This is a genomic window from Acetobacter persici (assembly GCF_018256955.1).
GTDB classification, from domain to species: Bacteria; Pseudomonadota; Alphaproteobacteria; order Acetobacterales; family Acetobacteraceae; genus Acetobacter; species Acetobacter persici.
Map to the genome: position 1 here is coordinate 228526 of NZ_JAERKU010000002.1, position 115343 is coordinate 343868.

Genomic DNA, 115343 nt, shown 5'->3' on the forward strand with positions numbered 1-115343 from the left:
GGATGCCGGGCAGACGTCTTTGGGCGATGGCAGCCGCGTCTCCAAGGACAGTGCGCGGATTGAAGCCATGGGGTGTCTGGATGAACTGAACGCCGTGGTGGGGCTGTTACGCAGCCAGACGGCGGCGGAGAGTGCCGCGGCTGCACAGCTGGAGCAGCTCCAGAACTGGCTTTTTGATATGGGGGCTGATCTGTGCCAGCCCGAAGGACCGAAAACACGCCCGGCCAGCCGGATGAACGGAGATTTTCTGGCCTGTCTGGAAAACTGGGTTGAGCAGTGGCGGCAGGCACAGGCTCCCCTGACCAGCTTTGTGCTGCCCGGCGGTACCCCTGCGGCGGCATGGGCGCATCTGGCGCGCACGCACGCCCGCACAACAGAGCGGCGCGTGGTGGCGCTGGCGCAGCTTGAGGCGGTCAACCCGGAACTGCTGAAACTGCTCAACCGGTTGTCTGACTATTTCTTTGTGCTGGCGCGGCATTTTAATCAGGATGGCGCAACAGACCTTGTCTGGACTCCGGCCGCGCAGCGGAAAGGCGTGTAAGAGCGGAATGGTGTTCAGCCTTTTTTAACGTGGCGGGGCAAAAAAGGCCGGGCGGACCGGAAATACCCTGTGATTGAAAACAGGATTGCAGAACTATTTGCAGAACAGACGCTGGAAATATTTTGAAAGGAGAGGTCAAGTGACAAAAAAACTTTGCGTGTTCTTGCTGTCTGCCTCTTCTGAAAATCACGCGGCACAGTCCGCTGCACACTCTGTTGAAGATGTGGGAAGGCAAAAAAAGACGCCGCACCCCCGGAAACCCTTTGAAAACCGGGAAATGCGTGGTAAGCAGGGCCCGCAAACCTGCCTGAGGGCTTTTAAAAGTTAAGGCAGGTCTTTACCAACAAATATCAGGAATCTGTTGGGTTATGACCCACCTTGCCGCAGGTGAGGGAAACATTTTTCGGAGTGTTCTGGCGGGCTCCGGTGCAGAAGCCGGCACCCGCTGCGTGTGACAGATCCGGTTTTTCATGTTTGACAGCGTCAGGAAAGTATAAAGAAGCGTGACTTCCGAATTTATGAAGACACCATCATTTTTATCCACCCCCATGGGTGACGAAAAACGGGACGAGGCGTTTGAAGAAGCCTCCCTGCGCAACGCTCTTGAGCGGCTTGGCGCACCCTCCCGCGCCCGTGCGGGAACACCCCGCCCGGCTGCTGATCCTGCGCAGGGCAAACGCCGCCGTTTTGTAAAAGATGGTGATGTACCAGTAGAAAAACATTCTCTGGCCCGTACAACACCGCGCACGCTGGCCATGCCCCGCACGGCCTCCACATCCCGCGCTGTGCATTTTTCTGAAGAAGATACGACGGAAGTTTCCAGACTGCGCCGTCAGCTTGCGGATGAAAAACTGCGGTTTGAAGATGCGGAACGTCAGGTTGAATCCTTGCAGACTGCCCAGCGCGGGCTTGAGACCCGTCAGGCCCATGCGGATATCATGGTGCGTGAGCTGAAGGCCAAACTGGCCGAGCGTGAGGAAGAACTGACGGAAGCCGGACGTGCCCTGCGCAGCGCCCAGCGCACGGTGGAAACGCTGGAAGAGGAAATGCAGGCTCTGCGAAAAAAGCTTGAAGCCCGCCCGCGTGGTCGCCCGCGTCTGAAACCGCTGGATGATGAGGATGAAGACGAAGTTCTGGTCTCCGCCGAGAGTGACGAACCGCAGCCTGTCAAATGGTGGAAAGACTGAAATCCTGACACATTTTGCAGTAAAGTGCAGGCATGAAGAATAATTCTGTCACGCCAGCGCTTGTCGTTCTTGTGGTTGATGTCGCGCTTGGGGTTGCTTTTGTCCTGCTGCCCCCGGTGGTGATGGGCTTCCTCATGCTGCTGAAAGATGTGTTTGGCGTGCTGATCCTGCCTTTCAGCTTTCTGTTCGGGCTGGCGGGATGGTCATCGGACATGTCTTCTCTGGATAGCGTGATGGGCGGGCTGACCCCCAGCATGTTGCGGCATCCCTTCCGGGCCATAACCGCCGCCGCGTTTATTGCGGTGGGTGGCCTGTGCTCTGTTCTGGCATGCAGCAGCCCGCGCGCCGCGCATGCGGAACGGATTGTCGCCCCCGTTCTGACACTGGCCGCAATCGGGCTTATGGGTCTGGAGGTTGGGGTGGTCCTGCTGCCTGCGCTGCTGCTCCAGCTTTCCGCATTGCGCTACCCGGAAATGGATTTCTTTTCACGCAGGAAATAAATGTGATTTTCCCTATTCTGCGCGTCTTAAAACTGATTTTCTGAAATGACTGTCTGGCTGAAAAAAGCTGCGTCCCTCCTGAAAATACAAGAGAGGCGCGGCTTTAGTTTTCTGGTGCCCGGTGTCTGGTCTTGGTGTTTCCAGTTTTCGGCTTTTAGCCCTCAGGGAAAATCTTGCCTGGATTCATCAGGTTTTTCGGGTCCAATGCCGCTTTGATTTTACGCATGGCATCCAGTTCCGCGCCGCCACGCCATGAGGGCATCATGTAGGTTTTAAGCTGCCCGACCCCATGTTCGGCAGAAAAAGACCCATCCAGCGTGCGGACAATTCCGGCAACCGTATCCATCATCGCATGGTCCTGCGCCAGAAAGGCTTTGGGGTCCATGCCTTCGGGCTGCACCAGATTGAAGTGGATGTTGCCATCCCCGATATGCCCGAACGGGGCGACGCGGATCCCGGGGATCAGCGCCTCACAGGCAGCGGTGGCTTTGGTAATAAATTCAGGAATAGCGGAGAGCGGAACAGAGACATCGTTCTTGACGGACGCTCCGGCGCGCTTCTGGGCTTCCGCATGTTCCTCACGGATCATCCACAACGCCTGACGCTGGCCTTCACTTTCCGCCAGAACGGCGTCCGTCACCAGACCGTCTTCCAGAGCCTGCCCCAGAACCTCTTCCATCAGGGTGCGCAGGCTGTCATCCGCGCGGGGGCTGCCTAGTTCAACCAGAGCATAGGCTGGCGCAGGGGTTTCCAGGGGGAGGGACGCCCCTTCAATCAGGTTGTTGACCAGCGCCATGCTTGTGCCGGACATATATTCAAAGGCCTGAATGGCCGCCGGGTCCTGCTTACGGAAGGCGGCAAACAGGTTCAGCACGGCCTGCGGGTCAGCCAGCGCGCACAGAGCGGTCTCGCGTGAGCGCGGGGCAGGCTGAAGCTGAATGATGGCGGTGGTGATCAGCCCCAGCGTCCCTTCTGATCCGATCAGCAACTGCCGCAGCGCGTAGCCCGTATTGTCTTTGCGCAGGCGGCGCATCAGGTTCAGCACCTGTCCGTCGGGCAGAACGGCTTCCAGCCCCAGAGCCAGTTCCCGCGCGTTGCCATACCGCACGGTGTTGTTGCCCCCTGCGTTGGTGGCCAGAATGCCGCCAATTTCTGCCGAACCTTCGGAGGAGATGGAAAGCGGGAGCATCAGCCCTTCCGCCGCTGCGGCGTCCTGCGCGGCTTTCAGGGTGACACCTGCTTCCACCGTCATGGTCAGGTCGGCATGGTCAATGGTGTGAACGCGCGTCATGCGATTGGTGGAAATGACAACCGTCTTGCCGCTGTTATCCGGGGTGGCCCCGCCGACCATGCTGGTATTGCCGCCCTGCGGCACCATCGGCACGCCATGCTCCGCACACAGGGCCACAGCTTTTGCGCAGTCTTCCGTGCTGGCCGGGCGTAACACCGCCGCACACCGGCCATGATACAGCATCCGCCAGTCTGTGCAGAACGCTTCCGTATCCCCGGCATCGGTCAGCAGGCCGGAGGGGCCGAGCAGATCAGACAGGGCAGTCAGAAGGGCTGGGGGCAGAGACGTGTCGGACATGGTGAAAACCTTGGTCAGGGTCAGGATCTTACAAAACGGGGCGGGGCAGGTTGCGTGTGTCCTGCCCTTAATACAGATAGCGGGCGTTGTCTGTTACAGGGTGAAACGCAGCATAGAACAAATGGAAAAGCTGTGTACCGGCAATACCTGCCAGCAACCCGGCCATAACGGCCACAAAAATAATCATCAGCCGGGGGTAGTTGCTGTCCATCATTTTCATGCCGAGCCTGTGAGTGGCTTCCGCATGGGCATTCTGAAGAACATGAAGCTGAGATTTCAGGTTTTCATTATTGTTCCGCACAATGCGCAGATTATGTTCCATCCGGTTCAGAATTTCTCCCCGGTCATGCAACTGGATGCGCAGGGTGTGGATGGTGTTTTCCAGCGTGCGGAGTTCCGCCCCTTCCGTCGCTTTGCGGGCGGCGGTCAGGCGGTCAATGTCCGGGGCCAGAGTCTGAAACAGGTTTTTGAGCGCGCCACCCGTCATGCCGTCCCGGCGGGCGCGGGCCTTGATGGCCTCAAGCGCCGTTATGGACTGCCCCTGCTGCTCTTCCAGCACCAGTGCCAGAATATCAGAAAGAATTTTGATTTCTTTGGGGTCAATCTGGCTCATGACAGGTCCGGCTCTGCGGGCCGGGGGGCGGCTGCCCGGTTCAGGCGATCCTGAATGGCGAGGCCCAGCCCCTGCGGCGGGATGGGCTGCACGGCAACGCCGGTCAGATCAAATGTGGGCTGCTGACTGTCCAGAAAGCGCAGGCCGGAAAACAGGCGGGCAGCGGCTTCTTCCAGATTACCCGTGGGGCTGAGGTTCCATGTGACGGCGGCGCCCGGCAGCGGCACCGGCCCAAATGCCAGCAGTCCTTCCCGCGGGCCAACGCTGGTGGCGTTCAGGCGCACCGGCAGGCTGGGAGCGTAGTGGGAGAGCATCCGGCCCGGAGAAAGCGGCGCGGTATCGGCTTCCGTTTCCGGGCGGGCAATCGGGCCGCACAGGGCTTCCAGTGCTTCCACCGGAACACCGCCGGGGCGCAGCAGGCAAGGGCGGTCCGGGTCTGTCAGGTCCAGCACGGTGCTTTCCAGCCCCACGGCGCAGGGGCCGGTATCCAGCACGGCATCAATCCGGCCTGCCAGTTCTTCCAGAACGTGGCTGGCGTCTGAGGGGCTGATGCGGCCGGAGCGATTGGCGGAAGGGGCTGCAACGGGCCGCCCGACGGCGCGCAGCAAAGCCAGCACAGCCTCCCCGCGTGGCACGCGCACAGCAAGGGAGGACAGGCCATCGGCGGCCAGATCGCTCACCGTGCTGCCGGGGGCGCGGGGCAGAACAAGTGTGAGCGGGCCGGGCCAGAAGGCTGCTGCCAGTTTCTGCGCAAGCGGGCAGGCCTGCACCTGCGTAAAAGCGGCGTCCGCACTGGCAAAATGGCTAATGAGCGGGTTGAAGCGCGGGCGGTTCTTGGCTTCAAAAATACGCGCAACGGCGGCGGGCTGTGTGGCATCGCCCCCCAGCCCGTAAACAGTCTCCGTGCCAAACGCCACCAGCCCGCCCTCCCGCAGGATGCGGGCGGCGGTGGTTATTCCGGCTGGCGTGGCGGCAAGGCGTTCCGTCATGGAAATCAGAGCGTCCCGGTGCAGACAAACGGCGGGTTTTTCCAGTCCGGTTTGCCGTATAGCAGCGGGGTGCCGTCCAGAAGTGTGACGTGCCCGCCAGCGGCTTCCACAATAGCTTGCGGGGCGGCTGTGTCCCACTCCATGGTCGGGCCAAGGCGAGGGTAGAAATCCACAGCGCCTTCCGCCACGCGGGCAAATTTTACGGCCGACCCGATATTGCCCACGGAGGCAATGCGGCGTTCCCCCAGATAGGCGGTCAGACGCGGGTCATCCGCATAATGGCGGGAGGCCAGAACGCTCAGCCCTTCGGCAGGTGGCGTGCGGGTATGGATAACGGTGGTGCCGTTTTGATCACGGCGTTCGGCAGGCAGGCCAATACCGCCGGTATAAAGCTGATAATAGGCAGGGAGCGCCATAGCGCCCAGAACGGCGCGGCCGTCCCGCACAAGGCCGATATTCACCGTAAAATCATCCCGACCGGCCGCAAATTCCCGTGTGCCGTCCAGCGGGTCCACCAGCCAGTAGGTGTCTGACACAGCGCTGCGCAGGCCTGCCGCCATTTCCTCTTCAGCAATCACCGGGATTTCCGGCACGGCGGCGCGCAGGCCTTTCAGGATATGCGCTTCTGCCGCGTGGTCCGCTTCCGTCACCGGCGAGGAGTCGGTTTTGGTCAGTGTTTCAAAACCCCGCGCGCGGATGGTGCGGATAATTTCGGCGGCTTCTTCCGCCAGTCTGGCGGCAAGGGCCAGCAGGTCAGCGTCTGTATGGGTGCTCATGCTGCCACCATACGCCAGGAACGGCGGCGCGTCATGCCCTGCCTGTTTTTTTAAGGCGGCCCCGGCTGTGCTCTTGCCAAGGGGCGAGGCGGGACGTACCCAAGTCAGGCAAAAAGCTTAAGACGTTTATGGAGGCCAGTCATTATGCTTCAGATTTCCTTTTCCCCCGAAACCCTGCCCGATGGCGGGGCACTGGCTCTTCTGCTGGCCGAAGGGCAGGACCGTCCGGCCATTTTTGCCGAGGCCGACAAAGCGACCAACGGTGCGCTGAGCCGTGCGGCTGATGCCGATGACTTTACCGGCAAAGATGGCTCAACCTGCGTTGTGCTGGCCCCCGGTGCTGGTTTTTCCCGCATTGTGCTGATCGGCGTTGGCAAGCTGGACGCTTTTGGCGCGAAAGAAGCTGAAGCCGCTGGTGGCGTTGCGGCCTCCGCTTTTGGTGCGCAGGAAAAAGCGACTGTTGCACTGGGCAATGTGCCGCAGGGCTTTGCTGCCTCTGTCGCGCAGGGTGCTGTGCTGGGGGCGTATCACTTCTCCCTGTATCACAGCGCCCCGACGGTTGAGAAAAAGCATCGTCTGGCCGCCGTGACTGTTCTGACGGCTGACCCAGCCGAGGCCGAGGCCGCGTTTGCGCCGCTCTCCGCTGTGGCGCGCGGTGTGATCCTGACCCGCGATCTGGTGACAGAGCCAGCCAACGTCTTGAACCCCGAAGAATTTACCGCGCGTGTGACCACGCTGCGCAGCCTTAGGCTTGAAGTCGAGGTGCTCGAGCAGGCCGAGATGGAAAAGCTTGGCTTTGGCGCGCTGCTGGGTGTGGCGCAGGGCAGTGCAAACGCCCCGCGCACCGTTATCATGCGCTGGAATGGCGGCGCGAAGGATGACGCCCCGCTGGCCTTTATTGGCAAAGGCGTGACATTTGATTCCGGCGGTATTTCCATCAAGCCCGCGGCAGGCATGGAAGAAATGAAAGAAGACATGGCTGGTGCCGCAACCGTGACCGGCCTCATGACAGCGCTTGCGGGCCGCAAGGCGAAAGTGAACGCTGTTGGCGTGATCGGGCTGGTGGAAAACATGGTGTCCGGCACGGCCCAGCGCCCCGGGGACGTCGTGCGCAGCGCTTCCGGCCAGACCATTGAAGTACTGAACACGGATGCGGAAGGGCGTCTGGTTCTGGCCGATATCCTCTGGTATGCGCGTGAGCGTTTTGCCCCGAAACTCATGGTGGACCTCGCCACGCTGACGGGGGCGATCATCATCAGCCTTGGGCATGAATATGCAGGCCTGTTCTCTAACAATGACGATCTCTCTGCCAATCTGACGGCAGCGGGCGCGGCAACGGGTGACAAGCTGTGGCGTCTGCCGATGGGCGCTGAGTATGACGCCATGCTGAAATCCGACATTGCGGACATGAAGAACATTGGTGGCCGTCCGGGTGGTTCCATTACCGCCGCCCAGTTCCTGAAACGCTTTGTGGGGGAAACTCCGTGGGCGCATCTGGATATTGCCGGAACAGCATGGAGCAAAACCCCGCGCAACGGTCAGCCCAAAGGCGCTACCGGCTTTGGCGTGCGTCTGCTGAATGAGTTTGTGCAGAAGAATTACGAAAACGCCTGACATTTTCGGGGTTTTATGTGACGAGAAAAAGGGCCTCTTTTGAGGCCCTTTTTTTGTGTGGATGGCCGCTGTCGCCTTATGTCAGACGTTCAGGACGTTTCATCGCTTCTCACATAACAGACATGAGAATCACGATCTCTCATAAGAGAGTTTGGACCAATAGCCGAGTTTCGAGTTCGTATGGGTAAAGATAAAATAGCTACCGTTTGCCGAAGCGATTTCCGCCTGCATGGCTGAAGCGCCGAGCCGCACGAAGCCGGGGAGATCTGAAAAATCTCCCAAAATGGATGAGCCCGTCTGATCGGGGATAGATGCCTCAGCTTCATGTTCAACCGATTGCGCCCAGATAGATTGTGATACGCGCAAGTGACAGGATGGTTGATACGAGAATGCCGCTCGACGTTATGTTTGCTTCGCGACGGTAGAACTTTGTCACCATAAACGGTCTGTTTCGTCTCCTTCCTCCATCTCTAAAAATAGGAAGAACTTTAAGTGCTAACGGGCCTTAGTCATATCTGAGGCATTTTAGTAAAAATTCTGGGTGCTGGGCGCGTGCTCCACCTTGACTATGCCTGCTCTGTTATCAGGGGCTACTACATCGAAATAATGAATAAAAATTAATTTATTCAATCTACCAACTGCAGCGCGTAACTGGTATTTCGCCGCAAATGATAATTATTCGCACTAATCATTCCTAGTAGGATATTGATGTGACACTCCACCATGTAACCCATCTTCGAGTAGCAGCCCTGCTGGCCTCAACGTTCCTTTCTCTAGGTGGAATATCTTCAGTGCAGGCAGAAGATGTCGTAAAAAAGAAAACAAATACGGGCGAAGTTATTGAGAAAAAATCCGTAGATAATAAACAATCATCTTCAAAAAAGACTACAAAACAGAAAAATATAGCCACTGTTTCGCCCAAAACTAATGAAAGCATTCTTGTGCGAGGCAGACGGTGGGATCAGGGAAGTTATACAGCACCACAAACAAGTGCTTCCACGGGGTTGCCATTAAGCTTACGGGAAACACCGCAGACAGTCACGGTTATGACGCGGCAGGTCATGGATGATCAGCAGATCAATACCCTGGATGACGTTCTGAATACCACGCCTGGCGTTACATCCTACGCAAACGATAACGCTGGGAGAACAACATATCGCGCTCGTGGCTTCGACATTACCAACTATAAGATTGATGGCATGCAGATTGATGCCTCAACAAGCTTTGGTGGTGTTGGCTCATCCATGAATATGGATCTGTATGATAATGTGCAGATCGTCCGTGGGGCCAACGGTCTTCTGGGCGGGACGGGAGACCCATCCGCAACAATCTACTTACAACGCAAAGCTCCCCAGAGAGAATTTTCCGCGAATGGTCTTTTAAGACTAGGAAATTGGAACGAGCACCGCGTCATGGCGGACCTTAATGCTCCTCTAAATCATTCGGGAACTATTCGCAGCAGATATGTGTTTTCGTGGGATGACACCGATACCTTCAGGATAAGAGAACACGTCAACCGTATTGGGGCTCTTGCTAATTTCACGGCAGATATCTCTTCGCGCGATACGCTCAATTTCGGCTTTCAATATGAAAGAACCCGTAATGATGGTGCGTCCTGGGGGACCAATGTTCCTATCTGGTATGCAGATGGAACAAAAACTAATTTGCCTCGTAGCACCAACCCTGCTGCGGACTGGAGCCAGGCTACGCGTGACCAGTATACGGCGTTTATCAATTACGATCATGATTTCTCAGCAGGCTGGCATCTGAAAGCCGGCTATATGCGTACTCAGGGGAGTTCCTATAATAACCTTGGTGTCGCAAAAATTAATAATGCATCACGGGGAACTTATGGGGGGTTTTGGAATCAGGATGGGACTGGGGCGTACCTGAACGCTCTTCATGCTGAGTATGAAGATGCGCGGGATAATGCCGACGTCCATATCTCTGGGCCTATTCATGTTTTCGGCCGCGAACATAAACTGGTCTTTGGGTTCAACGGATATAATGATGAACTGACACAGTATTCATTCAGTAAGGCTTTAGGAAATTGCTCGATTGCAGGTGTCAATCCCTATTCAGGGTGTCAGTATCGGGCAACCGGTCTTCCTATTGATAACTGGCAGACATGGGACGGATCTTACCCTAACTTTGCCACGCATCGCACACGCGCGCGTGAGGTTGATGTCACTCGAAATTACGGTGCGTATGCTTCTGGTAGGTTTGTCCTGGCCAAAGGGCTTTCCCTTATTCTGGGTGGGCGCATGAGCAGTTATCAAGCTTATACCGGCACGTATAATACAGCTAACAAATACTCAGGGTCCACCAGTACCGGTCAGCAAAATGCTGTCCTGACCCCTTATGCTGGTATGGTCTATGACTTTACAAAGACCATGTCTATTTATGGAAGCTATACAAACGTATACACACCTCAGTCGAACCTGCGGGATGCCAGCAACAAACCCCTCGATCCGGTCATGGGAAAAAGTTATGAAACGGGCTTGAAAGGTGCGTTCTTCAAGCAACGCCTTAATACGTCACTCGCATTTTATCTCAACCGTCAAAACAATGTTGCCCAGGCAACTGGTTCAACAAATTCAACCACCGGGGAAGCGATTTACGAATCTGTCAATGGTGTTAAGACAGAAGGTATTGATTTTGATACCTCGGGTGAGCTTCTACCCGGTTGGAACGTATTCTTTGGTTACAGTTATCTCTACGAAAAAGGTTTGAGCTATCGTCAGGATCCCCATCATCTTGTGCGTCTTACAACAAGTTATACTTTCCCTGGAAAACTCCATCACCTGACTATTGGTGGTGGTATCTCCAGCCAGTCCAGCACAGAATGGTCCACCAATCCCGGTCGCCCTCTTGGAAATGGTAAGTATGATTCTTCCAACCTTCGTGTCAAAGGCTACACGCTTATCAATATTATGGCTCGGTATCGCGTTGCTAACTGGCTTGATATTGCTGGGAACATTACCAATCTCACAGACCGGACTTACGTGCGTCAGGAAGGGTTTTACGACGGCATGATCTATGGCGAGCCACGTACTTTTAGCTTTACCTTACGTGGTCATTATTGAACATTCAGAGACTATTCCGCCCTTTACGTATGAACTGGAAACTCTAAATGTCTGATCATAGACATTTAGAGACCCATAGAAGACATGACGCTTTCTCCCCAAAGCTACTTGTCTGCTAGACACTCTTGAGTTGGTAGACTGTATTCGCCTTAGTCTCACGTATACCTAAAATAAGGAAGCGCTCTTAACAATAATTCTTCAAATTGATCAATATTGAAAGCATTGTTAGAAGGAAATTGCTTTTATCTCATCCATATTTTTTACCATTTAGCGATTTGCCTTTTCTGTTTCGGCTTTTAATTTTTTTTGGGCGGCATCCCTTGTGAATAGCTCAGAATTATAGAAAGCCCATCCATTGTTGCCAAAAATATTAACTTCAATATAGGAAATATTTTCTATTTTTGCTCTGCATAGTTCAAAAATTTTTGTTTTTATTTCATCTCCAAATTTTCTATTTACGTTTTTGACATAAAAATGAATTTTAGAATATTCAGATAACCATCCCGAGTCTTTAAATTGTTCTGCTGCAGATTTCCATGTGTTATCGGATAATTCAGGTAATTCATTAAGCATTGAGTATCTCTTTCTGAAATGAGAATAATTAATCATGGTTTTGTATGTGAGATAAATTCCATATAGAAAACGATTGCACTCTTGTTTAAGAGAGCGTCTGGTTTCTCAAATATACTGTTCAGTAAACGGCCTGTTGCTACCTCTCCATATCAGCTCAATTTGAAAAGCAATCTTCTTACTCATGATTGATATATAGAGCCGCGGTTGCAGACAGAATTCTGCAACCGCAATCGAACTGGTTTGGAAAGCTTAAGGTTTTTTCTTAGAAGCCGCCGGCGCTTTTTGCGCCGTCCCCGGCTCCTGCGCAAAAATCCGCCCGGCTTTGATTGCAGCGCAGAAAGTTTTCCAGTCAGCTTTGGTCTGGTCAGCGTAGGCGGTGGAGAAGCTGGCGATGGCATCGGCAAAGGCGCGGCCTGCGCCGAGATAGCCGGAAAGGGTGGCAACGTCACCAGAGCGGGCATGGGCGCGGGCCAGTGTGCGGCCACACAGGAGTGCGTAGTCCGGCAGGCCAATCTGGGCAAATTCCGCGCCAATGGCGGCAAGCCGCTGGTCTTTCAGGCGGCGGACGTAAAACTGCCGCTGGCCGGTAGGCTGGGTGCCGGTCTCACCGTCCACTTCATCCGTGCCGCCGCTATGCGTCCAGCCCAGAAACGCATCGGACGCAGTCTGCATAATGCGCTGGCCGGTTACCACCCGCTCGCCCTGATTATGGAACGGGGAGGGGGCCAGATGCGGCGCAAGGACGGAGGTCTGTGCTTCCTTGATCTGGAGCAGCAGTACCTCATTATCCGGTGTGGCAAACAGGCCGATTGCGCAGAACGTGCCTACGCTACCCACCCCCACAACCTTGAAAATCACATCCTGCAATGTGTAGCGTGAGAGCAGAATGGCGCGTTCCGGCGGCTGGGTGGCGAGGTAACGGGCAAAAGCGGCGCGGATGGTGTCATCCTGTTCCGGCAAGCGCATGACGAGCGGCGGCTTTTCCGTCAGGCGCGGGGCACCGCCATTGTCTGCCACAAGCCCAAAATGGCTGCGCGCACTTTCCAGCCGGGCATCCAGCAGGCTCTGCACTTTTTTGCGGGCCTGCTTGTCCTGAAAACTGGCGATGGCGGCGGCAAGGTCAATGCGTTCCGCCCAGATGGCCAGCGGGTTCAGCGGTGCCAGATAGGCCATTTCCTGCGCGTAAGCCTGCGCCATGCTGCGGGCCAGAGCGCTGGCGGCTCCGTCGGACAGGCCACCTTCCCGCCCGGCCAGCACAAGGGACGTGCCCAGACGCTTTACATCCCATTCAAACGGGGCGGACAGTGTTTCATCAAAATCATTGATATCAAAAACCGGCACCCCTTCCGGCGAGGCATAGCTGCCGAAGTTGGCCAGATGGCAGTCACCACAGCTTTGCACTGTGGGGCCTGCGGCGGGTGTTCCGGCCAGATCCGCCGCCATGACAGCCGCCGCCCCACGCAGGAATGCAAAGGGTGAGGCCGCCATGCGGGCATAGCGCACAGGCAGCAGCGCGCTGATGCGGTGCATGCCTTGCTCTACCAGAATGGAGACCGGGTCCTGCCTGTTTTTGGGGGCCTGCCACTCCGCCTGCTGTGTGCGGGGCGTGCGTTTGCGCAGCTTGACGCCCTCGGCATGGCGGAGGGCGCGGGGGCGGAGGCTGGCAGTCGGGGCCGGAGGGGCTGAGGTCATACGATATTTTTAGGCACAGCCCGGAGGCCGTGCCAACAGACTAATCTTAACGCTGGTCAGCCATGCGCCTTGATCATCTCTGGCTCCGGCGTTTTTCTGAAAGTTTTATAGGGGGTTATCCGGAGATTTTCAGATTAACGTAAAAATTCCGCCCTTGCTCCGGGTAGCCGCCCACCATCTGATAATTCTGGTCCAGCAGGTTGGAGGCATTTGCGCCAATCTGCACATTGGGGGTGATCTGGTAATCCACACGGGCGGAAATGTTCACGTTATGCCCGGTGCGGAAATAGGTTGTGCCAATGGAGTTCATGGTCCAGCGGTTGGAGGAAATAGCGACGTTCGGCACAAAACGCAGTTTTTTAATGGGTGACCATTCCACATAGGCAAACGCCTTATGCGTGGGCACATCCGTAGGCCGGTAGCGCGGGGAGGAGCCGGGGGCGCTCACATCCTGATGCGTATAGGTATAATTCCCGCCCAGCAGAAGGTTTTTACGCACAGGAATAGCCAGAGAAATTTCCGCCCCGGCATAGTTCCCGCTATTGATGTTCCGGCTCTGGGAGACGGTTGTGCCGTTATACTGCACAGGGAAAGAGGCAATCAGGTCTGTCAGGTGAGAATAGAAAAGGGCTCCGGCCACTTCAATCTTTCCAAAAGTGTGAGAACCGCCCAGCTCATAGTTCTGGGCGCGTTCCGGGCGCAGGCCGGGGTTGGAAACCGCGCCGCCAAACCGGGTGCTGAAACGCTCAAACAATGTCGGGAAACGGACGCGGTCTGACACGCTGATATGCAGTTCAGACACGGTGTCCGGCCGCCAGCTCAGGCGCGCCTGCCCGTTGGGTGCGCCCCGGTTGCGGGTTGGGTAATGGATAATGCCGCCGGAATACCCCTGCGCGCGGTCCAGCACGCGCCAGTCATAACTCACGCCGGTGGTCAGATCCAGATTAGGCAGGAACCGAAACACGTTTTCACCCGCAATGCTGTAGCTTTCCTCAACTGAGGTTGTGGTGGGCTGATAGGCTCCGCTGGGAAAAACCTGCTCGTGCTCGGCATGTTCATCACGTCGGCCATAGAATGCAATGCCCAGCGTATCCCGGCGGGAAATTTCCGCATCCAGACGCACATTTCCGCCCCACGCGGTATCATTATAATAGCTGTTAAACGCTTTGGGTTTTGTCTGCGTGTTCAGGCTGGCGTTATCAAAACTTCTCAGAAGATTATAGAAGGTATTACGATACAGGCGGGACCGCAGGGTGAGCCTGTCGCTCAGTCTGGTGCGGGAGGTGAGGGAGAGGCTGTCCAGATCCCACGCGGGCCATGTCCAGTCCTTTTGCGCGCTGAGGGAATCTGTCACGCTGAACGGCGCGCGTTTTTCACCGCTCTGGCGGGTGTAGTTAATGGTGTATTCATCCGTGGCGTTGGGTGTGTAGCCAACTTTAAAATTGACGCGCCAGTCCTGAGAATCTGTCAGCAGCCGTTTGCCTTTGCCCTGTGTGGGGGTGGGGTCATAATTGGAGGACAGATCGGTATGGTCCACGTTATTGATGGCAAAGTTGGCTTGTGCGTACCATTTTTCATGTTTGGTGCCGATCAGCCCGAACACATTATAACCGGAATACCCGCCATCATGCCCCAGCATGGTGCCCCCGCGCAGTTCGCCTTCGAGTTCCTTGTGCGGTTTTCGGGTGACAAGATTGACCATTCCGCCCATGGCGTCCGGGCCATCGAGAACGGAGGCATAGCCTTTGGCAACCTGAATTTCCGCGATGTCGGGTGTTAAAAAGCGCCCGTAATCCAGCCGGTTATCCGCAGGCAGATAAATGCGGATACCATCCACCATGAGCGGCACCTGAAAACGGTTGAACCCGCGCACCAGAATAGTGCGCTCGTTGCGCGTACCGCCGGTATTGGCGGAGTTGACACCGGGGATCAGGTTCGCGGCTTCATCCAGTGTGTTTTTGTTCAGAGTATAAATAGCATTAGCGGAAACGGTTGAATTCCCGACCAGCGCATTGCGGTGCGGGGTGCCGAAGACTGTAATTTCACCGGGGCCGAAAATGTCGGACGCGCTACGTTCCGCCACCAGGCTGTTATAAGGGAGGCTGCCTGTGGTCAGCGCATCATAGGTGCTGTCCGGGCGGGTCTGTGGGGCCGCAGCGGGGGGTGCGGAGATTGGTCTGGAAGCCTTCTTTTTAACCTGACGCAGGTCCGGCGTGGTGGTCAGCGGGGCAGGTGCTGCAAGGGCCGCCCCTGCGCTGGTGGAGAGCAGGCTGGCCAGTGTCACGGCGGAAAGGGTGCGCGTGGTCACCGGGAGGAAGGCTTTCATTTAGAGGGAAGGTCCTTTATCAATATATCAATGTATACAATATTCATCGGTATATAGATGGAGCGTGAGGCTTATGGCAATCAGGAAACAAATTGCGTTAAAATCTGTGGCAGTTTTATCACTTGGTCTGACAATGGCCGTGGGAACATCTGCCGGTCGGGCTGCTGCTGCGCAGGCAGGAGAGGCCGGGCAGATGCAGGCAGATGTGCCGCATCATGCAGGCCACGGAATGCAAAACTGCCCTAAAGAGGCAGCCCCTTTGCCAGAGGCGCTGAAAGGCTGGGCGCAGCCTGCTCCCATTGTGGCAGCTGCCACATCGCAGGATCTGGAAAGTGTCAGGCTGACCGCAGGCAAGGCCGTGGCCGCACACCTCCGTTCCACGGCAGACATGCAGTATGTGGTGCGGCCCGAGCAGCCGGGCGGAAAGGTGAGTTCCGGCGGCATGTTTGCGTTTGATGTGCCTGCGGCCGGGACATATCGCGTGATGCTCGGCAACCGGGCCTGGCTGGATGTGGTGCAGGGCAGCAAAGCCATCCTCTCTTCTGGCCATAATCACGGCCCAGCCTGTAGTGGTATTGGCAAGATGGTCGATTTTCCGCTGGAAGCCGGTCGTGCGGTGGTTGAAGTAAGCGGCAGCGGTAAGCCCGACATGACGCTGATGGTGATCAGGACCCCATGAGGCCAGCCACCTCTGTGCTGCGTTTTCTGGCGGGGGTGTGTCTGTTCTCCGCCGCGTGGGGGCTGTCTTGCACGGCCGCACCGGCGCAAACGCCTTCTGTCATAGGGGGAGACGCCCGTGCTTCGGCTGCGTCTGGCCCCGTTGCGCTTTCAGAACAGGAGGCGCGCATCCAGCTTGGGCGGCGGCTGTTTTATGATGCAGATTTGTCGGGTGATGGCAGTATGGCCTGCGCCTCCTGCCATGAGCAGCGCCATGCGTTTGCAGATGGTATGGCAACCCATGCCGGTATTACGGATGAGGCGGGGGTGCGCAACGTCCCGTCGCTTGGGAATGTTGGCGCTTTCAAAACCCTGACATGGCTGGACCAGCACATCACCACACTGGAACAGCAGGTAGCGACGCCAGTTTTCGGGCACGGGCCGGTGGAAATGGGGATGCCCGGCTGGGCAACGCTCCTGCATCGGGTCTCCGGGGAGGCCTGTTATCAGAAACTCTTTGCTGCGGCCTTCAAAAAGAATAACGGACGGATTGACGCCCGCACCGTGCCGCAGGCGCTCGCCGCGTTTGAGCGCACCCTGATCTCCCGGAACAGCCTGTGGGATCAGGCGCAAAAGAAACAGGCGGTTCTGCCCGCACCAGCGCGGCGCGGGGCCATTCTATTTTTCGGCCCGGCGCAGTGTGCGGCGTGCCATAGCGGCTTTTTGCTGAGTGATCAGTCCTTCCATAAGATCAACACAGACCATCCGGCGCGGATCAGAACGCCCTCCTTGCGCAATGTGGGCGTGACCGCGCCGTATCTCCATGATGGCTCAGCCCCCACGCTGCGCGCCGCACTCCAGGCCCATAGCCACAGCCCCGCGTTATCCGCGCAGGACGAACAGGCGCTGGAAGCGTTCCTCCAGACACTGACGGACCCGGATTTTCTGCATAACCCGGCTTTTGCCCTGCCGCCGGAAACCTGCCCGATATAGAGCATCTGGCTTTTTTACTGAGCCTGTCTGCTCAACCCGCTGTTGCCGGATGGTCACAGTCTGCGCGCTTTCCGGGCGTTGTGCCGGAGAGCGTGCGCAACCTTCCCCTTTGTGCTGCGTCCAACATAACGCCTGCTTATGATGTCATGATGACAAACGCTTTGTCGTCCGCACGGCTCTGGTGCAACACCCGGACACCATGCGGCGACATTTCAGGCACTGAGACCGGGAATGTTTCGCACTGAAACCACGTTCGTGTCGTCGAAGACCAGTTCCTGAAGGCGCGTACGTTCTGAATATGGAGTACGAGCCTCGTGGGCGCACTGGACCCCTTATTTCTGGCACGACTGCAATTTGCGTTTACTGTCGGATTTCACATTGTTTTTCCCGCCTTTTCCATCGGGCTGGCCGCGTTTCTGGCGGTGCTGGAAGGGCTCTGGCTTAAAACCGGGCGGCAGGTCTATCTGGATCTGTTCCGTTACTGGCTGCGGGCTTTTTCCATTGTCTTTGGCATGGGCGTGGTCTCCGGGCTGGTCATGTCTTATGAATTCGGGACCAACTGGGCGCAGTTTTCACAAAAAGCAGGTCCAATTTTAGGGCCGTTGCTGGGTTATGAGGTCATGACGGCCTTCTTTCTGGAGGCGGGCTTCCTCGGCATCATGCTGTTCGGCATGAACAAGGTTGGACGGAAACTGCATTTTTTCGCCACCTGCGTCGTGTCCCTCGGCACGCTGATTTCCATGAGCTGGATCCTCTCTTCCAACTCATGGATGCAGACGCCGCAGGGCTATGCGATTGAACCCGGAACCGGCCGCTTTATCCCGGCGGACTGGTGGGCCATTGTTTTCAATCCGTCCTTCCCGTTCCGGCTTGTGCATATGGCGCTGGCAGCGTTTTTGTGCGTGGCCTTTGCGGTTGGCGGGGTCGGGGCCTGGCATCTGCTGCGTGCCAGACGCGCAGGGCGCGCGCCGACCGAGGCCGTGAAAATCATGTTCTCAATGGCCATGTGGATGGCGGCTATTGTCGCTCCATTGCAAATTCTGGCGGGGGATACGCAGGGGCTGAACACGCTGAAATATCAGCCTGCCAAAATCGCTGCGATTGAGGGGGACTGGGAGAGCCAGAGCCGCGCACCGGAACTGCTGTTTGGTATTCCGGACATGGAGCATGAAACGACACGTTACAAGGTAGAAGTGCCGCTGCTCGGTTCGCTTATCCTGACCCACAGCCTTGAGGGAAAGGTACCAGGCCTGAAGGATTACCCGAAGGACCAGCGCGCCCCGTCTCCTGTTGTGTTCTTCAGTTTCCGCATCATGGTGGCGCTGGGGATGCTTATGGCAGTGCTGGGGGTGTATTCGCTCTGGCTGCGCTGGCGTGGCCGGTTGTGTTCGGATGTGCTGTTGCAGCGTTTTGCGCTGCTCATGGCCCCGGCAGGCTTTATCGCCATGCTGTGTGGCTGGGTGACAACGGAGGTCGGGCGGCAACCTTACACCGTTTATGGCCTGCTGCGCACGGCGGAGAGCGCCTCACCCGTGGCGGCTGGGAGCATCGCCTCGACACTGGTTGTGTTTGTTATCGTCTATTTCATTGTTTTTGCCTCGGGCATCAGCATCCTTCTGCGCGGTTTTGCGCAGGAACCCCATGCGGGTGAAGCCGGGCCGGATGCGCACGCCCCCCAGCGGGCGGCCTCCATGCAGGCGGCTGTTTCGGGCACCGCGGCAACAGGCATTACAGGGAAGGAAAGCTGATCATGGATCTGACAGGTGCAGCCTACTGGCTTCCCATTGTCTGGGCGGTTCTCGCGGCAATGGCGATTTTTATTTATATCGTGCTGGACGGGTTTGATCTCGGGCTGGGTATTCTTTTTCTTGCCGAGCGTAACAAGACCTATCGGAATGTAATGGTGCAGACCATTGCACCGGTCTGGGATGGTAACGAGACATGGATGATTTTTGGCGGTGCAGCGCTCTATGGCGTCTTTCCCAACGCCTATGCCACCATCCTGCCTGCCTTGTATCTGCCTGTGCTGATTATGCTTTTCGCGCTGATTATGCGTGGCGTGGCGTTTGAATTCCGGTCCCGGATGCACACGGAAGCAATGCGGGACGTGTGGGATATCGGGTTCTGTGGCGGTTCACTGGTCGCAGCGATAATGCAGGGCGTTATTCTGGGCACGCTGGTTTCCGGGATTGCTGTGGAGAATAATGCATTTGTAGGCGGCAGTTTTGACTGGCTGGCGCCGTTCCCGCTGTTCTGCGGTCTGGCTGTGGCAGTTGGTTATACGCTGCTGGGGGCCACATGGCTGGTCTGGCGCACAGAAAGCACGTTGCAGGACACCATGCGCAGGTGGTCCGGCCTTCTCTCCCTCGCCATGCTGGGCATGATTGCCGCGGTGTCGCTCTGGACCCCCGCGCTGCACGTGACATACATGCAGAACTGGACGGACTGGCCGCGTATTCTCTTTGTGGCCCCTGTGCCGGTGGCCGTGCTTGTTCTGGCACTGGTCATGGTCCGGGCGCTGCGGGGCGGGGTCTCCCGCCGTATTCCGTTTTTCTGTGCTCTGGGTTGGTTTTTCCTGTCTTTTTCCGGACTGGGGATTTCCATCTGGCCGTATATCGTGCCACCGGGCATGACCATCTGGCAGGCGTCGGCTCCGCCCTCCAGTCAGGCATTTTTGCTCGTGGGCGCTGCGGTGCTGATCCCGCTCATTCTGTCCTACACAGCTTTTGCGTATCATGTTTTCCGTGGCCCGGTGAACGAGCATAGCGAGAGCTACCATTGAGGGAGGCGGCAATGCAGCACACAGCAGAACGCCCGTTGTGGCTCAGGCTGCTCTGGTTTGTGGGCCTGTGGGCTGGGGGTGTTGCCGGGTTAGGTGTTGTGGCTGGTGTCCTGCGCCTGCTGATCCATCCGTAAACGGTCCATCGCCCGGCAGGGACGGTGCTAGGGAACAGGGTGTCTCCAGTTTTCCGCTGGAGGCACCCTGTTCGTTTTTGTGCTGTGCAGTTGCTTTATGGAAATGGTCCTGACTATTCTCTCAGGCTTTATTTTTTCCCGACCCGCAGGCAGGACACAGCATGATGCGCACGACAGACCACACACTCCGGAGCAGACTTGTCCGTCAGGGAGGCATGCAGGGCCTTCGGCGTGGTCTGCTGGCCTGCGCTGCGTCCGCCACGGCACTTGTGGTTGCTGTGGGGCCGCTGGGGCTTTCTGTTGCGGCACAGGCGAAGGAGGTTTCTCCGTCCGTTTATGCGCCCATCAGCCCGGAGCGGATGTCTGACGCCATGAAGGTTCTGGGGAGCGATGCGTTTGAAGGTCGTGCCCCCGGTTCTCCCGGTGAGGCAAAGACCGTCGCATGGCTGATTGAGCAGTATAAGCAGATTGGTCTGGAACCCGCCGGGGAGAACGGCGGGTGGACGCAGCGTGTGCCGTTGCAGCATACCCGCGTTGGCAAGCCGGACCTCCTTCAGGTGGCATTTGCCAAAAACACGCTGAAGCTGGAGCAGGTGCAGGATGTTTACTTTACCACCGCGCGCGGGGTGGACCGCCTGACAATCCGCAATGCACCGCTGGTTTTTGTGGGCTATGGCGTGCATGCACCCGAGCGCGGGTGGGATGATTTCAAAGATGTTGATCTCAAAGGCAAGATTGCGGTCTTCCTGATTAACGATCCTGATTTTGATGCAAAACCGGATGAAGCCGTAGCCGGTAAATTCGGTGGCCGCGCCATGACCTATTATGGCCGCTGGACCTACAAATATGAGGAAGCAGCCCGTCGCGGGGCCATTGGCGCGCTGATTGTGCATGATACGCCCGGTGCCGCCTATGGCTGGCCCACCGTGATTGCACCGGGTGGTGAGTCTTTTGATATCGCGCAGAGCGGGGAAGCCCAGCCTGTGCTGATGCAGGGCTGGATTTCCACCCCGGCGGCCACAAAGGTTTTTGCTCAGGCCGGACTGGATCTGCCAGCGTTACGGGTGCAGGCGCGTCAGGCCTCCTTTAAACCTGTGACCTTGCCCAAGGCCCGGTTCTCTCTCGATGTGCCGGTTGAGGTCTCCCATCTGGAAAGCCAGAACGTGCTGGGCAAACTGACGGGCAGCAAACATCCAGATGAAACCGTGATGTTTGGCGCGCACTGGGATGCATTTGGCATGAGCAGGGATGCGCAGGGCCAGACCGTTATTCGTCACGGCGCGATTGATGATGGCTCTGGCGTTGCGGGCGTGCTGGAAATTGCCCGCGCATTTAAAGCTGGCCCGCGCCCTGAACGCACGGTGATGTTTGCCTCATGGACGGCTGAGGAACGGGGGCTGCTTGGCTCCGCATGGTATGCAGCCCACCCGATGGCTCCTCTTGAAAAAACCGCTGCCAATTTCACGATGGATGTGTTGCAGATGGCAGGCCCCTCCCACAACGTCTTTATGGTTGGGGCCGGGCAGGACACGGTGCAGGATGATATTGCCGCCGCTGTGGAAAAACAGGGCCGCGTGATGCTGCCGGAAGCCATGCCCGAACGCGGGGCGTTCTACCGCGCTGACCATCTGCCGTTTGCCCGCGCGGGTGTGCCGGTGGCGGCTCTGATGGATATGGCGGGGTATCCGGACCTGCTGAACGGCGGCGTGCCTGCCGGGCGGAAATGGTTGCAGGATTATATGGCCTGCTACCATCAGGCATGTGATGCCTGGAGCCCGGACTGGGATGTGCGCGGCGCGGCGGAAGATGTGGCCCTTCTCTATACCGTTGGCCGCAGTCTGGCATTTTCACAAAACTGGCCACAGTGGAAGGCCGGTTCCGAATTCGCGGCAATCCGGGCTAAGAGTGCTGCCGTGCGGGGTGGCCAGTAAGCCGCTTTAAAAAACAGGCAGATGTCCGCAAGCAATGCCAATGGGGAGTGCGTTGTGGCGACGGCGACAAAGGCCCAACGCGCGGTATGGAACTGAATGGCACACCCAAGAGCAGTTCTGGCTTTAGCGGCACATGGGTGCCAGGGGCTGGCCGTAGGGCAGGCGGGGGCGGGTACGCCACCCCTGCTGGGGGTGCGGGGTGATGTATTAAACTGCCGGGGGCACTGGCAGGCGGATTATCTGGGTGTGAGCGGTGCGGGTGCTGGCACCGGCGCGGGTGTGGTAAACCATCCCAGACGCTGGCAGAGCATAAACACCCGGCGGCCGTTCATGCTGATCAGCATCATGACGCCGAGACTAACCCAGCTGATAACGGTGCGGAGCATGAGCGCTTTTGTCAGGGGGAAGGCCGTCATGACCCAGAGAAAAACCCCGGCGCGCGCGACAAAATAGGCAGCCCACAAGACGGTAAAAGCCCTGAAAAACTGTATGATTTCCGGACGGTCTTTTGGAATGGTGTCTCCGTTTCTGGAACTCGCGGCAAGACGCAGGATCAGCGGTTCTTCCCCCACCGCTCCTGCGGCAAAAAATGCTGCGGTGATAAGGTTGGAGACTGTAGCTTCATACCGCAGCATGAACGGTGTTTTGGCGTACAGATCAACAAGACCAAACACCATCGCCATGATATTGGAAAACCACCACAAAGCTGGAAAGGGGCGGCGGGTTGTTACGCGCCAGATAACCTCGGCCACAATAAAGGCAAGCGTCACGGCAATGGCCGGTTTGATACCAAACAGCAGGAAAACCGCCCAGTACAGGATCAGACTGCCAAAGGTATGAAAGAGACTGCCCAGCGTGCCCGTTAATCGTTTCATTCTGACTGTCCCTGAGCGTTTTCCATCGTCTGGCAACCGGCTGCCTGTAGCGCGCACTATGGGCATATTTCTCAGGCCATGTCGCGTGAAAGAACGTGGAGCATTCAGGGGGTGAGCGTTTTGGCGCTCAGTGTGTTTTTAATGCACATCCGTTACGATTCAAAACGCTCTTAGCGGGCGCGCTTCCAGCCCCGGTCTTCCTGCCGCCAGTAGGCCAGATCATGCCCGGCGGCTTTCATGGCGGTCCATCGCCCTCTGGCTGCGGCGACGGCGGCTTCATCCTGCCCGTCAAACAGGTCAAACACCCGCTCAAAAGGAGGATTGTCCGGGCAGGTGCGGCTTTCCAGCAGGAACAGGAACGGGGCGGCGTTGGGAACGTCCTCGCCCAGTGTCAGCCAGATGGGTTGCAGGTCCGGGCATAAAATGCCTTCGCTGCCGTGTGGGAGCCATGCCGGGTCGGACACTTTCCATAAGGCTTTATCAACCGCATCCAGCAGCGGTTTGCCAGCGCACCACACCACAGCTTTCTGCCTGCTGGCCAGTGTGCGGGAGAGCAACTGGGGCAGAGCATCCTCCACACTGGTGCGGGTGAGGTGATAAAAGCCGATCTGCGTCATGCGGGGCGGGTCCTGTGCTCGGGCATGGCGGCAGTCTATCAGCTTTTAGCAGGGAATCAGAGGGCCGGTATGTGTTGCGGGTATGTGCGCCTCCCGCAGGGGAACGATTGTGAGGCTCCCGCGCTGGCTTGAGTATCAGTTTCTGGCCCGGACGGCTGCCCAGCCCGTTGGTTCGGCCTGTTGCAACGCCGGCGGAGGCTGTAGGGCTTGCCTGATGTCTGGGCGTGCAAGCGCCGTGTGGACCAGCGCAGCCGCTGTTTGAGGAAGAAGGACGCAAGCGATATGGCGAAAACAGTCACTCTGGCGGATGGCACAAAACTGCCCGCGCTGGGGATGGGGACCTGGAACATGGGGGAGTCTTCCGCCACATGGAAAGAGGAAGTCGCATCCCTGCGTCATGGTGTGGAAGCCGGACTAAAGGTGGTGGATACCGCGGAGATGTATGGGCAGGGCCGCTCGGAAAGTCTGGTGGGAGAAGCCCTGCGGGACGTACGGAATGATGTCTTTCTGGTGACAAAGGTTTTGCCCAGCAATGCCTCGGCAGAAGGGGTGGCCAAAGCGTGCCGGTCCTCCCTGCGGCGGCTGGGGACAGACCGGATTGATCTGTATCTTCTCCACTGGCGTGGCAGCGTGCCGCTGGCGGAAACGATTGACGCCTTCCGCAAGCTGAAAGAGGACGGGCTGATCCGTTACTGGGGTGTATCCAACTTTGATGTGGAGGACATGCTGGAACTGGAACGCTACAGCCGCTCCTGTGAATGTGCTGCTAACCAGATTCTGTATAGTCTTGAACACCGTGGCGTGGAGTACGACCTGCTGGATACCAATCGCTTCCGGCATGTCATGACAATGGCCTATTCACCCATCGGGCAGGGCGGGGCGTTGCTCCGGAATCCGGCGTTGCGCACTGTGGCCGCGCGGCATACCACCGCGCATGGCCCGGCAAGCCCGGCACAGATTGCTCTGGCGTGGGTGCTGCGGATGGACAATGTCATGCCCATCCCCAAGGCCGGCTCTCTGGCGCATCTGAAGGATAATATTGCCGCGCAGGACATTACGCTCACGGAGCAGGATCTGGCGGATCTGGACACAGCGTTCCCGCCGCCTGCCAGCAAGACGCCGCTTGAGATGATCTGACGGGCGGCTGGTCTTTCAGAGAGACGCAGGCACAAAAAAGCCGCCGGGCAGAAGCCTCGGCGGCATTTTTTTGCGGATTTTTTCAGAAAAACCGGACCTGAAAACTCAGGCGCCTTCTTTCTGCATGTTGTCCAGCACATAGCCTGCCATCAGCACAACCGGCAGACCGAAGGCAATGCAGAAAGACACGAAGGTCATGTCGTTCAGCTTGAGGCCGGTATACAGCATGTCCAGACCCAGCAGTGTCAGAAAACCGTACATTTGCATGGTGAAGCCCTTTCGGTGGCGCACAGCATCAGAAAAAATGGCCAACGCCCGGAAAACCGGGTGCGGCGTCATGAAGAAACACACTCACCAGAACAACTATTCTGAAAACGTATCCCTTTTCCCGCGCATTTTACGCTGAAGGCGGGTGGGGTCAATCTTTATTTGGGTTGCGTAAGTAATGGACCAATCTGGTCTTGTTTCATGGAACTGTAATTTTTAAAGACGCCACGCGCCCTCAGTCTTCAGAAAGCGGACGGTGGCCGATATGGATGGTCAGCGTCATAGGCTGGCTTTGCCGCTGTACGCTGATCTGCACCGCGCTGTTGGGGTGGGCCGCGGCTACGGCGCGGATCATGGTGCGGGCGGTGTCCATATGCTCTCCGCCCATGGCAGTAATAATGTCACCGCGCTTCAGGCCGCCCTGAGCAGCCGGGCTGTTGCGGTCCACTTCCGCCACGCGGGTGCCGTTATGGGTGGTAATATCTTCCAGCGTGGCGCCCAGCCAGCCCCGGTCAATACGCCCGTCGCGTTGCAGAGCGTTGACGACGGGAATGACAATTTCAGAGGGGATGGAAAACCCCAGCCCCACGGACCCGCCCGTTGGCGAGACAATGGCGGTATTCAGCGCAATGACCTGCCCGGCCAGATTAAAGGTCGGGCCGCCGGAATTACCGGGGTTGATGGGGGCATCCAGTTGCAGGAAATCATCAAACGGCCCGGTGCCGATATCCCGCCCACGCGCGGAGACAATGCCCGCAGTCACGGAGGAGCCAAGACCAAACGGGTTGCCCGCCGCCATAATCCAGTCCCCCACCTGCACAAGGCGGCTGTCCCCCCATTCCACAAAAGGCAGAGGGGTGGGGCTGTCAATTTTAATGACAGCAATATCCGTCAGATCATCAATACCAATCAGCCGGGCGGAAAATTCCTTACCGCTGACAAGGGCGACGGTAATTTTATCCGCGTCTTCCACCACATGACCGTTGGTGACAATCACGCCGGAGGGGTCAAGAATAAAGCCTGAGCCTGCCCCCAGAACTTCATCCCCATGCTTGCGCATCCGCTCCCTGAAGCGGCGCTCCAGCGGGGTGCCTTTTACGGCGGAGGGGAGTTTTTTCCGGGTGCCGGAATCGGAATCCCGCGTGACGGCAATATTGACCACCGCAGGCACAACCTTGCGCACCAGCGGCGCAAAGCTGGTCGGGCCGGGGGCGGCAACCAGCGGAACAGGGGGGATCGGGTCAGCATGGGCAACACTCAGCCCGGCGGAAAGACCGGGCAGACAGAGTGCGGCCATAACCGGCAGGCCCCGCCTGAAGCGCTTCATGAGTGTGTGGTCTGCTTTCCGTTCATAAGGACTTTTGGCCCGGTTTAGCGTTTCCGCGCAATGGCTGTGTGCTCTGGCGCCACGCTATGCTGCTGTTTTGCAACGGAGAGTGGTACTGAAGTGACAAAACCTTAACGTGCTGGCCGCCGGGGGGTGGCGGGGCTGAGAGCCGGGTTTTCCGGCCATTCATGCCGGGGGTAACGGCCCCGCATGTCCCTGCGCATATCGGCCCAGCCGCCTTTCCAGAATCCGGCCAGATCCGCCGTAATGGCCTGCGGGCGTCCAGCGGGGGAGAGCAGGGCCAGACGCAGCGGCACGCGCCCGCCTGCCAGTTTTGGTGTCTCCTCCGTGCCGTAGAAGACCTGCGCGCGGGCCGAGGCCACGGGCACGGGCTGCGTATAGTCCACACTCGCCTTACCACCGGGGAAGGGGAGAGTGGTGGGCAGTTCCTTATCCAGCCAGGCATTGAGCGTGTAGCCCAGATGGTTTTTCAGCAGCGTTGTCAGGTCCAGCCCGCGCAGGTCTGCCAGTGAGGTGACGCCTTCAAGGTATGGAGCCAGCCATTCCTCCATCCGCGCGGCCAAAGCCTGTGTGGTAAAATCCGGCCAGTCCTCACCCGGTCCTGCGCCACCGGGCAGGGCGCGGGCCAGTTCCACCCGTGCCTGCAACTGGCGCGCGGCGTCCGGCCAGTCCAGCGTCGTGTCTGGCGTGGCTTTGGCCTGCGCGAGCAGGAGAGAGGCCGCATTTCCGGCCTGCACTTTTTCCGTCAGGTCCCGCAGCACAAGGCAGCCGATCCGGGTGCGGCGCCGGGCGAGAATATTGCCTGAAACCGGGTCTAGCGAGGTTTCCACCTGCTCCTTTGTGCGGTCCAGCAAGGCAGGCGGCAGGGCGTTGAGGTCCAGCGGGGCGGCAAGCCGGATCTCGGCGGAGGTGCGCAAATGCAACCCGGCCACGGCCAGCAGCTTTTTTTCGGCCAGCCCGTCATCCCGGCGCAGGCGGGCATTACTGCCATTGGAGAGGCGGAAGGTCCCTGCTTCCCCGCGTGAGAGAGCAATCCGGTCGGGAAAGCCTGCGGCAATCAGCGCCGCAGGGTCTCCCCCCGCCTGCTGGCGTGCCCGCAGGCCGAGCCGCAGACGGAAGCGCGAGGCCGCCTGACGGATGCGGGCCAGTGCGCCCCGGTCTGCCTGCGGGTGGTCTCCCCCGGCAATCAGGTCAAGCCGCAGAGAAATATCTGAGGGCGGAACAGGCGGTGGCCCTGCGCGTCCTGCCGCGCGGGGGCGCAGAGGGTCCCGTTCTTCCAGCAGGGCCGCGAGGTCTGCCGCCAGAGCGGCTTCCTCCGCCGTGCGGGCCGCCAGCATCATCGCGGCAAGGCGCGGATGGGTGCCAAGGGCGGCCATGTCACGCCCATGCTGGGTTATCTGCCCCTCTTCATCCAGAGCGCCGAGCATAATCAGCAACTCCCGGGCGGCGGCTACCGCGCTGCCGGAGGGCTGGTCAGGCAGGGGCAGAGGGGTGTCAGACTGGCCGACCGTATCGGCCCATAATGCCGTGGCCAGCACAAAGTCAGACAGGTCCGCTTCCAGAATTTCCGGGCGGTCATGCTGGGGCAGGCCGCGTTCCGTGGCGGTTGTCCATAGGCAGAAGGCAGTACCGGGGGCTTCTCGCCCTGCGCGTCCTGCGCGCTGGCGGGCGGCGGCGCGGGAGATGCGCAGCGTGTCCAGCCGGGAAAGGCCCGCGCCAGCGTCAAAGCGCGGTGCGCGACGAAAACCACAATCCACCACAACGCGCACACCGGGCACGGTGAGCGATGTTTCCGCAATGGACGTCGAGAGGATCACGCGCCGTTGCCCGGCGGGGCCGGGGCGCAGCACCAGAGCCTGTTCTGCCGGGGGCAGTTCCCCATGCAGGGGCAGCACGATGGCGGAGCAGTCTTCAAGCAACTGGGCAGTGCGGCGGATTTCCCCGGTGCCGGGCAGGAAGACCAGAATATCGCCTTCTGTTTCCACCAGCGCCTGCCGCACGCCTGCGGCGGTTACGGCAGGCAGATCGCGCAGATGCGGGATATCGCGTTTGGCGTGCTGCACCGTGAGCGGATACATCCGGCCTTCGCTGGTCAGCACCGGGGCGTGCATGAGCGCGGCAAGTCGTTCGGTCTCGGCTGTGGCGGACATAGCGACCAGCCGCAGGTCCGGCCGCAGGGTGCGTTGCAGGTCCAGACAAAAGGCCAGTGCGAGGTCCGCATCCAGAGAGCGTTCATGCACTTCATCAATAATCACGCAGGCGACGTTTTCCAGCATGGGGTCACCCAGCAGGCGGCGCAAAAACAGGCCTTCCGTCAGCACTTCAATGCGCGTGCGGTCGGACACAACGGACTCCAGCCGGGTGCGAAAGCCGACAAACCCGCCCGCCTCTTCTCCCATCAGGGACGCAATGCGTGTTGCGGCGGCGCGGGCCGCCAGACGGCGCGGCTCAAGCATGATGATGCGGTCTGCCTCCCCGCGCCAGGGTGCGGCGGCCAGAACCGGGGGAACTGTTGTGGTTTTTCCTGCCCCCGGTGGCGCGACCAGAATGGCGGAAGCGGGCTGTTCTGCCGTGGGGGGGCGGGCAAGTGCGGCACACAGGTCGGGCAGCACATCCTGCACGGGCAGGCCATCGGCAATGGCAAAGGGGGAGGCGGAAAGCGGCTGGTTCGGCATCAGGCTGTTATGGCGGTGGCGTGGGCTGCCTGCAATTTGAAAATGGGGAATGGAAAGGCGGCGTGGTCCGAAGCTGGTTTTTAAGGGTTCATAAAAAAAATTTATAAATTGGGTGTCGTCTCTCTTGCGGCGCTTCACAGAGAAGTGATAATGCGACTAATTCTTAATAACGAAAGCAGCGGGATGCGCCATGCTGAGGCACAGGGCCCGCACAGAGCATGGCAGACAGCGACCACAGACCATGCCGGAGACAGAGCAGGAATGATGATGATGCGTTTTAAAGCAGGGCTGCTCTCCTGCTCAGGGCTGATGCTCTGCGGGGCCGGGCTTGGCATGGGTGGCGCACCGGCTTTTGCCGCCACGGCATCCGGTGCGGTGGAAGATGCCGCAAAAAAAGCGAGCTATTCCGCAAAAAGCACGCAGAAGTCAGAAAAAGCTCTTTCTGTATCTGATGAGAATGAAATTCCGGGCAGTGTTGAAAAACTTCTGGTGCAGGGGCAGCGTCACAGGAACGCCACCACAGATGGCACGGGTAGTTATGTGGTGAAGGCGGTCTCCATGACAAAAATGCTGTTAAGGCTGGATGAAATTCCGCAATCGGTTTCCGTTGTCAGCCGCCAGCAGATGCATGACCAGAACCTGACAACGGTGGATCAGGCGCTCAAACAGGTGCCGGGCCTGAATGTCAATCTGTATGGAGATGGCACGGCAGGATTTACGTCACGGGGCTATTCCGTGCAGCCGCAATATGATGGCGTGCCGTCCAGTGGCGGCATGTCCTTCAGCCAGCAGTTTGATCTGGCGATTTATGATCGTCTTGAAGTTTTGCGTGGTCCAGACGGGATGTTTCAGGGGTCCGCTCCGCCGGGCGGTAGCGTGAACTTTGTGCGCAAACATGCGCTGGATACCTACCGGGCGCAGGGGGATTTCAGCGGCGGGTCATGGGATACATTCCATGCGGATGCCGATGTGACCGGACCGCTGACGGGCAATAAAAAGGTGACGGGCCGGTTTGTGCTGGCAGGGGGAGACCGCAACTATTTTTATAAAAACGCGCACGATACCCGCTGGACAGCCTACGCCGATATTGATGTGCATCTTACAGACAACACCACGCTCTCTGTTTCCGCAACCGGCCAGAAAAATGACACCACACGCTTTATGGGCCTGCCCATGGCGGCCTCCGGCGCGGACCTGCATCTGGCACGGAACAGTTTTGTGGGGGCAAACTGGGGCCAGACCAGCAGCCCGATGTATGAGTTTGATGGAGAACTGGAGCATGAGTTTGGCGGCGGCTGGCGTACAAAGCTGACGGGCCGCCACCGTGAAACGGACAGCTCCATGCACTACTCCTATCTGAACAGTGCCGTCACAGCGCAAAAGACCGGAAATTTTGTTGTGGCACGGTATGAAGGCCGGGAAATTTATGATGGGGCGGACCTGTATTTTACCGGACCCGTCCATCTGCTGAACCGGAAACATGACCTGCTGATCGGCGCAAATTATGATTCCGATCTGCTGTATGATGGTGGGTCTTCCGCCTCATGGCGCACCACGCCGGGCCTGAGTAATCTGGATATTTTCGCGCCCGCAATTTCTGACACCATCCGTCCGGCTATTACCACCCGCTACCGCGAACCCACGCAACAGGTGGGGGTGTATGGCTCCGCACGGGTGCAGCTTCTGCCGTCTCTTGACCTGATGCTTGGCGGAAGACTGAGTTTTTATCAGTATAAATACAAAAATCTGTCTAAAAACACGCCTTATGTTGTCAGCCAGAAAAACGGTGCGGTGCCGACACCCTATTTAGGGCTGGTGTGGCATATCGTACCGCAGGTTGCCGCCTATGTCAGCTTTACGGATACGTTCCAGCCACAGTCAGCCTACAGCCATACCGGGCGGCTGAAGCCGGTGCTGGGGCAGCAGATTGAAGGAGGCTTTAAAGGCTCCTTCTTCCATCGCAATCTGAGTGTGACACTCGCAGGTTTCCATATTCTGGAACGCAATAAGGCTATGGAAGATCAGGACGGCACGACCACCTGCGGCCTGTCCGGCACAAGCACCTGCTACCATGCCGCAGGCAAGGTGCGCAGTCAGGGCTTTGAGTTTGAAACACTGGGGCGGCTGCTGGATGGCTGGGACATCAGCCTTGGCTACACCTTTAATGATAATAAAATCCTGAAGGATGATTCCGGTCTGGCCGGTCTGCCTTACACGCCCAATTCCCCACGGCATCTTTTCAAACTCTGGTCACATTACCGCTTTGCCGCGCCGGAGGTGACACGCAATGTCTGGAGTATCGGGGCCGGGGTGGATGCGCAGAGCAGCACGTTTGGCACAACCCGCACCGTGCGGCAGGGCGCTTATGTGGTGGCCAGTGCGCAGGTAGGCTACCAGTGGCGGCCGGAACTGAACATGACGTTTACCGTCAACAACCTTTCCAACACACGCTATTATCAGCGTCTGGGGAATGTTTATTACTACAATTATTATGGAGAACCACGGAGCTTTATGGCGACCGTGCAAAGCAATTTCTGAAAATGGCGCGCCGTGTGCCCTGCCGGAAAAGAGGGCAGGGCACACGGTGTTATGTCGGCTTATTTTTTAGGCAGCTTCAGAACGCCCGGCTCGGGGGAGCGCACCTTTGGCGTGGAAGCGCTGGTGCTGGAACTGGCGCTGTCATCATCTTCGCCCGCCGGAAAAACCGGGTCGGGTTCAGAGGTTTTGGTGGAAGAGGTGCTGGTTTTCTTTGTGCTGCCTGACGCCGTATCAGTGCTGGGGGCATTTTCTGGCACAGTGGCGGACGGCGTGGCATCCGGCACGGACACATCCGGTGTGGTGATAGCCGGGACCGTGACGGCCGGGGTCGTGATGGTGGGTGTAGCCACCTCCGGCGTTGTGATGGTGGGTGTTGCCAGCGCAGGCGCCGTTGCGGCGGCGGGCACGGCTGCGGCTGTAGCAGCTTTGGCGGCGGTGCTGCTTTTTGCGCCCGGTGCATCAAGGGACTGGCTCTGAATGGCGGAGCCAACGGGTGTGCCACCTGCATCCACCATCCAGTCTTTCATGGTGTTGCGCACCTGATATTCAAACTCCACGTTCATGCGCTGCATCATGTCCGAGGTGAGTTCGTACAGGTTGGCCGGGCTGTCCGCATCTCCTTTGGACAGGTCGGGCCGCATGGTCTGGGAGACATGGGCTTCCGCCCGTGCCGCCTGCGTGCCGCCGCTGTTGAGCAGCACCAGATGCACAGCCATCTGCCCCACAAGCACGCCCCCGGCATTGTGCAGGATGGAAGCCTGATCAATCACAAATTTTGCCGTGCCGGATGCGCCTGCGGCCACCAGACGGTCCTGCGCCATCTGGCGGAGGGCCTGCGCCGGTAGGGTGGGGGCGTTGGCGCTGATATCCCCGGCAACCGGGTTCTGCTGGGTTGCGTCTTCAATCTCCAGCGTGCCTGCATTCAAATGCATCACGCTCAGATAATCATAACGCAGGGGGGCAAAGTGTGTCGGCTGCTTATCGCCCGCGCAGCCTGCCAGAAAGGCGGGGAGGAGCAGAGCGACAGAGCATGTTGCGCGAAGCGGGCGAGAAAACAGCGACATGGAAACACGGTCCTTCAACAAAGGCGCAGAGTCCGGATGCGGGGTCCGGATAAGGCAGCCGAAATCCTGCCTCCGGTGATAAAGGCGGTCAACGGTTCTGTGCCGCGCGCCCTTACAGGGTGCGCGGCGTAATTTCCGTGCGCGGGAAGCGGAAGTCGTGATTGCAGAATTCACACGTCATCACAATCTGCCCGTCATCCTGGCACATATGGTCCAGATCATCCGTGTCAAACCCTTCCAGCACGCTGGCCAGACGGGCGCGGGAGCACCGGCAGCCATAGGCAAGCGCACGAGGCTGGCTGACCTGAAGATCTTCCTGATGGAACAGGCGGTGCAGCAGCGTGGCAGACGGCAGGCTGTCGTCCAGCACTTCCTTGGTGGAGAGGGTGGAGGCCAGAATGGTGGCGGTCTCCCAGCTTGCGTCAGCGTTTTCATCGCCCACAACATGGGTGCCGCCTTCACCGGCAATGCGTTCCAGCACAAGGCCGCCTGCGCGCCAGCCGGCATCCGTCATGGTGCAGCACAGATAGATCCAGCAGGCATGCTGCTCACTGGTTTTGAAGTAATGGGTGGCCATGGCGGCAAGGTCATCGCCCGCAAGGTCCACAATCCCCTGATGCCGCTCCATGTCCGGCCCCTGATCCACTGTCAGGGCCATATAGCCATTGCCCAGCAGTTCCCGGTCGGTCGGGTTCGGGGTGTCCTGAAGCAGGGTGTTGAGCGCATCCTCATCCGTGCGGGCGTAAAAGCGCAGCGCACCGGTATCCGTGCAGTCAGCCACCAGCATGGTGACGGGGCCATCCCCTTTGATCTGGAGGGAAAACGCGCCCTGAAACTTCAGCGCGGAGGCCAGACCGGCCACCAGCGCCAGAGCCTTGCCTGCCAGACGGTTGACTACGCCGGGGTGGTCATGGCGCGTCAGAAGCACATCGGTCAGCACGCCAAGGCGCACCAGTCGCCCGCGCACGGGGCGGCCTTGCAGATAAAAAGGTGTCACACCACCGGGCACGACCAGATCCGGCACATCCGGGCGGTCACGGTCAAGAAAAGCAGGAGTTTCCATAAAAAACCTTAAGAACGATCAGTGCTGAGGATATGGGGAGGCATCCCCCGCAATAACAGGGGGTGTCCCGGCCAGACGGAGGCAGGCTGCGGAAAGGCCGAGGAACGGCAGACGCCGGAGCGTCAGGCCCCGGCGGGTTCAGATCTCTGAGGAAATGGACAGTTCGAGCTGTTCAAGCTGCTGTTCCAGTGTGCGGAGTGTGCTGGCATCCAGTTCCAGCCCATCCTTCACGGCGCGCAGAAAGCCCTGACGGCAGGCATCATGCGCGCGGTCCAGATCCGCCGTGCGGCCGCAGCCTGCCAGACAGTCCAGATAGGAGGCGCGGAAGGACGCGAGCTTATCCGCTGCAACGGGCAGGCTGGCCAGAATAAGGTCCAGACTGTCTTCCACCCAGCCCGGTGTGGCGGGTGTGTCTTCCGTGCCGGTGGGGTGTGCCGGTGTGCCTGCGTCCTTCATACGCTCATTCCTTCCCGAAAGAGAGCCAGTTCTCTCCGCCCATGGTCCAGGCCAGCAGGCCCTTCTGGGCATGGAGACGGTTTTCGGCTTCATCAAACACTACGGATTGCGGGCCTTCAAACACGCCTTCCGTCACTTCCTCCCCAATATGGGCGGGCAGGCAGTGCATGAACAGGGCATCTGGCGCGGCCAGAGCCATCAGGGCAGCGTCGACCCGGTAGGGAGAAAGTTTGGCGAGGCGCATCGCGGCTTCTTCTTCCGAATCCGACATGCTGAGCCATGTATCCGTCACCACGCAGTCAGCGCCGTCCACGGCAGCGCGCGGGTCCGTGGTCAGCACCACATCGCCGCCTTCCTGTCTGGCCCAGTCCAGCACGGCCTGCGGCGGGGCCATATCCGCCGGGGTGGCGGCCCGGAGCTTGAAGCCAAAGCGCACGGCCCCTTCAATCAGGGAGACCAGCACGTTGTTGCCGTCCCCCGTCCAGGCAAAGGTGCGGCCTTTGACCGGGCCGCGATGCTCTTCATAAGTCAGGATATCGGCCAGAATCTGCACGGGGTGCGAGGACGGCGTCAGACCGTTGATAACCGGCACGCTGGCGGCCCGCGCCAGCTCATGCAGGTTTTCCGTGCGGCCCGTGCGCAGCACCAGCGCATCCACAAAGCGGGAGAGAACGCGGGCGGTGTCCGTAATGGTCTCGCCGCGGCCAATCTGCATATCGGACGGGGAGAGAATGACGGCATCCCCCCCAAGCTGACGAATCCCGACTTCAAAAGAAACGCGGGTGCGGGTTGAGGGCTTGGAGAGAATAATGCCAAGCGCCCGGCCTGCCAGCGGCACGCGCGGATGCAGCGGGAAGCGGCGGCCCTTCTGCATCTGCTTCATGCCCGCAGCAACATCGAGAATCTGGCGGAGCGTTGTGGCGTCCAGATCTTTCAGGTCGAGAAAGTGGCGCGGCCCGGACTGCGTCGTGGTGGAGGACAGAGAGGAAAGGGCAGCACTCACAGGCTTGGCTCCAGTGTTTTTGTGTTCTGGGTGTCAGTCAAAATCTGCACCGCTTTTTTCAGGCGGGCGGCGGCCTCACGGCACTCATCTTCAGAAATGGTAAGGGGCGGGACCAGACGCAGCACGTTCTCGCCCGCTGTGACGCACAGCAGATCGGCCTCCTGCGCCGCAGCCTGCACCGTGCCGACAGGCGGCACGCAGCGCAGGCCGATCAGCAGGCCAAGGCCGCGCCGTTCCGCAAAGACAGCGGGGGCGTTCCGCACCAGATCATCCAGCAGGCTGTCCAGCAGCGCGGCGCGGGCCTGAACCTGCTCCAGAAAGCCGGGGGCCAGCAGAACGTCCAGCACGGCATTGGCCGCCGTGCAGGCCAGCGGGTTGCCGCCAAATGTGGTGCCGTGGGTGCCCGCCGTCATGTTCTTCGCGACGGCTTCCGTCGCCAGAACTGCCCCGATGGGAAAGCCCCCGCCCAGACCTTTGGCGGCGGACATAACATCCGGCGTAATACCGGCCCATTCATGCGCAAACAGTTTGCCTGTCCGGCCCACGCCGCACTGCACTTCATCCAGTGCGAGCAGCACCCCGGTTTCATCACACAGGGCGCGAACTGCTTTGAGATACTCCGGGCTTGCAACCTTGATACCGCTTTCCCCCTGAATGGGTTCCAGCATGATGGCGGCTGTCTGCGGGGTGATGGCGGCTTTCAGGGCCGCAATGTCATTAAACGGGACATGCACAAAGCCCGGCACCGGGGTGCCGAAGCCTTCCAGATATTTCGGGTTGCCGGTGGCGGAGAGCATGGCCAGCGTCCGGCCATGAAATGCGCCATCCATACAGATAATGTCTGTCCGCTCCGGGTGGCCGGACAGAGCCTGCGCCCGGCGGGCGAACTTCACCATGCCTTCATTGGCTTCCGCGCCGGAATTGCAGAAGAACACGCTGTCCGCAAAGCTGTTGGCCACCAGCCGTTCCGCCAGCCGGATGGCCTGCGGAATCTGGAACAGGTTGGAGACATGCATCACCCGCCCGATCTGGCCGGTGAGTTCACTGACCATGTGCGGGTGCGCATGCCCGATGGAGCAGGTGGCAATGCCCGCGGCAAAGTCCAGGAATCGTCGCCCGTCCGTCGTGTACAGCCAGGCGCCTTCGCCACGCTCAAAAGCGAGGGAGGCACGGTTGTAGGTCGGTGTCAGGGCTGGAATCATGGAACAGTTCTTTGTGTTGCGTTGAGGTGATCAGCAAAAAAGGAAAAGGATGCAAAACAGAAAACGCCCGCTGCCTGTCTGGAGCGGGCGACCCGTTTGCATCCGGCATGATGCGGCTGTCCTGCGCGCAGAGTCAAACGCCTAAAACGAAAATCTCGCATGAAACTGTCACATTTCTTGCGCGCGGAGGGGGTTTGCGGGTCATGAATGGTCTTTTGACCGCAAAATAGGGCATAAGGGCGGGTATGGGATCCGAGACTGACTCCGCCGCTGTGCCCCCACCCGACCGCAAGGTGCTGCGGGAGGCCGCCCTTGCGCATCTGGCGCGCTTTGCCACCACGCGGCAGGGGCTGGAGCAGGTTCTGCTGCGCCGTATTGCCCGCTGGGAGCGGAGTGCTCTGAAAGCCGGAGCCGAGCAGGAGGATGTGCGCACCGCAGCAGCCGCCCTGCGCCCGGTGGTAGAGGCTGTGGCGGAAGAGATGATCCGGCTGGGGGCAGTGGATGACGCTGCTTTTGCGCAGGCCCGCGCCCGCAGGCTGGTGCGGTCTGGCCGCTCCGGCCGGGCGGTGCAGGCGCATCTTGCCGCGCGCGGGGTTGAGGCGGATGTGCGGGACGCCGCCTTGCAGGAGGTGGTGGAAGGGTTTTCTCCTGCCGAGGTCGAACTATCCTCCGCTCTTGTGCTGGCGCGTAAGCGCAGGCTGGGGCCGTTTGCCGGGGTGCCGTCCCTCAGGCCCCCGCGTGTTGCGCCACAGGAGGAAGAGGGTGGATATGGCCTGAGCCCGGAAGTGGCGGAAGAGCGGCGGGCTATGGGTATTCTGGCCCGCGCCGGGTTTGGGCGGGATGTGGCGCAGCGGGTTCTGGAAATGGACCCGGCGGAGGCGCAGGAGTGGATGGAGCGTTTGAGGGCCGAGTCGTGAAGCGTTGGAGTGTTCTTTTTCTGCCCCTGCTGCTGGCCGCCTGTGCAGGCCATGGCGGATGGGGTGGGTCCGTACAGTGTGCCCCGTATGCGCGGGAGCATTCCGGGGTGCAGTTGCGCGGGGCTGCGGCAAGCTGGTGGCGGCAGGCCGGAGGGCGATATACCCGCACCTCCACGCCGGAGCCGGGGGAGGTGCTTGTGTTCCGCTCCACCCGGCGGCTGCCATCCGGGCATGTCTCTGTGGTGCGGGCCGTGAAAAATTCGCGCCTTGTGCTGGTGGACCATGCCAACTGGGAGCCGGGGCGGGTGACGCGCCGTGCGCCGGTGGAGGATGTCTCACCGGGGAATAACTGGACGCAGGTGCGGGTCTGGTGGACGCCTATTCACGGCATGGGGAAAACCGTCTACCCTGCGTATGGATTTATAGAACCTGTGCTGGAGGGTGGCAGCTCATAGGCTGGCATCCGCCGGGGGACTGGTCCGCAGGGTGATTTGAGGGTGGTTTGCCCCGTTTTTCAGGCCCGGCCGAGAGATCGGGCTTGCATGATGGGGGAAGCACCGCCATGTGGTTCAGAACAGAAACAGGGAATTTGGGCCGTTCGCAGTGCGCCGGCCTGTTAAACAGAGGGCTGTTGAATGGGTAGCTTAAGCATCTGGCACTGGCTGATTGTGCTTGCGGTTGTGCTGGTGGTTTTTGGCGGTGGCGGCAAGATCAGCTCCATGATGGGTGATTTCGCGAAGGGGATTAAATCCTTCAAGAAGCACATGGCGGATGATGAACCGATGGACGAACCGGCTCCGCGCGCCGGTGGCCATATTTCCCCGCCGCCTGCGGCAAACCCGGCAGACCCCGCCGCTGTGCAGCCTGAAAAAACGCGCCAGCCCTGAGCCCGGCCATACGGCGGGCCAGAGGCAGGCCGCCGGCGTGCGGTCTGCTGGCTGAGGGTCAGGTGGCGTAAGATCAGGGCCGCGAACAGGGCCGGAATAAAATAATGAGCGAGAGCATGACGGATTTTGCACGCGCCACGCAGGATATTCTGGCGGCTGGGCAGCGGATGGATGTACGTGGCTGGGTGCCTGCGACTGCGGGCAATATCAGCCGCCGCCTGCCAGATGGGCGCATCGCCATTACCCGCTCCGGGTGCCATAAAGGCTTCCTGACGGCGGAGGATGTGATCACGGTTGATGAGGCCGGGCAGCCGCATCGTAGCGGGGATAAGCCAAGTGCGGAAACCCTGCTGCATTGCCAGATCTACCAGCAGGACCCGAGTGCCGGTGCCGTGCTGCATGGACATTCCGTGGCCTCCACCGTGCTCTCGATGATTGAAAAAGGCCCCGCTCTGCACCTTACGGATTATGAAGTGCAGAAGGTGTTTGCCGGCCAGACCACGCATGAGGCTTCCGTGCCGGTGCCACTGTTTGCAAATGATCAGGATATCGCCCGTCTGGCGAAAGTCGTCGCACCGTCTTTTGGCGCGATGCCTGCCGGATATATTATCCGTGGCCACGGTGTGTATGTGTGGGGCAAGGATATGCCCACCGCACTTGCCCGGCTGGAAGGGCTGGAATTCCTGCTGGCCTGCCTGCTGGAAAGAAGGAAGCTGGGGCTGTGAGCGCACTGACCATTTATCAGGATACCGTGCCGGAAACGCCCGTTCTGCACACGCAGGACCCGGTGGAAATGGCCAATCTGCTGCGTCCGCTGGGGGTGCGGTTTGAGCGGTGGCAGGGGCCGGACATTCCGCCACGCTCTGCCGATGCGGAGACAGTTCTGGCCACCTATCGCCCGTTTCTGGATAAGCTGATGGGGGAGACCGGGGCTGGCTCAGCCGATGTCATGCGCGTAGGGCCGGATACACCAAACGGCGCAGCACTCCGCGCAAAATTCCTGTCCGAACATACGCATAGTGAAGATGAAGTACGCTTTTTTGTGCATGGCTCCGGTCACTTCATCCTGCATCTGGCCGACAAGATTTATGACGTGGAATGCACCCAGACAGACCTGATCTCCGTGCCGGAAGGCACAAAGCACTGGTTTGATGCCGGACCGGAGCCGGATGTGGTGGCCCTGCGGATTTTTACGCACAAGGAAGGCTGGGTAGCGGATTACACCGGCACAGACCTTGCAAACCGTTTTATGGCTTATGATCAATGAGTGCAGTCTCTCACACCCCGCGCGTCGCTCTGCTGGATATTGAGGGCACAACGGCCCCGGTTTCCTTCGTGCATCAGGTGCTGTTCCCGTATGCCCGCAAACATCTGCCCGCTCTGGTGGCCGAGCAGGCGCATGACCCGGCGGTGCATGCAGAACTGGAAGAAATTGCCCGTCTCGCCCCCGGCGTGCCGCCTATGGAGCAACTGACGCGCTGGATGGATGCGGATGCCAAGGTTGGCCCGCTCAAGGCCTTGCAGGGCATTGTCTGGGCGCAGGGCTATCAGCGGGGGGAACTGATTGCCAGCCTCTATCCGGACGTGGTGCCCACGCTGGAAACATGGGCAAAGGCCGGGCTGACACTGGCAGTCTATTCTTCCGGCTCCCAGCCTGCGCAGAAGCTGATTTTTGGCCACACGGAGCAGGGCGACGTGACGCCGCTGTTCAGCAAGTTTTTTGATCTGCGGGTTGGCGGAAAAAAAGAAGCGGAAAGCTATCGCAACATTCTGCGGGAAACCGGCTGGCAGGCGCAGGACGTGCTGTTCCTGTCTGACGTGACGGCGGAACTGGATGCCGCGGCGGAAGCCGGGGTGCAGGTCTGCCAGATTGTGCGCCCGGAAGACGGGACCGTGGCAGGGAAGCATCACCCCGTTGCGGCCACCCTGCCGGAAGCCGCCCGCCTGTTCGGTCTGCCGGGTGCGGAGCCGCAGGCGTGATCACGGCGCGGCTGCATGAGGACTGGACGGCAATTCCCGATGAGGCCCGTGGCTGCGCTGCTGCTCTGGGGAATTTTGACGGGGTGCATCTTGGGCATGCTCATCTGGTGCATACCCTCCACTCCGCACGGCCAGACCTTCCTCTGGCTGTGGTGACGTTTGACCCGCATCCGCGTGAACTGTTCCGCCCGCAGGACCCGCCATTCCGCCTGACACTGTCAGCGGAAAAGCGCGCGGCGCTTGAGGCGCTGGGCGTGCGGCATGTGTTCCAGATCCGGTTTGATGAAGCATTCTCCCAGATGTCGGCCGAGCGGTTTGTGGAAGATGTGCTGTGCAACGGGCTGGGGCTGAAGCACGTCGCCTGTGGGCCGGATTTTGCTTTTGGCCACCGGCGCGGGGGCGACGTGAGCTTCCTGTCCGAACGCTCTGCTGAACTCGGGATGGGGTTTACGCCCGTGCAGGCGCTCTCCGATGCTGCCGGGCCGTATTCGTCCTCGCGTATCCGGCGGCTGTTGCAGGATGGCTACCCGGAACGCGCGGCGGAAGAACTGGGTCGCCCATGGTTTATCCGGGGTGAGGTGCAGCACGGGGATAAACGTGGCCGCCTGCTGGGCTTTCCCACCGCCAATATTCCGCTGGGGCGGCATCTGGAGCCTGCGCGGGGGGTGTATGCCGTCACGGTGCGTCTGCCGGGTGGGCAGACACGGCCGGGCGTTGCCAATATCGGCCGCCGCCCGACGATTGATGACGGGCAGGAGAGCCGGCTGGAAGTCAATCTGTTTGATTTTGAGGGCGACCTGTATGGCCAGACGCTCTCCGTGGCGCTGCACCGTATGTTGCGGGCGGAAAAACGCTTTGCCGGGCTGGACGCGCTGAAAGAGCAGATTACGCAGGATGCCGCACAGGCCCGCGCTGTTCTGGACGAAGAGCTGCCTGGCCATTAAACCCTGAACTGTTCCTTGCTGCTTGACCCTGCGGGCTTGCGCTTGGATAACGGATACCCCTGCGGGTCTGCCAGTCTGGCGGGCCTGTTCTTGTGCTGAACCCGAACCAGAGTGACACCTGCCGTTCCATGTCTAAATCCAGCAGCAGTGATTCAGAGAAAAGCGCTAACGCCGATCTGTATCGCGATACCGTCTTTCTGCCCCGCACGTCCTTCCCCATGCGCGGCAACCTGCCAAAGCGGGAGCCGGACTGGCTTGCCCGGTGGGCTGAGATCGGGCTGGATGCACAGATCACGCAGCAGGCGGAAGGCCGTCCGGCATTTACGCTGCATGATGGCCCTCCGTACGCCAACGGCCATCTGCACATCGGCCACGCCCTGAACAAGATCAATAAGGACGTCATTAACCGCGCCCACCGGATGTCCGGCTATGCCGTGCGGTATGTGCCGGGCTGGGACTGCCACGGTCTGCCGATTGAGTGGAAGGTGGAAGAGGAATACCGCAAGGCCAAACGGGACAAGGATTCCGTGCCCGTGCTGGAATTCCGGGCGGAATGCCGCGCCTATGCTGCCAAATGGCTTGGCGTACAGATGGAGGAGTTCAAGCGTCTGGGCGTGCAGGCCGAATGGGCCAACCGCTATGCGACGATGGATTTCTCTTCCGAATCTGCCATTGTGGGTGAGATCGGGCGTTTTCTGCTCAATGGCGGTCTGTATCGTGGCCTGCGTCCGGTGATGTGGAGCCCGGTTGAAAAAACCGCGCTGGCCGAAGCCGAAATTGAATATCACGACCATAAATCCACAACCATTCTGGTGGCTTTCCCCATTGTGAAAGACCCCACGCCTGCGCAGGCGCTCAAGGATGTGTCCGTGGTGATCTGGACCACCACGCCGTGGACCATCCCCGGTAACCGCGCGCTGGCTTATGGGCCGGACATTACCTACGTGGTGCTGCGCGTGGATGAAACGCGTGAAGGGGCTCTGCTGGAACCGGGTGCGAAGGTGCTGGTGGCGGAAGCTCTGGTGGAGAACTTCTGCAAGGAAGCGCATATTTCCGCGCATCATATCCTCTACACCCTGCCGGGTGAGGCGCTTGAGGGCGCTGTCTGCGCGCATCCGCTGCGTGGCGCGGGTTATGATTATGATGTGCCGATGCTGCCGGGTGAATTCGTCACGACCGAAGCAGGCACAGGCCTTGTCCATATGGCCCCGGCCCATGGTGAGGACGACTTCCGCCTGTGCAAATCCTTTGGCGTTGAGGTGCCGGAAACCGTGCAGGATGATGGCACCTATGCGCCGTGGGTTCCGGGTTTTGCGGGTGTCCATGTGTTCAAGGCGGCAGACCCGGTCTGTGCCGCGCTGGTCGCGGTGATGGAGCAGGCCAACGCCGCAGGCACAGCGCCTGCCGGTCTGGTAGGGCGTGGGGAACTGGTGCATTCCTACCCACATTCCTGGCGCTCCCGCGCGCCGGTTATCTACCGGGCTACGCCGCAATGGTTCATCCGGATGGATGGCGAGTCCGCGCTCCGCCAGAAGGCGCTGGATGCGCTGGATGATGTGACGTTTGTGCCCGCGCAGGCCCGAAACCGCCTGACCTCCATGATTGAAAATCGTCCGGACTGGTGCATCAGCCGCCAGCGCGCATGGGGCGTGCCGATTGCCGTGTTTGTTGAAAAACGCACCGGCGAAGTCCTGCGTGATGCCGAGGTGATGCAGCGCGTTGTGGACATCTTCCGTGAGGAAGGGGCAGACGCCTGGTACAGCTCTCCGGCCTCCCGCTTTCTTGGGGAAGGCCGCAACGCTGACGAGTACGAGCAGGTGTTCGACATTGTCGATGTCTGGTTCGAGAGTGGCTCCACCCATTCCTTCGTGCTGGGCCAGCCCGGTCTGTCCTTCCCGGCGGATCTGTATCTGGAAGGGTCTGACCAGCATCGTGGCTGGTTCCAGTCCTCCCTGCTGGAAAGTGTTGGCACCCGTGGCATTTCCCCGTTCAGGGCCGTGGTGACCAACGGGTTCGTGCTGGATGAGCACGGGCGCAAAATGTCCAAATCTCTGGGCAACGTGATTGCGCCGCAGGAAGTGAATGATGAACTGGGCGCGGATATCCTGCGGCTGTGGGTCATGAACTCCGACACGAACGAAGATCTGCGGATCGGCAAGGAAATCCTGAAACAGCAGGGCGAACTCTACCGCCGCCTACGCAATACGCTGCGCTGGCTGCTGGGGGCACTGGATGGCTTTACGGGGGAAGAAGCGCTTCCGTATGAGCAGCTTCCGGAACTGGAACGCTGGGTGCTGCATCGCCTGACCGATCTGGGCGGCCTGATGGCCCGCGCGGTGGAAACGCATGAATGGGTGGGTGTCTACCCGGCCCTGCATGGTTTCTGCACCACGGATCTGTCCGCGTTCTATTTCGATATCCGTAAGGACACGCTGTATTGCGATGCGCCCTCCAGCCTGACGCGGCGCGCGGCCCGCACGGTGCTGGACCATCTGCATCGCTGCCTGACAACATGGCTGGCTCCGGTGCTGGTCTTTACAGCGGAAGAAGCCTGGACGGCCCGTTTTGGTGATGCGCAGAGCGTGCATCTGCAAGCCTTCCCGGACCTGCCTGCGGAATGGAATAATCCGGAACTGGATGAACGCTGGACGCGCCTGCGCGCTGTGCGCCGGATTATCACCACGGAAATCGAGGGGGCACGGCGGGATGGTACGGTCGGGTCTTCCCTTCAGGCGCAGGTGGAACTCACTTTGTCTGAAAAGGAAGCCGCCGAGTTTGCCGGGGTAAACTGGAGCGAACTGGCCATTGTCTCCCATGTGGATGTGCTGATCGCGCCCCAGAGTGGCTCGGTCTATGTTGAGGGGGACGAGGGCGGTGAACTGCACGGTGCGCCGGTCGTGCGTCCGGCCGAGGGTGAGAAATGCGCCCGCTGCTGGAAAGTGCTGCCGGAAACCGGCACGCGGGCGGATGCCCCCGGCCTGTGCCTGCGTTGTGCCGATGTGGTGGCGGAGCAGGAACAGCAGGTGGTCACGGCTGTGCAGGAGGGCCAGTGAGCAAGCCGCTCGTCAGCCGGCCGTTCGGCATCGGTTTTCTGGTGTTGATGCTGTCTCTCTCGGCAGATCAGCTCAGCAAATACTGGATTTTATACGGGCTGGACCTGCCGGACCGTGTGTCCGTTAAGGTGCTGCCGTTTCTGAACTTTACCATGGTCTGGAACCATGCTGTCACGTTCGGCATGTTTGGCGGGCTGGGCAATGCAGGGCGTATTCTGTTCTCCGTCATTGCCCTCAGCGTGGCGTGCGGTCTGCTGGTGTGGATGGCCAGAACCCCCAGTAAACTGACGGCGGCATGTGTCGGGGCCATTACCGGCGGCGCCATTGGGAATGTGATAGACCGGGTGCGCTATGGCGCGGTGGTCGATTTTATTCATGCACATGCTTTTGGTTGGTCATGGTATGTGTTTAATGTGGCTGACTCTGCTATTGTATGTGCAGTCTGTGTTCTGGTGTTGCAGAATGTCCTTGCAGGCAGGCAGCAGGCATCGTGATTTATAAAGCAACCTGTCATACCGGCAGGCTGGGCAGGAAGGATATAAGACAGAAGATGGCGCGCCGTGTCTCGACACTGATTTCTCCGCTGCTTCTTGTTGGTGGCTGCGTAATGCTGACCGGATGCTCCGGCTCCGAAGCCGCCCGTGCGTTCGGTCTGGAACGCAGTATGCCGGATGAATATACCGTCACCACCCGTGCGCCGCTGTCCATGCCGCCCATGGATGCGCTGGCCAAGCCGGTGAGCGGGGCAGAGCGCCCGCAGGATGAAAGTGAACGCCTGCAGGCTCTGGAAACGCTCTCCCCGGATGTTGCTCTGCGCGGCACTAACGGGGATACCAGCGGGGCTCAGACCATTCTGGTGAATGAGGCAGCGGAAGCCTCTGACGCACCGGACGAAGGTGAACTTGGCGCTGCCGGGTCAGGCTTTGTCAGCCAGCTGATGTTCTGGAAAGGCGGCAATGCAGGTTCCGCGGTCGATTCGGATGCGGAAAATCGTCGCCTGAAAGCCAACGCCGCCCTTGGGGATAAACCCACCAAAGGCGTGACCCCCACGGTTCACCCTAAAAAATCCGGCCTGTTCTGAGCCTGAGGTCTGACAATGTCGGACCCGGTTTCCTGCACGTCTGACCCTTCCGGCACGTTACCGCTGCGGCCCACGCTGCGGCGGTTGCCGGAGGTTCTGGTCAACCGCATTGCTGCGGGTGAGGTGATTGAACGCCCGGCGGCTGCCCTGAAGGAACTGGTGGAAAACGCCATTGATGCCGGAGCGAAGCGGCTGGATGTCAGCCTGCAAAAAGGCGGAATTGACCAGATTATTGTGACGGATGACGGGAACGGCATGTTCCCGGAGGAACTCACACTGGCGGTTGAACGCCACTGCACGTCCAAATTGCAGGACGAATCCCTTGTACATATCCGCACCCTTGGGTTCCGGGGAGAGGCGCTGCCCTCCATCGGCGCTGCGGCACGCCTGAGCATTACGTCCCGCCCGCATGGGGAAAGTGGAGCGTGGAAAATCCGCGTTGAGGGCGGCAAGGTTTTTGCGCCTGAACCCAGCGCAGGCGCACCCGGCACCAGTGTTGTGGTGGAAGATCTGTTTTTTGCCACCCCGGCCCGCCGTAAATTTCTGAAAAGCCCGCGCGTTGAAGGGGGGCATGCGGAAAGCGTGATCCGCCGTCTGGCGCTGGCGGTGCCGGACACGGCCTTTCGCTTCAGTCTGGATGACCGTGTGGTGTTTGACCTGCCAGCGCAGGACATGGCGTCTCGCGCGGCGGCCCTGCTGGGGGCAAATGAGGCGGATGGCTTTCTGACCATTCATGGTGAGCGGGATGGCATGACGCTTTCCGGCTTTGCCTGTGGCCCGTCCGTGCATCGGGCCACGGCGGCAGGGCAGTTTATGCTGGTCAATGGTCGCCCGGTGGTGGACCCGGTTTTAAAAACGGCCGTGCGCGTGGCCTATCGCCGCGTGATTGAGCATGGGCGGCACCCGGTAGTGGCACTAATGCTGACTATTCCGCCAGACCGGGTGGACGTAAACGTCCATCCTGCCAAAACGGAACTCCGCTTTGCGGATGAAGCGTCTGTCCGCTCTCTGGTGATCGGAACATTGGGGCGCGCTCTGGAGGCCGGGGCGGGCAATGTTGGGGTGCGCCCATCGTTTTCTGCCGTCCGGCCGGGCCGCATCTGGTATCCGCCGGAAAACACGGCGCAGCCGGGTGCCGTGTCCGCTCCGGGGCTGCGTCCGGCAGCGTATCCGGCGCAGGGCAGTTTCGCGGAGCCGCGACTGGGGCTGGGTGATACGCCATCCGCCCGGATGCTGCCGCCTTTACCGGGCGGGACTATGCCGGGGGCTGATGTTTCCGGACAAAGTCTCCCGCAGCCGGAGCTGTCTCAGGCCGGGGCTGTGCAGCATGAGCCGGGCGGCACGATGCCAGCTCCTATCCCGTGGAACGAGCCATCTGCGCCTTCCGGGGCGGGTATGTCCGGCTGGGATAGGGGGCACGCGGGTGGCGCGGAGTCGTCTGGAGCTGGAGAGTATCCGTCTGCTGCGGTTACGGCGGAGCAGGCCGCGGCACATCCGCTGGGGGCCGCAGTCGCGCAGGTGCTGGACACCTACATTATTGCCGTGGCAGCCGATGGCAGTCTTGTGCTGGTGGACCAGCATGCGGCGCATGAGCGGCTGACGCATGAACGGCTGCGGGAGCAGTTTCTCAGCGGCAGCGTGCGCGGGCAGCGCCTGCTGGTGCCGGATGTGGTCGAACTACCGCGCGGGCAGGTGGAGCTTCTGCTCAGCCGGCAGGAGATGCTGGCAAAACTGGGGATTGAACTGGAAGCCTTTGGCGGCACCGCCGTCCTGGTGCGGGCGCTACCCGCCATGCTGAACAGCACGGATGCCATTGGACTGCTGCGGGATCTGGCGGAAGAGCTGGAAGCGGATGATGCAGGTGCTCCGGAGGAAATGCCCTCGCTGGACGGGCGGCTGGATGCTGTTATTGCCCGGATGGCCTGCCATGGCAGCATCCGTGCCGGGCGGCGGCTGACGCGGGAAGAAATGGATGCCCTGCTGCGGCAGATGGAAGCCACACCGCGCGCGGGCACCTGTTCCCACGGGCGGCCGACATGGCTGAAGCTGACAAAAAACGATCTGGAAAAGATGTTCGGCAGGCGCTGAACGCCCGCGCCTGCTCATACAGGCGTGGCGGCTGCTCTGCGGATCGTGAACAGGGCCTCTCTGGTTTCTCTTCCTAAAAAAGCGCAGGGTCTGGGTAAAGTCATGCAATCCGGATGGTAAAAACGCCGTGCCCCATGCTCTGCTGTCACTCATAACGTATCTCCCTCTGGCAGGTGCGCTCGTCGCCTGGTTTTTTTGCCGGGGAGGGGCGGCGCAGGATCTTCTGGCCCGCCGTTTAGGGTTAGGCACCAGTCTGGCTGTTCTGGCGCTGAGTGTTGCGCTGTGGTGCGGTTTTGACCCGGCAACCCCCGGCCTTCAGTTTGAAACCCGGCTGGGCTGGATTTCGGACGCCGGTATTTCCTACCATACCGGGGTGGACGGGATTTCGCTGGTCTTCATCCTGCTCACAGCCTTTCTCACGCCGCTGGCTATGGCGGCGGGCGCGCGGAGCATCCGCACGCAGGGGCGCGAGTTTGTCGCGGCCATGCTGATGCTGGAAACCGCCCTGTTTGGCCTGTTTTCCGCGCAGGACCTGCTACTGTTTTACGTGTTTTATGAAGCAACGCTGATCCCGGCCAGCCTGATGATCGGCATCTGGGGCGGGCCGAAGCGGGCATGGGCCTCGTTACAGTTCTTCCTGTTCACGTTCGGTGGCTCGCTGTTCATGCTCATCGCGCTGATCGTGATGTGGCAGCAGGCTGGCACCACGGATATCCCGGCCCTGATGCAGGCCGGTTTCTCCCACTCGCTGCAAGGCTGGCTGCTGCTGGCCTTCCTGCTGGCGTTTGGCGTCAAGCTGCCGCTGTTCCCGCTGCATGCCTGGCTGCCCGATGCGTATTCTGAGGCACCGGCACCCGCCTCCGCCATGCTCTCCGGCGTGCTTTCCAAAACCGGCGCGTATGGCCTGCTGCGCTTTGGCGTGTTGATGTTCCCGGATGCCGCCCATTTGTTTGCGCCCTATGTGCTGGCGCTAGGGGTTGTGGCCATTCTCTACGCCGCTTTTGTAGCTTTTGCTCAGACGGACATGAAGCGGGTGGTGGCGTATTCCTCCTTCTCTCATATGGGCATGATTGCCGTGGGCCTCTTCACGCTGACGGCGGAGGGGATTGACGGTGCTATTTTCCAGATGCTCTCGCACGGGGTGGTGATTGCCGCCCTGTTCTTCTGTGTTTCGGCTGTGGCGCTGCGCTCAGACACACAGCAGATTTCTGCTCTGGGTGGCGTGGCACGGCAGATGCCGGTGCTTGCCCTGCTGACCATGCTGTTCACCATGGCCAATATCGGCCTGCCCGGCACAGGCTCCTTTGTAGGGGAACTGCTGGTGCTGATGGGGGCAATCCACGTCTCGTTCTGGGTTGCGCTGCTGGCCGGGGGCACCATGATTATGGGGGCGGTGTATATGCTCTCTCTGTATCGCCGGGTGCTGTTTGGCGGTTTGCAGGGCACTGTGCATCTCCTGCGGGATCTGAGCGTGGGGGAAGTGGCGGTGCTGGCACCGCTGGCGCTTGTCACGCTCTGGATGGGGATTCACCCGGGCAGCTTTACCCGCCTGTTTGACCCGGTGGTGATGCAGGCTGTGCATCATGGGGCAACGTCCGCCACAGCCGCGCTGTCTGCCGATTCCGCGCTGCATCTGGCGGCGCGATAACGGGACGGAAGACGTCTTCACTGTTGGACGTGTGTCAAAAAGGGGCGGGCAGACCGTCTCTTTTTACGTTTGGAGGCTGATTTCAGTCTGCCTGAGCGGGTGCCAGAACTCCCCGCTGTCTGAGCAAGCCCGCAGTTTAAGAGTGTGTGTTTGTTAAGAGTGCGTGTTTGCTGTTGGGTTTGCGTGTGCCGTTGGGGGGAAGATTACTGCGGCAGTTCCGGCTGCTCGTTTGGCGGGCCTTTTTTGCCCGGCGTCAGCACGGTGCCCGCGGAGGCCAGCACGATGCACAGAATACCGCCCATGCGCAGAGGGGACAGGGTTTCGTGCAGCAGCAGGATACCAGCGCAGGCGGCGCAGACGGGCTCCAGACTATACAGCACCCCCAGATCCCGCGCGGAGAGCCGGTGCATGGCCTGCATTTCCAGCGCGTAAGGCAGGGCGGAGGAACTGAGGGCCACCAGCACCGCCATCCCCAGCAGGAGGGGATGATGCAGGCCGATCAGGAAGGCCGGGGTAAAGCACGGCACAAACAGAATGACCGCGCTTGAGAGCAGCCCCAGAGCGCAGGCATGACCGGGGGAAAGTTTGCCCGTCATGCGCTTGCCAAAAACGATATACAGCGCCCAGCAGATGGCGGCCCCCACGGCATAGAGCACGCCGATCATATCCGGCAGGGCCGCCGTATCAGGCCGCAGCAGCATGCACAGACCAAGCACCGTCAGCACAATCCAGCCGATATCCGCCAGCCTGCGGGAGCCGATAAACGCGAGGAAGAGCGGACCTGTGAATTCAATCGCGACAGTCATGCCAAGCGGAATACGTTCCAGCGCCAGATAAAAGCACAGGTTCATCCCGGCAATGGCAACGCCATAGGGCAGGACAAGCCGCACAGTGCGGCGGGAGATGGCGTGCCAGCTCCGGAAAAACAGCATGAGAGCCGTTGCGGCAAACGCCGTGCGCAGGCCGACCATCCCTGCCGCGCCAAACAGCGGGAACAGGGATTTAGCCAGTGAGGAGCCAAACTGGAGGCAGATCATGCTGCCGACAAGCTGTGTCAGGGCCAGAAGGCGTTCTCTGACAGGGCTGTTCGCAAAGGAGGCGGGCATGCTCAGACCTGTTGAAACGTCCGGAGCATGCCGAACATGATGTTAGAAAAAGGAGGCTGGATCATACATCCAGCAATTCACCAACGGACTGGGCATGTTCCTGAATAAAGGCAAAGCGCAGTTCGGGCTTGCGGCCCATCAGGCTTTCCACTCTCTCCCGTGTGGCCAGCCGGTCTTCCGCCGGGGCCACCACACGCAGCAGGGTGCGGCGTTTGGGGTCCATGGTGGTTTCCTTCAGGTCAGCCGGGGGCATTTCCCCCAGACCTTTAAAGCGGGAGACGTCGATCTTGCCCCGTGCTTTGAAGGCGGTCTTCATTTTGCGTTCACGGTCCGCATCATCCATTGCGTAAACGGAGTGCGCGCCCTGCGTGAGCCGGTAGAGCGGCGGCTGGGCGAGGTAGAGATGCCCGTTACGGATCAGCTCCGGCAGCTCCCGATAGAAGAAGGTCATGAGCAGTGATGCAATGTGCGCGCCGTCCACGTCAGCATCGGTCATGATAATCACGCGGCCGTAACGCAGCTTGCTGAGGTCAAACCGGTCCCCTGAGCCGCAGCCCAGGGCTTCAATCAGGTCCTTGAGTTCCTGATTGGCGCGGAGTTTTTCTGTGGTGGCACTTGCGACGTTCAGGATCTTGCCGCGCAGGGGCAGGACTGCCTGCGTCTCCCGGTTACGGGCCTGTTTGGCGGAGCCACCGGCGGAGTCGCCCTCCACCAGAAAGATTTCCGTCTCTTCCGCGCGTTCACGTGTGCAGTCCGTCAGCTTGCCGGGCAGACGCAGGCGGCGGGTCGCACTCTTGCGCGGGGTATCCTTCTGTTCACGGCGGCGGAGGCGTTCTTCCGCGCGCTCAATCACAAAGGTCAGCAGCGCATCCGCCTGAGGCGGGTTCTGGGCCAGCCAGTGGTCAAACCGGTCCCGCAGGGCGGTTTCCACCAGTTTGCTTGCTTCGGAAGAGGTCAGCTTTTCCTTGGTCTGGCCCTGAAACTGCGGGTCCCGAATAAAAACAGACAGCTTGGCGGCAATCATGCCCAGTACGTCTTCCGCCGTAATGGCAGCCGCTTTTTTATTGGACCGCTGCTCCCCCCACGCGCGGAGGCCCTTGACTAGCGCATTGCGGAAGCCCGTCTCATGCGTGCCGCCCTGCGGGGTTGGGATGGTGTTACAGTAGGAGGCAAGGGCGGATGTGCCACTTTCCAGAAACGCCACGGCCCATTCCACGCGGCCATTATCCGTGCCGTCCGCCGCCGGAGGCAGGCTGGCATCCCCCGCCCAGAGCGGCGTGAGCAGCGGGGCGGAGGCTCCGAGTTCATCCGTCAGGCTGTCAGCCAGACCACCGGGGAAATGCAGCGTGGCGTCCGCAGGCGTTTCATCCCCGGCTTTGATCAGAGAAGGATCACAGGACCAGCGGATGGTCACACCCCGGAACAGGAACGCCTTGGAGCGGCACAGTTTGTAAAGCCGGGATGGCACAAAAACATGTGTGCCAAAAATGAGTGTATCCGGCTGGAAGGTAATCTGTGTGCCACGGCGGTTTTGCGTCGGGCCTACTTTTTCCAGCGCGGTGACGGGCTTGCCGCGCTCATAGGCCTGCCTCCAGATGGCGCGGTCCCGTGCAATTTCCACATCCATGCGGGAGGACAGGGCGTTCACGACGGAGGAGCCGACACCATGCAGACCGCCAGACGTGGCATAGGCCTTGCCGGAGAATTTGCCGCCTGCGTGCAGGGTCGTGAGGATAACTTCCAGCGCCGAGCGATCCGGGAAGCGCGGATGCGCATCAACCGGAATCCCGCGCCCGTTATCGCGGATGGTCAGGCGGTTATCAGGGTCAAGCCGCACATCAATGGCCGAGGCGTGGCCTGCCACGGCTTCATCCATAGCGTTATCAAGCACCTCGGCGGCGAGGTGGTGCAGCGCTGTCTCATCCGTGCCGCCAATATACATGCCGGGGCGGCGGCGGACAGGCTCAAGCCCTTCCAGAACCTCAATGGCGCTGGCGTCATAGGCCTGAGGGCTGGTCTCAGCTTTGGTCGCGGCTTTGCCAGCAGGCTTGCGGGAAGACGGGGGCGGAGAAAACAGATCGCTCATGGATATGGTCTGTCCCGCTTTGTCACTGATTCGTCAAGCAGGCCTGATCAGAAGCGGGCGGATGGCCGGGCCCGGAACGCGATGCCATCCGCCGTTATCAAAAGACTGTTAAGCGCGACGGGTGGTTTTTGCCTTCGTCGTGCGGCGTGCGGGGCGTGACGGGTGGGAAGACACGGCCGGTGCTGCGCAGGTTTCAAAAGAGGCTGGCTGCGTTACGTCCTTGGCATCCGTGTAGTTGGCCAGATCTTCAGAATTTTCCAGCGCGTTGACTTCATCAAACATGGCGAGGCGCTGCATGCAGAAGATGGTACCGGACTGGAGGCCTTTTTCAGACTGAATGTTGGCCAGCTGCGTGATGTAATCATCATGCTCACGCTGGGCGCTACGGCCGTAGGTGGTGCGGAAATAGGTATTGAGCTTCTGCTCTTCATTCAGCAGCGTCGTGCGGAACTTGCCGACAAACGCATTGTAGCGGTCCTGCGCGTTGCAGGAGAGAGCCGTAACCATCAGCTCACTTTTCAGAGCCTGAATATTAAACGCTTCATGCGCGGAGGAGTGGCCGCACGGGGTAGCGGCAAAGGTGACGGTGCTGTGCAGCAGACCAAAAGCAACGGCGCCAGCGGCAACAAAACGGGAAAAAGACATGCAGGTCCTCCGATACAGGCTGGAGCGGGCGTGCCTCTTCATAGCAAGGTCTCCCCGGCAGGCTCAGCGTATGAAACGGTTTGTACAAGGTTTGATAAACGAAATAGCGTATTCAGCAGAGAAAGATAGAAGTATTTTTTCATACCGCGTCTCAACATTTCCGCAGGCAGGATGCTCTGTTGCGTCCGGCAGGCCAAAACACAGGAATGACACAGTTCCGAGCTTTCAGACGCTTAATTTCAGGCAAAATGATGTCGTGTTTTCAAAAGTGAGGCAGCCGTGCGGGGAGATGCTCCATCCCCCCCTTTCTTCCTTCTTCAGTATGTTCTAAAGGCAAAGACGAATCATGTGGCACAGCGGGATGCGGGCATAAGTTTGCCCGATTTGCCCGCCATAGAGTGCGCAGAAGGTTCATGTGTACTTAATAAATAGTGAAGCGGAGCTGTCGAGTGCGCTTGCGAGGAATTGCCGTTCTGGCGCTAACTGGTGGTATGCTTGCCGGCTGTGCAACTACAGGTGGTCCAGTTACGTCCGGGTCCCCCAACCCGTTCGGGTATATGAAGAAATCCGCCGTCTGCCAGACGACGCCGCTGAAAAAAGCCGCGGATGGCAGCCTGAGCACCACCATGACGGTGCGGTCTGACGATGGCCTGTGTGACCTGAAGGTCTCTCAGGAGAGCGGTAAGGCCTATGCGTCCTTCGGCGTTTCTCCGGCTCCGGAACACGGTAAGGCGTTCCTGTACAGCCTGGATAACGATACGCATGTGACCTACACCCCCACCATGGGATATGCTGGTCAGGACACGTTCACGGCTATTCTGGTGCCGGGACCGGGTGAAAAACGCACCCGCCTGACAGTGACGGCACAGGTTGATGCAACAGGTGTGGTGCTGCCCAGCGCAGCCGCTCCGGTCGCCGCCAAAGCTGAGGAAGCCAAAACGACGGCGTCCAAAGGCAAAAAAGCCGTCACGACCCGTCGTCGTGTGGTGACTCACAAGAAATAAGTTTTCTGTCCGGTCAGCGTCTCCTCATGGGTGGGGACGCTGCTCTGCTGAAGGACGGTTTTCATAAAAAACGCGCTGCGACCGGGTTTTCGGTGCAGCGCGTTTTTTGTTGGCCTGTTCTGTGGCCGGATTTTCAGATGGAGAAGGAAATCGGTTCGCTCAGCGGGCGTTTGAGGCCGCAGCTTTCGGTTTTTTTCACCAGATCATCCAGCGTGGTCTTTTTCATCTGGGCGGTCAGTTCTTTGTCAAACTGCTTCCAGCACGGTTCGATCACCTTGCTGAACAGCGGACCCTGCGGGCCATCATCTCCGTTGCTGTCATCCTGCGTGACGGCATTGATGATATCCACCAGAGAAATATCCCGGCGCGGGCGGCCAAGCCTGTAGCCCCCGCGTGGCCCGCGAATACTTTCCAGCAGGCCGGTGCGGGAGAGCGCCTGAAGCAGCGGCTCGATCCCGCGGCGGGCCAGAGCGGAGCGTTCGGCAATATCCGCAGCACTGACGGTGCCGGAGCGCCCTGCGTGAAATGCAACATCCAGCATGATGAGAACGGCGGTCATGGCTCTGTCCCGGCGCAGGATCATAGGTCTGGTTTCCTTTCACCTCAGAAAAAGGCAAATCTGTCGTTAAACATGAATGACATAGAGATATAGCAGGCGTTCCCCTGTTTATCTACGTTGATCATTCGTATTATAAACACGCTATGAAAAAAGATCCGCAGAAAAGGCAGATTCATGACAGGTTCTGATAAATCCGGAGGGGATTACGGTTTTGCCGCGCCGCGCGGCAAGGTGTACGACTCGGTTGTTGGGGTAGTAGGCGGGACGCCTCTGGTCGCGCTGCCGCATCTGATGCGTGAGGAAGAGCTGAAATGCCGCCTTCTGCTCAAGCTGGAATTTTTTAACCCGCTGGGTTCGGTCAAGGACCGGATTGGCGCGGCGATGGTGCTGGAAGCAGAGCGGGCAGGGCGCATTACGCCCGGACGCACGGTGCTGGTGGAGCCCACCTCCGGCAATACCGGGATTTCTCTCGCGTTTGTGGCGGCTGCACGCGGCTACCGGCTGATTGTGACCATGCCGGAAGGGGCGTCTATCGAGCGGCGGCGGATGCTGCGCCTGATGGATGCGCAGGTGGAACTGACCCCCGCACGTCTGGGCATGGCCGGTGCTATTGCCCGCGCCGGGGAAATCCTGCGGGAAACGCCGGATGCGTGGATGCCGGACCAGTTTGACAACCCGGCCAACCCCGCAGTCCATGCTGCCACCACGGCAGAAGAAATCTGGGTGGATACCAGCGGCAAGGTTGATGTGGTGGTTGCCGGTGTTGGCACAGGTGGCACCGCGACAGGGATTGCCGAGACGCTCAAGGCGCGCCGCAAAGGCTTGCAGGTATTTGGTGTGGAACCGACCGAAAGCGCCATTCTGAACGGGGATGAACCTGGCCCGCACGGAATTCAGGGGATTGGTCCCGGCTTCTGCCCCGCTACCCTGAATACAAAGCTGCTGGATGGGGTGATTACGGTGTCTGAGCGTGAAGCCATTGCCGCTGCCCGCCGCTGCGCGCGTCTGGACGGGATTCCTGTTGGGATTTCCTCCGGTGCGGCTCTGCATGCAGCGCTTCAGGTAGCAAAAAAGCCGGAGTCTAAAGGCAAAACCATTGTCGCGATCGCGCCGTCCTTCGCGGAGCGGTATCTGTCCACATCCCTCTTTTCCGGGCTGTAACAGTCAGGGCTGAAGAGCGGGGAGGCTGGGCTTGCCGAAGGCAGGCTCAGTTCTCGCCCGGAGGATGCAGGCTTTGACCCAATAAAAAACGCTGCACTGGTCTGAAACCGGGCAGCGTTTTTTGTTTCGCCCTCTCAGACCGTGAGGGGCCGGAGGCGCGGAAGGTTTTACAACCTTAGCGGAAGATGATTTCCACGCGGCGGTTCTGGGCTTCCTTGGTGTTGGGGCCGGTTTTTACCAGCGGATTCTGTTCACCATAGCCGTGGATATCAATTGTGGCGCCCGGAACGCCATCCCGCACCAGTTCCGCTTTCACGATCTCGGCGCGGCGGAGAGACAGCTTCATGTTGTAAGCCTCCCCGCGTTTCTGGCCGGGGAACGCGGAAGAGTTGTCTGTATAGCCGGAGACCAGAATGCGGGTGAGGCTGGTATGGGTGGTTGCCTGAGCCGCCACCGCCACGATGGAGCGGGCGCGATCCGTCAGCTCGGACTTATCCCAGTCAAAAAACACCAGATAGCTGCGGGCAGGCTGCGGGGCCGGAGCGGCCGTGGGTTCTGCTCCCGGCGTTGGCGGCGGGGGAGCCGGGTTAAACTCATACCGCAGGCCGAGCATCAGCGAATGGTTGAAGTCTGTCTTGGTGTCCCGGTTGCCCGTGGCAAAGCTGTAGGGCTTGGACTGGTTGGCCCCGCCAATGGTGCCCCATGCGGACGAGCCGTGAGACTGTGGCCCAAGCATGGTCCAGAAGCGGTATTCCGCCGTAAAGGACAGCCCCACCACCCACGGCGTCGGGAAGGCGACACCAAAAATGCCCTGATAGGCAAAATTGCCAAACGTGCCGCCGACATGCTGGGAAAGCTGGTTCCCCGGTGCCGTGATGGACGTGTTCAGCGCCGTCCAGCCATAGCCGACACCCGCGCCAAAATACGGGAAGATGAACGGGTTGCCCACATCCATGTCAAACAGGGCGTTAGCCATCACGCCGTAGGTCTGGCGGCGGCCATCGGCGCGGCTGCTTAGGGAATTGGTCACAAACCGCTGATAGGTCTGGTTCCGGTAATCGCCTTCCACTTCCACGCGGAAGCCATTGCCCAGACCATAGCCAATGGAGCCGATTCCGGTTGCACCGGTACGCCAGCGGTCACGCCCGTCCGGGAACATGTTGGATGTGCGGACGCGCTGGTCCTGATTGAAGGTGGCGCCGCCTTCCCCCGCAATATACAGACCCTGAACGGGCTGAGCCATGGCGGGCGCGGCACACAGCAGGAAACCTGCCACCAACGGTGCAGAAAGCAGTGATTGCGCGAGGAGGCCTTGGCGCAGCGTCATGTTCTTCTCCCTGCTGTGGCACTGTTTCCGCAGTGGCCGGGCATTGTGGTCCTGGTGCACGTGGCACATATGCCTGCCTTCTTTGCTGTAAACTGGCGTTGTGTGCAACAGCTTGTGGAAACAGTTTTCAAAAACACCTCGGTTTTGAGGATAATCAGTGTGTCAGGCGTGTGACATAAGTCACACAGTGTTAAATCTTGTCAGAGCAGCGTTGCTTCAAACGGAGGTCTGAAGTCCGGTGCTTCCACTTCCAGAACCCACAGGTCCGGGTCGTACCGCAGTTGCCGGTCAAGGCAGGCCTGTGTTTCTTCGGGCGGAAGAGGTGTCTCGCCTGAGCATTTTACCCATGCAGCCTCGCCTTCCGCCGTGCGGGTCTGGCTCAGGACGACGGCGGAGCCATTCCGCCCCAGCAGCACCACCAGAATCCCTCCGGCATCAGGGTCTCCCCGCCGGAGCATCATGGCAGACCTGCCATCCTGCCCGCACTGGCGGAGCAGGGCACGGGCCACAATGTCAGAACGCAGGCGCGGGCTGGCCATCAATGCGTGACCGCCGGGGCTGAATCGGAGTCCTCCGGCATGGCGGCAATGGCGGTTTTATACCATTTCGGATTTTCCAGCAGGGCGCGGGCCACGTCCAGATCCTTGTCGCTCCCCAGTGCAGCCGGGCAGGCCTTGCGGATGGCCAGAATACGCGGGACCGGCAGCGGGAAGCGCGCAAGGCGGGATGCTTCAACCGCAGGCTGATTATCCAGCTTGCCTGCGGCAAGGTCATGTATCTGGCGTGTTGTTTCGGCTTCCCCAAGGCTGGTGCAGAGCTGCGGCATAACGCCCAGCCCCTGCAACGGCCAGTGGAGCGGAGCAATGACCCGGCTCCACGTGACGAACAGTTCCCCTTCATCCGGCAACTGCGCCACAGTCTGCACAAGCCCTTTGCCGAGGGTGGAACTGCCGATCACCACGGCGCGACGATGGTCAGCCAGAGCCGCGGCGAGAATTTCCGCCGCACTCGCCGTGCGTCCGTCGACCAGAATGGCAATGGGCAGGCCGTTTGTCATGTCACCACCCTGCACAGCCCAGATATGGTTGGCCTGCTGGTCCCGCCCGTCGGTTACGGCAGCAACCCCACGGTCCAGCAGCAGCGCGGCAGCGGTGACGGCCTGTTGCAGCACACCGCCACGGTTGCCCCGCAGGTCAATAATCAGGCCTTTCAGACTAGGGTCCTGTGTGGCCTGATCCAGATACTGGCTCATTTCTTCTGCCGTATCAGAAGAAAAAGAAGTGACGCGCAGCACCACGAGAGACCCGCTGGCAAAGGCGAAAACGGTTTCCGGCGGCACTTTTGCCCGGCGGACGACCACAGTATGGCCGCGCCGCTGGCCGGGGGAGAGCAGGCGCAGGCTGACGCGGGAATCTTCCTCACCCTGTAGCCATCCTGTTACGGTTTCAACCGATTGCCCGGCGGTCAGCCGGTTGTTGACGGCAAGAAGTTTGTCACCGGGGTCAACTGTCGCGGTCCATGCCGGTCCGTTGGCGTTGACGGCGGAGATCACGATATCCCGGCCCTTGCGGGTCAGGCTGACACCAGCATCGGCTTCTCCCCCCACACGGGCATGCCGGTCTGTTGTGGCGGAGGAGGGGCCGATATAGCGGGAATAGGGGTCGAGATGGTTGAACAGTTCATCAAAAAACGCCTGCACCAGATCTTCCCGGCTGGCAGTGCCGACAGCCGTGGAATGGGCCCGGGCGGCGGCGATAAAGTCCACGGCCAGTTTGGCCCATTTTTCCACGCTGTCCGCAGGCGGGGCAGGCTGGGCAAGCAGGCTGGTCTGCCCGGCCAGAAGGCGGATATCAGCCCCCCGCGTATCCAGCGTGAGCATCGGGTCGAGTGCTGTCAGGCAGCCCAGACCCCACAGGGTAAAGTCCCGGCTGGTGTGGGCATCCAGTGTGCGCGGGGCCAGAAACTCCAGCGCCGTGGCAATGACGGAATGGACCAGCCCCATATCCACAACGGGTTTATCTGGCTCCACAGCTTCCGCTGCTTCTGGCGGGTTGGGGGAGGGAGTGCTGGCGGCAGCATCCGGTGCGGCTGGCTGGGCTGCCGGGGCCACTGGAGCCACCGGGGATGTTGCGGCGGGCACGGCCGGTGCTGCCGCAGGTGTGGCTGCCTGCGGGGCGTCCGGCTGGGTTGATGGCAGGCTGTCCGGCCGGGGCGTTTGGGCGCTGCTCTGCGCGCGCAGCGGCACGGGCTGAGAGATCAGAATGATTGCTATCAGGAGGCCGGGGAGCGCACGATGCAACGGAACAGGCAGGAGGCGGCGGGCCGTACTAGCTGGCATGGCGGGCGGAAGCAGAAGCCAGAGTGAGGGTGCCCTGAGCCGGGCTGGTTGCGTTCAGAACGACGGGCAGCACTCCGCTGTTCGGGAAGCGGGTTCCTGAACTGAGGTCTGAGCGCAGTGGTCGCGAGTCGTCATGCATCCCTGAATCATCCGGCAAGGCAAGGAAGGAAAGGAAAGACGGAGTTCCCGTTTTCGTCAATGTCACGGCAAGGCCAGACCGGGTGGCCGAAGTGATGTGTGCCTCCAGAGTGTGCCCGATCAGCGGGGTGAGAAAAATGGCAGCAAGTCTGTCCTGACAAGCCTGAACGGCAGAAGCGGCCCGGCGTTCCGTCATTTGAAGATGTTCTGCAAGCGCGGGGAGGTCCGTGCCATCCGGCTGGCGGGATGCTGGATTGCGTGCGTTCTGCTCAAGGGTGGCCAGTAGTGCGCGGTGTGTCACAAGATCCGCATAGCGCCGGATGGGGCTGGTAAAGTGCGTATAATGTTCCAGCGCCAGCCCGTGGTGCTGCCCCGGCAGAGCCGCATAGCGGGCCTGCATGCGGGCAGGCAGGCGCGGGCCGCCTGTGCGGGTGGCCGAAGGGGCCGGGGGAGCCGGATGCACCCGGAACAGACCTGCGGCATGATGCCGGATCAGCTCTCCTGCCGCAAAACGGTTGGCGGCAATCATGAACGCCGCCACCAGATCATGCGCGGGCAGGCGCTCACGTAGCGAGAAATCGGCAGGCTGTCCGTCCGCGTTGAGGGTAACGCGATAGTCTTCTTCCGGCTGCGTCTGCACGCCACGGGCCGTTGCATCCGCCTGCAATGCCAGAGCCGCCGCCTGTAAGGTCAGACTCAGCTCTTGCAAATGAGGGGAAAGGAGGCCGCCTGCCTGTGCCTGTGCCTGTGCCTGTGCCTGTGCCTGTGCCTGTGCCTGTGCCTTGGCGGGCGCTTGAACCGGGCTGCGGGGCAGGGCTGCGGGCTGGTCTGGTGTGGCAGTATGGTTTTTCAGAACCTGCTGCACATCCTGATAGGTCAGGCGGGCAGCACTCCGCATAACGCCCCGGCCCAGCGTGCCCGTGCGGATCTGTCCGGCGGGCGTTATCTGAAGGTCGGCAAACAGGCAGAGCCGGTCTTCCCCCGGTTTGAGGGAGCAGATCCCGGCAGAGAGGGCAGGCGGGAGCATGGGTACGACGCGTCCCGGCAGATAGACCGAATTGCCCCGCAACCGGGCCTCGGTATCCAGCGCGGAGCCGGGGGCGACATAATGGGCAACGTCCGCAATGGCGATAATCAGTCGAAATCCGTCCGGGGTCTGCTCTGCCCAGATGGCATCATCAAAGTCCTGCGCTGTTGCGTCATCAATCGTGACAAGCGGCAGGGCGCGGAGGTCGGCGCGCTTCACGGGGACTGTCGTTTCCGCAACGGCGCAGGATGCGTCAGAGGCCCCAGGTTCCGCAGGATGCTGCGCCACCCGGAGTGCCTCTTGCTCTGCTTCTGCTGAAAATTCTGTCGGGATGTTGTGGGTCAGCAGGCTGAGGGTCGCGGGCATGCCCGCTGCCGTGACCGGACCCAGAACCGTGCGGATACGGGCCTGTAGCGGCTGGCCGTCCTGTGTGGGGAGCAGGTCCGCCAGCACAACATCATCCGCCATAGCGTGTGGGGCGGCTGCGCCGGGTGCGATGTCCAGCACAAAAGTCAGTCTGCGGTCACACGGGATCAGCCGGTCAGGCGCGGTCTGAAAAACAGCGGCAATCTGGCGGGGCGCTGTGGAGAGCAGCCGGATTGGGCGACCTTCCCGCCGGGTGCGGCCTGCGGCGGGGCGTAGCCGGAGGATCAGCGCATCACCGGGGAGAATCAGGTGTCCGTCAAGATGCGTGGTCACGAGGGCGACCGTGCTGCCTGCTGGGTCATCCGGCAGATGGGCCAGAGGCAGGCCAGCGCGGCCTATACGGGTGACGATGGCGCGGGCCGTCTCGGGCAGGCCCGTGACGCCTTTCAGCCTGCCGGGCGGCAGCAAAGCCAGATCCCCCGCAACGGCCATGGCGTGCAGATGGGTCCGCAGGGCGGCTTTCAGATGCGCAGGCAGGCCGAAGGCCCGCAGGATATCCGGAGGAGAGACAGGGGTGCGGTCTGCTTCCAGAAAAGTCCGGAGGGCCGCAGGGTCAGGCAGAGCTGCGGCCCCCGATCTTTTCTGCACGGGTCAGTCCGCCTTTTTCTTCCGTGCCGCTGGCTTTTTGGCCGGAGCCTCAGCCCCGTCTTCAGCCGTGCTTTTTTTGGCGGCTGTTTTACGGGCGGTTGTTTTTTTAGCGGTCGTCGTGGTCTTGGTCGCAGCCTTTTTGGTGGCTTTTTTAGGCTCTGCCTCGGCCTTGGTTGCGGTCTTTTTAGCAGCGGTTTTGGTCGTGGTCTTCTTTTTGGCCGCACCCGCTTTGGCTTTCAGAGGTTTGCCTTTTTCAGCCAGCAGAGCCACAGCTTCATCCAGCGTGACTTCATTCATGTCCGTGCCACGCGGCAGGGTAGCGACCATGTTGCCATGCTGCGCATAGGGGCCAAAGCGGCCTTTGCGGATCATGACGGGTTCCCCGTCTTTGGGGTGCGCGCCCATTGAGCGGATAGAAGCCAGCTTTTTGGCCAGCGCATCGACCGCCCGGTTCAGCCCGATGGTCAGAACATCATCATCCTTGTCGAGAGACCCGTAGATCGCCCCCATTTTCACATAGGGGCCAAACCGGCCCAGACCGGCTTCAATCGGTTCCCCGCTCTCCGGATGCAGGCCGACAAGGCGAGGGAGGGAGAGCAGACCGACAGCCTGATCCAGCGTAATGGCTTCCCCGTCCATTCCTTTGGGCAGGGAGGCGCGTTTGGGTTTGGCTTTTTTGTCTGCCGGGTCCGGCTCACCCTGCTGCACATACAGGCCATAGGGCCCCTGCCGCACGGTAATATCTTCCCCTGTCTCCGGATGCTGGCCCAGAACGCGCATGCCGTCTTTCAGTGCAGCGCCCTCTCCTTCTTCCGCACTGTCGGAGGACAGGCGGCGGGTGAAGGAACATTCCGGATAGTTGGAGCAACCGATAAATGCGCCGTAACGACCGAGTTTGAGGCCGAGCCGCCCCGTGCCGCAGGCGGTGCAGTGGCGCGGGTCAGACCCGTCCTCACGCGGCGGGAAGAAGAACGGCCCGAGGTCTTTGTCCAGCGCGTTCAGAACATCGGTAATCGTCAGGTCTTTGGTGTCGGCAACTGCTTTGGAGAAGGCATTCCAGAAGTTGGCCAGAACGTGTTTCCACTCGGCCCGGCCATCGGAAATATCGTCCAGCAGTTCTTCAAGGCTGGCGGTGAACGTGGTGTCCACATACTGCTCAAAGAATGAGACAAGGAAGGCCGTGACCAGACGCCCGCGGGCTTCGGGAATAAAGCGGCGGTTTTCCAGCGTGACGTAATTGCGGTCCCGCAGCACGGTCAGAATAGACGCGTAGGTGGAAGGGCGGCCAATGCCGATTTCTTCCATCTTTTTCACCAGCGAGGCTTCCGAAAAGCGCGGCGGCGGCTGCGTGAAGTGCTGGTCCGCTACAACGCTTTCACGCTTCAGCGGGTCCTTTTCCTTCATGGGCGGCAGCATGCGGGAGTCATCATCCGCAGGTTTGTCGCTATCGTCCCGGCCTTCCGTATAGAGGCGCAGGAAGCCGTCAAAGGTGATGATGGAGCCATTGGCGCGCAGCACCGTCTGGCCGGATGGGCCTGCAATATCCACTGCAACCTGATCCAGTGCTGCGGATTCCATCTGGCTGGCCACGGCGCGCTTCCATACCAGTTCATACAGGCGGCGCTGATCCGGCGTCAGGTGCGACGCCACGGAAGAGGGCGTGCGGGACACATCCGTCGGGCGGATGGCCTCATGCGCTTCCTGCGCGTTCTTGGCTTTGGAACTATAGAAGCGCGGCTGGGCGGGCACATAGTCCTCGCCAATATGCTGGCCGATATGGCCCCGGATCGCGAACATGGCTTCTTTGGCCATCTGCACGCCGTCTGTTCGCATATAGGTAATGAGCCCCACGGTCTCACCGCCCAGATCAATGCCTTCATAAAGCTGCTGCGCGGTGCGCATGGTGACCTGCGCCCCCATGCCCAGCTTGCGGGAGGCTTCCTGCTGGAGGGTGGAGGTGGTGAACGGCGGCTGCGGGTTGCGGCGCACCTTGCGGCGCTCGACCGACTGAACAGCGAGGTTTTCCGCTTCCACCGCTTTTTTGGCGGCGGCGGCCTGTTCCTCGTTACTCAGGTCAAACTGGTCGAGCTTCTTGCCGCTCAGATGCGTGAGGCGGGCGGTAAACGGCGCGCCGGACGGTGTGGCGAGGGCTGCCTGCACGGTCCAGTATTCACGCGGTTTGAAGACTTCAATTTCCGCTTCCCGCTCACAGATCAGCCGCAGGGCGACGGACTGCACGCGGCCAGCACTCCGGGAGCCGGGCAGCTTGCGCCACAGAACAGGGGAGAGCGTGAAGCCCACCAGATAATCCAGCGCACGGCGGGCCAGATACGCCTCAATCAGCGGCATATCGAGGTCACGCGGGTGCGCCATGGCGGTCTTGATGGCGCTTTTGGTGATCTCGTTGAAGGTGACGCGCTGGACGTCCACTCCCTTAAGCGCCTTTTTCTCTTCCAGCATGGCGCGGACGTGCCAGGAAATCGCTTCCCCCTCACGGTCCGGGTCAGTCGCGAGATAGAGGGTTTTAGCGCCCTTCAGAGCCTTGATGATGGCGGCAACCTGCTTGTTGCCCCGCTCATCGGCCTGCCAGGACATGGCAAAATCTTCGTCCGGGCGCACGGACCCGTCTTTGGGCGGCAGATCGCGCACGTGACCGAAGGAGGCCAGCACCGTGTAGTCATTGCCCAGATATTTGTTGATCGTTTTCGCTTTTGCGGGCGATTCGACCACCACAACGTCAGTCATACTCTCTCCGACCTGCCGGAAGCTACATCGAGACTCAGCCGTTTTCGCCATGACTGGCGGCACGAACAACACGCCCACCGGGGAGTGAGTCCAGACTGCCAGACAGCTCAAGTTCCGTGAGCACGGTCAAGACGGCGGAAGCTGAGAACTGGCAGCGCCTAACCAGATCGTCAACCGCTATGGGCGTAAAGGAGAGCAGATCAAGCACTTTTTCCCGCACAGTCTCACACGTTTCTGCACGGGGTAAGGGTGATTTTGTTATGACAGAAGCAGGGCCGAAGTCGGGAGATGCCGGAGGCGATGCTGCGGGCGATACGGGCAGAAAAGTGCCGTTTTTCGGGTTTCTGCTTTCCCGGAGATACGGGGAGTAAGCGGCTTCGTTCTTATCAGTCGGGGCTTCAGTGGCAGGGGCATCTGGCAGCTTTAAGGAAAAAGAGGGTTGCGGCCCCTGCGAGTCCTTAGAAATACGCTGCAAAGCGGGTTCAGGCAAAAATTGCGGGGTCAGGTGGCCTCTGCACGGCTGTTCCGGCAGAACAGGAGGCAGGTGGGGCAGAATATCCGCCACACTTTCCGTCAGTATAGCACCGTTGCGCAGCAGGTCATTACTCCCCCGGCAGCGCGGGTCCAGCGGAGAGCCGGGGACAGCAAACAGTTCCCGCCCGTAGTCGCCCACCAGCCGGGCTGTAATGAGAGTGCCGGATTTTGGGGCCGCTTCCACCACAACACAGCCCAGCGTCAGCCCGGCAATCAGCCGGTTGCGGCGTGGGAAATGGCGGTTGAGCGGAGCCGTGCCGAGCGGGGCTTCCGTTATCACAGCGCCTTTTTCGGCAATTTCGGCCTGAAGATGCGCATTCTGCAGTGGGTAGGGTTTATCCAGCCCCCCGGCAATGGCTGCAATGGTCAGGCCTTTGCGGTGCAGGGCACCTTTGTGGGCGGCGGTGTCGATCCCGCGCGCCAGCCCGGAGACAACGGATAAACCGGCTTCTACCAGTTCCGTCGCCAGACTTTCCGCCAGCCGCAGGCCGGAAGAAGAGGCATTGCGCGCGCCAATCAGCCCGATACCGGGGTGGCTCAGGGCCGCAACATCCCCCAGCACGCTGAGAACGGGAGGGGCGTCCGGAATTTCCTTCAGCAGAAAGGGATAGTCTGCATCCAGCAGCGTGAGAATATGGCCGCCCATGCGGAGGGTGGCCTCAATTTCCCGCAGGATACTGTCCTGTGAGGGAATAACCAGCGGCTCCCGCCCGCGCTGGGGCAGGCGGGGGAGGGCATCCAGTGCGGCCTCGGCTGAATGATACTGGCTCAGCAGCCGCCGCCATGTGCGTGGCCCCACAGACTCGGTGCGGGCCAGACGCAGGCAGGCGACAAGCGTGTTCATTTTTGTTTGGGAGGAACCCGTGGTTCTGTGCCGTTCAGAATACGGCCGATATTGGCGCTGTGCCGCATGAGCACCAGCAGGCTGATCAGCAGCACGGCCATCGGTTTGCCGGATGCCTGAAAGCTGAAGCCGTAAAGCGCCAGTGTTACAAACGGCATAATGAGAAAGGCAGCCAGTGCTCCGGCGGAGGAAATACGTGTGAGCTTGGCTACACCCAGCCATGCGGCACAGCCGATAAGCCCGGTGATGGGCGAGAGCGCCAGCAGAGCCCCCAGCCCGGTTGCAACCCCTTTGCCGCCTTTAAAGCCGAGAAAAATCGGGTAGCAATGCCCGACCACCACAGCCAGAGCCGTGACGGCCAGAATCCGGTCCGAAAAGTCCGGCGGCGTCATGATCCATGCAATGACGACCGCTAGCGCCCCTTTGGCGGCGTCCAGCCCGAGCGTGGCGGCAGCCAGATCTTTCCGGCCCGTGCGCAGCACGTTGGTTGCGCCAATATTGCCGGAGCCGATTTTCCGCAGGTCCCCCACTCCGGCCATATTGGTCAGGATCAGGCCGAACGGCACGCTGCCCAGCACGTACCCCATGAAGGCCATGGCCGCGAGAAGCCACAGCGCATAGGAGGGCAGGTCGGACATCATGCTGCTACGGCTCCGTAAACGCGGCGGCCGCCTTTCCATGTGCCCAGCACACGGCCTTCCAGCGGGCGGCCATCAAACGGCGTGTTCTGGGCCCGGCCCGGCAGTTTGCCAGCCTGCACCAGCCAGCTCTGGTCCGGTGCAAACAGGCAGAGGTCTGCTGCGGCCCCGGTTGCCAGCGTGCCGCTGGTAGTGCCCAGCAGTGCAGCGGGTTTGTGCGTCAGCAAGGCCAGCGCCTGCGGCAGTGTAAGCGTGCCGTCATGCACCCGCGCCAGCGTGACGCCCAGCAGCGTGACCATACCCGTGCCACCCGTGGCGGCCTGTGCGAAGGGCAGGCGCTTATCGTCCGCATCACGGGGCAGGTGGTCGGAGGCAATGGCGTCGATCGTGCCATCGGCCAGCGCCGCACAGAGTGCCTGACGATCCTCTTCCGCACGCAGGGGCGGGGAGAATTTGGCGTAGGTGCGGAAATCGCCGATCGCGTTTTCGTTCAGGTCAAAATAATGCGGAGCGGTGTCACACGTGACATTCAGCCCTCGCGCCTTGGCCTGCCGGATCAGCGCAACGCCTTCCCCTGTGGAGACATGCCCAAAATGCAGGCGCCCGCCGGTGAGTTCCGCCAGACGAATATCGCGCGCAATCATGATGGCTTCCGCGACGGGCGGAATGCCCGGCAGGCCCATGCGGGTCGCCAGTTCCCCTGCGGTGGCGCAGCCGGAGCCAGCCAGAGAGGGGTCTTCCGGGTGCTGGACAATCATGGCGCCGAAGCCGCCCGCATAGGCGAGCGCCAGACGCATCAGGCGGGCGGGGTCAATCGCGCGGGCACCATCCGTAAAGGCCACGGCCCCGGCTTCATGCAGCAGGCCGATTTCCGCCAGTTCCTGCCCTTTGCAGCCTTTTGTCAGCGCGCCGTAAGGCAGGATGGAAATGGCGCCGGTTTCCTCCCCGCGCGTGCGCAGCAGGCGGACCAGAGCGGGGTTATCAATCGCGGGTTCACAGGTGGGCAGCACCGCAATGGTGGTGATGCCACCGGCGGAGGCTGCACGAGCGGCAGAGGCAATCGTTTCCCGATATTCGTGTCCCGGCTCACCAATTTCCACGCGCATATCAACAAGGCCGGGGCACAGCACCGCGCCCTGACCGTCAATAATTTCAGCGTCATCCGGTGCGCCTTCAGCTCCGGCTTTGTCGGTGCCTGCAATCTCGCCATTGCGCACCAGCAGGCGGCCCGGCTGGTCCAGTCCGGAGGTCGGATCAATCAGGCGGACATTATCAAAAAGAAGAGTGCTCATGCGGAATGCCTGCTGCGGGTCAGCCGATCCAGCACAGCCATGCGAACGGCCACGCCCATTTCAACCTGTTCCTGAATCACGCTCTGGTCAGAATCGGCTACCAGACTGTCAATTTCCACGCCGCGATTCATCGGGCCGGGGTGCATGACCAGCGCGTCCTTGTTCGCCAGAGCCAGCCGCCGCTGGTCCAGCCCGTAAAAACGGAAATATTCCCGCGCACTGGGGATCTGCCCGGAGGACATACGCTCGCGTTGCAGGCGCAGCATCATCACCACATCCACCCCGCGCAGCCCTTCTTCCATAGTGTGGAACACCTCCACTCCAAGGCTTTTAAAGCCACCCGGCACGAGTGTCGGTGGCCCTACGACGCGAACCTTGCAACCCATGGTGGTAAGGAGGTGGATATCAGAACGCGCCACGCGAGAATGGGCAACATCCCCGCAAATCGCGACCGTCAGCCCGGCAAACCGGCCGCAATGGCGGCGGATGGTCAGTGCGTCCAGCAGCGCCTGTGTCGGGTGTTCATGCGTGCCATCGCCCGCATTGACCACACAGGCTTCCACCTTCTGCGCCAGCAGGGCAGGCGCGCCGGACTGGGAGTGGCGCACCACCAGCAGGTCGGCCTGCATGGCGTTGAGCGTGGCCGCCGTATCCAGCAGGGTTTCCCCCTTGTTTACGGAGGACTGGGCGACAGACATGTTGATTACATCCGCGCCCAGACGCTTGCCTGCCAGTTCAAAAGAGGTGCGGGTCCGGGTGCTGTCTTCAAAAAAGAGGTTGATCAGCGTCCGGCCCCGCAGCACGTCTCTTGGCACCTTGCGGGAGCGGTTGAGCAGGGCGTAGCTTTCGGCCAGATCAAGCAGCGGCTCAATCTGGTCTGGCGTCATGCCTTGCAGACCGAGCAGATGCCGGGAGTGCCGGCCTGAAAAGCTAGCCATGCAGCACGGCTCCGATGCGGGCGAGGGTTTCATCTTTCCCCAGAGCCGCCAGCGTGGCGTCAATCCCCGGAGAGGTGTTGGAGCCTGTGACGGCCGCACGCAGCGGTTGAGCAACCTGCCCGAGCTTGTGCTCACCAGCTTCCGCAAAGCGGCGCAGGGCGGCATCAATATTTTCCGGCGTGAAGTCTTCCACCGCAGCCAGGTCGCGCGCCAGACCGTCCAGCAGGGTGCGGGCTTCCGGCGTCAGGATTTTTTCTGCCTTGGCGTTAAAGTCCAGCGGCACATGGCGGCCGAGGAAGGCAGCGCTTTCCGTCAGTTCCACCAGTGTGCGGGCGCGTTCCTTCAGGCCGGGCATCAGCGCCAGAACGCGCGCGCGGACGGTATCATCCGTGCTGACACCCTCAACGGCTTTCAGACGGTCCATCACGTCGTTGGTCAGGCGTTCATCATCCGCCTGACGCAGCCACACGGCGTTGATGTGCAGCAGCTTGGCGTAATCCATGCGGGAGGGGGAGCGACCGACACCGTCCAGATCAAACAGGTTGATCTGCTCTTCACGGGATAGGATTTCCGCATCGCCGTGGCCCCAGCCCAGACGCAGCAGGTAATTGCACAGGGCTTCCGGCAGGTAGCCTTCATCCCGGAATTCTACCACGGACTGCGCGCCGTGACGTTTGGACAGTTTGGCGCCATCCGGCCCGTGGATGAGCGGCAGATGTGCAAAGCGCGGCAGGTCCCACCCCATCGCGCGGTAGATCATGGCCTGACGGAAGGTGTTGGTCAGGTGGTCATCACCGCGGATAACGTGGGTGATGTCCATATCATGGTCATCCACCACCACGGCGTGCTGGTAGGTGGGAGTGCCGTCGGAGCGGAGGATGATCATATCATCGAGTTCGGCATTGGCGACGCGGACTTCGCCCTGCACCAGATCTTCAATAACCGTCTCGCCCTCACGCGGGGCTTTGATGCGGACGGCATAGGGCGCGCCAGCGGGCGCTTCCGATGGGTCACGGTCACGCCACATCCCGTTGTAACGGGGCGGCTTGCCGTTTGCCATTGCGTCTTCACGCATCTGTTTGAGTTCTTCAGGCGTGCAGTAGCACTTGTAGGCCAGACCTTTTTCCAGCAGTTCCAGCGCGACTTCCGTGTGGCGCGGTTGCCGGGTGGACTGGAAAACAGGCGTTTCATCTGCCGTAATGCCCATCCAGGCCAGTCCGTCGAAAATAACATCGACAGCCTGTTGGGTGGACCGCTCACGGTCGGTATCCTCAATGCGCAGGAGGAACTCGCCGCCGTGATGACGGGCAAAAAGAAAGTTGAACAGGGCCGCGCGGGCGTTGCCGATATGCAGCAGGCCGGTCGGACTCGGGGCAAAGCGTGTGCGGATCGTCGTCATGGGGCGCATCCTTATCACGCACACACGCGGGGAGCCATATGTCCTTCCTGACGGCTGCTCTTCTTGCGGAGCAACGGCGGCTGGTGCTGTGGGGGCCGGTCGGCATGGCGCTTGGCGTGCTGGCCTACTTTCTGCTGCGGCAGGAGCCGGGGGCGGTCTGGGGCGTGGGACTGCCGCTGATCGTGCTTGTACTGGGGGCGGTTCTTCTGGCTGTGGGCTGGTTGTCCGTCTGGGGGCGGCTGGCAGGCGGAGCCTGTATGGCTCTGGCGCTCGGGTTTGTGTCCGCATGGAGTGCGGCGCATCGCCAGCCCCCCATGCCGGAATTGCCGCGCCGGGCGGTTATGGTGTCGGGCACGGTACAGTCCGTAACAGTCCTGCTGCCGCGTGGTGCAGACGACTCTGCCGGTGCGCGGCGGCTGGTGCTGGCCGGGGCCAGATTCGCCACCCCGCTGGATCAGGGCATGCGGCCGCTGCAACGCACACTTAGCATCACTTTACGTCCGGACGATTCTGCGCGCCTTGTCCCCGGAAATGCGGTGCAGGTGCGGGCTTTGCTGCGGCCGCCGCCGTTCCCGGCATTTCCCGGCGGGCGGGATTTGCAGCGTGAGGCGTGGTTTGCGGGCAGCGCCGGGTCCGGGCGGGCGCTTGGGGCGGTGCAGCCGGTAACGTGTTCACACGGCACACCTTTTCATGCCGCTGTGGGAAATGGAGGTCTGACGGCGCAGAGCAGGACGCCCGACTCTGTGGAGCCTGCCGATGAAAGTCATCCGGGGCTGGATGCTGAGGGACAGGATGGTCTGGCACTTTGTGCCGCGCCTCCGCGAGGGGTTTCCATAAGGCTGGAGCCGCTGCGGGAGCGCATTGATGCGCGGATCAGGCAGGTTTTGCCGGGCGCTGCGGGCACCGTGGCCTCTACGGTGCTGACGGGTGAAGGGGCATCCGTACCGCGTGCTGTGCGGGAGGATTTTGCGGCCTCCGGACTGGCGCATCTGCTGGCTGTAGCCGGACTGCATCTGGGGATTGTGCTTGGGGTGCTGATGGCGGTGGTCCGTCTCGGGCTTTCCGCATGGATGTGGGCGGCGTTGCGCTGGCCATGCAAGGAGATTGCGGCCCTGCTCGCTCTGTTAGGGGGCGCGGCCTATGTGGCGCTGACGGGCCTGCATCTGCCTGCCCTGCGCAGTCTGATGATGGCGGGGGTGGTTGTGCTGGGGCTTGTGGTGGGGCGGCGTGCTGTGTCCATGCGCGGTCTGGCGCTGGCGGCGGTGGTTGTGCTGCTGGGTACGCCGCAGGCTGTGTTGGGGGTAGCGTTCCAGATGTCTTTTGCCGCCGTGATGGCACTGATCGCGGGGTATGAGGTGGCGCGCCCGTATCTTTCCCGTTTTCGGGAAGAAAAACGCGGTTTCGGGCGCTGGCTGGCGCTGCATCTGACAACCCTGACGCTGACCAGTCTGCTGGCTGGTCTTGCAACGCTCCCTGTCGTCATGGCGCATTTTGGGGAGGTGCAGCCGTTTTTCATTCTGGCCAATCTGGTGGCCGTGCCGGTGATGGCGCTCTGGATCATGCCGATGGGTCTGCTGGCGCTGGGGCTCATGCCCCTGCATCTGGATGCGGTGCCGCTGCATCTGATGGGCTGGGGGATTCAGGCTGTTCTGGCCGGAGCACATTCTATTGCGCACTGGCCCGCTGCCCGCGTAGCTGTGCCGTCCATGCCCGGTTTGGGGCTGGCTGCGGTGCTGCTCGGGGTGTGCTGGCTGTGCCTGTGGCGGCCTGTCTGGCGGCTGGCCGGGCTGGCGCCCATGCTGGTGGGTGTACTGTCCCCCTGTCTGGTGACGCAGCCGGATCTGCTTATTAGCCCGGATGGGGGGCTGATGGCGGTGCGGGACGGGCGTCAGGTGCTGGTGGGCGGGCAGTCGCGGGATGCGTATCTGGTGCGCGCCGCATGGCAGCAGGCGTTCGCCTTGCCCATACAGCCTTTTCCGGCGGAGGGAGACGCAACACAGGATGGCGCGCTGGCGTGCGGGCAGGATGGAGAGCCTGATGTCTGCCTGCTGAACCTGAAAGGACGCGCCGTGCTGCTCCGGGTAAGGGATAAATCAGACGGCATGGCGCTCTTGCCCGACTCGCTGTGCGCGGGGATGGATCTGGTTATCAGCGCAGCGCCGTTGCGCCAGTCCTGCCCCGGTGTGCGTGGTTTTGATCGTTTTACGGCGTGGCGGGACGGCGCACAGGCTCTCTTTCTGGGGCCTGAAGGCGTGCGCGTTGTGTCAGACCGCGCGGTGCGGGGCGCACGCCTGTGGGTGATGAAGCCCGGCGGCCACGGCATGCCCACTCTGCCGCTGGCCCCGGAGGAATAAACCAGCCGGGCTAGGTGGCCTTATACTCTTTGCGTAAAAAGAGGGGATTAGGAGGGCTGGTTTTCAAACGCATCCAGCACGCGGGTGGAATAGACCAGAGCCGCACCGGCATTGAGGGCAACCGCCACGCCAAGGGCCTCTGCAATTTCTTCCTTTGTCGCACCGGCTTTTTTGGCGGCAACGGTATGGACGGAAATGCAGCCATCGCACCGGGTGGTGACGGCCACGGCCAGCGCGATCAGCTCCCGCGTCTTGGCGTCCAGATGTTTGTTGGCAGCGGGCACGGTTTCAAGAGTCTGCAACCCCTGTAACGTGTTGGGGGAAAGCTGGGCCAATACTTTTGTGTTTGCGCCCAGGTGAGTGCGGTAGGCGTTCCAGTCCATAAGTCCTGCTCCTGATTGGAAAAAGGCTGAGCAAGAGTGCCGCCTGCCACCCGGAGTCTGTCACGACACAGTTACGAGAGCGTCTTCCCCTTGCGGAGAGGGATATCTCCCAGCTATCCGCCTATAGTTATGACGTATATCAATAAGGACGAGGCCTCGTCTTTTACCGGGCGGGGACCTCTGGCTCTTTATCGGGAGCGGATTGCTTCCGGTGAGCTGAATAGTGACCCGGATCAGGCCCGCGTGGTGGAGCGGCTGGACCAGCTCTGGCGTGAGCTGGCTACCATGCCGCCCCCGGCTGCCCCTGCAAAAGGCGGCCTGCTGGCGGGGCTTGCACGCAGGCTGAAGCCGCAGGCTCCGCCGCCGCGTCCGCGTGGGCTTTATATTGTCGGGCGGGTTGGCCGTGGCAAAACCATGGTGATGGACCTGTTTTTCAGCTGCGCGCCTGTGCAGAAAAAAGAGCGCATCCACTTCCTGCGCTTCATGCAGGATGTGCATCAGAAGTTGCACGCGCTGAAAGCCGCCAACCCCGGCATGGCGGACCCCATCCCGCCGCTGGCGGCGGCTATTGCGGCGCGCGCGCAGTTGCTGTGCTTTGATGAATTTCAGGTCAATGACATTGCGGACGCCATGATTCTGGGGCGGCTGTTTGAGGCCCTGTTCGCTCAGGGTGTGGTGATTGTCTCCACTTCTAATACCGAGCCGGGAGAACTCTTCCAGAACCGCCCCGGCGCGGATGCCTTTAAACCGTTTATCGCCATCATCCGGCGGGAGCTGGATACGGTGGAACTGGACTCCCCGCGGGATTACCGGCGCGGGCGGCTGCAGGACCGGGAGACATGGCTGGTTCCCGCAGATGCACAGGCTCGGGCCAGACTGGACAGCATTTTTGCCCGCTATGCGGAGGGGCAGGAGGCTGCTCCGGTGACGCTGGAATTCAGTGGACGCACGTTTGAGGTGGATCAGGCCGCCGGTTCCGTTGCACGGTTCGATTTCAAATCTTTGTGTGGCACGCCGCGCGGCCCGAATGATTATCTGGCGCTGGCCCGGCGCTTCCCGGTGGTCATTATCGAGGCAATTCCCTGCATGGGGCAGGATGAAGCCAATCTTGCCCGCCGGTTTATCACCCTTGTGGATGCGCTCTACGATAACGGAAACCTGCTTTTTGCCTCAGCCGCGGCGGCCCCTGACCAGCTTTTTACCACAGGGGAAGGGTCGGACGCATTTGCCCGTACGGCATCACGCCTCGCTGAGATGGGAAGTGAAAGCTGGCTGGCCCGTGGAGCCGCTGCCGCGCAGGCCGCGCACCGCCTCTCCACACCGTGACAGCCGGCTCTCTTGTCGGCGCTTCTGGCGCGGTCTAGCAAAATCATCAGAGCGGCTGAGGGCGGGAACGCCTCCAGCCTCACGGAATTCAGACTATGCGGGCAGGGCACCCTGCGCCACAGCGCAGGGTGAAAGAACAATGATCCGGCTTACGTTCGGGACTAACACAACCGCTGGCTGCCAGAACGGGCTTGCCCGGCAGCAGGGAGGACTCTGATCATGGCAGCTTCAGACGTGCTGACAACCGCGCTCAACGGAGCAAATATCGCGTATCTGGCGGACCTGTATGCCCGCTGGGCGCAGGACCCCAAAAGCGTTGACCCCTCATTCGATACGCTTTTTGGCTCTCTGGATGATGATGAAGCCGCAGTGCTGAAAGACGCCGTGGGGGCCTCCTGGGCGCCACGCCCGTCCATCATCACGGGGGAAGAGCCTGCTGCTCCGGCTAAAGGCGGAGCAGGCAGTGCTGCAGGCGGACTGGCCGCCACGGACAGTCTGGCCATTGCCCGGCTGATCCGCGCCTTCCGCGTTTACGGGCATCAGGAAGCCCGGCTGGACCCGCTGGGCCTCCGCGTGCCGCACGCCACACCGGAACTGGACCCGGCGACCTACGGCTTTGCACAGAAAGATCTGGGCCGCGAAGTCTATATCGGTTCCCTCATGGCGCCGCTGCTGAAAGGCCGCACCACGGCCAAAGTCAGTGAAGTGGTGGAGGCACTCCGGGCCGTCTATTGCGACACAATCGGCGCGGAATATGTGTATGCCCGCAATGCCGAACAGCGCGACTGGCTCCGCAACCGTCTGGAAGGCGACCAGTGGCGCCAGACCGTGACGGTAGATGAGCAGAAAGCCATCCTGAAAAACCTGACGGAAGCGGAAGGTTTTGAATCCTTCTGCCAGAAACGCTACGTCGGCGCGAAGCGCTTTGGCCTTGAGGGCGGGGAAATTTCCATTCCCTCCCTGCACGCCATTATTGATCAGGCCGCTGCACAGGGCGTCACTTCTGTCACCATCGGCATGGCGCATCGCGGGCGTCTGAACACGCTGGTGAACGTGGTCCGCAAACCGTATGTGGCGATCTTCAATGAATTTGCCGGTGGGTCTTTCAAACCGGATGATGTGGCGGGTTCAGGGGATGTGAAATACCATCTCGGCTCCTCCACGGATGTGGAAGTGGGCGGAAAGTCCGTCCATATCTCCCTGCAACCCAACCCGTCCCATCTGGAAGCAGTGGACCCTGTGGTGTGCGGCAAGGTGCGCGCCATTCAGGATGATAGCGGGGATACGGAAACCCGCGGGAGCCATATGGGCATTGTCATCCACGGGGATGCTGCCTTTGCCGGGCAAGGGGTGGTGTATGAAACACTCTCTATGTCCCAGCTTCCCGGTTACCGCACGGGCGGCACCATCCATATGGTGGTGAACAATCAGGTCGGCTTCACGACGGACCCGAAAAACGGCCACTCCGGTATTTACGGCACGGACGTTGCCAAAGCGATTGAAGCCCCGGTCCTGCATGTCAACGGTGATGATGCCGAGGCGGTGATTTACGTCTCTCGTCTGGCGCAGGATTACCGGCAGGCTTTTGCCAGTGACATTGTGCTGGATATCGTCTGCTACCGTCGCCACGGGCACAATGAAACGGATGAACCTGCCTTCACGCAGCCCGTGATGTATAAAGCCATTGCCGAGCATGAAACGCCGCATACGCTTTATGCAAAACGCCTTGTGCAGGCTGGTGTTGTGACAGATGAGGATGTGAAGAGCCAGTGGGATGCCTTCTTCCAGAAACTGGATGAAGACTACAAGGCCGCACAATCCTATAAGGTGAACAAGGCGGACTGGCTTGAAGGCGGCTGGGCCGGGCTGATTGCCCCCACAACCGGTAAAGTGGAATCTGCTTATCCGGAAACGGGTGTGGCGGTTGAAACGCTCCAGAAAATTGGTTCTGCCATAACGCAGGTTCCGGGTGATTTTGACCTCAATTCCAAAATCGCACGCCAGCTTAAAGCAAAAGCCGGGATGTTCTCCTCCGGGGAAGGGTTTGACTGGGCTACGGGTGAGGCTCTGGGCTTTGGTTCGCTGCTGCTGGAAAAACACCGTGTGCGTCTGTCTGGTGAAGATTGCCAGCGCGGCACGTTCAGCCAGCGTCATGCAACACTGATTGACCAGACCAACCAGACCCCCTTCACACCGCTGAACCATATTGATGGTGAGCAGGCCAAAATTGAAATCTGGAACTCATTCCTTTCAGAATATGGCGTGCTGGGTTTTGAGTATGGCTACTCCCTGCGCAACCCCAAAACGCTGGTGCTGTGGGAAGCGCAGTTTGGCGACTTTGCTAACTGCGCACAGGTGATTATCGACCAGTTTATTGCCTCGGGTGAAACCAAATGGCTGCGGATGTCCGGTCTGGTCATGCTGCTGCCGCATGGGTACGAAGGGCAGGGACCGGAACATTCTTCCGCACGGCTTGAGCGGTATCTCCAGCTTTGCGCTGAAGACAATATGTTTGTGTGCAACATCACAACCCCGGCCAACTACTTCCATGCGCTGCGCCGCCAGTTGAAGCTGGATTACCGTAAACCCCTGATTGTGATGGAGCCGAAATCTCTGCTCCGCCACAAGCTGGCCATTTCCGCCCTGTCCGACTTCGGGCCGGGGACACGCTTCCAGCCAGTGCTGGCGGATGTGAATGACCCGCAGGACGATGGCCTGGTGGCCGATGCGCAGATCAGGCGCGTCGTGATCTGCTCTGGCAAGGTCTATTATGATCTGCTGGCCGCACGCCGGGAAAACACACTGAAGGACGTTGCCATCCTGCGTCTGGAACAACTCTACCCGTTCCCGGAAGCAGCCCTCGCCGCCGAGCTGAAGCGTTATCCTGAAGCCGAGGTGATCTGGTGCCAGGAAGAAACGGAAAATGGCGGGGCGTGGCATTTTGTTGATCGCCGGATTGAAAATGCGCTTCAGGCCGCGCAGCATAAGGCGGGCCGCCCGCGTTATGTGGGCCGTGCCGCGGCTGCCAGCCCGGCAACAGGTCTGGCGCGCATCCATGCGGCAGAGCAGGCGAACCTTGTGGAAAGGGCCTTGGGTTTGAAGAAAACGGACTGAAAACAGACCATCTGAAAAGACCGCCTGCCCGGAAATGGCAGGCATGACAGCCCGGCAGATCTGCAAAAAGAGACGTTTCTGCCGGGGAGTGTTTGAAGGAAATGGGGATATAGGATGTCAGTCGAAATCAAGGTGCCGACACTGGGTGAAAGCGTAACAACCGCCACGGTGGCAAAATGGCTGAAAAAAGCCGGAGATACCGTGGCCGCTGATGAGCCGATTGTTGAGCTTGAAACCGACAAGGTGAGCGTGGAAGTTCCGGCACCGCAGGCGGGTGTGCTGGGCGCGGAAGTGGCCAAGGTGGGGGATGAAGTGGAAGTTGGCGCCCTGCTGACCACACTGGAGCCCGGTGGCGCTGGCGCTGCAAAACCGGCTGCCAAGGCAGCCCCGGCTGAAAAGAAAGAAGCCCCCGCCGCAGCTCCGGCTGCTCCTGCCCCTGCTGCTAAAGCGGCTCCGGCGGCTGCGCCGTCTGTCGATGCCGCTGCCGCCCTGCCTGCAGCCCGCAAGATCATGGCGGAAAACGGCCTGAGCGCGGAACAGGTTGGGTCTGGCACGGGGAAAGATGGCCGGATTACCAAAGGCGATGTTCTGGGCTTCCTGTCCCAGCCGCCGGTGGCTCAGGCCCCTGCCGCCCCCAAACCCGCCCGTAATGATGACCCGCGTGAAGAACGCGTGAAGATGACGCGCCTGCGCCGCACCATCGCCCGTCGCCTGAAAGACGCGCAGAATACGGCTGCCATCCTGACGACCTTTAACGAGGTTGATCTGTCCGAAGCTATGGCGCTGCGGAAGGAATATCAGGACGCATTTGTGAAAAAGCATGGTGTGAAGCTGGGCTTTATGTCCATCTTCTCCCGCGCTGTGATTGCCGCACTGAAGGAATTCCCGGCGATTAACGCTGAAATTGACGGCGATGACGTGATCTATCGCGACTTCGTCAATCTCGGAATTGCCGTGGGTGGCCCCAACGGGCTGGTCGTGCCGGTGATCAAAAATGCCGACACGCTGAACTATGCGGAAATTGAAAAAACCATTGCAGGCTTCGGGAAGGCCGCGCGGGAAGGCACGCTCAAGATTGATGATCTGGCTGGCGGCACCTTCTCCATCACCAATGGCGGGATTTACGGCTCCCTGCTGTCCACGCCCATTCTGAATGCGCCGCAGTCCGGTATTCTGGGCATGCACTCCATTCAGGAACGTCCGGTGGCCGTGAACGGACAGGTGGTTATCCGCCCGATGATGTATATTGCGCTGTCTTATGATCATCGCATTGTGGACGGCAAAGAGGCTGTCAGCTTCCTTGTCCGCATCAAGCAGAATGTGGAAGACCCCCGCCGTCTTCTGATTGACGTCTGAGAGTGATGGGGGCTGGCTGAAAAACCTCAGCCAGCCTTTTTCTTTTTCTGCCCCTGAACGTAAACGAGAGCAAAGCCATGCCGATTGAAATCAAGGTTCCGTCCCTTGGAGAAAGTGTCACCACCGCTACTATCGGGAAATGGCTCAAGCAGCCGGGCGACGCTGTGAAAGCGGACGAGCCGGTTGTTGAGCTGGAAACCGATAAAGTGAGCGTGGAAGTGCCTGCTCCGGCAGATGGTCGGCTGGCGGCGCATGCCGTTGCGGAAGGGGATGAAGTTGCTGTAGGGGCCGTGCTGGCCACACTGGAGCAGGGCGCTGCCGGGGCATCCGCCCCGGCACAGGCCAAGTCTGCCCCGGCGGATAAAGCTGAAAAACCTGCTGCGGCCCCGGCTGCGGCGAAACCGGCAGCCGCCGCACCGCAGGCAGAAGCCCCCGCGCAGACGGATTATGATGTTGTGGTGATTGGCGCTGGCCCCGGTGGCTATGTGTGTGCCATTCGCGCCGCACAGCTTGGCTTTAAGGTAGCCTGCGTGGAAAAACGCGCCACACTGGGCGGCACCTGCCTGAATGTGGGTTGTATTCCGTCCAAGGCGCTGTTGCAGTCTTCTGAAAACTACCATGCCGCAGGCCATGATTTTGCAGCGCATGGTGTGGTGATTGACAGCGTGAAGCTGGATCTGGCCCGCATGCAGGCCCGCAAGGCTGAGATTGTAGGCGCCAACGTGAAAGGGGTTGAATACCTCTTCAAGAAAAACGGCATCACCTGGCTCAAAGGCCACGGCAAGGTAGAAGGCACGGGCCGCCTTTCGGTTGACGGCAAGCCGGTCACGGCAAAACACATCATCATCGCCAGCGGCAGTGACAGTGCAAACCTGCCGGGCATTGAGGTGGATGAAAAAACCATCGTGACCTCAACCGGCGCGCTGGAGCTTTCTGAAGTGCCGAAGCGTCTGGTGGTGATCGGCGGTGGCGTGATTGGTCTGGAACTGGGCAGCGTGTGGCAGCGTCTTGGCGCTGAGGTCACGGTGATTGAGTATCTGAACCGTCTGGTGCCGGGCACGGATAACGAGGTGGCGTCCCAGTTCCAGAAACTGCTGGTTAAGCAGGGCTTTAAGCTCAAGCTGGGCCATAAGGTGACCAAAGCAGAAAAAACCAAAAAAGGCGTCGTGCTGAGCGTCGAACCCGCTGCTGGTGGCGCGGTGGAAACGCTGGAGGCAGACATTGTGCTTCTGGCTGTTGGCCGCACGGCTGCCAGCAAGGGCATGGGGCTGGAAGAGGCTGGCATTGAGCTGGACAAACGCGGCCGCGTTGTAACGGACGCCCATTTTGCTACCAATGTTCCGGGCATTTACGCCATTGGGGACGTGATTGCCGGACCGATGCTGGCACACAAAGCAGAAGAAGAAGGCGTGGCTCTGGCTGAAATTCTGGCCGGTCAGGCCGGGCATGTGAATTATGACGCCATTCCGGGCGTGATCTACACATGGCCGGAAGTGGCGTCCGTCGGCTTTACGGAAGAGCAGCTTAAGGAAAAAGGCACGACCTACAAAACCGGCAAATTCCCCTTCATGGCTAATGGCCGTGCGCGGGCGCTGGGCATGACGGACGGATTCGTTAAAGTGCTGGCCTGTGAGAAAACAGACCGCGTTCTGGGCGTGCACATTATTGGTCCGTGCGCGGGTGAACTGATTGCCGAAGCAACGATGGCCATTGAATTTGGTGCGTCTGCCGAGGATATCGGTCGTGTGTGCCATGCTCACCCGACGCTGAGCGAAGCCGTGAAGGAAGCAGCTCTGGGTGCGGACAACCGGTCCATCAATATTTGACAATTTCCCTCCTGCGGGAAGGGGTGCCATAATCTCTCCTGCTAATTAGGGCAGGAGAGACGTGGTATGTCAGGGGCAAAGGGTCCGACACTCCTTTTTATTGCCGGCAGTTTGCTCCTTGTGCCGGGACTTGCGTGTGCTACCGGGGCGGCTCAGGCTGTTTCTGCACCGCCAGTCGGGCAGGCGGGTGGTCAGCCCGCACAGGCTGATCAGGAAGGGGCTCCGTCCCCTCCGCTCACTCCGGCGGAACCGGTGCTGAAAGAAGCACCACCCCTGCCGGAAATCCCTGTTCTGAATGAAGAAGACGCCCGCGCGGAAGCCACGCGGCTGAACAGCGCCTTCCGGCATGAAGTGCCGGTGGCGCTCAAAGTGTCCTCCGCCCAGAAAGCGGCGTGGATTGCTTTGGCGAAGGAGCAGATTCAGCAGGCGTCTTTCCCACTGGATCGCCCGCAGGTTGTGCTAGTGGTAGACCGCAACCCCGCCGTGCAGCGTATGTGCCTGATGCTGGCTCTGCCGGGCCAGTCAGACTGGCAGGTGATTGGCAGTACCAAAGTCTCCACGGGGACAACTGGCCGCAAATTCTATTACATCACCCCAACCGGCGTGTTTATCAACACGGCGGATATTCTCGGCTACCGGGCGCTGGGTACCAAAAACGAGAACGGCATTATGGGGAACGGCACCAAGGGCATGCGTGTGTGGGATTTCGGCTGGCAATGGGCTGAAAAAGGCTGGCTGCCTGTCCCGCGTGAAAAAGGCCAGATCCGGCTGGAAATGCACGCAACTGACCCTGTCTATCTGGAAAGCCGCCTTGGCCATGTGGCGTCTGAAGGCTGTATCCGTATCCCATCGTCCCTGAATGTGTTTATCGACAAACATGGTCTGATTGATGTGGAAGACGAGCAGATGGCGGTGATTGATAACCGCTTCCGTGCTCTTCTGCGGCCTGACCGGGTAGCGACCCCGCTGGCAGGCTCAGCCGTGATTGTGGTGGATAGTGCCAGCATGCCTGATCTGGCTCAGGTGACGATCAGCGAGAACAAACCCCCGGCCCGGCATCCGGCGCAGCAGACGCATAGCTGAGGGAGGGCGTGGCGCTGTCCGTCAGATCTGACTGACAGGCCGCCAGATGGAGGCGCATACAGGAGCGGATGCGCACAAAAGGGCACTTAAAAAAAGCTCTTTATGAACGCTTTATAAAAAAGGGGCGTGCGAGGTTTCTCCCCGCACGCCCCTTTTGTTTCCATCCGGACTGTAAGGCTTACAGGCCAGCAGGAACCTTGCCGCCGTTGGCAGCCAGTTTGGCGCGCACTTCCTTGATCAGCCAGATGTTCATGGCTGCGGAATCATCCGTGCTGCCCGTGTAGCCCAGTTCTGCGGCCAGCTTCTTGCGGGCATCCAGAGAGCTGTCCAGCCCCAGCAGCTTCAGCAGGTCCACAATGGACTCTTTCCAGTTCAGGTTCTGGCCGTTCTGGGCAGCCAGACCCGTCAGGACGGCATCAATATCCACCGGAGCAGCCGGAGCGGCGGCCGCGGCATCTGCCGGGGTTGCCGGAGCAGCAGCCTGCGTGGCGGGCGCGCCAGCCGGAGCGGCGGACGGCGTAGCCGCATTGGCGTGGTGGAAAATGGAGGAAAGAATTGTGCCGAAAATGCTCATTTCAAAAGTCCTTTTGCAGCAGACAATGTCCAGCCGCACACACGGGAAGTGTGCTGGCGGGCTGAACCATCTTCTTACAAACAATACACCAATAGGGATGGTTGCAAAGAATGATGATGAAGGTTTTGCATATCGGGGGAGCATTCCCTGCCTGCCAGATAGGCAGAGCAGGGCCATGCGGTGCGGAGGAGACACAGCGGCCAGCCAGAAAAGCTGAGGGCCGCCGGTCTGCTCCGGGTCGTTTTAGTAGCGGTATTCTTCGTGCTTGAACGGGCCGTTGACCGGCACGTCGATATAGTCAGCCTGCTTCTGAGACATTTTGCTCAGATGCGCGCCAACCTTGGCAAGGTGCAGGAAGGCCACTTTTTCATCCAGCTTTTTGGGCAGGGTGTAGACTTTGGCTTCGTACTTACCTTCCGGCGCAGTCCACAGTTCGATCTGGGCCAGCGTCTGGTTGGTGAAGGAGGCAGACATCACGAAGGACGGGTGGCCCGTGGCGTTGCCAAGGTTCACCAGACGGCCTTCGGACAGGATGATCAGGCGCTTGCCATCGGGGAACACAACTTCGTCCACCTGCGGCTTGATGTTGTCCCACGTGAAGTTGCGCAGGGCACCGATCTGAATTTCAGAGTCGAAGTGGCCGATATTGCAGACAATCGCGCGGTGCTTCATGGCGCGCATGTGGTCCAGCGTGATGACGTCCACGTTGCCGGTTGCCGTCACGAAGATGTCGCCACGGGGAGCAGCTTCTTCCATGGTGACGACTTCATAGCCTTCCATGGCGGCCTGAAGGGCGCAGATCGGGTCAACTTCCGTCACCAGCACGCGGCAGCCTGCGTTGCGCAGGGAGGCCGCAGAGCCTTTACCCACGTCACCATAGCCAGCCACAACGGCAACCTTACCGGCCATCATCACGTCCGTACCACGGCGGATGGCGTCCACAAGGCTTTCACGGCAGCCGTACAGGTTGTCGAACTTGGACTTGGTAACGCTGTCATTCACGTTGATGGCCGGAACCTTCAGCGTGCCTTTTTTCTGCATTTCCCACAGGCGATGCACGCCTGTTGTCGTTTCTTCAGACAGGCCCTTCACGTTCTTCAGCAGTTCCGGGAACTTGTCATGCATCATAACGGTGAGGTCACCGCCATCATCCAGAATCATGTTCGGGGTCCAGCCATCCGGGCCCTGAATGGTCTGCTCAATGCACCAGTTGAATTCGTCTTCCGTCAGGCCTTTCCATGCGAACACGGGGATGCCAGCCGCAGCAATGGCAGCCGCAGCCTGATCCTGCGTGGAGAAGATGTTGCAGGAAGACCAGCGCACCGTGGCACCCAGAGCCGTCAGGGTTTCAATCAGCACCGCGGTCTGGATGGTCATGTGCAGGCAGCCCGCAATGCGTGCGCCCTTCAGCGGCTGGCTGGCGCCGTATTCCTCACGGAGCGCCATCAGGCCGGGCATTTCGCCTTCGGCAATGGAAATTTCCTTGCGGCCCCACTCAGCGAGCGAAAGGTCTTTAACCTTGTAATCGGTCATGATTGTCCTGCTTCCTGATCAAAATCGAGGGTTTCTATACAGGGTGGGAGGCAGGCAGGCCAGCCGTAACCCGCATCCTTCGTGTGGAAAGCTGTGGCATAGCTTGCAAGACAGGCTGTTTTCTGGTCTCCACAGGGCAGTTTATCCTTCTGAATTTCGCTGGTCTGGCTCGCTCATGGCTTTGCTTCGCTCCATCCTGTTCAATGTTCTGGCCTTTGTGCTGACCCTGCTGATGGGGGTGGGGGCCTTTCCCATCCGCTGGTTCGCCAAAAGGCTGGCGCTGCCTTATGCCAAGCTGTGGAGCCGGCTGGTGCTCATGCTGTTCCGCGATATCTGCGGCGTGGAAGTGCGGATTACCGGGCTGGAAAATCTGGCGCAGACGGGGGGCGGTCCGCTGCTGATAGCCTCCCAGCATCAGTCCGCGTTTGATACGCTGATCTGGATGTTGCTTGTGCCGTATCCCTCCTATGTGATGAAGGGGGAGCTGCGCCGCATTCCGCTGCTTGGGCCGATGCTCATTCTGGCGGGCATGATGCCTATTGAGCGCGCAGCCGGGGCCAAAGCCATGCGCGCCCTGCTGCGGGAGACTGAAAAGGCGGTCGAAGCAGGCAAGCAGATTATCATTTTCCCTGAAGGTACACGCACAACGCCCGGAGAGCATGTACCGCTTAAACCCGGCATTGCAGCCATGGCAGCACATGCCAGACTGCCGGTTGTGCCGGTCGCCACCAATTCCGGCCTGTTCTGGGGGCGGAATGCCTTCCTGAAGCGTTCGGGCGTGCTGCATGTTGCCATAGGCGCACCGCTGGCTCCGGCGAACAGAAAGCTTCTGCTGGGTGAGATTGAAACGAGCTGGCGTGGGCTGGAACAGGCGTTTGCAGCACAGGACCGGACGATTGAGGGGCAGGGTGTGTCCTCAGGGGGATAAGTCAGACAATCCTGTGGATAACTTTGTGGATGGGATGGGCTGTGTCTGGAGTGTGCTGAGGTAAATCGCAGTATTTCCTGCCGTATTCCAGTAAAGCCTGCGGCCAATACTGATGGGGTGGAATAGGTGATTTTTATTGAAAAACAAGAAAACCCTTAAAAAATAAAGACATTTCAAAATTTAAATTTTTATGACTATGTGTCTGAAAACTGTCATGTTTACGACATAATTCTACGCGCGGCAGTCTGCTTTACGCAGCAGTTCATGTGGACGAAATCCCTGTTTGTCTAAAAAATCTGCCGGACCCGACTGGTCTTCAGGCGCAGAGACACGGGGCGCAGGCCTGTATTCAAGAAGACATGAAAGTCTGGTAAGGTCGCTCTGTTCTTCGCTCAACCAGAGTTTTTCATGCCTCAGATGATGCCCGCAGCACAGCTTCCGCCCTTCCTGCTGCGGAATGCCCGGCTTCTGCCAAACCGGGATGATATTCTGCCACTCCTGCCCCGGCATGCCGTGATTGCGGAAGTGGGGGTGATGACGGGTGATTTTTCAAAGAAAATTCTGGATATCTGCGAGCCGCGCCTGTTTTACGCGCTGGATATTTTTAATGTGCATGAACTGCCGGAGGTCTGGGGGCGGCCATCGGCGGAAATGTTCGCTCATAAAACCCAGCAGGCTTTTTATGAATCCCGCTTTGCGGAAGACATCGCCCGTGGGCAGGTAAAGGTTCTGGCTGGTGATAGCGGCGTCATGCTGGAACATCTGCCCGACAAGGGTGTGGACGTGATTTATCTCGATGCTGACCATAATTATCAGGCTGTGGTGCGGGATCTGGAAATCTGTGAACGCAAGCTGAAACCCCATACCGGCCTGCTGATCCTGAATGATTACATCATGGCGGATGGCGGAGGCCCGTATGGCGTGATTCAGGCTGCGCATGAATTCATGCTGCGTCACGGCTGGGAAATGGTCATTTTTGCGCTTCAGGACTACATGTATTGTGATGTTGTTTTGCGCAAACACCCAGCCACCCGCCCGCGCCGTATTCTGCAAAGGCTGGTGCAGAAACTGGGATATACCAAACTGGGGCGCTTCTGAGTGCGGAAGGTTGCCCTCTGGCTGGGCTGCGGCTGTGCGACCGGTCTGGTGGTGCAAACTGCGCTGTGGTGGGGTGGCATCCGGCTTCTGGAACAGCGTCTGTTGCATGTGGGAACTGGTGGCGGTGCCAGTATCCGTGCAGGTTATGATCCCGGTCTGAACAGATTTGCAGGACGAAAGGGAGATGCAGCGCAGTCTGGTGCAGCACATAACACTGATGCAGAGCCGTCTGGCGGGTGTTTGGTGGTGTCTCAGACCAGAAAACATGCAGGCTGGCCGTTCCGGGCGCGGGTTGTGCTGGAGGCTGTGCGGGTGACGTGCGCGGGGGTGTCTGGCGGTGCCGGTCTGTCTTACGCTGTTCGCCAGGCGTCGCTGGAACTGGCACTCTGGCACCCGTTGACCGTGCAGGGCACGCTGGAGGGGGGGCAGGCTTTTGCCTCCCTGCCAGCCCAAGGCTCTGGAATGGCCCGGCAAGGTGCTCTGCTGCTTCGCACAGATGGCGCACCGCTCCGAATTTCTCTGCCGTTACGCGCGGCGCAGACCGGTGCCGTGCGGTTCAGCACAGACTTTCTGCATCTGGTGCCACAAAGAGGGGCAGCGGAGGCGCATCCGGTTACGGCGCGCGGCGTGAGCGGGACACTTGTCTGGAATAGCCATGCGACGACGCAGGCCAGCGCTCTTGCCCTGTCATTCACGGCGCAGCGTGCTGTGGTGGCGCCATGGGCAGAGTCTGTGGACGCTGTGCAGGGGGCTGTCGCCATTCCCGGCCCAGCCGACAGACTTGCAGCCTTGTGGGATACCGCAGATGCGACACCCTCAGCCCCCTCAGCGTCTTCCGGTTCTTTTGCGGGCGATGCTGCCCTGCTGCCACAACCGGCGGATGCATCTCAGTCCGCAGGGCCAGCAGAGTATACGGAGATTCTGGTGCAGCATCTGGCCGGACGCTGGCGGGGGCTAGGGGTTTCATGGTCTGGGCGGCTGGTTATGGCTCCCGGCGGCGCACCATTGGGGGAAACATGGCTGACCCTGAGCGCCTGGCGACCTTTTCTGGCGCGCTTGCAGCAGGATAAAACGCTCAGCCCGGCTCAGATGGCCCTTCTGTCCCGCCTGACAGATCAGCTTGAGGCGCGCACGGGCGGCACGGAAGGTCCGCTCAGTGTGCCCTTGCAGGTGAGAGACGGGGCCGTGCAATTCGCGGGGGTCCCGCTGTTATCCGTGCTGGCGACGTTGCATGGAGCATCTCTGTCCGGGGCTGGCACACCCTGAGCCGGTCCACCCTGATTGTGAGGGGCGAGGGTCTGTAGCGACTGTCAGGCTCTTAAAAGATTGAATCATCAGGTCCTGTCGGGGCCTTGGGGGCTACGTGTGCCGCCACGGTAGCGAATGTGGCGGCCTGCACGTTAGAATGTATCTTTCTCCCGCCGTAATCTGGCGAGGGTTGGCACGTCTGGGGCGCGCAGGAACGGGTTTGTGGCGCGTTCTTCTCCAAGAGTGGAGGGCACTGTAGCCTGACCTACCGCGCGCAGACGTTTGACTTCAGCGATGCGCGCTTTCAGAGCTGCGTTGTCTGGCTCTGCGTGGAGAGCGAAGGCGCAGTTTCCTTCAGTATATTCATGGCCGCAGCAGACAAGGGTTTCATCCGGCAGCGGGGCAAAGCGCTTGAGGCTTGTAAAAAGCTGCTCTGCTGTTCCTTCAAACAGACGGCCACACCCCAGACTGAACAGCGTATCCCCGCAGAACAGGGTTGGCGGGTCTGCAAAATAATAGCTGATATGGCCCAGCGTATGGCCCGGCACGGCTAGCACCCGGCCTTCAGACTGGCCAACAGCCAGTGTGTCCTTGTCATGCATCGGGATGTCCAGCGCAGGCATGCGCGCCTGTTCCGATACCGGACCAGCCACGCGGGCATTATAGCGGGCGCGGAGGGCATCCGTACCGCCTACATGGTCGGCATGGTGATGCGTGAGCAGAATCAGATCCAGCCTGCTACCGGTTTCCTCCAGAACAGCCTCAATCGGGGCGGCTTCTCCGGGGTCTACAATGGCGGTGCAGCCGGTGGCTGTGTCCCGCAGGAGCCAGCTATAATTGTCTGACAAAACCGGAATGGCGCGGGTTTGAAGAGACATGCGGCAATTCTTCCTGAACAGCGTTTGAAAAGAGGCAGTCTGTAGAAACATCTGGTACGGCTGGCACGTGGAAACCTGTCAGCCTGCCGTGCGCAACGGCAGCGCGGGACAGGGATATCGCAGAACAGAGATATCATGGTACACATCAGTGATGCATAAGGCCATTCCTCCCTCGGCAGATGCCTTTTATCAAACCCATGAGGGCCAGACCTGTGCTGCCCTGCTACGTGAGCGCCTGCACTGGTTCTGGCCGGATCTGCGCGGCCAGCGTGTGCTGGGGCTTGGCTATGCCGGGCCGTATCTGGCGGCATGGCGGGGGCGGGGCGCGCTCTGTATTTCCGCCCGGACACCGGAGCACCGGCCTGACTTTTCCAGCAATGCCGGTTTTTCTCCACATTCTGCCAGCGCGTCGGCTCCTGAACCGTTCCGGGAGAAAGCCCCGGAGCGTGAGTGCCTTGTGGACCCGTACGCCCTGCCGTTTGATGACGGGACGTTTGATCGCATTGTGCTGGTGCATGCGTGCCGGGAGGCGGATCAGATGGTGCCTCTGCTGCGGGCGGCTGGCCGGGTGCTGAAGGATGACGGGCGGATGCTGCTGATTCTGCCCAGTAAGCTCGGCGGGCGGTTCCGGCAGAAAGATACGCCGTTCGCTCAGGATGTTGCCTGTTCCCGCACCAGCCTGCGCGCCACGCTCGGCCATGCCATGCTGTTCCCTGAGCGGCGGGATGAAGCGCTGTTTCTACCGGCCCGGCAGGCCTGCGCCAGTGTGCGGCGTGGCCGCCGTTCGGATATTGCGGGTAAAGTCCTCTCACCGGGGCTGGGGAGCCTGATGCTGGTTGAGGCGGTCAAAGATCTGTTTTCCGGGACAGCCTTGCCTGTACAGGCACGCCGCCCCTGGTTGAGGAAAATACTTTGCCCCTCGGAAGAGGTCTCGGCACAGAACGGCGACACGCCCCCTAAAAACGCCACATACAGGCCGGAGATATAACGGGAAATCTCTGGCGGATGGCCTTGCCTTCCGGGCCGGGCGTTGCCACAAAACCGCGCCCATGGTGTTATCCGCCGGTCTTTAAATTACGTCTGGAGCCAGAGTTCCATTTTCACGTCTTTTGTTCTGTGCAGTTTGTTCGTGCTGTTTGTGGTGGCGGGGGTTCTGGCAGTGGTGCCGGACCGTCTGCTACGGCAGTGCGCGCCGTGGCGATCTGAAATTCTGGCCGGGGTCTGGGGCGGCCTTGGCCTGCTGGTGCTGGTAGGGGCTGTGTGCAGGCTGGAAGGCGGCGTGAGCTGGTTCCCGGTGTTTGGTATGGATGGACCGGCTTTGCCCATGCTGGTGCTGCTGGCCTTTACCGGCGGCCTGATGGGAACGGGGCAGCGTGGTCTGGCCTGTGCGCTGACCGGACTGGCGTTTTTAGCGTTGTCTCCTCTGGTGTTCGGGCTTCTGGCCGGGACAGCGCTGGTGCTGCTGGCGGACCGGGGGCGGCAGGGTGTGTGCCTGCCTTTTGCGGTGATCCCGGCCTGCATTCCGGCGGATAGCCCGCTTTCTCCCCCTGCATTATGTCTGATGGTTCTGCTGCTGGGCTGGGCGGTTTCCTCGCAGAAAGGCCCGGAGGCGGTTCTCCCTGCCGGGATTGGCCTGTTCCTGCTCGGGCGTCTGCTGGCGGAAGTGGGCGTTCTGCCCCCGGTGCAGCAGGGCTTGCTGATTGTCAGTGGCGGGGCGGTCGCACTCTGGGGCGCTGTGCAGGCTGTGCGGAGCCCGGCCGCCAGTGGTATTCTGGCCGGTGTGGCCAGCGCAGGCTATGGCGGGCTGGTGGTGATGCTGACACTGGCTCTGGCGGCCTCTGTTAAAGGCGGTGAGTTGTTTCGCACAGCAACACTTCTGGCAACAGGTGCACCGTTTCTGGCGCTGCTGGCGGCCCTCTGGCTTGCACGGCAGGAAGGGGGGCTGTTCAGCCCCGGCAGTGCCGTGGCGCAGGCCCGTGGCGCACGGGGCGCTCTGGGCGCAAGCCTTCTTCTGCTCTCTGCGGTGCCACCGCTCGGGGGCTTTTCAGTGTTCTGGTGCCTGCTGAGCGCGGGTGAGGTCGCGGCGGCCCATACGCATCCCGCGCAGGCTCTGTGCCTGCTGCTGGTTCTGGCCGGGGCGGCCTGCATTATGGCGCTGGGCACGGTGGGGTTGCTGCGGGTGGGGTTTGCTGCATTTGTGCGGCAGCAGCCTGCTTCTGGCAGGTCTGTAAAGCAGAGCGCTGGTCCGGTGGGCGAGGCTCCGTCTCTCAGCAGTGTTCTTCTGCTTCCGGCGTGGATCTGCGTTGGGTGTGCGGCGCTTGTCACGGTGCTGCCCGGTGGCTGGCTGGCGCTGGTGGATCATCTGTTTGCCGGGAATACGCCGCGCGATTTTAGCTGGAAAATCCTGGCCCATGTGCAGTTTCCCGGGTCGGATCTTTCTTTAACGCCAGCGTATGCCCTGCTGGCTCTGGGCGTATGTGGTGCCGGGGCCGCCGGGCTGGGGCGGGTGTTTAAGGTGTTCCCGCTGCGTCCGGCCATTTCAGGTGCGGCCGTCTGGCGGGACGGCGCGCCTTATCTGGCGACTTCGGAGCCGGAGGAGGTGGCGGCAGAACCCTCCAGTGTGCCGATGCCTGCTGTCTGGGCGGCTCTGGGGATGCTGCTGGGTGCAGATGGGCAGACGCCGTCCAGCTGGCCGGTGGTTGAGAAAACCGGGGCCGGGGCGCGTTATCTTCAGGCTGTGCTGTTCAGAATCGTGGCATGGTGTGAGGCGCAGGGCATGGTTCTTATCCTGCTGTTTCTGGGGGCCGGGCTTCTGCTGGGGCTGTTTGCTGCAAAATGACACATGATCTCACATGGGGCTGGTCTTTTGCGTGCCTGCTGGCCTTGGCGTTGCAAACTGTTCTGGTTGTTCTGGCCGCACCGTTCTTTACCGGGTGGGTCAATCGTCTGGCGGGCCGCCTCACGGGTGAACGCCGCTTCCCTGCTGGGGGACGCTGGCAGGAAATTCATCATCAGTTCCGCAGGGCGGGCCTGCGGCAGCGTGGGGACGGGCTGAGCAGTCTGGCGTGCCGGGGGGCTCTGGTTCTGGCCGTGTTTGCCGCCTGCATGACGCCGGTTTTCACGCTGGTTCCGGCCGGGTTTCCCGCACCGGGTTTCTTTTTGCTGTGTGCTGCGCTGATCGGGGCCTCGCTGTTGCTGGGCCTGCCGCTGGTGGTGCAGGGCGGTGCGTCCTCTCTGGCGGGCTGTGCGGCTTTGCTGGCGGAGGGGTTGCTTTTGCCCGCACTCGTGCCGGTTCTGGTCATGGCGGGCGGGCAGGATTTCTCGGTTTTTCTGGGGCATCTGCGTCAGCTTTCCCCTGTGGCGGAGGGTGCTCCTTTTGTGCTGATGGGTGTCGCGCTCTTTGTGGTGACAGCATGGAAAGGTCAGCAGGCGGGGGAAGAAATGCCCTGCCAGCTTTCCGGCGCGGACCGGGCGTTATGGATGCTGGCGACGGATTGTGTGCAACTGGTATGGATCACGCTGGCCGGAGATGTGGCGTGGGCGGGCAGCCTTGCCCTGCCGGGTGAAAGCAGCGTGGAGCCGTGGCTTGCGCAATGCCTCGCGGGAGGGGCGTTGTGGGTGGCAAAGCTGAGCGTTGCGGCCCTTTTACTGGCGGGCACGCAGCTTATGGTGCTGGCGTTCCCGCGCCGGGCGCGGGTGCGTCTGGCTGCGGTGTTTCTGCTGGGGCTTCTGGCGTGGCAGGTGGCGTCTCCGGCGCAGTCCGGCGCGCAGGTGCAGGATAAAACCGCCTCTGCGCAGGAGGATCAGGACTCTGCCTGGCGGACTGAGGACGCAACACCATGACGCTGGCTGTTATTCTCGCGCCGCTACTGGCGCTCTGTGTTGTGGCCCGCGGGATGGGCTTTCTACCAGCGCTGGGCGTGGTGACGGCGGTGGCCATGCTGGTGGACGCGCAAGGCCCGTTGCAGGAGTTTGGGGCGGCCTGTGTGGTGCTGTTGTCTGTGCTGCCGGTCTGGTTTGTCAGCCGGTATCAGGATGATGGTGCGCGGGAGCGTACCGGCCCGGTCGTGCCGTTTCTCGCACTGGGGCTAATGGTTATTCTGCAACTGACAACCGGCACGCCCGCCGCCATGGGTGAGGCTGCGCCGGGGCATGCCGGAGCAGCGTATCTGCCTGCCGGGTTATGTGTGGCATTGGCGGGACTGGTGGCCGTGACCTGCCGTCAGGCCATGGTCTGGCAATGGGCTGGGCTGCTGGTGTGTGTGGATGGCGTCATGCTGTCCGGCGTGATTGAAAATCAGGTCATGGTGGTAGGGGTCACCGCACTGGCGGGCTGTGTGGTGGCGCTGCTGGGCGGCATGTGCGTGCATCGCGTGATGCTGCGGGTTGCCGTGGCGCCTGCACAAAGCGGGACCGGGGCAGACCGCCCGTCCGCCCGCGCCAGCGGGTTTGAGGTAGGGGATGTGGATGCGCCCGGCCCGGAACCGCGCGGGCTGGGCCCGGAAGCTGTGGTGGCACCTCGTATCTGGACCGAGGCCGAAGCCGCTGCTGAGGATGAAGACCCTCTGCCCCGACCTGTCCGGGCAGACCGGAACGCAGCCTCTCCCGAGGCGGCAACAGAGTCACATGCCGCCCCACCGGCAACAGTGCGGCCACAGAGCGTGCAAGAGAGTGTGCCAGAGAGCATATCAAAGAGCAGCGCGGTTCTGGATGCAGAGGCTGCGTTTTCCGGCACTGATGCTGCCCCTGAAGAGGCGCAGGATGGAGAGCATACGCAGGCCATCAGCCCCGAACCGCACGCCGAATCAGAAGAACGGGCCGAAGCAGAGGCAGGCCTGTTGGAAGCGGCCTCTCCGGGCGAGGAAGCGGATGAACCGAAGGAGGCCACAAAGCCCGACAGGCCTGTTGCGGACCAGTCTGAAAAAACGGCTGGAACAGCCTCTTCTGACACTGAGCCTGAAGCCGGGTCTGGGCAACCAGAGTCCGGGGAGCCCAGCCCTGTGCCGCGCACGCCGGAGATGATCGCGCGGGACGTCTGGCTGAGAGGCTACCTGACCGAGCGCGGGAGGGACGCATGACCGTTCCTGTTTTTCTGGCCGCTCTGGCCTTTGCATGGCCCTTGCTGGGGGCGGCTCTTGTCATGGCGGCCCCCACGCCGCGCAGTCGCGAGATTGCCATCTGGATGGCCGGGGCTGGTTGCGCGCTGGCAGTGGCGGTGTTCCTGTTCCCCGCGACCAGCGCCGCCGCTGAAGGATGGGATGATGATCCGGTCCAGCGGGCCGGGCGAGTGATGCTTGCGTTCGGCCTGCTGTTGACGGTGATGGAAAACGGCACCGTGCAGGATCGCCTGTTGCGGGGGCTGCCGCATATTTCCACGGCTCTGACGGGGCTTGCCTGTGTCACGCCGGACCCGATTATCGGGCTTGGGATTCTGGAGGCCGCACTGGCATATGGCGTGTTTGTGTTCAGCCGCCCTGCCGGGCAGGCGCGGGCAGGCTGGGCGCTGGTGCGCACCGGGTCTGTCGGGATTTTTCTTATTCTGTCGGGTCTGCTGTTGCCTTCAGGCTCCGCACCGGCGGGGCTGATGATGGCGTGCGGGCTTGTCATGCTCGCGGGTCTCACTCCCTTCGGGCAGTCCTGGCGTGAGGAAAATGACACTTATCTTTTTCTGCCATTTGCCGGGGCGGCCCTGCTGCTCTCCATGCGGATGCGCGCGCATGGAGGGGAAGCGTTTGAAACGGCTCTGGTCGCGGCAGGTCTTGCCTCTGTCTGGCTGACGGCCTGTGCTGGCAGGTCTGATGAGGGGCAGCGCCTGTTCCGCACGTTTCCCTCAGCTCTGGCGCTGATTGCGGTGGGAGCCGGGGCGGATGTGGCGGCCCTGCTGTTTCTGTGCGGCTGGTGTCTGGCCGGGGGCAACCGGTTTGGTCGCGCATGGGCGGCGCGGGCGCTGGCCTGTTTCCCGCCGGGTGCGCCGTTTGTGGGCTGCCTGCTGCTGCTGTCCATGCTGAGTGACTGGTCATGGAGTATCACGGTGCTGACGGTTGCCGGGATTTTGTGTGCGGTCGTGCGCTCGGTGCCGGTGGAAGGGTTCACGCAGGATCTCTGGCCTGACGATGCCGCGGGCCGGGTCGCGTGTTCCGTGCTGGTGCTGACCGGGTTTCTGGTGCCGCTGGCCATGATGCTGGGAGCGTTCTGATGGATGCTGTAAGCCTGATCTACGCTGGCAAGGAGACGGAAACCCCATGGCGTTTCCGGCTGGATGAATTTGGCTGGCGGGACATGGTCACGGCTCTTGGCCAGGATACGTTGCCTTTTGCCGGGCTGTGGTGTGACGGAACGGATGTGCATGCGCTGTTCATGCCTTCTCCCACCCAGCCGCTGGCCGCGACGCTGGCGCTGGAAGACGGGCGTTATCCAGCTCTTTCCCCCGCCCGGCCTGTCTCTGCTGTGTATGAGCGCATGGCGTATGACCTGTATGGGGCGGAAGCCATGTGGGCGGTGGATGTGCGTCCGCTGGTGGATCATGATGTCTGGTCAGCCACGGCACCGCTTGCGTCTGCCCCCGGTCCGGCAGGCGGGCATAAGGGGCAGATCAGTTTTCAGCCGTCAGAGGCGTTGCTGGCGGCGGGTGGAGTTATGGCTGGCGCAGGGCCTGCGGCGGGCCGGATGGAGACGCCGCTGCATGTGGCGATGGCCGTTTCTGGTGACACCATTCTGGCGGCGGAAACCGTATCCGGCTACGCGCATCGCGGGCTGGCCGCGCGCTGGCGGAACAGTCGGCTGGAGGAGGCCTGCCGTCTGAGCGGGCGTGTGGCCGCAGGCCGTTCTGTTGCGCATCAGGCGGCATTCTGTCAGGCGGTTGAGGCCGCCTGCGGCAGTAAGCTGGGGCCGGAAGCCTCTCTGATCCGCGTGGTGCTGCTGGAACTGGAGCGGATTTTGCTGCATCTGCACACGCTGGCTGGGCTGGCGCGCGGGGCAGGGGCGCTGGTGGTGGCCTCCCGCTGTGCGTGGTTCCGTGAAAAAATTCTGGCGCAGTCCGCCCCGGTTATCGGGTCACGCCTGCTGATGGACCATTGCGTGCCCGGCGGGACCAGCCTGCACGAGGCGACTGCTCTGGGCGATATGTGCACCAGTCTGGCAAAGCTGGGGGAAGAAATTTATCCGGGTCTGGCAAGCCTCTGGCGGACATATCCCGCACTTTCTGTCCGTCTGAGCGGGGTAGGTCCGGTCGCCCCTGCTCTGCTGGATCGGGTTGGGCTCGACGGCCCGGTTGCGCGGGCCAGTGGCCGGGATTGTGACGGGCGGCGCACTCAGCGTGCCTATCACGCCCTCTGGCGGCTGACGGCCGGGCGGCAGGGTGGCACGGCGGAAGATCGTGCCCTGATCCTGCTGGATGAAGTGGGTGAAAGCTTGCGGATGCTGGGCGAGGCTGGCCCCCGGCTGGGGCTGACGGCGGGCGGGCGGATAGATCTGAGCGTTGAAGATGGAGAAGGGCTGGGCATGACGGAAGGCCCGTGGGGCACCGTCCAGTACTGGGTGCGTCTACAGGCTGGCAGGGTGGCGCAGGTGTTTGTGCATGATCCGGCCCCCGCGGCCCTCACGGTATTTGAGGCCGCTTTGCCGGGGCAGGATCTGGCCGATCTGCCTCTTTTACGCCAGTCCCTCGGGGTAAATGCAGCAGCACTTGATGGCTAGAGAACAGGACAGAAAGGGTGTGCAGTCATGGGGCTGATCCGCGCAGTATTTGATGCCGCGTTCCGGCAGGGTGGGGCACGCCTCAAGCCCGTCGGGCCACGCTGGCCGCTGCTGCTGTTCCATGTGGATACGGGCGGCTGTGGCGGCTGTGGTATGGAGCTACAGGCTCTGGCGGCTGGCCCGTATGACATGCAAGGTGCGGGGTTTGGTTTTGTGCCGTCCCCGGCATCAGCAGATGTGCTACTGGTGACTGGCCCGCTGACGCGCACCATGGCGCCCGTGCTGGAAGCTGCATGGCAGGCCATGCCAAAGCCCAAAGGGCTGATTTGTGTGGGCGGGTGCGCCGTAGATGGCGGCATTTTTCCAGAAAACTATGCGGTTCTGGGCGGTCTGGACCGTAAGGCTACGGTAGACCTGCATATTCCGGGCTGCCCGCCGTCCCCCCAGCAGGTGCTGGACGGACTCTGTTCCCTGTTCGGGCAGCGGGCGCAGCCTGCTCAGAACAGTCAGGCTGCGGGGTCTTCCTCAACATCTTCCTGAAGATCTTCCGCAGCTTTTTTCAGCTTGAGGAAGCTCAGATGGCTCATGGGCAGCAGGATCATATAGATCACACCTGCCGCAGCCAGAGCGGCCCACGGGTCTGCCACCAGCACAGCGGTATAAGCGCCTGTGCCCAGCATGACCGGCAGCACATACTGCGCGGGAACCTTAAAATTCTTGAAGGACCAGACCCGCAGCGTTGAGACGAGCAGAAACGCCGTGCTGATCAGCGTAAAAGCAGGCAGCCAGGGCAGCCGGGTCAGCCGGTAGAGCCAGTCTATATCCAGCTTTTGCGCTTCCAGCCCCAGAAAGAGCGGGAACAGCGCCAGTCCCGCCCCGGCAGGGGCCGGGACGCCGGTAAAGAAGTTGCTGGCGTATTTCGGCTTTTCTTCCTCACCATCCAGCGTCGCGTTAAAGCGCGCCAGACGCAGCGCCATACAGACTGTAAACATCAGGCAGGGCAGAAAAGCGTAGCGCCCGCCATCCTGCAACGCCCAGAAAAACAGCAGGAAGGAAGGCGCAACACCAAAGCAGACAAAATCTGAAAGGCTGTCAAACTCCGCACCAAACCGTGTTGAGCCCCGCAGCAGACGCGCAATGCGTCCGTCCAGACCATCAATAAAGGCAGACAGCAGCAGCGCCACCCCGGCAGCCTGAAAGCGCCCTTCAACAGCAAAGCGCATGCCTGTCAGACCGGAACACAGCCCCAGCATGGTGAGGATGTTAGGGATCAGCCGGTTGAAGGACGGGCCACGGATTTTGGTCCGCACCCGTTTGCGCAGCCGTTTGCGGCGCAACCCGCGCGCGGAAAGCGGAGCCTGAGGCGGAGGCGCAGCCGGAAGCTGCGGTGTGGTCTGCGGATCTGTCACGGGATCAGAGGCGCGCCATCACGGTTTCACCACCCACCATGGTCTGACCGACGGATACCAGCGGTTCCACGCCCGGCGGCAGATACAGGTCTGTGCGGGAGCCAAAGCGGATCAGCCCGAAGCGTTCCCCGGCTTCCATTTTCGTGCCTTCAGACACGCTGCACACAATGCGGCGGGCAATCAGGCCGGCAATCTGCACCACGGCAATCATCCGGCCATCCGGCAGGGTCAGGCTGAGGGCATTACGCTCGTTCAGCTCAGACGCCTTATCAAGGCTGGCGTTCAGAAACTGGCCGGGGTGATAGGCAATGCGTGTCACTGTGCCAGCGGCAGGCATGCGGTTGATATGCACATCCAGCACCGAAAGGAATGTGGCAATGCGCCAGACCGGGGCGGTGCCCATGCCCAGTTCGGCCGGGGGAGCAATTTTTTCAACGGAGACAACGCGGCCATCCGCCGGGGCGACAGCAACATCGCTGCGGGCCGGGGTCGTGCGTTCCGGGTCCCGGAAAAAATACAGGCAGAAGCCAAAAAACAGACCGCTGGCCGTGCCGGCATGGCGCAGCAGCGGGCAGGAGAGCTTTTTGCCCAGAAAACGGGTGATCAGCGTTGTCGCACCAGAGGCCAGCAGGAAGGGTTTTGCTTCCGGGTGAGGCGGTGCGAGAACCAGCTTGAAAGAGTCGATCAGGGACATAGGTGGGTCCTCATACAAAAGGCCGGAGTGTGGGAAGAAAACAGGGGAGCGTGCCAGACGTTCCCCTGCGCCGGAGACGGATCAGACCAGACCGGCCAGAGTTTCCCGCACGGCAGCAAAAGCGGCATCGGCGGCACCGGCGTCCGGGCCACCGGCCTGCGCCATATCGCGACGCCCCCCGCCACCTTTGCCGCCCATGGCAACGCTGGCAGCCCGGACAAGGGCGACCGCGTCCACTTTTTCAGTCAGAGCCGGGGCTACGGCAGCCACAACGCTGCCTTTGCCATCAGCGGTGGAAATCAGCACCACCACATCCGCATTGCCTTGCTTGAGGATGGTTTCTGCCAGCCCCTTGAGTTCACGCGGGGCGGTTTCCCCCACATTGCGGGTGGCCAGACGGGCAGCACCCACCTGCTCCACACCGGCGGATTCAACAGAGCCAGCCGCCAGCTTGCGCTGAAGGGCAGAAATCTGCCGTTCCATAGCGCGGCGTTCTTCCAGCAGCAGAGCAAGGCGCTCCGGGGCTTCCGCCACGCCAACTTTCAGCATCGCGGCCATCTGAGTCAGGCGCTGCTCACTGGCGATGGAAAGCGCTTCCGCCGCCGTGCCAGCCACGGCTTCAATACGCCGCACACCTGCGGACACACCGCTTTCAGACGTGATGCGGAAATGGCCGATATCCCCGGTGCGGTCCACATGCGTGCCGCCGCAGAGTTCCAGAGACCATGCAGCCTTGTTTTCATCCGGGCCACCCATGGAGACAACACGGACTTCATCCCCGTATTTTTCACCAAACAGGGCCATAGCCCCTTCTTCCACGGCCTGTTCCGGCGTCATGGAGCGGGTTACGACCTTTGAGTTCTCACGCACCCGGCGGTTCACTTCGGCCTCAATTTCCGCCAGTTCTTCCGGCGTGATCGGGCGGGGCTGGCTGACGTCAAAGCGCAGACGGTCCGGGCTGTTCAGGCTGCCCTTCTGGGCAACATGGTCACCAAGTTTACGGCGCAGGGCTTCATGCAGCAGATGCGTTGCGGAATGGTGCGCCCGGATGGCGGAGCGGCGGTCATGATCCACTGTCGCGGTTACGGCCTGACCGGGGCGGAGAGTGCCCTCTGTCACGGTGCCGTAATGTACAATCAGGTCGCCCGCTTTTTTCTGCGTGTCTGTAATGGCAACGCGCAGGCCGGAAGCCGTCAGGAAGCCGGTATCCCCGGCCTGACCGCCGCTTTCTCCATAGAAAGGCGTCTGGTTGAGCAGCACGGCAACTTCCGTGCCCACACCGGCTTCCTTGATAAAGCTGTTGCTGGCGATAACGGCCTGAACCTCACCATCTGCCTGTTCCGTGGTGTAGCCGAGGAATTCGGAGGCCCCGAACTTATCCCGTGCTTCAAACCAGACGGTTTCCATCGCGGTATCACCAGAACCAACCCATGCGGCACGGGCGCGCTGGCGCTGCTCGTTCATTGCGCTGTCAAACCCGGCGACGTCTACGGTGTGGCCGCTGCCGCGCAGGGCATCCTGCGTGAGGTCCAGCGGGAAGCCGAACGTGTCATACAGGCGGAACGCAACATCACCCGGCAGAGCCGCACCGCTGGACAGTTTGGACGTTTCTTCTTCCAGCAGGCCCAGACCACGGTCCAGCATGGCTTTGAAGCGTTCTTCCTCATTGCGCATGGTCTCACGGATCAGGGCTTCACCCTGCACCAGTTCCGGATATGCGCCGCCCATCTGCTGGATAAGTGCCGGGAGCAGTTTATAGAAAACCGGCTCCTTTGTGCCCATCATATGCAGGTGGCGCATGGCGCGACGCATGATGCGGCGCAGGACGTACCCACGGCCATCCTTGGAGGGCAGGACGCCATCGGCAATCAGGAAGGCGGCAGAGCGCAGATGGTCGGCCACAACGCGGTGGCTGGACTTGAAGGGGCCATCAGCCGCCTGATGCGTCACCTCGGCAGAGGCCTGAATCAGGGCGATAAACGTGTCGGTATCATAGTTGTCGCGCTTGCCCTGCATGATGGCGGCAAAGCGTTCCAGCCCCATGCCGGTATCAATGGACGGGCGCGGCAGCGGGGAGCGCACACCCGGCGGATCTTCAAAAAACTGCATGAAGACCAGATTCCAGATCTCGACAAACCGGTCCCCGTCTTCATCCGGGGAGCCGGGCGGGCCACCGGGAACGTCCGGGCCGTGATCATAGAAAATTTCAGAGCAGGGGCCGCAGGGGCCGGTATCGCCCATCCGCCAGAAATTGTCTGACGTGGGGATGCGGATAATCCGGCTATCGTCCAGCCCCGCAATGGAGCGCCACAGGCCAGCGGCTTCTTCATCTTCCGAATAGACGGTGACGAGCAGCTTTTCCTTGGGCAGGGCGAAGTTGCGGGTGATGAGAGTCCAGGCCAGCTCAATCGCTTCAGGTTTGAAATAATCCCCGAAGGAGAAATTGCCCATCATCTCAAAAAAGGTGTGATGGCGGGCCGTGTAGCCCACGTTATCCAGATCGTTATGCTTGCCGCCAGCCCGAACGACCTTCTGCGCGGTGGTTGCGCGGGAGTAGGGGCGGGTTTCCTGCCCGGTAAAGACGTTCTTGAACTGCACCATGCCCGCATTGGTGAACAGCAGGGTGGGGTCATTGCGCGGCACCAGTGACGATGAGGGCACGATCTGATGCCCTTGTCCGGCAAAATACTCCAGAAAGGTGGTGCGGATATCGTTTGTTGTGAGCATGGCGTGAGGCAGACGGTCCTGAAACTGGTTGGGCGCGTGATCTCCCTTACCAGCACGCTTCTGCGGAGAATTCCGGAAGGGGCTGACGCAGGAAAAGTCCTCACGGCCAGGCAAAAAGCGGAAAAGCTTCTTTAACCCGCTGCCAGATGTAGCGCACACGGCGCGGCTCTGAAAGGGGTTAGCACGCGGGGCGGGGTGAAGAGCGCGTTATGGCTCCGGGCTGGGGTTTTTGGGTGACGCAGGAAAAGCGATGGCGCTTTCCGCCAGATCCTGCACGGAGGCTGGGGGCTTTTCCCGGAAAACCATTTTCTGACTGAGGTTGAAGTTGGCGAACATGCCTGCCAGAGAGCCTGCGGCCAGTGCCAGCACCGGATACGCAACGCACAGCGGCACCGTGTAGAACAGGGTGTAAACCGTGCCGCGGTTGAGCAGAAACCCAAGGCTGTTGGCCAGCAGGAACCGCAGCCATTGCAGCACCGGATGGTCATGCTGCCCGGCGCCTTTGAATGTCCAGAGACGGTTGAGCATCCAGTTGAGGGTCGCTGCCACAAAATAGGCCACGAGCGTTGCAGCCGTCAGCCCGATAAGGGGGCGCAGCGCATAGACTGTGCCCGAATCCCAGACCAGACCAAGCCCGCCGACCGTGGCGAATTTGAACAGGCGCAGGAGCTTGGCGCGGGATGCATCTGGGGCAACCGGCGCAGTGGTATCAGGTCGGGGCGGAGCAGGGGATGGGGAGGGAGTCACGCGACAGAATTCCTCAGGCGAGGCAGGGAAACGGAGCAAAAAAAAGGGGCACCCGAAGGTACCCCTTTTTCCGATCACAAGAACCGGTCGATTAGTGGAGGATGATTTCCACGCGACGGTTCTGAGGCTCACGGGTGTTCGGGCCGGTCGGCACCAGCGGCTTGGATTCACCATAGCCGTGGATGTCGATCGCGGTGGCCGGCACGCCGTCACGGATCAGTTCAGCCTTCACGCTGTTAGCACGACGCAGGGACAGGCCCAGGTTGTACTTTTCACCGCGCGGACCCGGGTGAGCAGCGGAGTTATCGGTGTAGCCGTTAACTTCGATGCGGGTCGTCTGAACGTGGGTGGAAGCCTGAGCAGCTTCTGCCACGATCTGGCGAGCGCGGGACGTCAGGACAGACTTATCCCAGTCGAAGAACACCAGGTAGGAGCGAGCCGGCAGCGGAGCCGGAGCTGCTACAACCGGAGCCGGCGGCGGCGGCGGCGGAGCCGTATCGAACGCATAACGCAGGCCCAGGATGAACTGGTGGTTGAAGCGGTGATCGAAGTTCGTGTTGCCACGACCACGGTTACCGTTTGCATAGGAAGCGGTAGACGTGAAAGCACCGTCAGAGAAGGAGCCCGGCTGACCGATCATGCGGTATTCCGTGGTCACCTGGAAGCCCGGGATGCCCGTGTCGTATGCAGCACCGACGATACCCTGGTAAGCGAAGCCACCGTTCGTGCCACCCAGACGGCTGACGTTGCCGTTGCTGAAGTTGGTGGTCGTCGGGTTGTAATGCTGCCACAGGTAACCTGCACCAACACCAACAAACGGGGTGACGGGTGCATCGATACCGAACTGCTTCAGGTCGATGTCATACAGCACGTTGATGAAACCGCCGTAGGACTGGTCGCTGCCACGGGTGCTGCCCGGAACCTTCGTGCCGCCCTGGTGGTTGATCTGGGAGTAGTTGTATACCCCTTCGATCTCAGCGCGCAGGCCGTTGCCGAAGCCCCAGCCGAATGCACCGAAGCCGGTGAAGCCGTCATGGTGACGGAACTGAGAAGCAGAGGTGTTCTGAGCACTGTCAGCACCGCCGGCAAAACCGGAAGTGTGAGCGTGCTGGTTCTGCACCAGGTTGTAACCACCGCCCAGATCAACATAAGGGCCTGTGATCGTGGTGGCGAATGCGGCCGCCGGAGCCGCTGCCATCAATGTCGTTGCGAGTAACGCCGTGCGGAGACGCATTTTTTCGTCCTCAATTATTTTCATCTGTTCGACTCTGCCGCCAACCATTCAGCGGTCAGTGCCAGCAAGATGCCTAAAGCCGTATAAAACGATCGGTTCCCAAATAGAAACCCGCAGCTTCGTGCTCTTGGTGATTAGAAGCCATAACCGTGTTTTATTTGCAACAGTTCATTTCGGTACCCAAAAATTCTTCTGCTGCCTTTTCAACTATTCAGCTCAAGACTGCTTGCATTCAACATTGCCAGTTGCAAATGCCGCGCCTGTCTCCGGTCTGAATAAGGCGGAATTGCGGCGGGGTGTTACAGGCCGGACATCCCCACCGCATAAATGGCGGTTTTCTAGGCTTTGCAGCCATCTTCAATCAGAACATCCCGTACCATTTCGGCCGGTACATCCCTGCTGGTAAAGGCTTTTCCGATTCCGTGCGCGAGCACAAAAGACAGGCGCCCGTCCTGCATTTTCTTGTCGCGCTGCATATGGGCCATCAGGTCTGCTACGCGGAAGCAGTATGGCAGGTCACCAATACTTGCAGGCATTTTGAGCGCGCGCAGATGCGCTTCAACACGCGCCAGATCTTCCGGCGCGCAGACCCCCAGTTTTACCGAGAGCGCAAACGCCAGTTTCAGCCCGATGGAAACGCCCTCTCCATGCAGCAGGCGGCCATCGTACCCAAGCTCGGCCTCCAGCGCGTGCCCGAAGGTATGGCCGAGGTTGAGCAGCGCCCGGCCACCGCTGGCCTGAGCCTCCCGTTCATCCGCCGCGACAACCCGTGCCTTGAAGGCGCAGGCCTGCCGCACGGCTTCCGTCAGCGTGTCCGGGTCTGCGGCAAGAACGGAGTCTCCGTTTTTCTCACACCATGCGAACAGTTCCGGGTCCCCGATCAGGCCGGATTTCACAATTTCCGCATACCCGGCAATCAGTTCACGCTGAGGCAGCGTGCTGAGAGCGGAGACGTCCGCCAGAACGCAAAGCGGCTGATGAAACGCGCCGAGCAGATTCTTGCCCCAGCGCGTGTTGATGCCGGTTTTGCCGCCTACGGACGAATCTACCTGAGAGAGCAACGTGGTCGGGATCTGTACAAAAGGCAGGCCACGCAGGGTGGAGGCCGCAACAAACCCCGCGAGGTCCCCCACCACGCCGCCGCCCAGCGCGATGATGGTGGTGCGGCGTTCCACGCCTTCTTCCAGAATCGCATCAACCAGATGTTCGTAGGTTTTCAGGTTCTTTGACTGTTCTCCGGGCGGGACGGTCAGGGCCCGGAAGGCAATGCCGGTCTCCCGCAGGGAGTCTTCCAGTGCGGGCAGATAGAGGGCGGCCACAGTCTCATCTGTAATAATGATGACTTTCTTCTGCGGCAGCACCGGCGCCAGCAGGGCACCGGCCCGGCTGATCAGATTGGTGCCGATCACCACATCATAGGCGGCATGATCAAGGGCAACGGGCAGGCGCACCGGCCTGCGGGAGAGCGCCAGACTTTCAATCACTCTCGTCGTACTGTGGTCCACGTTGTGGTCTCCGCAATCAACAATCACATCGGCTTCGGCGTAGATGGGGTGGCGGATCGTCATGAGGCGCGCCAGCACATCCCGTGGAGAAGCTTCATTTAAAAGGGGACGATGCGTCCGGCCCTGCACGCGGCGCAGCAGCACCGGCAGCGGGCAGCGCAGCCAGACGGACATGGCGCGGGCACGCACCAGGGCGCGGGTGCTGGCGTTCATGAACGCGCCGCCTCCGGTGGCCAGCACCATTGGGGGGCCTTCCAGCAGGCGGCGAATCACGCGCCGTTCTCCATCACGGAAGGCGGCCTCACCATACAGGCGGAACACATCGGCAATGGAGCAGCCCGCAGCGCGCTCAATTTCTACGTCAGCATCAACAAAGGGGAGGCCGAGGCGCGTCGCGAGGCGCCGGCCAATGGTGGTTTTACCGGCGCCCATCAGACCAACGAGCACAATGCTGCGTCCGGACGGCAGGAGGCTGGTTGCAGGCCAGCGCCCCACTCTTTCCAGATCAAGGGGAAGCGGTGGACTTTCCGCAGCGTCGGGGGGTGGGTACGAGATACGTGATGACATGAAACGCAGCTTACCATAGAGCAGAGAGAACGTACCTATTCTGTTGTTATGGAGCCAAAACATATGAACCGCACGGTTCTTCTGGTTGCTGCCGCTATTTTTGTTGCTGTTGTTGGGGGCTTTACGGCCCTTGGTGTGTCCGGACACCCGCCCGTTCCGCAGGCTGTGCATAAGGATATTGCTCTTGCCGCAGCACCTGTTGCCGCTCCGGCGGCGGCTCTGGTCCCGGCAGGCCCCGCCGGTGCTGCGGTCACACCGGTTGGCCAGACGGCTCCTGCGGCAGGTGCCGCCCCGGCTGTGCAGGCTCCATCCGCTGCGGCTTTAGTGCCCGCAGGCCCCAGCGGTCCGGTGGTGACAAGCCCGGCAGCCCCGGCTCAGCCTCCGGTTGCGGCTCCGGCTTCCACGCCTGCTGCTGCTCCGGCCGCAGCTCCCACGCCTGTTCCGGCATCCCCCGCGCATCCGTGACAGCGGACGCCCGCGGCACAGACCTGTTTCTGGAAATGCTGGCGGCTGAACGGGCCGCCGCCCCCAACACGCTGGCCGCGTATACAGCGGATCTGACTAGCTGTGAGGAGTCGCTCGCGGCCCGTGGCGAGTCTCTTCTGGATGCGACCGCCGCCGGACTTGCGGACTGGATGGCGGATATGGGCCGCAGCGGGCAGTCCCGCCGAACCGTGGCCCGCAGACTGTCCTGTATCAGGCAGTTCTATCTGTTTCTGCTGAGGGAAGGGATGCGGCAGGATAACCCTGCGGCGCATCTTGATGCCCCCCGGCCCGAGGCGTCTTTGCCGCATTTTCTCTCCGAATCGGAGGTTGTCGCGCTCATTGACGCCTGCGCTGTCTCCCGCGACGCCTCGGAGGCAAAGCAGCGGCGCGGACTTGTCGCCCGGGCCGCGCTGGAACTGCTTTATGCGTCCGGCCTGCGCATTTCAGAATTGCTTGCTCTGCCTAGAGAGGCTTTGGCCGGTGAGCGGCAGATGCTCGTAGTGCGCGGGAAAGGTGGTCGTGAGCGGCTCGTGCCGCTGTCCGACAGCGCGCGGGAGGCCGCGCAGGCCTTGCATGCGCTGGATGCGCAAAAGGGCAGCCCGTATCTGTTTCCGGGGCGAGACCCGAAAAGACCGCTTACACGGCAGGCGTTTGACAAAATATTGTATGAGGTCGGTTTGCAGGCCGGGCTGGACCCTGCGCGCCTTTCTCCTCATGTGCTGCGTCATTCCTTTGCGACACACCTGCTGGCGCACGGGGCGGACCTGCGGGCCTTGCAGATGCTGCTCGGCCACGCGGATATCGCCACCACGCAGATCTACACGCATGTGCAGACCGAGCGGCTGAAACAGGCCGTGGAGTCTTATCATCCGCTGGCAGCAGATCAGGCCGCGCGAGCCGAAAAAACAGGTTAAACGACACGCCATGCACGAAGTGGCTTGGTTTTACGCGTGGCTGTGCTATCCGCTTGCCCATGCGTCAGTTCCTGGATTTCGAGAAGCCCGTCGCCGAACTTGAAAACAAGATCGACGAGCTGCGGCAAATGACCGACCCTGAAGGGGTCAATATCGCCGAAGAAACGGCCCGCCTTTCAGAAAAGGCGGAGAAGCATCTTCGTGCCATTTATGCCAAGCTCACACCCTGGCAGAAGGTGCAGGTGGCGCGCCACGCGCAGCGCCCGCACACACAGGACTATATCAACGCTTTACTGACCGAATTCACGCCTCTGGCGGGGGACCGGCTGTATGCGGATGATAAAGCCATTATTGGCGGCATGGGCCGCTTTGATGGTCAGCCTGTGGTGGTGATTGGCACGGAACGTGGTTCCGACCTTGAAACCCGTCTGGCCCACAATTTTGGCATGGCCCGCCCGGAAGGCTACCGGAAGGCCCAGCGGCTGATGAAGCTGGCTGGCCGTTTCAACCTGCCGATTCTCACCTTTATTGATACCGCAGGCGCATGGCCGGGGATTGATGCCGAACAGCGCGGGCAGGCGGAAGCCATTGCCCGCTCCATCGAGGTCTGTCTGGACGCTCCGGTCCCGCTGATTGCCACTGTGATTGGGGAAGGCGGGTCCGGCGGGGCTGTGGCGCTGGGTGCGGGTGACCGGGTGATGATGCTGGAAAACGCCATCTACTCCGTCATTTCGCCGGAAGCCTGTGCCTCCATCCTGTGGCGTGACCCCAAGCAGGCCAGCACGGCAGCCGAGACGCTGCGGCTGACCGCGCAGGATTTGTCTCGCCTTGGGCTGATTGACCGGATTATCCCTGAGCCGGTGGGCGGCGCGCAGCGTGACCCGAAGGCGGCTCTGGCCTCCGTGCATGATGCGCTGGCGGAGGAACTGAAAAGCCTGACACCGCTGGCTCCGGCCCGGCTTAAGGAACTGCGGCGCGAGAAGTTTCTCGCCATGGGGCGTGAAAACCTGTCCTGAGCGGACAGGCCTTAACGCATTCAGGCTTCAGGGCGGTGGCTCCCCTTCCACGGGAGCGCCGCCTTTTTCTTTGAGCAGATTATAAATGGCCTGAGCGGCTTTCTCGACCTCCGCCGTGTCCTGCCCTTTGGCAACCAGTGCGACACCCCGGCGGCCATCTTCCCGGTGGAAAGGGTAGGAGCCGAGGTCAAGATCGGGGAAGCTGTTCTGAATGGCTTCCAGCCCTTCCGCTAGAGCGCCCTCAAACAGGGAAGTGGTGTGCCATGTGCGGGAAAAAACCGGCGCGCCCTGCTTCAGGCTCGGGGCGAGTGCTTCAAACATAGCGCGCATGATGCGCGGCACCCCGGCCATCACATGCACATTGCCAATGGTAAAGCCCGGCGCAATGGAGACGGAATTGGAGATAGGCGTTGCGCCGCGCGGCAGTTTGGCCATGCGCTGGCGGGCGGTATTGAAATTGTCCGCGCCAAAATGCTGCTCCAGCAGCGCAAAGGTCGGCGGATGGATCTCCCACGGCACGCCAAACGCCTCGGCCACGCAGGGCGCGGTAATATCATCATGCGTGGGGCCAATGCCGCCGGTGGTGAAGACTTCATCAAACCGGGCGCGGAGGTCTGTCACGGTGTCAATAATCGTGTCCCGGATATCGGGAATAACGCGGATTTCCCGCAGGGGGATGCCCAGTTCTCCAAGCCGGGTGGCCAGAAACTGGATATTGTCGTCTCGGGTGCGGCCGGAGAGAATCTCATTCCCGATCAGAATGAGGGCTGCGGTGCGGCGCATGAAAAACCGGTCCTTTCAGCGTGGTCCCTTGGGTGGGAGCAAGCGGCTTATGGAAAAATGAGCCGGGGGCAGCCTGTGGTCAATGGCCTCATAACTGTGCGGGTAAGCAAAGCCGTGCGTGTTTTTGGATTGACCGGGAGCGGTGCAGTTCATAGCTTCCGCACCATGTCCGAAAACCGCTCAAACCCCGAACCCGTTCTTCCCCGCGCATGGCCCTTTGAGGAAGCGCGAAAACTTGCCGAGCATGTGGATGCCCGTGCGGCCGCCAGACCGGATGATGCCGCAGGTCCCGCCCTGCTGGAAACCGGCTATGGTCCGTCCGGCCTGCCGCATATCGGCACGTTTGGTGAAGTCGCGCGTACGTCCTGGGTGCGGCAGGCCTACACGGCGCTGACAGGCCGCCCGACGCGCCTGCTCGCGTTTTCCGACGATATGGATGCCCTGCGTAAGGTGCCGGACAATGTGCCGAACCGTGACCTGCTGGAAAAATATATCGGTCAGCCGCTCTCCCGCGTGCCGGACCCGTTTGGCACACACGAGTCGTTTGCCGCCCACAACAATGCTCGCCTGTGCAGTTTTCTGGACAGCTTCGGCTTTGAATATGAATTTGCCTCTTCCACCACATATTACACGTCCGGCCGGTTTGATGCCGCGCTGAAGCGGGTGCTGGAAGTACATGATGAAATTCTGGCGGTTATTCTCCCCACGCTGGGGCCGGACCGTCGGGCAACCTATTCCCCGGTTCTGCCGCTCCACCCGCGCACGGGTGAGGTGATGCAGGTCAAAATGGACGCCATTGACGCCGCAGCGGGCACCGTCCGCTGGACCGACGCGGAGGGTGAGACATTTGAAACCCCGGTGACGGGTGGCCACGCCAAGATGCAGTGGAAGGCCGACTGGGCCATGCGCTGGTATGCTCTGGGCGTGGATTATGAAATGTCCGGCAAGGACCTGATTGACAGTGTGCGTCTGTCTGGCCGCATCTGCCGTATTCTGGGTGGCACGCCTCCGGCCGGGCTGACCTATGAGCTGTTTCTGGATGAAAACGGCCAGAAGATTTCCAAATCCAAGGGCAATGGCCTCTCCGTTGAGGAATGGCTGCGCTATGCGCCGCAGGAAAGCCTCGGGCAGTTCATGTTCAATCAGCCGCAGCGTGCCAAACGGCTGTTTTTTGATGTGATCCCCAAAACGGCGGATGACTATCTGACGCATGTGGAAAAAGCTAAGGCGCTTCAGGCTGCCAACAGTGACAGTGCGGACCTGAAGGCCAATCCGGCATGGTTCATCCATAAAGGCCACATTCCCACTGATGCGGGGAGCCCGGTGCCGTTCGGTATGCTGCTGAATCTGGCCAGCGTGGCCAATGCGGAAACGCCGGAAGTGCTGTGGGGCTTTATCCGCCGGTATGATGCCTCCGTATCCCCCGAAAGCCACCCGATGCTGGCGCACCTCGTCAGCCATGCCATTGCCTATTATGCGGACTTTGTCCGTCCGGCCAAAACCTTCCGCGCGCCGACGGAGCAGGAACGCGCAGCGCTGGTGGACCTTGCAGACGCCCTGCGCGGATACGAGGGCGAGGCAGCCGATGCCGCGACGTTGCAGAATCTGGTGTTCGAAATCGGCAAGCGCCACGCGTTTGAACCGCTGCGGAGCTGGTTTGGCTGCCTGTATGAGGTGCTGCTGGGGCAGAAGGAAGGACCGCGTTTTGGGGGCTTTGTGGCTCTGTATGGCGTAGCGGAAACCGTCGCCCTGATTGAGGCCGCTCTGCTGCGGGACTCTCAGGCATAAGGGCCGGAAGAGTGTTTGCATGGTGAAGAACGTGCCGTCATCACCACAGGGACAGGTGCCTGAGCCCCGCCCGGAAAAAACCGGGTGGCGCAAGTGGCTGAAGCACTTGCCACACCTGATCGGGCTGGCGCTGATGGTGGCCGCCATCGGGGTGGTGCAGCATGAACTGCGCCACCTGCGTCTGGCGGATATCAAGCAGGCGATGATCGCCATTCCCGGCCACCAGCTCTGGCTGGGGGTTGGCTGCACGTTCTTATCCTACTTCATCCTCTCTTTTTATGACCGGCTGGCCGTGATTCAGGTCGGCTATAAACAGATCTCGTTTCGTCGCACGGCGTTTGCGGCGTTCTGTTCCTATGTGCTGTCCCACAATCTTGGGTTTTCGGCGGTTTCCGGGGCGGCTGTACGGTATCGGCTGTATCGCAACTGGGGGGTGAGTTCGTTCGCCATTGCCCAGATTATTGCCTTCTGTTCCGCCACCTATCTGCTGGGAGCCGCCGTGCTGATTGGCGGCGTGCTGGTGTGGGAGCCGCAGGTTATCCCTATGGCGGGCAGCCATGTCCCCGGCCCGGTTCTGACGGTGCTGGGCGTTCTGCTGTGGGTGGGGGTGCTGGCCTATATCGGCATGGCCTTCAAGGTGCGCACCTTTACGTTTCGTAAATGGACGGTCGATCTGCCTTCCCCCCGGATGGCCGTCATGCAGACCGTTGTGGCCGCAGCCGATGTGGCGGCGACGGCCGCCATTGCCTATGTGCTTCTGCCGCCGGGTGTCGGGGTCGATTACGGGTCTTTTCTGGCGATTTACATTGCGTCCTACACCGCGGGGCTGATTGCCAGCGTGCCGGGTGGCTTAGGCGTTTTTGATGGCGCGATGCTGTTAGCCCTCGGGCCTTATATGCCTGCGCCGCAGATTCTGGGCGTCGTGCTGATTTTCCGGCTGTTCTACTACATTATCCCCCTGTTTATGGCCGGGATCATGTTCGCGGGGCATGAACTGTTCCTGCGCGGTGATGATGCTCTGGCCAAAAAGAAAAGCCGGAAGCAGAAGACCCCGGCAGCCGTCAGAATCCGCCCCAGTCAGGTGGTGCGGGAGAGTGAGGCCGATTTCTCAGTGGCCGTCGCAACAGGCACGGTCTCCCTGTGCGGACTGATGCTGATCTGCCTTGTGCTGCTGGACCCGGTGCCGAAATTTGGCATGGTGCAGGCCGGGCTGTTCTCTGCCGCCGGGTCTGTCAGCAATTATCTGCTGTCCCTGATGGGGGTGGCGCTGATTGGTCTGGGCATTGGCCTTTCCCAGCGTGTCACGCTGGCATGGCGGGGTACGCTGGTGTTGCTGGTCACAGCGGCCGTTATGACCTTTCTGCGCGGCAATACCGTTCTGGTGCCTGTCATGCTCGGGCTTTCCGCGTTTCTGGTGGCTCCGTTCCGCGCCTGCTATTACCGCCATGCGCGCCTGCTGAGTGAGCCGCTCTCCGCCTCCACTCTGCTGAGCCTGCTGCTGCTGTTTGGCTGCGTGATTGCACTGGCCAGCCGGCATGGAGCGGGAAGCTGGTGGCAGATGGTGTTTGTCTTTCCAGCATCCGGCGCGGCGCGCTGGACCATTGCGCTGGCCGTTCTGCTGGCGCTGGTCGTTACCGGCCGCCTGATGTGGCCGGGGCGGATTGCGGTGCGCCGGTGGGATGAGGCCGCCTATGCCGAATATCTCACGCTGGATCACGCCCTGCCGACCATACAGGACCTCCAGCCGGATGGTTTTGTGGCCGGTGAGGGCGGAGAGGCTGTGATTCCCGTCCGCCGCAGCGGCACCTTTCTTGTTGGTCTGGGGGACCCGGCCGGAGCGCAGCAGGATTGCGTTTCTGCCATCTGGCGGATGCGGGATCTGGCGTTGCAGGACGGGCTGAAACCCGTGTTCTGGCAGGTGGGGAAACCCTTTTTACGCATTTACGATGATATCGGGCTGAGCGTCTGGCCGTTCGATGATGGCACGGGGCTGCATTTCTGCTATCCGGCGGATGATATTGCTCTCGCATCGAAATTTTTTGCCACCTATAAGGGCACAAGAGCAGATTCTCCGGCACCTGCCGGGCAATAAGGTTTTATGCAGGGCTTCGTCAGAGGCCGGTTTTGCTGGATATGTGCATGTCGGCTGATTTTACTGCCTCGCTGTTTAGCGGAGGGGCCGCTCGTGTAGCGATCACCTCCTTCCTGCTGGCATTTCCCGCTCTGTTTTCCATCGTTAACCCGTTTGGAGCCGCGCTGATTTTTGCGCAGGCGACGGCGGGCCGATCCCGGCGGGAAATTTTCGCACTGGCCCGGCTGGTCGCGTTTTACTCTTTCATGCTGATGGTCGTCTCTATCTGGTGCGGCAGTAAGGTGCTGGTGTTTTTCGGGGTTACGGTTAACGCCCTGCGCGTGGCGGGCGGCACTGTGGTGGCCGTGCGGGCATGGAACCTGCTGCAAAGCCCGGAAAGCATGGAAGCCCAGAAGGAAAAGCAGGCCTTGCAGGGCGGCAAGACCGTCATGGCCCCCAACTGGTCTGATTCCGCATTTTTCCCGCTGGCCATGCCTTTTACCGTAGGGCCGGGGACAATTGCGGTTGCCATTGCGCTCGGTTCAGGCAGCCCGCCGGGAGCGTCTTTTCTGGCGTATGAAGGCGGCATTACCATTGCCGCGGTGTGTGTGGTTCTGATTGTCTGGCTGGCTTATTCCGGCTCGGAAAAGCTGGTGTCCCTGCTGGGGGTGACGGGCACGCGCATTGTCAGCCGGATGGCGGCCCTCGTGCTGCTGTGCATTGGCGTGCAGATTCTGGCAGCCGGGGTGCAGGGGTTTGTGGTGGATATCTGGCAGCACATCAAGGCTGCGGGTTGAGCCGCGTTTAATCCCTCAAAAGCGGTTTTCTGGAAGGGCAGGCATCACAGGATGCGCTGCCCTTTTTGTATGGCGCTTTATTCTGCCGTGATCTGCGTCACAGTGGCGTCTTCCGCATGGAGCAGGGTTTTCAGGCGTGCAAGCTGGGCAGAGGCCTGTTCCGCAAAGCCGTAAGGCGGTTTGATAACAACCAGCCCCGCCCCATTCAGGCGGTCCGGGTCCACGGGTTTGCGGATCAGCAGTTCAGCCGCCAGCACATCCGGCACGCCCGCGTCCTGCAAAGCTGTATGGAAGGCGCGGACGGGCGTGCGGTGCTTGATGGGGTACCAGATGGCAATCATGCCGGTGGGGAAGCGCGTGCGGATGGTCTGGACGGCATCAAGCAGGCGCGCGAACTCGCCGGGTTCTTCAAAAGGCGGGTCCATCAGCACCAGACCGCGTTTGGCGGTTTTGGGCGGCAGCAGGGCGCGGAGGGCCTCATACCCGTCGCGCTCATGCACAAAGACGTTCGGCGTGCGGGTAAACAGGCCGTAGAGCTTACGTTTGTCGTCCGGGTGCTTCTCGCAACAGATCAGTTCATCCTGCGGGCGGAGCATCAGAGAGGCCAGCAGCGGGGAGCCGGGGTAATAACGCGGGCCACCGGCTTTTTTGACAAGTTCCAGCCAGGGGGCGAGAGGGCTGTCTGGCCCTTCTTCCGCCAGCAGGCCGATGCCCTCTTTCCATTCCTGTGTTTTCCCGGCTTCCTCGCTGGTCATGTCATACCGGCCAATCCCGGCATGGGTATCCAGCACCATAAAGGGGCTGGGTTTGCGCAGAAAATGGCCGAGCAGCGAGACCAGAAGCGCGTGCTTCATACAGTCTGCAAAGTTTCCGGCGTGGAAGGCGTGGCGGTAGTTCATGCAATACTCTCTTGCGGGGCGAAACGGGCGGCCATGTCTTCCAGTGGCCAGCGAGGGCGGGGGCGGACTGTGCTGTCATCAGGCCGGGGCAGGCCGAGGTCTGCGGCTTCCTGACAGGTTTCAAGGGCTGCCCAGCCCACCATAACGGCATTATCCGTGCACAGCCGCAGCGGCGGGGCGGCAAAGCGCAGGCCTGCATCAGCGGCGACCTCTTCCAGCCGGGCCCGCAGCACGCTGTTGGCCGCTACACCGCCTGCGGCAACCAGAAGGCCCGCTTCCGGCATCATTTTCAGGGCGTTGCTGACGCGGTCAGCCACGACATCCGCCACGGCCTGCTGGAAAGATGCGGCGAGGTCTGCTGCAAACTGATGCGGCAGAGGCTCCAGCCCATAAGGCGCGAGCTTTTGGGACAGGGCGGTTTTCAGGCCGGAAAAAGAGAAGTCACACCCCGCACGGCCCATCAGCGGGCGGGGCAGAGGAATAGCGTTCGGGTTGCCGGATTGCGCCAGCTTTTCCAGTTCCGGGCCGCCCGGCCAGCCAAGGCCAAGCATTTTGGCGACTTTATCAAAAGCTTCCCCCGCCGCATCATCAATGGTGCCCCCCAGCTTGCGGTAACGGCCCACACCTTCCACGGCAATGCACTGGCAATGCCCGCCAGACACCAGCAGCAGCAGGTAAGGGAAGGCTGCTCCCCCCGGCACCAGTCCGGGCAGGCGGGCTGTCAGCGCATGGGCTTCCACATGGTTGACGGCCACAAACGGTTTGCCGAGCGAGAGCGCCAGCCCCTTGGCAAAACTGGCTCCCACAATCAGCCCGCCAATCAGCCCCGGCCCGGTGCTGGCGGCCACAAACCCGATGTCCTGCGGGGCCATGCCCGCGTCCTTCAGCGTGGCCTGCACGAGTCCGGGCAGGAGGGCCAGATGGGCGCGGGCGGCAATTTCCGGTACCACGCCCCCAAAATCTGCATGGCCGTCCTGCGAGACAACCCTTTGCGCCAGACACGCCCCCTCAGCGGAGAGGATGGCGCAGGCGGTTTCATCACAGGACGATTCGATTGCCAGCACAGGTCCGGTGCCGGGGCTGTTTTCTGGCAGGTTCTGGTGTTTCATAGCCCTCTGGCTCCCTGTGCTGTGGTGGGAACAAAGCCCTGATATTCTGTATGTGATCCGGGGGCGGAATGGTCTGCTGCGCGTGGGGTGCGTCTCTGGGGCGCGAGTTTTTCAGACCTTTCGGGTATCATGGCTTCTTGTCCTCTCTCCATTCCCGGTAATAGACACTCTTATGGACTCAGCCTACCCTTCCTCGCCCGCCCCTTCGCCCGCGCTGCAGAAAGTTGCGGCGGAAGCGGCGGCCCGCCAGAAAAAGACCTCCGGGCATGCGTCCCGTCGTCTTCTGCCCCTCCGTGTCGGAACCCGAGGCTCACCCCTCGCGCTGGTCCAGACCCGTGCTTTTCTGACCATGCTCACGCGCTTCTGCCCCGTCTTGCGGGATATGGGCGCGTTTCAGGAGCATCAGATCAACACCACAGGGGATCAGGTGCAGAACCGCCGTCTGGCCGAAATCGGCGGGAAAGGGCTGTTTGCTAAGGAAATTCACGAGGCGCTGTCTGACGGACGCATTGATTTTGCCGTCCATAGCCTCAAGGACCTTGAAACCACACTCCCCCCCGGCCTTGTGCTGGCCTGCACGCTGCGGCGTGAGGACGCGCGGGATGCGTTGATCCTCGGCCCCAACCTGTCCCCGACAGACCCGGATGATCCGTATTCCGCCCTGCCGGAAGGCGCGCTGGTGGGCTGTGCGTCCGTACGCCGTCAGGCCCAGATGCTGCATGCGCGGCCTGACCTGAAATTCGGCCTGCTGCGTGGCAACGTGCAGACGCGACTCGATAAACTGGCAGCCCGCCAGTGTGACGCCACGCTGCTGGCGCTGGCTGGCCTGCGCCGTCTGGGCATGGCGGAGCGTGCGTCTCTGGTTCTGTCCCCCACCATTATGGTGCCTGCCGCCGGGCAGGGCATTGTGGGGGTGACGGTGCGTGAGGACGATATTGAACTGCGCGAACTGCTGTCCGCGATTGAAGATTATGAAGCCCGCGCCGTCGCTACGGCGGAACGCGCTCTGCTGGCTGAACTGGATGGCTCCTGCCGGACCCCGATTGGCGGCTACGCGCAGCTGATTCCGGTTGTGGCGGGGGAAGACCCCAAGCTGCACCTGACAGGCCTTGTGGCGCGGGAGGACGGCTCCTTCCTGCTCAAGCGCGCCATTAGCGGTGCGCCAGAAGATGCGGCGCGTCTGGGCAAGGAACTGGGTGAAAGTCTGCGGACTGACAGCCCGGCCGATATTTTTGAAGATAAATAAGGCCGCCTGATGCCAGCCTCCGGCAGCAGGCCCGGCGTGCTGGTCACGCGGCCGGAGCCGGGCCTTTCTGAAACGCTGGAGGCTGTTTCTGCCGCTGGGTGGGAGGCATATGCCTCCCCGGCGCTGCTGATTACGCAGCATTGTCTGCGTGTGGCATCCCCCCGGTTTGCCGCCTGTGTGCTGACAAGCGGGCAGGCCGTGCAGGCTGCGCAGGCCGCTCTCCCCCTCACATGCCCGCTCTACGCTGTAGGAGACCGCACGGCGCAGCGCGCCCGTGCCGCCGGATTTGCGGCTGTGCAGAGCGCGCAGGGGGATGCGGAAGCTCTGGCAGCCCT

95 protein-coding genes (2 of these 95 only partly in view) are annotated in these 115343 nt (G+C 61.0%); 51 read left to right on the plus strand and 44 right to left on the minus strand.

Annotation, left to right across the window (positions count from 1 at the left end; all coding sequences use genetic code 11):
* From JK199_RS03225 to JK199_RS03235, 3 genes are all read left to right on the plus strand, one after another.
* A protein-coding gene (locus JK199_RS03225) for a cob(I)yrinic acid a,c-diamide adenosyltransferase (protein ID WP_212373841.1) crosses the window boundary here: on the plus strand, positions 1-541 show its 3' portion. It extends 38 nt beyond the left edge of the window; only the last 541 of its 579 coding nucleotides appear in the window; the start codon falls outside the window, past its left edge; the stop codon is at positions 539-541.
* A gap of 503 nt (positions 542-1044) precedes the next feature.
* A complete protein-coding gene (locus JK199_RS03230) occupies positions 1045-1728 on the plus strand; it encodes a hypothetical protein (RefSeq protein WP_237388685.1) in 684 nt (227 codons plus the stop codon).
* 32 nt (positions 1729-1760) lie between these two features.
* Complete coding sequence (locus JK199_RS03235) at positions 1761-2228, plus strand: hypothetical protein (protein ID WP_086655492.1); 468 nt, start codon at positions 1761-1763, stop codon at positions 2226-2228.
* Between the two features lie 154 nt (positions 2229-2382).
* On the opposite strand, the gene JK199_RS03240 is transcribed toward JK199_RS03235, so the two are convergent.
* From JK199_RS03240 to cysQ, 4 genes are all read right to left on the minus strand, one after another.
* Positions 2383-3816 carry an FAD-binding oxidoreductase gene (locus JK199_RS03240; protein WP_212373842.1) on the minus strand — a complete coding sequence of 478 codons (1434 nt, stop codon included), beginning with the start codon at positions 3814-3816 and terminating at the stop codon, positions 2383-2385.
* Positions 3817-3883: 67 nt separating this feature from the next.
* A complete protein-coding gene (locus JK199_RS03245) occupies positions 3884-4429 on the minus strand; it encodes a hypothetical protein (protein ID WP_212373844.1) in 546 nt (181 codons plus the stop codon).
* On the minus strand, positions 4426-5418 hold the full coding sequence (locus tag JK199_RS03250; RefSeq protein WP_212373846.1) for an L-threonylcarbamoyladenylate synthase: 993 nt from the start codon (positions 5416-5418) through the stop codon (positions 4426-4428). The genes JK199_RS03245 and JK199_RS03250 overlap by 4 nt, the downstream gene beginning before the upstream one ends.
* 5 nt (positions 5419-5423) lie before the next feature.
* Entirely contained in the window at positions 5424-6194 is a 771-nt protein-coding gene (gene cysQ, locus JK199_RS03255) for a 3'(2'),5'-bisphosphate nucleotidase CysQ (RefSeq protein ID WP_212373848.1), read from the minus strand.
* Positions 6195-6338: 144 nt separating this feature from the next.
* On the opposite strand from cysQ, the gene JK199_RS03260 reads away from it, so the two are divergent.
* Positions 6339-7808, plus strand: a complete 1470-nt coding sequence (locus JK199_RS03260) for a leucyl aminopeptidase (protein ID WP_212373850.1) — start codon at positions 6339-6341, stop codon at positions 7806-7808.
* Positions 7809-8518: 710 nt separating this feature from the next.
* Entirely contained in the window at positions 8519-10894 is a 2376-nt protein-coding gene (locus JK199_RS03265) for a TonB-dependent siderophore receptor (protein ID WP_342356281.1), read from the plus strand.
* A 267-nt stretch (positions 10895-11161) separates the two neighbouring features.
* On the opposite strand, the gene JK199_RS03270 is transcribed toward JK199_RS03265, so the two are convergent.
* The 3 genes from JK199_RS03270 to JK199_RS03280 form a co-directional block, all read right to left on the minus strand.
* A complete protein-coding gene (locus JK199_RS03270; RefSeq protein WP_212373852.1) occupies positions 11162-11467 on the minus strand; it encodes a hypothetical protein in 306 nt (101 codons plus the stop codon).
* A gap of 249 nt (positions 11468-11716) precedes the next feature.
* Positions 11717-13159 carry a DUF2252 domain-containing protein gene (locus JK199_RS03275; RefSeq protein WP_212373854.1) on the minus strand — a complete coding sequence of 481 codons (1443 nt, stop codon included), beginning with the start codon at positions 13157-13159 and terminating at the stop codon, positions 11717-11719.
* Positions 13160-13274: 115 nt separating this feature from the next.
* Positions 13275-15485, minus strand: a complete 2211-nt coding sequence (locus JK199_RS03280) for a TonB-dependent receptor plug domain-containing protein (RefSeq protein ID WP_212373855.1) — start codon at positions 15483-15485, stop codon at positions 13275-13277.
* Between the two features lie 73 nt (positions 15486-15558).
* Between JK199_RS03280 and JK199_RS03285 the strand changes: the two genes are divergently transcribed.
* From JK199_RS03285 to JK199_RS03310, 6 genes are all read left to right on the plus strand, one after another.
* The gene (locus JK199_RS03285) at positions 15559-16164 is read left to right on the plus strand and encodes a hypothetical protein (protein WP_212373857.1); all 606 of its coding nucleotides are present in this window, start codon (positions 15559-15561) and stop codon (positions 16162-16164) included.
* Positions 16161-17135 (plus strand): cytochrome-c peroxidase, encoded by a 975-nt coding sequence (locus tag JK199_RS03290; protein ID WP_212373859.1) that lies wholly within the window; start codon positions 16161-16163, stop codon positions 17133-17135. Before JK199_RS03285 ends, JK199_RS03290 begins: the two co-directional genes overlap by 4 nt.
* Before the next feature lie 314 nt (positions 17136-17449).
* Positions 17450-18883, plus strand: coding sequence for a cytochrome ubiquinol oxidase subunit I (locus tag JK199_RS03295; protein ID WP_077930249.1), 1434 nt, complete (start codon positions 17450-17452; stop codon positions 18881-18883).
* 2 nt (positions 18884-18885) lie between these two features.
* Complete coding sequence (gene cydB / locus JK199_RS03300; RefSeq protein WP_025827876.1) at positions 18886-19917, plus strand: cytochrome d ubiquinol oxidase subunit II; 1032 nt, start codon at positions 18886-18888, stop codon at positions 19915-19917.
* An 11-nt stretch (positions 19918-19928) separates the two neighbouring features.
* Entirely contained in the window at positions 19929-20051 is a 123-nt protein-coding gene (locus JK199_RS03305) for a DUF2474 family protein (protein ID WP_212356256.1), read from the plus strand.
* A gap of 215 nt (positions 20052-20266) precedes the next feature.
* Positions 20267-21982 (plus strand): M28 family metallopeptidase, encoded by a 1716-nt coding sequence (locus tag JK199_RS03310; protein WP_212374097.1) that lies wholly within the window; start codon positions 20267-20269, stop codon positions 21980-21982.
* A 236-nt stretch (positions 21983-22218) separates the two neighbouring features.
* On the opposite strand, the gene JK199_RS03315 is transcribed toward JK199_RS03310, so the two are convergent.
* Together JK199_RS03315 and JK199_RS03320 are read right to left on the minus strand one after the other, a co-directional pair.
* Complete coding sequence (locus JK199_RS03315; protein WP_212373860.1) at positions 22219-22857, minus strand: DUF3159 domain-containing protein; 639 nt, start codon at positions 22855-22857, stop codon at positions 22219-22221.
* Between the two features lie 170 nt (positions 22858-23027).
* Positions 23028-23474: a DNA polymerase III subunit chi gene (locus JK199_RS03320; protein WP_212373862.1), complete on the minus strand. Its 447-nt coding sequence runs from the start codon at positions 23472-23474 to the stop codon at positions 23028-23030.
* Positions 23475-23756: 282 nt separating this feature from the next.
* Here JK199_RS03320 and JK199_RS03325 point away from each other — a divergent pair, with 282 nt between their 5' ends.
* Positions 23757-24611, plus strand: a complete 855-nt coding sequence (locus JK199_RS03325) for an aldo/keto reductase (protein ID WP_212373864.1) — start codon at positions 23757-23759, stop codon at positions 24609-24611.
* A gap of 105 nt (positions 24612-24716) precedes the next feature.
* Here JK199_RS03325 and JK199_RS03330 read toward each other — a convergent pair whose 3' ends face one another.
* From JK199_RS03330 to hrpB, 3 genes are all read right to left on the minus strand, one after another.
* Positions 24717-24878, minus strand: a complete 162-nt coding sequence (locus tag JK199_RS03330) for a hypothetical protein (protein ID WP_159102910.1) — start codon at positions 24876-24878, stop codon at positions 24717-24719.
* 235 nt (positions 24879-25113) lie between these two features.
* Positions 25114-26205 (minus strand): S1C family serine protease, encoded by a 1092-nt coding sequence (locus tag JK199_RS03335; RefSeq protein WP_212359798.1) that lies wholly within the window; start codon positions 26203-26205, stop codon positions 25114-25116.
* A gap of 131 nt (positions 26206-26336) precedes the next feature.
* A complete protein-coding gene (hrpB, locus tag JK199_RS03340; RefSeq protein ID WP_212373866.1) occupies positions 26337-28901 on the minus strand; it encodes an ATP-dependent helicase HrpB in 2565 nt (854 codons plus the stop codon).
* Positions 28902-29051: 150 nt separating this feature from the next.
* Here hrpB and JK199_RS03345 point away from each other — a divergent pair, with 150 nt between their 5' ends.
* Positions 29052-31439 carry a TonB-dependent siderophore receptor gene (locus JK199_RS03345; RefSeq protein WP_244984863.1) on the plus strand — a complete coding sequence of 796 codons (2388 nt, stop codon included), beginning with the start codon at positions 29052-29054 and terminating at the stop codon, positions 31437-31439.
* Between the two features lie 59 nt (positions 31440-31498).
* Here JK199_RS03345 and JK199_RS03350 read toward each other — a convergent pair whose 3' ends face one another.
* From JK199_RS03350 to JK199_RS03370, 5 genes are all read right to left on the minus strand, one after another.
* Positions 31499-32503, minus strand: a complete 1005-nt coding sequence (locus tag JK199_RS03350; protein ID WP_212373867.1) for a hypothetical protein — start codon at positions 32501-32503, stop codon at positions 31499-31501.
* 112 nt (positions 32504-32615) lie between these two features.
* The gene (gene hslO, locus JK199_RS03355; RefSeq protein WP_086655474.1) at positions 32616-33566 is read right to left on the minus strand and encodes an Hsp33 family molecular chaperone HslO; all 951 of its coding nucleotides are present in this window, start codon (positions 33564-33566) and stop codon (positions 32616-32618) included.
* A 138-nt stretch (positions 33567-33704) separates the two neighbouring features.
* Positions 33705-34022, minus strand: a complete 318-nt coding sequence (locus JK199_RS03360; RefSeq protein ID WP_212373869.1) for a hypothetical protein — start codon at positions 34020-34022, stop codon at positions 33705-33707.
* 4 nt (positions 34023-34026) lie between these two features.
* Positions 34027-35025, minus strand: a complete 999-nt coding sequence (gene argF, locus JK199_RS03365) for an ornithine carbamoyltransferase (RefSeq protein WP_077930236.1) — start codon at positions 35023-35025, stop codon at positions 34027-34029.
* Positions 35022-36227 (minus strand): aspartate aminotransferase family protein, encoded by a 1206-nt coding sequence (locus JK199_RS03370; protein ID WP_212373871.1) that lies wholly within the window; start codon positions 36225-36227, stop codon positions 35022-35024. Before JK199_RS03370 ends, argF begins: the two co-directional genes overlap by 4 nt.
* A 245-nt stretch (positions 36228-36472) precedes the next feature.
* Here JK199_RS03370 and JK199_RS03375 point away from each other — a divergent pair, with 245 nt between their 5' ends.
* The 12 genes from JK199_RS03375 to JK199_RS03430 all read left to right on the plus strand — a co-directional run bounded on the left by JK199_RS03375 (position 36473) and on the right by JK199_RS03430 (position 48825).
* Positions 36473-37144, plus strand: a complete 672-nt coding sequence (locus JK199_RS03375; protein ID WP_212356290.1) for a RecX family transcriptional regulator — start codon at positions 36473-36475, stop codon at positions 37142-37144.
* On the plus strand, positions 37141-37599 hold the full coding sequence (locus JK199_RS03380) for a CHAP domain-containing protein (RefSeq protein WP_077930232.1): 459 nt from the start codon (positions 37141-37143) through the stop codon (positions 37597-37599). Before JK199_RS03375 ends, JK199_RS03380 begins: the two co-directional genes overlap by 4 nt.
* Before the next feature lie 180 nt (positions 37600-37779).
* Positions 37780-38031, plus strand: a complete 252-nt coding sequence (locus tag JK199_RS03385) for a twin-arginine translocase TatA/TatE family subunit (RefSeq protein ID WP_077930231.1) — start codon at positions 37780-37782, stop codon at positions 38029-38031.
* Positions 38032-38135: 104 nt separating this feature from the next.
* On the plus strand, positions 38136-38756 hold the full coding sequence (locus JK199_RS03390; protein ID WP_212373873.1) for a methylthioribulose 1-phosphate dehydratase: 621 nt from the start codon (positions 38136-38138) through the stop codon (positions 38754-38756).
* A complete protein-coding gene (locus JK199_RS03395) occupies positions 38753-39298 on the plus strand; it encodes a 1,2-dihydroxy-3-keto-5-methylthiopentene dioxygenase (protein WP_212373875.1) in 546 nt (181 codons plus the stop codon). Before JK199_RS03390 ends, JK199_RS03395 begins: the two co-directional genes overlap by 4 nt.
* Complete coding sequence (gene mtnC, locus JK199_RS03400) at positions 39295-40011, plus strand: acireductone synthase (protein ID WP_212373876.1); 717 nt, start codon at positions 39295-39297, stop codon at positions 40009-40011. Before JK199_RS03395 ends, mtnC begins: the two co-directional genes overlap by 4 nt.
* Complete coding sequence (locus JK199_RS03405; RefSeq protein ID WP_208864114.1) at positions 40008-40955, plus strand: bifunctional riboflavin kinase/FAD synthetase; 948 nt, start codon at positions 40008-40010, stop codon at positions 40953-40955. Before mtnC ends, JK199_RS03405 begins: the two co-directional genes overlap by 4 nt.
* 128 nt (positions 40956-41083) lie before the next feature.
* Positions 41084-44008, plus strand: a complete 2925-nt coding sequence (gene ileS / locus JK199_RS03410) for an isoleucine--tRNA ligase (protein WP_212373878.1) — start codon at positions 41084-41086, stop codon at positions 44006-44008.
* A complete protein-coding gene (gene lspA, locus JK199_RS03415) occupies positions 44005-44502 on the plus strand; it encodes a signal peptidase II (protein ID WP_077930228.1) in 498 nt (165 codons plus the stop codon). The genes ileS and lspA overlap by 4 nt, the downstream gene beginning before the upstream one ends.
* A gap of 56 nt (positions 44503-44558) precedes the next feature.
* Positions 44559-45089 (plus strand): DUF3035 domain-containing protein, encoded by a 531-nt coding sequence (locus JK199_RS03420; protein ID WP_025828480.1) that lies wholly within the window; start codon positions 44559-44561, stop codon positions 45087-45089.
* Positions 45090-45104: 15 nt separating this feature from the next.
* Positions 45105-47177 (plus strand): DNA mismatch repair endonuclease MutL, encoded by a 2073-nt coding sequence (mutL, locus tag JK199_RS03425; protein ID WP_212373880.1) that lies wholly within the window; start codon positions 45105-45107, stop codon positions 47175-47177.
* 127 nt (positions 47178-47304) lie between these two features.
* On the plus strand, positions 47305-48825 hold the full coding sequence (locus JK199_RS03430) for a complex I subunit 4 family protein (RefSeq protein ID WP_212373883.1): 1521 nt from the start codon (positions 47305-47307) through the stop codon (positions 48823-48825).
* 203 nt (positions 48826-49028) lie between these two features.
* Here the strand turns inward: JK199_RS03430 and JK199_RS03435 are convergent, their stop codons facing one another.
* From JK199_RS03435 to JK199_RS03445, 3 genes are all read right to left on the minus strand, one after another.
* Positions 49029-49931 (minus strand): EamA family transporter, encoded by a 903-nt coding sequence (locus JK199_RS03435; RefSeq protein ID WP_212373885.1) that lies wholly within the window; start codon positions 49929-49931, stop codon positions 49029-49031.
* Positions 49932-49992: 61 nt separating this feature from the next.
* Positions 49993-52017, minus strand: a complete 2025-nt coding sequence (parE, locus tag JK199_RS03440) for a DNA topoisomerase IV subunit B (RefSeq protein WP_212373886.1) — start codon at positions 52015-52017, stop codon at positions 49993-49995.
* Between the two features lie 108 nt (positions 52018-52125).
* On the minus strand, positions 52126-52662 hold the full coding sequence (locus JK199_RS03445) for a hypothetical protein (protein WP_025828473.1): 537 nt from the start codon (positions 52660-52662) through the stop codon (positions 52126-52128).
* Between the two features lie 449 nt (positions 52663-53111).
* Between JK199_RS03445 and JK199_RS03450 the strand changes: the two genes are divergently transcribed.
* A complete protein-coding gene (locus JK199_RS03450) occupies positions 53112-53666 on the plus strand; it encodes an Ig-like domain-containing protein (protein ID WP_077930224.1) in 555 nt (184 codons plus the stop codon).
* A 133-nt stretch (positions 53667-53799) separates the two neighbouring features.
* Here JK199_RS03450 and JK199_RS03455 read toward each other — a convergent pair whose 3' ends face one another.
* A complete protein-coding gene (locus tag JK199_RS03455; RefSeq protein WP_077930223.1) occupies positions 53800-54249 on the minus strand; it encodes an RrF2 family transcriptional regulator in 450 nt (149 codons plus the stop codon).
* A 150-nt stretch (positions 54250-54399) separates the two neighbouring features.
* Between JK199_RS03455 and cysK the strand changes: the two genes are divergently transcribed.
* Positions 54400-55386 carry a cysteine synthase A gene (cysK, locus tag JK199_RS03460; RefSeq protein ID WP_077930222.1) on the plus strand — a complete coding sequence of 329 codons (987 nt, stop codon included), beginning with the start codon at positions 54400-54402 and terminating at the stop codon, positions 55384-55386.
* Between the two features lie 175 nt (positions 55387-55561).
* Here cysK and JK199_RS03465 read toward each other — a convergent pair whose 3' ends face one another.
* The 10 genes from JK199_RS03465 to gltX form a co-directional block, all read right to left on the minus strand.
* A complete protein-coding gene (locus tag JK199_RS03465) occupies positions 55562-56713 on the minus strand; it encodes an OmpA family protein (protein ID WP_077930221.1) in 1152 nt (383 codons plus the stop codon).
* Positions 56714-56913: 200 nt separating this feature from the next.
* Entirely contained in the window at positions 56914-57255 is a 342-nt protein-coding gene (locus JK199_RS03470) for a DUF1491 family protein (protein WP_212373888.1), read from the minus strand.
* Entirely contained in the window at positions 57252-59051 is a 1800-nt protein-coding gene (locus tag JK199_RS03475; RefSeq protein WP_212373890.1) for a S41 family peptidase, read from the minus strand. Before JK199_RS03475 ends, JK199_RS03470 begins: the two co-directional genes overlap by 4 nt.
* Positions 59041-61230 carry an RNB domain-containing ribonuclease gene (locus JK199_RS03480; protein ID WP_212373891.1) on the minus strand — a complete coding sequence of 730 codons (2190 nt, stop codon included), beginning with the start codon at positions 61228-61230 and terminating at the stop codon, positions 59041-59043. The genes JK199_RS03475 and JK199_RS03480 overlap by 11 nt, the downstream gene beginning before the upstream one ends.
* Positions 61231-61233: 3 nt before the next feature.
* Positions 61234-63975: a type I DNA topoisomerase gene (topA, locus tag JK199_RS03485; protein WP_212373893.1), complete on the minus strand. Its 2742-nt coding sequence runs from the start codon at positions 63973-63975 to the stop codon at positions 61234-61236.
* A 34-nt stretch (positions 63976-64009) separates the two neighbouring features.
* Entirely contained in the window at positions 64010-65353 is a 1344-nt protein-coding gene (gene dprA, locus JK199_RS03490; protein ID WP_212373895.1) for a DNA-processing protein DprA, read from the minus strand.
* Positions 65350-65991 carry a glycerol-3-phosphate 1-O-acyltransferase PlsY gene (gene plsY, locus JK199_RS03495; RefSeq protein WP_077931645.1) on the minus strand — a complete coding sequence of 214 codons (642 nt, stop codon included), beginning with the start codon at positions 65989-65991 and terminating at the stop codon, positions 65350-65352. Before plsY ends, dprA begins: the two co-directional genes overlap by 4 nt.
* Complete coding sequence (locus tag JK199_RS03500) at positions 65991-67283, minus strand: dihydroorotase (RefSeq protein ID WP_212373897.1); 1293 nt, start codon at positions 67281-67283, stop codon at positions 65991-65993. The genes plsY and JK199_RS03500 overlap by 1 nt, the downstream gene beginning before the upstream one ends.
* Positions 67280-68221, minus strand: coding sequence for an aspartate carbamoyltransferase catalytic subunit (locus JK199_RS03505; protein ID WP_212356506.1), 942 nt, complete (start codon positions 68219-68221; stop codon positions 67280-67282). Before JK199_RS03505 ends, JK199_RS03500 begins: the two co-directional genes overlap by 4 nt.
* Positions 68214-69620: a glutamate--tRNA ligase gene (gltX, locus tag JK199_RS03510; RefSeq protein WP_208864113.1), complete on the minus strand. Its 1407-nt coding sequence runs from the start codon at positions 69618-69620 to the stop codon at positions 68214-68216. Before gltX ends, JK199_RS03505 begins: the two co-directional genes overlap by 8 nt.
* 38 nt (positions 69621-69658) lie before the next feature.
* Between gltX and JK199_RS03515 the strand changes: the two genes are divergently transcribed.
* Positions 69659-71974, plus strand: a complete 2316-nt coding sequence (locus JK199_RS03515) for a ComEC/Rec2 family competence protein (protein WP_244984865.1) — start codon at positions 69659-69661, stop codon at positions 71972-71974.
* A gap of 47 nt (positions 71975-72021) precedes the next feature.
* On the opposite strand, the gene JK199_RS03520 is transcribed toward JK199_RS03515, so the two are convergent.
* The gene (locus JK199_RS03520) at positions 72022-72357 is read right to left on the minus strand and encodes a carboxymuconolactone decarboxylase family protein (protein WP_212373899.1); all 336 of its coding nucleotides are present in this window, start codon (positions 72355-72357) and stop codon (positions 72022-72024) included.
* Between the two features lie 129 nt (positions 72358-72486).
* On the opposite strand from JK199_RS03520, the gene zapE reads away from it, so the two are divergent.
* The 5 genes from zapE (at position 72487) to JK199_RS03545 (ending at position 81062) form a co-directional block, all read left to right on the plus strand.
* Positions 72487-73683, plus strand: a complete 1197-nt coding sequence (zapE, locus tag JK199_RS03525) for a cell division protein ZapE (RefSeq protein ID WP_212373901.1) — start codon at positions 72487-72489, stop codon at positions 73681-73683.
* A gap of 219 nt (positions 73684-73902) precedes the next feature.
* Complete coding sequence (locus tag JK199_RS03530) at positions 73903-76797, plus strand: 2-oxoglutarate dehydrogenase E1 component (protein WP_212373903.1); 2895 nt, start codon at positions 73903-73905, stop codon at positions 76795-76797.
* A gap of 114 nt (positions 76798-76911) precedes the next feature.
* Complete coding sequence (gene odhB, locus JK199_RS03535; RefSeq protein WP_086655448.1) at positions 76912-78153, plus strand: 2-oxoglutarate dehydrogenase complex dihydrolipoyllysine-residue succinyltransferase; 1242 nt, start codon at positions 76912-76914, stop codon at positions 78151-78153.
* A gap of 77 nt (positions 78154-78230) precedes the next feature.
* The gene (lpdA, locus tag JK199_RS03540; RefSeq protein WP_077930210.1) at positions 78231-79979 is read left to right on the plus strand and encodes a dihydrolipoyl dehydrogenase; all 1749 of its coding nucleotides are present in this window, start codon (positions 78231-78233) and stop codon (positions 79977-79979) included.
* 66 nt (positions 79980-80045) lie between these two features.
* Positions 80046-81062, plus strand: coding sequence for a L,D-transpeptidase (locus JK199_RS03545; protein ID WP_244984866.1), 1017 nt, complete (start codon positions 80046-80048; stop codon positions 81060-81062).
* Between the two features lie 178 nt (positions 81063-81240).
* Here JK199_RS03545 and JK199_RS03550 read toward each other — a convergent pair whose 3' ends face one another.
* Together JK199_RS03550 and ahcY are read right to left on the minus strand one after the other, a co-directional pair.
* Positions 81241-81636, minus strand: coding sequence for a DUF3597 domain-containing protein (locus JK199_RS03550; RefSeq protein ID WP_077930208.1), 396 nt, complete (start codon positions 81634-81636; stop codon positions 81241-81243).
* Between the two features lie 243 nt (positions 81637-81879).
* Positions 81880-83169: an adenosylhomocysteinase gene (ahcY, locus tag JK199_RS03555; protein ID WP_025829164.1), complete on the minus strand. Its 1290-nt coding sequence runs from the start codon at positions 83167-83169 to the stop codon at positions 81880-81882.
* Positions 83170-83344: 175 nt separating this feature from the next.
* On the opposite strand from ahcY, the gene JK199_RS03560 reads away from it, so the two are divergent.
* The 3 genes from JK199_RS03560 (at position 83345) to JK199_RS03570 (ending at position 86461) form a co-directional block, all read left to right on the plus strand.
* Positions 83345-84097: a lysophospholipid acyltransferase family protein gene (locus JK199_RS03560; protein WP_212373905.1), complete on the plus strand. Its 753-nt coding sequence runs from the start codon at positions 83345-83347 to the stop codon at positions 84095-84097.
* A gap of 408 nt (positions 84098-84505) precedes the next feature.
* On the plus strand, positions 84506-85195 hold the full coding sequence (locus JK199_RS03565) for a class I SAM-dependent methyltransferase (RefSeq protein ID WP_212373906.1): 690 nt from the start codon (positions 84506-84508) through the stop codon (positions 85193-85195).
* On the plus strand, positions 85196-86461 hold the full coding sequence (locus JK199_RS03570; protein WP_212373908.1) for a DUF2125 domain-containing protein: 1266 nt from the start codon (positions 85196-85198) through the stop codon (positions 86459-86461).
* 134 nt (positions 86462-86595) lie between these two features.
* On the opposite strand, the gene gloB is transcribed toward JK199_RS03570, so the two are convergent.
* Complete coding sequence (gene gloB, locus JK199_RS03575; RefSeq protein ID WP_212373909.1) at positions 86596-87321, minus strand: hydroxyacylglutathione hydrolase; 726 nt, start codon at positions 87319-87321, stop codon at positions 86596-86598.
* Positions 87322-87472: 151 nt separating this feature from the next.
* On the opposite strand from gloB, the gene JK199_RS03580 reads away from it, so the two are divergent.
* Genes JK199_RS03580 through JK199_RS03610 form a run of 7 tightly spaced genes read left to right on the plus strand, consistent with a single transcriptional unit; the run spans position 87473 to position 95556 of the window.
* Positions 87473-88309 (plus strand): class I SAM-dependent methyltransferase, encoded by an 837-nt coding sequence (locus JK199_RS03580; RefSeq protein ID WP_244984896.1) that lies wholly within the window; start codon positions 87473-87475, stop codon positions 88307-88309.
* 42 nt (positions 88310-88351) lie between these two features.
* The gene (locus tag JK199_RS03585) at positions 88352-90160 is read left to right on the plus strand and encodes a hypothetical protein (RefSeq protein WP_244984867.1); all 1809 of its coding nucleotides are present in this window, start codon (positions 88352-88354) and stop codon (positions 90158-90160) included.
* Positions 90157-91164: a hypothetical protein gene (locus JK199_RS03590; protein ID WP_212373913.1), complete on the plus strand. Its 1008-nt coding sequence runs from the start codon at positions 90157-90159 to the stop codon at positions 91162-91164. The genes JK199_RS03585 and JK199_RS03590 overlap by 4 nt, the downstream gene beginning before the upstream one ends.
* Complete coding sequence (locus tag JK199_RS03595; RefSeq protein ID WP_212373915.1) at positions 91161-92399, plus strand: hypothetical protein; 1239 nt, start codon at positions 91161-91163, stop codon at positions 92397-92399. The genes JK199_RS03590 and JK199_RS03595 overlap by 4 nt, the downstream gene beginning before the upstream one ends.
* Positions 92396-93517 carry a hypothetical protein gene (locus JK199_RS03600; RefSeq protein WP_086655439.1) on the plus strand — a complete coding sequence of 374 codons (1122 nt, stop codon included), beginning with the start codon at positions 92396-92398 and terminating at the stop codon, positions 93515-93517. Before JK199_RS03595 ends, JK199_RS03600 begins: the two co-directional genes overlap by 4 nt.
* Positions 93454-95016 carry an NADH-quinone oxidoreductase subunit D-related protein gene (locus JK199_RS03605; RefSeq protein ID WP_342356282.1) on the plus strand — a complete coding sequence of 521 codons (1563 nt, stop codon included), beginning with the start codon at positions 93454-93456 and terminating at the stop codon, positions 95014-95016. The genes JK199_RS03600 and JK199_RS03605 overlap by 64 nt, the downstream gene beginning before the upstream one ends.
* Positions 95017-95043: 27 nt before the next feature.
* A complete protein-coding gene (locus JK199_RS03610) occupies positions 95044-95556 on the plus strand; it encodes an NADH-quinone oxidoreductase subunit B family protein (protein ID WP_077930199.1) in 513 nt (170 codons plus the stop codon).
* Here JK199_RS03610 and JK199_RS03615 read toward each other — a convergent pair.
* The 6 genes from JK199_RS03615 to aroB all read right to left on the minus strand — a co-directional run bounded on the left by JK199_RS03615 (position 95523) and on the right by aroB (position 103899).
* Positions 95523-96425, minus strand: coding sequence for a CDP-alcohol phosphatidyltransferase family protein (locus JK199_RS03615; protein ID WP_025829181.1), 903 nt, complete (start codon positions 96423-96425; stop codon positions 95523-95525). The genes JK199_RS03610 and JK199_RS03615 overlap by 34 nt on opposite strands.
* Positions 96426-96429: 4 nt before the next feature.
* The gene (locus JK199_RS03620) at positions 96430-97119 is read right to left on the minus strand and encodes a phosphatidylserine decarboxylase (protein ID WP_025829184.1); all 690 of its coding nucleotides are present in this window, start codon (positions 97117-97119) and stop codon (positions 96430-96432) included.
* An 81-nt stretch (positions 97120-97200) separates the two neighbouring features.
* Positions 97201-99846: an alanine--tRNA ligase gene (gene alaS, locus JK199_RS03625; RefSeq protein WP_212356637.1), complete on the minus strand. Its 2646-nt coding sequence runs from the start codon at positions 99844-99846 to the stop codon at positions 97201-97203.
* Between the two features lie 207 nt (positions 99847-100053).
* A complete protein-coding gene (locus tag JK199_RS03630) occupies positions 100054-100593 on the minus strand; it encodes a GtrA family protein (RefSeq protein ID WP_212373917.1) in 540 nt (179 codons plus the stop codon).
* 91 nt (positions 100594-100684) lie between these two features.
* Positions 100685-101827 carry an OmpA family protein gene (locus tag JK199_RS03635; RefSeq protein ID WP_077931642.1) on the minus strand — a complete coding sequence of 381 codons (1143 nt, stop codon included), beginning with the start codon at positions 101825-101827 and terminating at the stop codon, positions 100685-100687.
* A 338-nt stretch (positions 101828-102165) separates the two neighbouring features.
* Positions 102166-103899, minus strand: a complete 1734-nt coding sequence (aroB, locus tag JK199_RS03640) for a 3-dehydroquinate synthase (RefSeq protein WP_212373919.1) — start codon at positions 103897-103899, stop codon at positions 102166-102168.
* 63 nt (positions 103900-103962) lie between these two features.
* Between aroB and JK199_RS03645 the strand changes: the two genes are divergently transcribed.
* The 3 genes from JK199_RS03645 to JK199_RS03655 are packed head-to-tail and all read left to right on the plus strand — an operon-like array spanning position 103963 to position 106315.
* Positions 103963-104364 carry a hypothetical protein gene (locus JK199_RS03645; RefSeq protein ID WP_244984868.1) on the plus strand — a complete coding sequence of 134 codons (402 nt, stop codon included), beginning with the start codon at positions 103963-103965 and terminating at the stop codon, positions 104362-104364.
* Positions 104361-105299: a tyrosine recombinase gene (locus JK199_RS03650; protein ID WP_212373922.1), complete on the plus strand. Its 939-nt coding sequence runs from the start codon at positions 104361-104363 to the stop codon at positions 105297-105299. The genes JK199_RS03645 and JK199_RS03650 overlap by 4 nt, the downstream gene beginning before the upstream one ends.
* A gap of 59 nt (positions 105300-105358) precedes the next feature.
* Positions 105359-106315 carry an acetyl-CoA carboxylase carboxyltransferase subunit alpha gene (locus tag JK199_RS03655; RefSeq protein ID WP_025829102.1) on the plus strand — a complete coding sequence of 319 codons (957 nt, stop codon included), beginning with the start codon at positions 105359-105361 and terminating at the stop codon, positions 106313-106315.
* Positions 106316-106342: 27 nt separating this feature from the next.
* Here JK199_RS03655 and JK199_RS03660 read toward each other — a convergent pair whose 3' ends face one another.
* Complete coding sequence (locus JK199_RS03660) at positions 106343-107098, minus strand: competence/damage-inducible protein A (protein WP_212356565.1); 756 nt, start codon at positions 107096-107098, stop codon at positions 106343-106345.
* A 165-nt stretch (positions 107099-107263) separates the two neighbouring features.
* On the opposite strand from JK199_RS03660, the gene JK199_RS03665 reads away from it, so the two are divergent.
* From JK199_RS03665 to JK199_RS03675, 3 genes are read left to right on the plus strand one after another with little or no spacing between them, the layout of a single operon-like run.
* Positions 107264-108886 carry a lysine--tRNA ligase gene (locus JK199_RS03665; protein WP_212374108.1) on the plus strand — a complete coding sequence of 541 codons (1623 nt, stop codon included), beginning with the start codon at positions 107264-107266 and terminating at the stop codon, positions 108884-108886.
* Between the two features lie 19 nt (positions 108887-108905).
* Positions 108906-110978, plus strand: coding sequence for a lysylphosphatidylglycerol synthase domain-containing protein (locus JK199_RS03670; RefSeq protein WP_086655434.1), 2073 nt, complete (start codon positions 108906-108908; stop codon positions 110976-110978).
* Positions 110979-111025: 47 nt separating this feature from the next.
* Positions 111026-111754 carry a MarC family protein gene (locus JK199_RS03675; protein ID WP_077930192.1) on the plus strand — a complete coding sequence of 243 codons (729 nt, stop codon included), beginning with the start codon at positions 111026-111028 and terminating at the stop codon, positions 111752-111754.
* A gap of 77 nt (positions 111755-111831) precedes the next feature.
* On the opposite strand, the gene JK199_RS03680 is transcribed toward JK199_RS03675, so the two are convergent.
* Together JK199_RS03680 and tsaD are read right to left on the minus strand one after the other, a co-directional pair.
* Positions 111832-112653, minus strand: coding sequence for a 23S rRNA (adenine(2030)-N(6))-methyltransferase RlmJ (locus JK199_RS03680; protein ID WP_212373924.1), 822 nt, complete (start codon positions 112651-112653; stop codon positions 111832-111834).
* The gene (tsaD, locus tag JK199_RS03685; protein WP_212373926.1) at positions 112650-113762 is read right to left on the minus strand and encodes a tRNA (adenosine(37)-N6)-threonylcarbamoyltransferase complex transferase subunit TsaD; all 1113 of its coding nucleotides are present in this window, start codon (positions 113760-113762) and stop codon (positions 112650-112652) included. The genes JK199_RS03680 and tsaD overlap by 4 nt, the downstream gene beginning before the upstream one ends.
* Positions 113763-113934: 172 nt before the next feature.
* Between tsaD and hemC the strand changes: the two genes are divergently transcribed.
* Both hemC and JK199_RS03695 read left to right on the plus strand, forming a co-directional pair.
* On the plus strand, positions 113935-115008 hold the full coding sequence (gene hemC / locus JK199_RS03690) for a hydroxymethylbilane synthase (RefSeq protein WP_086655431.1): 1074 nt from the start codon (positions 113935-113937) through the stop codon (positions 115006-115008).
* A gap of 9 nt (positions 115009-115017) precedes the next feature.
* A protein-coding gene (locus JK199_RS03695) for a uroporphyrinogen-III synthase (RefSeq protein ID WP_086655430.1) crosses the window boundary here: on the plus strand, positions 115018-115343 show its start. Its footprint extends 409 nt past the window's final position; the window shows 326 of its 735 coding nt (coding positions 1-326); it begins with the start codon at positions 115018-115020; the stop codon falls past the right edge of the window.

What these genes read in the sequence shown, in the direction of transcription:
- JK199_RS03235 (WP_086655492.1), top strand. Translation starts at nt 1,761, where the DNA reads ATGAAGAATAATTCTGTCACGCCAGCGCTTGTCGTTCTTGTGGTTGAT.
- JK199_RS03240 (WP_212373842.1), bottom strand. Translation starts at nt 3,816, where the DNA reads ATGTCCGACACGTCTCTGCCCCCAGCCCTTCTGACTGCCCTGTCTGAT.
- JK199_RS03245 (WP_212373844.1), bottom strand. Translation starts at nt 4,429, where the DNA reads ATGAGCCAGATTGACCCCAAAGAAATCAAAATTCTTTCTGATATTCTG.
- JK199_RS03250 (WP_212373846.1), bottom strand. Translation starts at nt 5,418, where the DNA reads ATGACGGAACGCCTTGCCGCCACGCCAGCCGGAATAACCACCGCCGCC.
- cysQ (WP_212373848.1), bottom strand. Translation starts at nt 6,194, where the DNA reads ATGAGCACCCATACAGACGCTGACCTGCTGGCCCTTGCCGCCAGACTG.
- JK199_RS03260 (WP_212373850.1), top strand. Translation starts at nt 6,339, where the DNA reads ATGCTTCAGATTTCCTTTTCCCCCGAAACCCTGCCCGATGGCGGGGCA.
- JK199_RS03270 (WP_212373852.1), bottom strand. Translation starts at nt 11,467, where the DNA reads ATGCTTAATGAATTACCTGAATTATCCGATAACACATGGAAATCTGCA.
- JK199_RS03275 (WP_212373854.1), bottom strand. Translation starts at nt 13,159, where the DNA reads ATGACCTCAGCCCCTCCGGCCCCGACTGCCAGCCTCCGCCCCCGCGCC.
- JK199_RS03280 (WP_212373855.1), bottom strand. Translation starts at nt 15,485, where the DNA reads ATGAAAGCCTTCCTCCCGGTGACCACGCGCACCCTTTCCGCCGTGACA.
- JK199_RS03285 (WP_212373857.1), top strand. Translation starts at nt 15,559, where the DNA reads ATGGCAATCAGGAAACAAATTGCGTTAAAATCTGTGGCAGTTTTATCA.
- JK199_RS03290 (WP_212373859.1), top strand. Translation starts at nt 16,161, where the DNA reads ATGAGGCCAGCCACCTCTGTGCTGCGTTTTCTGGCGGGGGTGTGTCTG.
- cydB (WP_025827876.1), top strand. Translation starts at nt 18,886, where the DNA reads ATGGATCTGACAGGTGCAGCCTACTGGCTTCCCATTGTCTGGGCGGTT.
- JK199_RS03305 (WP_212356256.1), top strand. Translation starts at nt 19,929, where the DNA reads ATGCAGCACACAGCAGAACGCCCGTTGTGGCTCAGGCTGCTCTGGTTT.
- JK199_RS03310 (WP_212374097.1), top strand. Translation starts at nt 20,267, where the DNA reads ATGCAGGGCCTTCGGCGTGGTCTGCTGGCCTGCGCTGCGTCCGCCACG.
- JK199_RS03315 (WP_212373860.1), bottom strand. Translation starts at nt 22,857, where the DNA reads ATGAAACGATTAACGGGCACGCTGGGCAGTCTCTTTCATACCTTTGGC.
- JK199_RS03320 (WP_212373862.1), bottom strand. Translation starts at nt 23,474, where the DNA reads ATGACGCAGATCGGCTTTTATCACCTCACCCGCACCAGTGTGGAGGAT.
- JK199_RS03325 (WP_212373864.1), top strand. Translation starts at nt 23,757, where the DNA reads ATGGCGAAAACAGTCACTCTGGCGGATGGCACAAAACTGCCCGCGCTG.
- JK199_RS03330 (WP_159102910.1), bottom strand. Translation starts at nt 24,878, where the DNA reads ATGCAAATGTACGGTTTTCTGACACTGCTGGGTCTGGACATGCTGTAT.
- JK199_RS03335 (WP_212359798.1), bottom strand. Translation starts at nt 26,205, where the DNA reads ATGAAGCGCTTCAGGCGGGGCCTGCCGGTTATGGCCGCACTCTGTCTG.
- hrpB (WP_212373866.1), bottom strand. Translation starts at nt 28,901, where the DNA reads ATGCCGAACCAGCCGCTTTCCGCCTCCCCCTTTGCCATTGCCGATGGC.
- JK199_RS03345 (WP_244984863.1), top strand. Translation starts at nt 29,052, where the DNA reads ATGCGACTAATTCTTAATAACGAAAGCAGCGGGATGCGCCATGCTGAG.
- JK199_RS03350 (WP_212373867.1), bottom strand. Translation starts at nt 32,503, where the DNA reads ATGTCGCTGTTTTCTCGCCCGCTTCGCGCAACATGCTCTGTCGCTCTG.
- hslO (WP_086655474.1), bottom strand. Translation starts at nt 33,566, where the DNA reads ATGGAAACTCCTGCTTTTCTTGACCGTGACCGCCCGGATGTGCCGGAT.
- JK199_RS03360 (WP_212373869.1), bottom strand. Translation starts at nt 34,022, where the DNA reads ATGAAGGACGCAGGCACACCGGCACACCCCACCGGCACGGAAGACACA.
- JK199_RS03370 (WP_212373871.1), bottom strand. Translation starts at nt 36,227, where the DNA reads ATGATTCCAGCCCTGACACCGACCTACAACCGTGCCTCCCTCGCTTTT.
- JK199_RS03375 (WP_212356290.1), top strand. Translation starts at nt 36,473, where the DNA reads ATGGGATCCGAGACTGACTCCGCCGCTGTGCCCCCACCCGACCGCAAG.
- JK199_RS03385 (WP_077930231.1), top strand. Translation starts at nt 37,780, where the DNA reads ATGGGTAGCTTAAGCATCTGGCACTGGCTGATTGTGCTTGCGGTTGTG.
- JK199_RS03390 (WP_212373873.1), top strand. Translation starts at nt 38,136, where the DNA reads ATGAGCGAGAGCATGACGGATTTTGCACGCGCCACGCAGGATATTCTG.
- mtnC (WP_212373876.1), top strand. Translation starts at nt 39,295, where the DNA reads ATGAGTGCAGTCTCTCACACCCCGCGCGTCGCTCTGCTGGATATTGAG.
- ileS (WP_212373878.1), top strand. Translation starts at nt 41,084, where the DNA reads ATGTCTAAATCCAGCAGCAGTGATTCAGAGAAAAGCGCTAACGCCGAT.
- JK199_RS03420 (WP_025828480.1), top strand. Translation starts at nt 44,559, where the DNA reads ATGGCGCGCCGTGTCTCGACACTGATTTCTCCGCTGCTTCTTGTTGGT.
- mutL (WP_212373880.1), top strand. Translation starts at nt 45,105, where the DNA reads ATGTCGGACCCGGTTTCCTGCACGTCTGACCCTTCCGGCACGTTACCG.
- JK199_RS03435 (WP_212373885.1), bottom strand. Translation starts at nt 49,931, where the DNA reads ATGCCCGCCTCCTTTGCGAACAGCCCTGTCAGAGAACGCCTTCTGGCC.
- parE (WP_212373886.1), bottom strand. Translation starts at nt 52,017, where the DNA reads ATGAGCGATCTGTTTTCTCCGCCCCCGTCTTCCCGCAAGCCTGCTGGC.
- JK199_RS03445 (WP_025828473.1), bottom strand. Translation starts at nt 52,662, where the DNA reads ATGTCTTTTTCCCGTTTTGTTGCCGCTGGCGCCGTTGCTTTTGGTCTG.
- JK199_RS03455 (WP_077930223.1), bottom strand. Translation starts at nt 54,249, where the DNA reads ATGATCCTGCGCCGGGACAGAGCCATGACCGCCGTTCTCATCATGCTG.
- cysK (WP_077930222.1), top strand. Translation starts at nt 54,400, where the DNA reads ATGACAGGTTCTGATAAATCCGGAGGGGATTACGGTTTTGCCGCGCCG.
- JK199_RS03465 (WP_077930221.1), bottom strand. Translation starts at nt 56,713, where the DNA reads ATGACGCTGCGCCAAGGCCTCCTCGCGCAATCACTGCTTTCTGCACCG.
- JK199_RS03475 (WP_212373890.1), bottom strand. Translation starts at nt 59,051, where the DNA reads ATGCCAGCTAGTACGGCCCGCCGCCTCCTGCCTGTTCCGTTGCATCGT.
- topA (WP_212373893.1), bottom strand. Translation starts at nt 63,975, where the DNA reads ATGACTGACGTTGTGGTGGTCGAATCGCCCGCAAAAGCGAAAACGATC.
- dprA (WP_212373895.1), bottom strand. Translation starts at nt 65,353, where the DNA reads ATGAACACGCTTGTCGCCTGCCTGCGTCTGGCCCGCACCGAGTCTGTG.
- plsY (WP_077931645.1), bottom strand. Translation starts at nt 65,991, where the DNA reads ATGTCCGACCTGCCCTCCTATGCGCTGTGGCTTCTCGCGGCCATGGCC.
- JK199_RS03500 (WP_212373897.1), bottom strand. Translation starts at nt 67,283, where the DNA reads ATGAGCACTCTTCTTTTTGATAATGTCCGCCTGATTGATCCGACCTCC.
- JK199_RS03505 (WP_212356506.1), bottom strand. Translation starts at nt 68,221, where the DNA reads ATGGCTAGCTTTTCAGGCCGGCACTCCCGGCATCTGCTCGGTCTGCAA.
- gltX (WP_208864113.1), bottom strand. Translation starts at nt 69,620, where the DNA reads ATGACGACGATCCGCACACGCTTTGCCCCGAGTCCGACCGGCCTGCTG.
- JK199_RS03515 (WP_244984865.1), top strand. Translation starts at nt 69,659, where the DNA reads ATGTCCTTCCTGACGGCTGCTCTTCTTGCGGAGCAACGGCGGCTGGTG.
- JK199_RS03520 (WP_212373899.1), bottom strand. Translation starts at nt 72,357, where the DNA reads ATGGACTGGAACGCCTACCGCACTCACCTGGGCGCAAACACAAAAGTA.
- zapE (WP_212373901.1), top strand. Translation starts at nt 72,487, where the DNA reads ATGACGTATATCAATAAGGACGAGGCCTCGTCTTTTACCGGGCGGGGA.
- JK199_RS03530 (WP_212373903.1), top strand. Translation starts at nt 73,903, where the DNA reads ATGGCAGCTTCAGACGTGCTGACAACCGCGCTCAACGGAGCAAATATC.
- odhB (WP_086655448.1), top strand. Translation starts at nt 76,912, where the DNA reads ATGTCAGTCGAAATCAAGGTGCCGACACTGGGTGAAAGCGTAACAACC.
- lpdA (WP_077930210.1), top strand. Translation starts at nt 78,231, where the DNA reads ATGCCGATTGAAATCAAGGTTCCGTCCCTTGGAGAAAGTGTCACCACC.
- JK199_RS03545 (WP_244984866.1), top strand. Translation starts at nt 80,046, where the DNA reads ATGTCAGGGGCAAAGGGTCCGACACTCCTTTTTATTGCCGGCAGTTTG.
- JK199_RS03550 (WP_077930208.1), bottom strand. Translation starts at nt 81,636, where the DNA reads ATGAGCATTTTCGGCACAATTCTTTCCTCCATTTTCCACCACGCCAAT.
- ahcY (WP_025829164.1), bottom strand. Translation starts at nt 83,169, where the DNA reads ATGACCGATTACAAGGTTAAAGACCTTTCGCTCGCTGAGTGGGGCCGC.
- JK199_RS03560 (WP_212373905.1), top strand. Translation starts at nt 83,345, where the DNA reads ATGGCTTTGCTTCGCTCCATCCTGTTCAATGTTCTGGCCTTTGTGCTG.
- JK199_RS03565 (WP_212373906.1), top strand. Translation starts at nt 84,506, where the DNA reads ATGCCTCAGATGATGCCCGCAGCACAGCTTCCGCCCTTCCTGCTGCGG.
- gloB (WP_212373909.1), bottom strand. Translation starts at nt 87,321, where the DNA reads ATGTCTCTTCAAACCCGCGCCATTCCGGTTTTGTCAGACAATTATAGC.
- JK199_RS03580 (WP_244984896.1), top strand. Translation starts at nt 87,473, where the DNA reads ATGCATAAGGCCATTCCTCCCTCGGCAGATGCCTTTTATCAAACCCAT.
- JK199_RS03590 (WP_212373913.1), top strand. Translation starts at nt 90,157, where the DNA reads ATGACACATGATCTCACATGGGGCTGGTCTTTTGCGTGCCTGCTGGCC.
- JK199_RS03595 (WP_212373915.1), top strand. Translation starts at nt 91,161, where the DNA reads ATGACGCTGGCTGTTATTCTCGCGCCGCTACTGGCGCTCTGTGTTGTG.
- JK199_RS03600 (WP_086655439.1), top strand. Translation starts at nt 92,396, where the DNA reads ATGACCGTTCCTGTTTTTCTGGCCGCTCTGGCCTTTGCATGGCCCTTG.
- JK199_RS03610 (WP_077930199.1), top strand. Translation starts at nt 95,044, where the DNA reads ATGGGGCTGATCCGCGCAGTATTTGATGCCGCGTTCCGGCAGGGTGGG.
- JK199_RS03620 (WP_025829184.1), bottom strand. Translation starts at nt 97,119, where the DNA reads ATGTCCCTGATCGACTCTTTCAAGCTGGTTCTCGCACCGCCTCACCCG.
- alaS (WP_212356637.1), bottom strand. Translation starts at nt 99,846, where the DNA reads ATGCTCACAACAAACGATATCCGCACCACCTTTCTGGAGTATTTTGCC.
- JK199_RS03635 (WP_077931642.1), bottom strand. Translation starts at nt 101,827, where the DNA reads ATGCGTCTCCGCACGGCGTTACTCGCAACGACATTGATGGCAGCGGCT.
- aroB (WP_212373919.1), bottom strand. Translation starts at nt 103,899, where the DNA reads ATGTCATCACGTATCTCGTACCCACCCCCCGACGCTGCGGAAAGTCCA.
- JK199_RS03645 (WP_244984868.1), top strand. Translation starts at nt 103,963, where the DNA reads ATGAACCGCACGGTTCTTCTGGTTGCTGCCGCTATTTTTGTTGCTGTT.
- JK199_RS03655 (WP_025829102.1), top strand. Translation starts at nt 105,359, where the DNA reads ATGCGTCAGTTCCTGGATTTCGAGAAGCCCGTCGCCGAACTTGAAAAC.
- JK199_RS03660 (WP_212356565.1), bottom strand. Translation starts at nt 107,098, where the DNA reads ATGCGCCGCACCGCAGCCCTCATTCTGATCGGGAATGAGATTCTCTCC.
- JK199_RS03665 (WP_212374108.1), top strand. Translation starts at nt 107,264, where the DNA reads ATGTCCGAAAACCGCTCAAACCCCGAACCCGTTCTTCCCCGCGCATGG.
- JK199_RS03670 (WP_086655434.1), top strand. Translation starts at nt 108,906, where the DNA reads ATGGTGAAGAACGTGCCGTCATCACCACAGGGACAGGTGCCTGAGCCC.
- JK199_RS03675 (WP_077930192.1), top strand. Translation starts at nt 111,026, where the DNA reads ATGTCGGCTGATTTTACTGCCTCGCTGTTTAGCGGAGGGGCCGCTCGT.
- JK199_RS03680 (WP_212373924.1), bottom strand. Translation starts at nt 112,653, where the DNA reads ATGAACTACCGCCACGCCTTCCACGCCGGAAACTTTGCAGACTGTATG.
- tsaD (WP_212373926.1), bottom strand. Translation starts at nt 113,762, where the DNA reads ATGAAACACCAGAACCTGCCAGAAAACAGCCCCGGCACCGGACCTGTG.
- hemC (WP_086655431.1), top strand. Translation starts at nt 113,935, where the DNA reads ATGGACTCAGCCTACCCTTCCTCGCCCGCCCCTTCGCCCGCGCTGCAG.